At 61.8% G+C, this 114,393-nt stretch carries 97 protein-coding genes and 3 pseudogenes (2 of these 100 running past the window's edge); 71 read left to right on the top strand and 29 right to left on the bottom strand.

Annotated features, from left to right (window positions below; all coding sequences use genetic code 11):
* From VCJ09_RS14910 to VCJ09_RS14880, 7 genes are all read left to right on the top strand, one after another.
* On the top strand, nt 1-586 hold the final stretch of the coding sequence (locus VCJ09_RS14910) for an alginate biosynthesis protein Alg44 (protein WP_324730932.1). The gene continues 590 nt to the left of window position 1, outside the view; only the last 586 of its 1,176 coding nucleotides appear in the window; the start codon falls outside the window, past its left edge; its stop codon occupies nt 584-586.
* Complete coding sequence (locus tag VCJ09_RS14905; RefSeq protein WP_324730931.1) at nt 583-1,962, top strand: alginate biosynthesis protein AlgK; 1,380 nt, start codon at nt 583-585, stop codon at nt 1,960-1,962. Before VCJ09_RS14910 ends, VCJ09_RS14905 begins: the two co-directional genes overlap by 4 nt.
* Complete coding sequence (locus VCJ09_RS14900) at nt 1,959-3,446, top strand: alginate export family protein (protein ID WP_324730930.1); 1,488 nt, start codon at nt 1,959-1,961, stop codon at nt 3,444-3,446. The genes VCJ09_RS14905 and VCJ09_RS14900 overlap by 4 nt, the downstream gene beginning before the upstream one ends.
* Nucleotides 3,447-3,470: 24 nt before the next feature.
* Nucleotides 3,471-5,000 carry a mannuronan 5-epimerase AlgG gene (gene algG / locus VCJ09_RS14895; protein ID WP_324730929.1) on the top strand — a complete coding sequence of 510 codons (1,530 nt, stop codon included), beginning with the start codon at nt 3,471-3,473 and terminating at the stop codon, nt 4,998-5,000.
* Between the two features lie 4 nt (nt 5,001-5,004).
* Nucleotides 5,005-6,396 carry an alginate O-acetyltransferase AlgX-related protein gene (locus VCJ09_RS14890; protein ID WP_324730928.1) on the top strand — a complete coding sequence of 464 codons (1,392 nt, stop codon included), beginning with the start codon at nt 5,005-5,007 and terminating at the stop codon, nt 6,394-6,396.
* Complete coding sequence (locus VCJ09_RS14885) at nt 6,396-7,496, top strand: mannuronate-specific alginate lyase (RefSeq protein ID WP_324730927.1); 1,101 nt, start codon at nt 6,396-6,398, stop codon at nt 7,494-7,496. The genes VCJ09_RS14890 and VCJ09_RS14885 overlap by 1 nt, the downstream gene beginning before the upstream one ends.
* Before the next feature lie 186 nt (nt 7,497-7,682).
* Nucleotides 7,683-9,116 (top strand): mannose-1-phosphate guanylyltransferase/mannose-6-phosphate isomerase, encoded by a 1,434-nt coding sequence (locus VCJ09_RS14880; RefSeq protein WP_324730926.1) that lies wholly within the window; start codon nt 7,683-7,685, stop codon nt 9,114-9,116.
* 102 nt (nt 9,117-9,218) lie between these two features.
* Here the strand turns inward: VCJ09_RS14880 and acnA are convergent, their stop codons facing one another.
* Nucleotides 9,219-11,960 (bottom strand): aconitate hydratase AcnA, encoded by a 2,742-nt coding sequence (gene acnA, locus VCJ09_RS14875; protein WP_324730925.1) that lies wholly within the window; start codon nt 11,958-11,960, stop codon nt 9,219-9,221.
* 446 nt (nt 11,961-12,406) lie between these two features.
* On the opposite strand from acnA, the gene rlmM reads away from it, so the two are divergent.
* A complete protein-coding gene (gene rlmM, locus VCJ09_RS14870) occupies nt 12,407-13,462 on the top strand; it encodes a 23S rRNA (cytidine(2498)-2'-O)-methyltransferase RlmM (RefSeq protein WP_324730924.1) in 1,056 nt (351 codons plus the stop codon).
* A 77-nt stretch (nt 13,463-13,539) separates the two neighbouring features.
* On the opposite strand, the gene VCJ09_RS14865 is transcribed toward rlmM, so the two are convergent.
* On the bottom strand, nt 13,540-13,740 hold the full coding sequence (locus VCJ09_RS14865; protein ID WP_324730923.1) for a hypothetical protein: 201 nt from the start codon (nt 13,738-13,740) through the stop codon (nt 13,540-13,542).
* Nucleotides 13,741-13,871: 131 nt separating this feature from the next.
* Here VCJ09_RS14865 and tusA point away from each other — a divergent pair, with 131 nt between their 5' ends.
* Nucleotides 13,872-14,123: a sulfurtransferase TusA gene (gene tusA / locus VCJ09_RS14860; protein ID WP_079202447.1), complete on the top strand. Its 252-nt coding sequence runs from the start codon at nt 13,872-13,874 to the stop codon at nt 14,121-14,123.
* Nucleotides 14,124-14,125: 2 nt separating this feature from the next.
* Nucleotides 14,126-14,581: a gamma-glutamylcyclotransferase family protein gene (locus VCJ09_RS14855; RefSeq protein ID WP_079202446.1), complete on the top strand. Its 456-nt coding sequence runs from the start codon at nt 14,126-14,128 to the stop codon at nt 14,579-14,581.
* On the opposite strand, the gene VCJ09_RS14850 is transcribed toward VCJ09_RS14855, so the two are convergent.
* Together VCJ09_RS14850 and VCJ09_RS14845 are read right to left on the bottom strand one after the other, a co-directional pair.
* On the bottom strand, nt 14,539-15,621 hold the full coding sequence (locus VCJ09_RS14850) for a DUF3080 family protein (RefSeq protein ID WP_324730922.1): 1,083 nt from the start codon (nt 15,619-15,621) through the stop codon (nt 14,539-14,541). The genes VCJ09_RS14855 and VCJ09_RS14850 overlap by 43 nt on opposite strands.
* A complete protein-coding gene (locus VCJ09_RS14845; RefSeq protein ID WP_324734671.1) occupies nt 15,618-17,000 on the bottom strand; it encodes an MATE family efflux transporter in 1,383 nt (460 codons plus the stop codon). Before VCJ09_RS14845 ends, VCJ09_RS14850 begins: the two co-directional genes overlap by 4 nt.
* A 145-nt stretch (nt 17,001-17,145) precedes the next feature.
* Here VCJ09_RS14845 and pdxB point away from each other — a divergent pair, with 145 nt between their 5' ends.
* Nucleotides 17,146-18,288: a 4-phosphoerythronate dehydrogenase PdxB gene (pdxB, locus tag VCJ09_RS14840; protein WP_324730921.1), complete on the top strand. Its 1,143-nt coding sequence runs from the start codon at nt 17,146-17,148 to the stop codon at nt 18,286-18,288.
* A 145-nt stretch (nt 18,289-18,433) separates the two neighbouring features.
* Here the strand turns inward: pdxB and VCJ09_RS14835 are convergent, their stop codons facing one another.
* Entirely contained in the window at nt 18,434-18,613 is a 180-nt protein-coding gene (locus VCJ09_RS14835) for a PA1571 family protein (RefSeq protein WP_324730920.1), read from the bottom strand.
* Nucleotides 18,614-18,795: 182 nt separating this feature from the next.
* Here VCJ09_RS14835 and VCJ09_RS14830 point away from each other — a divergent pair, with 182 nt between their 5' ends.
* The 3 genes from VCJ09_RS14830 (at nt 18,796) to VCJ09_RS14820 (ending at nt 22,432) form a co-directional block, all read left to right on the top strand.
* Entirely contained in the window at nt 18,796-19,911 is a 1,116-nt protein-coding gene (locus VCJ09_RS14830) for an ATP-NAD kinase family protein (protein ID WP_324730919.1), read from the top strand.
* A 170-nt stretch (nt 19,912-20,081) separates the two neighbouring features.
* Nucleotides 20,082-20,516 (top strand): thiol-disulfide oxidoreductase DCC family protein, encoded by a 435-nt coding sequence (locus VCJ09_RS14825; protein WP_324730918.1) that lies wholly within the window; start codon nt 20,082-20,084, stop codon nt 20,514-20,516.
* A gap of 134 nt (nt 20,517-20,650) precedes the next feature.
* Nucleotides 20,651-22,432 carry an ABC transporter transmembrane domain-containing protein gene (locus tag VCJ09_RS14820; protein WP_324730917.1) on the top strand — a complete coding sequence of 594 codons (1,782 nt, stop codon included), beginning with the start codon at nt 20,651-20,653 and terminating at the stop codon, nt 22,430-22,432.
* On the opposite strand, the gene rhtA is transcribed toward VCJ09_RS14820, so the two are convergent.
* The 3 genes from rhtA to VCJ09_RS14805 form a co-directional block, all read right to left on the bottom strand.
* A complete protein-coding gene (gene rhtA, locus VCJ09_RS14815; RefSeq protein ID WP_324730916.1) occupies nt 22,429-23,301 on the bottom strand; it encodes a threonine/homoserine exporter RhtA in 873 nt (290 codons plus the stop codon). The two genes, VCJ09_RS14820 and rhtA, sit on opposite strands and share 4 nt — an antisense overlap.
* Nucleotides 23,302-23,486: 185 nt before the next feature.
* Nucleotides 23,487-23,768 carry a pyrimidine/purine nucleoside phosphorylase gene (ppnP, locus tag VCJ09_RS14810; protein WP_324730915.1) on the bottom strand — a complete coding sequence of 94 codons (282 nt, stop codon included), beginning with the start codon at nt 23,766-23,768 and terminating at the stop codon, nt 23,487-23,489.
* Between the two features lie 80 nt (nt 23,769-23,848).
* A complete protein-coding gene (locus VCJ09_RS14805) occupies nt 23,849-24,391 on the bottom strand; it encodes an exonuclease domain-containing protein (RefSeq protein ID WP_324730914.1) in 543 nt (180 codons plus the stop codon).
* A 132-nt stretch (nt 24,392-24,523) separates the two neighbouring features.
* Between VCJ09_RS14805 and VCJ09_RS14800 the strand changes: the two genes are divergently transcribed.
* The 4 genes from VCJ09_RS14800 to VCJ09_RS14785 all read left to right on the top strand — a co-directional run bounded on the left by VCJ09_RS14800 (nt 24,524) and on the right by VCJ09_RS14785 (nt 28,849).
* On the top strand, nt 24,524-25,402 hold the full coding sequence (locus tag VCJ09_RS14800) for an NAD(P)-dependent oxidoreductase (RefSeq protein ID WP_324730913.1): 879 nt from the start codon (nt 24,524-24,526) through the stop codon (nt 25,400-25,402).
* 273 nt (nt 25,403-25,675) lie between these two features.
* Nucleotides 25,676-27,895, top strand: coding sequence for a putative bifunctional diguanylate cyclase/phosphodiesterase (locus tag VCJ09_RS14795; RefSeq protein WP_324730912.1), 2,220 nt, complete (start codon nt 25,676-25,678; stop codon nt 27,893-27,895).
* 25 nt (nt 27,896-27,920) lie between these two features.
* Complete coding sequence (locus tag VCJ09_RS14790) at nt 27,921-28,181, top strand: hypothetical protein (protein ID WP_324730911.1); 261 nt, start codon at nt 27,921-27,923, stop codon at nt 28,179-28,181.
* A gap of 77 nt (nt 28,182-28,258) precedes the next feature.
* The gene (locus VCJ09_RS14785) at nt 28,259-28,849 is read left to right on the top strand and encodes an START domain-containing protein (RefSeq protein ID WP_324730910.1); all 591 of its coding nucleotides are present in this window, start codon (nt 28,259-28,261) and stop codon (nt 28,847-28,849) included.
* Nucleotides 28,850-28,914: 65 nt separating this feature from the next.
* Here VCJ09_RS14785 and gltA read toward each other — a convergent pair whose 3' ends face one another.
* The gene (gene gltA, locus VCJ09_RS14780) at nt 28,915-30,189 is read right to left on the bottom strand and encodes a citrate synthase (RefSeq protein WP_079202434.1); all 1,275 of its coding nucleotides are present in this window, start codon (nt 30,187-30,189) and stop codon (nt 28,915-28,917) included.
* 347 nt (nt 30,190-30,536) lie between these two features.
* Between gltA and sdhC the strand changes: the two genes are divergently transcribed.
* The 10 genes from sdhC (at nt 30,537) to brnQ (ending at nt 43,499) form a co-directional block, all read left to right on the top strand.
* Nucleotides 30,537-30,923, top strand: coding sequence for a succinate dehydrogenase, cytochrome b556 subunit (gene sdhC, locus VCJ09_RS14775; RefSeq protein WP_177345273.1), 387 nt, complete (start codon nt 30,537-30,539; stop codon nt 30,921-30,923).
* The gene (sdhD, locus tag VCJ09_RS14770) at nt 30,917-31,285 is read left to right on the top strand and encodes a succinate dehydrogenase, hydrophobic membrane anchor protein (RefSeq protein ID WP_079202433.1); all 369 of its coding nucleotides are present in this window, start codon (nt 30,917-30,919) and stop codon (nt 31,283-31,285) included. Before sdhC ends, sdhD begins: the two co-directional genes overlap by 7 nt.
* Nucleotides 31,286-31,288: 3 nt before the next feature.
* On the top strand, nt 31,289-33,058 hold the full coding sequence (sdhA, locus tag VCJ09_RS14765; RefSeq protein ID WP_079202432.1) for a succinate dehydrogenase flavoprotein subunit: 1,770 nt from the start codon (nt 31,289-31,291) through the stop codon (nt 33,056-33,058).
* Nucleotides 33,059-33,069: 11 nt separating this feature from the next.
* Nucleotides 33,070-33,774: a succinate dehydrogenase iron-sulfur subunit gene (locus tag VCJ09_RS14760; protein WP_079202431.1), complete on the top strand. Its 705-nt coding sequence runs from the start codon at nt 33,070-33,072 to the stop codon at nt 33,772-33,774.
* Nucleotides 33,775-34,022: 248 nt separating this feature from the next.
* A complete protein-coding gene (locus VCJ09_RS14755; RefSeq protein WP_324730909.1) occupies nt 34,023-36,854 on the top strand; it encodes a 2-oxoglutarate dehydrogenase E1 component in 2,832 nt (943 codons plus the stop codon).
* A 70-nt stretch (nt 36,855-36,924) separates the two neighbouring features.
* Nucleotides 36,925-38,142, top strand: a complete 1,218-nt coding sequence (gene odhB, locus VCJ09_RS14750; protein WP_324730908.1) for a 2-oxoglutarate dehydrogenase complex dihydrolipoyllysine-residue succinyltransferase — start codon at nt 36,925-36,927, stop codon at nt 38,140-38,142.
* Between the two features lie 63 nt (nt 38,143-38,205).
* Nucleotides 38,206-39,642 carry a dihydrolipoyl dehydrogenase gene (gene lpdA, locus VCJ09_RS14745; RefSeq protein WP_324730907.1) on the top strand — a complete coding sequence of 479 codons (1,437 nt, stop codon included), beginning with the start codon at nt 38,206-38,208 and terminating at the stop codon, nt 39,640-39,642.
* Nucleotides 39,643-39,849: 207 nt separating this feature from the next.
* Nucleotides 39,850-41,016, top strand: a complete 1,167-nt coding sequence (gene sucC / locus VCJ09_RS14740) for an ADP-forming succinate--CoA ligase subunit beta (protein WP_079202427.1) — start codon at nt 39,850-39,852, stop codon at nt 41,014-41,016.
* Nucleotides 41,016-41,903: a succinate--CoA ligase subunit alpha gene (sucD, locus tag VCJ09_RS14735; RefSeq protein ID WP_324730906.1), complete on the top strand. Its 888-nt coding sequence runs from the start codon at nt 41,016-41,018 to the stop codon at nt 41,901-41,903. Before sucC ends, sucD begins: the two co-directional genes overlap by 1 nt.
* A 282-nt stretch (nt 41,904-42,185) precedes the next feature.
* Entirely contained in the window at nt 42,186-43,499 is a 1,314-nt protein-coding gene (brnQ, locus tag VCJ09_RS14730; RefSeq protein WP_324730905.1) for a branched-chain amino acid transport system II carrier protein, read from the top strand.
* Between the two features lie 81 nt (nt 43,500-43,580).
* On the opposite strand, the gene VCJ09_RS24845 is transcribed toward brnQ, so the two are convergent.
* Complete coding sequence (locus VCJ09_RS24845; protein WP_407693047.1) at nt 43,581-44,309, bottom strand: methyl-accepting chemotaxis protein; 729 nt, start codon at nt 44,307-44,309, stop codon at nt 43,581-43,583.
* 141 nt (nt 44,310-44,450) lie between these two features.
* Nucleotides 44,451-44,657 (bottom strand): annotated as a pseudogene (locus VCJ09_RS24840) (HAMP domain-containing protein); the annotation flags it as partial.
* 1,072 nt (nt 44,658-45,729) lie between these two features.
* Here VCJ09_RS24840 and VCJ09_RS14720 point away from each other — a divergent pair.
* Nucleotides 45,730-46,467: a DUF599 domain-containing protein gene (locus VCJ09_RS14720; RefSeq protein WP_324730903.1), complete on the top strand. Its 738-nt coding sequence runs from the start codon at nt 45,730-45,732 to the stop codon at nt 46,465-46,467.
* On the top strand, nt 46,464-46,853 hold the full coding sequence (locus tag VCJ09_RS14715) for an MAPEG family protein (RefSeq protein ID WP_324730902.1): 390 nt from the start codon (nt 46,464-46,466) through the stop codon (nt 46,851-46,853). Before VCJ09_RS14720 ends, VCJ09_RS14715 begins: the two co-directional genes overlap by 4 nt.
* A gap of 111 nt (nt 46,854-46,964) precedes the next feature.
* Here VCJ09_RS14715 and VCJ09_RS14710 read toward each other — a convergent pair whose 3' ends face one another.
* A complete protein-coding gene (locus VCJ09_RS14710; RefSeq protein ID WP_324730901.1) occupies nt 46,965-47,156 on the bottom strand; it encodes a hypothetical protein in 192 nt (63 codons plus the stop codon).
* Nucleotides 47,157-47,465: 309 nt separating this feature from the next.
* On the opposite strand from VCJ09_RS14710, the gene VCJ09_RS14705 reads away from it, so the two are divergent.
* The 5 genes from VCJ09_RS14705 to VCJ09_RS14685 all read left to right on the top strand — a co-directional run bounded on the left by VCJ09_RS14705 (nt 47,466) and on the right by VCJ09_RS14685 (nt 52,582).
* The gene (locus VCJ09_RS14705) at nt 47,466-47,942 is read left to right on the top strand and encodes a PaaI family thioesterase (protein WP_324730900.1); all 477 of its coding nucleotides are present in this window, start codon (nt 47,466-47,468) and stop codon (nt 47,940-47,942) included.
* Nucleotides 47,939-48,385, top strand: coding sequence for a PaaI family thioesterase (locus tag VCJ09_RS14700; RefSeq protein WP_324730899.1), 447 nt, complete (start codon nt 47,939-47,941; stop codon nt 48,383-48,385). The genes VCJ09_RS14705 and VCJ09_RS14700 overlap by 4 nt, the downstream gene beginning before the upstream one ends.
* 50 nt (nt 48,386-48,435) lie before the next feature.
* Nucleotides 48,436-49,692, top strand: coding sequence for an MFS transporter (locus tag VCJ09_RS14695; RefSeq protein ID WP_324730898.1), 1,257 nt, complete (start codon nt 48,436-48,438; stop codon nt 49,690-49,692).
* A 96-nt stretch (nt 49,693-49,788) separates the two neighbouring features.
* Entirely contained in the window at nt 49,789-51,693 is a 1,905-nt protein-coding gene (gene htpG, locus VCJ09_RS14690) for a molecular chaperone HtpG (protein WP_324730897.1), read from the top strand.
* 103 nt (nt 51,694-51,796) lie between these two features.
* A complete protein-coding gene (locus VCJ09_RS14685; RefSeq protein ID WP_324730896.1) occupies nt 51,797-52,582 on the top strand; it encodes a dienelactone hydrolase family protein in 786 nt (261 codons plus the stop codon).
* Nucleotides 52,583-52,635: 53 nt separating this feature from the next.
* Here the strand turns inward: VCJ09_RS14685 and VCJ09_RS14680 are convergent.
* A pseudogene (locus tag VCJ09_RS14680) lies at nt 52,636-53,514 on the bottom strand (pirin family protein).
* A gap of 224 nt (nt 53,515-53,738) precedes the next feature.
* On the opposite strand from VCJ09_RS14680, the gene VCJ09_RS14675 reads away from it, so the two are divergent.
* From VCJ09_RS14675 to mddA, 7 genes are all read left to right on the top strand, one after another.
* The gene (locus tag VCJ09_RS14675; protein WP_324730895.1) at nt 53,739-54,761 is read left to right on the top strand and encodes an amidohydrolase family protein; all 1,023 of its coding nucleotides are present in this window, start codon (nt 53,739-53,741) and stop codon (nt 54,759-54,761) included.
* 65 nt (nt 54,762-54,826) lie between these two features.
* Nucleotides 54,827-55,291 (top strand): DUF3859 domain-containing protein, encoded by a 465-nt coding sequence (locus VCJ09_RS14670; RefSeq protein WP_324730894.1) that lies wholly within the window; start codon nt 54,827-54,829, stop codon nt 55,289-55,291.
* A gap of 189 nt (nt 55,292-55,480) precedes the next feature.
* The gene (locus tag VCJ09_RS14665) at nt 55,481-57,106 is read left to right on the top strand and encodes a methyl-accepting chemotaxis protein (RefSeq protein WP_324730893.1); all 1,626 of its coding nucleotides are present in this window, start codon (nt 55,481-55,483) and stop codon (nt 57,104-57,106) included.
* Nucleotides 57,107-57,226: 120 nt separating this feature from the next.
* Complete coding sequence (locus VCJ09_RS14660; RefSeq protein WP_324730892.1) at nt 57,227-57,940, top strand: response regulator; 714 nt, start codon at nt 57,227-57,229, stop codon at nt 57,938-57,940.
* Between the two features lie 149 nt (nt 57,941-58,089).
* Entirely contained in the window at nt 58,090-60,894 is a 2,805-nt protein-coding gene (locus VCJ09_RS14655) for a PAS domain S-box protein (RefSeq protein WP_324730891.1), read from the top strand.
* A 116-nt stretch (nt 60,895-61,010) separates the two neighbouring features.
* Nucleotides 61,011-61,286: a nickel-binding protein gene (locus VCJ09_RS14650; RefSeq protein ID WP_324730890.1), complete on the top strand. Its 276-nt coding sequence runs from the start codon at nt 61,011-61,013 to the stop codon at nt 61,284-61,286.
* A 52-nt stretch (nt 61,287-61,338) separates the two neighbouring features.
* Nucleotides 61,339-62,100 carry a methanethiol S-methyltransferase gene (gene mddA / locus VCJ09_RS14645; RefSeq protein ID WP_324730889.1) on the top strand — a complete coding sequence of 254 codons (762 nt, stop codon included), beginning with the start codon at nt 61,339-61,341 and terminating at the stop codon, nt 62,098-62,100.
* A 114-nt stretch (nt 62,101-62,214) separates the two neighbouring features.
* On the opposite strand, the gene fabB is transcribed toward mddA, so the two are convergent.
* From fabB to VCJ09_RS14620, 5 genes are all read right to left on the bottom strand, one after another.
* On the bottom strand, nt 62,215-63,435 hold the full coding sequence (gene fabB, locus VCJ09_RS14640) for a beta-ketoacyl-ACP synthase I (RefSeq protein WP_324730888.1): 1,221 nt from the start codon (nt 63,433-63,435) through the stop codon (nt 62,215-62,217).
* Between the two features lie 12 nt (nt 63,436-63,447).
* Entirely contained in the window at nt 63,448-63,963 is a 516-nt protein-coding gene (gene fabA, locus VCJ09_RS14635) for a 3-hydroxyacyl-[acyl-carrier-protein] dehydratase FabA (protein ID WP_079202407.1), read from the bottom strand.
* A 207-nt stretch (nt 63,964-64,170) separates the two neighbouring features.
* Nucleotides 64,171-66,099 (bottom strand): response regulator, encoded by a 1,929-nt coding sequence (locus VCJ09_RS14630; RefSeq protein WP_324730887.1) that lies wholly within the window; start codon nt 66,097-66,099, stop codon nt 64,171-64,173.
* Nucleotides 66,096-66,989 (bottom strand): ABC transporter substrate-binding protein, encoded by an 894-nt coding sequence (locus VCJ09_RS14625; RefSeq protein WP_324730886.1) that lies wholly within the window; start codon nt 66,987-66,989, stop codon nt 66,096-66,098. The genes VCJ09_RS14630 and VCJ09_RS14625 overlap by 4 nt, the downstream gene beginning before the upstream one ends.
* 31 nt (nt 66,990-67,020) lie before the next feature.
* A complete protein-coding gene (locus VCJ09_RS14620) occupies nt 67,021-69,189 on the bottom strand; it encodes a TonB-dependent receptor plug domain-containing protein (protein ID WP_324734670.1) in 2,169 nt (722 codons plus the stop codon).
* A gap of 161 nt (nt 69,190-69,350) precedes the next feature.
* Here VCJ09_RS14620 and VCJ09_RS14615 point away from each other — a divergent pair, with 161 nt between their 5' ends.
* The 14 genes from VCJ09_RS14615 to VCJ09_RS14550 all read left to right on the top strand — a co-directional run bounded on the left by VCJ09_RS14615 (nt 69,351) and on the right by VCJ09_RS14550 (nt 82,686).
* A complete protein-coding gene (locus VCJ09_RS14615) occupies nt 69,351-70,373 on the top strand; it encodes an NAD(P)H-dependent glycerol-3-phosphate dehydrogenase (RefSeq protein ID WP_324730885.1) in 1,023 nt (340 codons plus the stop codon).
* A gap of 24 nt (nt 70,374-70,397) precedes the next feature.
* Complete coding sequence (locus tag VCJ09_RS14610) at nt 70,398-70,745, top strand: DUF4389 domain-containing protein (RefSeq protein WP_079202402.1); 348 nt, start codon at nt 70,398-70,400, stop codon at nt 70,743-70,745.
* A gap of 10 nt (nt 70,746-70,755) precedes the next feature.
* Nucleotides 70,756-71,220 (top strand): phosphohistidine phosphatase SixA, encoded by a 465-nt coding sequence (sixA, locus tag VCJ09_RS14605; protein ID WP_324730884.1) that lies wholly within the window; start codon nt 70,756-70,758, stop codon nt 71,218-71,220.
* Nucleotides 71,221-71,335: 115 nt separating this feature from the next.
* Complete coding sequence (locus VCJ09_RS14600) at nt 71,336-73,003, top strand: AMP-binding protein (protein WP_324730883.1); 1,668 nt, start codon at nt 71,336-71,338, stop codon at nt 73,001-73,003.
* A gap of 112 nt (nt 73,004-73,115) precedes the next feature.
* A complete protein-coding gene (locus tag VCJ09_RS14595) occupies nt 73,116-73,562 on the top strand; it encodes a hotdog fold thioesterase (RefSeq protein ID WP_324730882.1) in 447 nt (148 codons plus the stop codon).
* Between the two features lie 147 nt (nt 73,563-73,709).
* Nucleotides 73,710-74,519: an alpha/beta fold hydrolase gene (locus tag VCJ09_RS14590; protein ID WP_324730881.1), complete on the top strand. Its 810-nt coding sequence runs from the start codon at nt 73,710-73,712 to the stop codon at nt 74,517-74,519.
* Complete coding sequence (locus VCJ09_RS14585) at nt 74,516-75,379, top strand: alpha/beta fold hydrolase (RefSeq protein ID WP_079202398.1); 864 nt, start codon at nt 74,516-74,518, stop codon at nt 75,377-75,379. Before VCJ09_RS14590 ends, VCJ09_RS14585 begins: the two co-directional genes overlap by 4 nt.
* A gap of 50 nt (nt 75,380-75,429) precedes the next feature.
* A complete protein-coding gene (locus VCJ09_RS14580; protein WP_324730880.1) occupies nt 75,430-76,092 on the top strand; it encodes a glutathione S-transferase family protein in 663 nt (220 codons plus the stop codon).
* 8 nt (nt 76,093-76,100) lie between these two features.
* Nucleotides 76,101-76,916: a DUF4892 domain-containing protein gene (locus tag VCJ09_RS14575; protein WP_324730879.1), complete on the top strand. Its 816-nt coding sequence runs from the start codon at nt 76,101-76,103 to the stop codon at nt 76,914-76,916.
* A 308-nt stretch (nt 76,917-77,224) separates the two neighbouring features.
* Nucleotides 77,225-78,307 carry an AI-2E family transporter gene (locus VCJ09_RS14570; RefSeq protein WP_324730878.1) on the top strand — a complete coding sequence of 361 codons (1,083 nt, stop codon included), beginning with the start codon at nt 77,225-77,227 and terminating at the stop codon, nt 78,305-78,307.
* A 137-nt stretch (nt 78,308-78,444) separates the two neighbouring features.
* Nucleotides 78,445-79,596, top strand: coding sequence for an efflux RND transporter periplasmic adaptor subunit (locus tag VCJ09_RS14565; RefSeq protein WP_324730877.1), 1,152 nt, complete (start codon nt 78,445-78,447; stop codon nt 79,594-79,596).
* The gene (locus tag VCJ09_RS14560; RefSeq protein ID WP_324730876.1) at nt 79,593-80,276 is read left to right on the top strand and encodes an ABC transporter ATP-binding protein; all 684 of its coding nucleotides are present in this window, start codon (nt 79,593-79,595) and stop codon (nt 80,274-80,276) included. Before VCJ09_RS14565 ends, VCJ09_RS14560 begins: the two co-directional genes overlap by 4 nt.
* Nucleotides 80,276-81,490, top strand: a complete 1,215-nt coding sequence (locus VCJ09_RS14555) for an ABC transporter permease (RefSeq protein ID WP_324730875.1) — start codon at nt 80,276-80,278, stop codon at nt 81,488-81,490. The genes VCJ09_RS14560 and VCJ09_RS14555 overlap by 1 nt, the downstream gene beginning before the upstream one ends.
* Nucleotides 81,490-82,686 carry an ABC transporter permease gene (locus VCJ09_RS14550; RefSeq protein ID WP_324730874.1) on the top strand — a complete coding sequence of 399 codons (1,197 nt, stop codon included), beginning with the start codon at nt 81,490-81,492 and terminating at the stop codon, nt 82,684-82,686. Before VCJ09_RS14555 ends, VCJ09_RS14550 begins: the two co-directional genes overlap by 1 nt.
* Before the next feature lie 15 nt (nt 82,687-82,701).
* On the opposite strand, the gene VCJ09_RS14545 is transcribed toward VCJ09_RS14550, so the two are convergent.
* Nucleotides 82,702-83,736, bottom strand: coding sequence for a patatin-like phospholipase family protein (locus VCJ09_RS14545; protein WP_324730873.1), 1,035 nt, complete (start codon nt 83,734-83,736; stop codon nt 82,702-82,704).
* 111 nt (nt 83,737-83,847) lie between these two features.
* On the opposite strand from VCJ09_RS14545, the gene selD reads away from it, so the two are divergent.
* The 4 genes from selD (at nt 83,848) to bcsG (ending at nt 88,192) form a co-directional block, all read left to right on the top strand.
* Nucleotides 83,848-84,882, top strand: coding sequence for a selenide, water dikinase SelD (gene selD / locus VCJ09_RS14540; protein WP_324730872.1), 1,035 nt, complete (start codon nt 83,848-83,850; stop codon nt 84,880-84,882).
* Entirely contained in the window at nt 84,882-85,982 is a 1,101-nt protein-coding gene (gene mnmH / locus VCJ09_RS14535; RefSeq protein WP_324730871.1) for a tRNA 2-selenouridine(34) synthase MnmH, read from the top strand. Before selD ends, mnmH begins: the two co-directional genes overlap by 1 nt.
* A 99-nt stretch (nt 85,983-86,081) precedes the next feature.
* Nucleotides 86,082-86,360, top strand: a complete 279-nt coding sequence (locus tag VCJ09_RS14530) for a hypothetical protein (protein ID WP_324730870.1) — start codon at nt 86,082-86,084, stop codon at nt 86,358-86,360.
* Between the two features lie 218 nt (nt 86,361-86,578).
* Nucleotides 86,579-88,192 carry a cellulose biosynthesis protein BcsG gene (gene bcsG, locus VCJ09_RS14525; protein WP_324730869.1) on the top strand — a complete coding sequence of 538 codons (1,614 nt, stop codon included), beginning with the start codon at nt 86,579-86,581 and terminating at the stop codon, nt 88,190-88,192.
* A gap of 256 nt (nt 88,193-88,448) precedes the next feature.
* Here the strand turns inward: bcsG and bcsC are convergent, their stop codons facing one another.
* The 6 genes from bcsC to bcsR are packed head-to-tail and all read right to left on the bottom strand — an operon-like array spanning nt 88,449 to nt 98,762.
* On the bottom strand, nt 88,449-91,898 hold the full coding sequence (gene bcsC, locus VCJ09_RS14520; protein WP_324730868.1) for a cellulose synthase complex outer membrane protein BcsC: 3,450 nt from the start codon (nt 91,896-91,898) through the stop codon (nt 88,449-88,451).
* Nucleotides 91,895-93,001 carry a cellulose synthase complex periplasmic endoglucanase BcsZ gene (bcsZ, locus tag VCJ09_RS14515; RefSeq protein ID WP_324730867.1) on the bottom strand — a complete coding sequence of 369 codons (1,107 nt, stop codon included), beginning with the start codon at nt 92,999-93,001 and terminating at the stop codon, nt 91,895-91,897. The genes bcsC and bcsZ overlap by 4 nt, the downstream gene beginning before the upstream one ends.
* A gap of 8 nt (nt 93,002-93,009) precedes the next feature.
* Nucleotides 93,010-95,226: a cellulose biosynthesis cyclic di-GMP-binding regulatory protein BcsB gene (gene bcsB / locus VCJ09_RS14510; RefSeq protein WP_324730866.1), complete on the bottom strand. Its 2,217-nt coding sequence runs from the start codon at nt 95,224-95,226 to the stop codon at nt 93,010-93,012.
* Nucleotides 95,223-97,814 carry a UDP-forming cellulose synthase catalytic subunit gene (gene bcsA / locus VCJ09_RS14505; RefSeq protein ID WP_324730865.1) on the bottom strand — a complete coding sequence of 864 codons (2,592 nt, stop codon included), beginning with the start codon at nt 97,812-97,814 and terminating at the stop codon, nt 95,223-95,225. The genes bcsB and bcsA overlap by 4 nt, the downstream gene beginning before the upstream one ends.
* Nucleotides 97,811-98,542, bottom strand: a complete 732-nt coding sequence (gene bcsQ, locus VCJ09_RS14500) for a cellulose biosynthesis protein BcsQ (RefSeq protein ID WP_324730864.1) — start codon at nt 98,540-98,542, stop codon at nt 97,811-97,813. The genes bcsA and bcsQ overlap by 4 nt, the downstream gene beginning before the upstream one ends.
* Nucleotide 98,543: 1 nt before the next feature.
* Nucleotides 98,544-98,762 (bottom strand): BcsR/BcsP family cellulose biosynthesis protein, encoded by a 219-nt coding sequence (gene bcsR, locus VCJ09_RS14495; protein WP_324730863.1) that lies wholly within the window; start codon nt 98,760-98,762, stop codon nt 98,544-98,546.
* A 315-nt stretch (nt 98,763-99,077) separates the two neighbouring features.
* On the opposite strand from bcsR, the gene VCJ09_RS14490 reads away from it, so the two are divergent.
* From VCJ09_RS14490 to VCJ09_RS14460, 8 genes and pseudogenes are all read left to right on the top strand, one after another.
* Nucleotides 99,078-99,683, top strand: a complete 606-nt coding sequence (locus VCJ09_RS14490) for a flavin reductase family protein (protein ID WP_324730862.1) — start codon at nt 99,078-99,080, stop codon at nt 99,681-99,683.
* Between the two features lie 147 nt (nt 99,684-99,830).
* Nucleotides 99,831-100,940: pseudogene (locus tag VCJ09_RS24835) on the top strand (HAMP domain-containing protein); the annotation flags it as partial.
* Nucleotides 100,923-101,795 carry a methyl-accepting chemotaxis protein gene (locus VCJ09_RS24830; RefSeq protein WP_407693046.1) on the top strand — a complete coding sequence of 291 codons (873 nt, stop codon included), beginning with the start codon at nt 100,923-100,925 and terminating at the stop codon, nt 101,793-101,795. The pseudogene VCJ09_RS24835 and the gene VCJ09_RS24830, both read left to right, overlap by 18 nt.
* Nucleotides 101,796-101,914: 119 nt before the next feature.
* Nucleotides 101,915-102,832, top strand: a complete 918-nt coding sequence (locus tag VCJ09_RS14480) for an AAA family ATPase (protein ID WP_324730860.1) — start codon at nt 101,915-101,917, stop codon at nt 102,830-102,832.
* Complete coding sequence (locus VCJ09_RS14475) at nt 102,829-103,785, top strand: DUF58 domain-containing protein (protein WP_324730859.1); 957 nt, start codon at nt 102,829-102,831, stop codon at nt 103,783-103,785. The genes VCJ09_RS14480 and VCJ09_RS14475 overlap by 4 nt, the downstream gene beginning before the upstream one ends.
* A complete protein-coding gene (locus VCJ09_RS14470) occupies nt 103,782-105,758 on the top strand; it encodes a transglutaminase TgpA family protein (RefSeq protein WP_324730858.1) in 1,977 nt (658 codons plus the stop codon). Before VCJ09_RS14475 ends, VCJ09_RS14470 begins: the two co-directional genes overlap by 4 nt.
* Nucleotides 105,759-105,949: 191 nt before the next feature.
* Complete coding sequence (locus VCJ09_RS14465) at nt 105,950-106,720, top strand: CHAD domain-containing protein (protein ID WP_324730857.1); 771 nt, start codon at nt 105,950-105,952, stop codon at nt 106,718-106,720.
* A gap of 461 nt (nt 106,721-107,181) precedes the next feature.
* The gene (locus VCJ09_RS14460; RefSeq protein ID WP_324730856.1) at nt 107,182-107,979 is read left to right on the top strand and encodes an acyl-CoA thioesterase; all 798 of its coding nucleotides are present in this window, start codon (nt 107,182-107,184) and stop codon (nt 107,977-107,979) included.
* A gap of 54 nt (nt 107,980-108,033) precedes the next feature.
* Here VCJ09_RS14460 and VCJ09_RS14455 read toward each other — a convergent pair whose 3' ends face one another.
* Together VCJ09_RS14455 and VCJ09_RS14450 are read right to left on the bottom strand one after the other, a co-directional pair.
* A complete protein-coding gene (locus tag VCJ09_RS14455) occupies nt 108,034-109,515 on the bottom strand; it encodes a methyl-accepting chemotaxis protein (protein WP_324730855.1) in 1,482 nt (493 codons plus the stop codon).
* Nucleotides 109,516-109,757: 242 nt separating this feature from the next.
* Nucleotides 109,758-110,591: a TatD family hydrolase gene (locus tag VCJ09_RS14450; protein ID WP_324730854.1), complete on the bottom strand. Its 834-nt coding sequence runs from the start codon at nt 110,589-110,591 to the stop codon at nt 109,758-109,760.
* A 233-nt stretch (nt 110,592-110,824) separates the two neighbouring features.
* On the opposite strand from VCJ09_RS14450, the gene VCJ09_RS14445 reads away from it, so the two are divergent.
* Together VCJ09_RS14445 and VCJ09_RS14440 are read left to right on the top strand one after the other, a co-directional pair.
* Nucleotides 110,825-112,240, top strand: a complete 1,416-nt coding sequence (locus VCJ09_RS14445) for an MltF family protein (RefSeq protein ID WP_324730853.1) — start codon at nt 110,825-110,827, stop codon at nt 112,238-112,240.
* 98 nt (nt 112,241-112,338) lie between these two features.
* Nucleotides 112,339-112,773: a DoxX family protein gene (locus VCJ09_RS14440; protein WP_324730852.1), complete on the top strand. Its 435-nt coding sequence runs from the start codon at nt 112,339-112,341 to the stop codon at nt 112,771-112,773.
* A 187-nt stretch (nt 112,774-112,960) separates the two neighbouring features.
* Here the strand turns inward: VCJ09_RS14440 and thpR are convergent, their stop codons facing one another.
* Nucleotides 112,961-113,491, bottom strand: a complete 531-nt coding sequence (thpR, locus tag VCJ09_RS14435) for an RNA 2',3'-cyclic phosphodiesterase (RefSeq protein ID WP_324730851.1) — start codon at nt 113,489-113,491, stop codon at nt 112,961-112,963.
* Nucleotides 113,492-113,715: 224 nt separating this feature from the next.
* Here thpR and VCJ09_RS14430 point away from each other — a divergent pair, with 224 nt between their 5' ends.
* Entirely contained in the window at nt 113,716-114,024 is a 309-nt protein-coding gene (locus VCJ09_RS14430) for a class I SAM-dependent methyltransferase (protein WP_324730850.1), read from the top strand.
* 25 nt (nt 114,025-114,049) lie between these two features.
* On the opposite strand, the gene greB is transcribed toward VCJ09_RS14430, so the two are convergent.
* Nucleotides 114,050-114,393 carry the 3' portion of a transcription elongation factor GreB gene (gene greB, locus VCJ09_RS14425; protein ID WP_324730849.1) on the bottom strand. The gene runs 154 nt beyond the window's last position, so the window shows 344 of its 498 coding nt (coding positions 155-498); its start codon lies off the right edge, out of view; the stop codon is at nt 114,050-114,052.

Genomic DNA, 114,393 nt, shown 5'->3' with positions numbered 1-114,393 from the left:
GGTCAGCCTGCCGAGTCAGCAGGTCAGCATGCCCCGTGAAGGCGTGTTGCAGGTCGGTCTGGTCAAGGTCGGCAGCGAGGTGGCCAAGGGCGCGCCACTGGCGACGTTCTCCGCGACCATGTTGGATGTGCTGAAGAACAGCCTGCCAGCCGAGCAGATGACCCCGGAAAACATCGAACGCCTGTTCAGCAAGACCTTGCAGGGCACCCTGACCAGCCCTTGTGATTGCCGAGTGGTTGCGCAGTATGTCGGTGATGGCCAGTCGGCCAGCAAAGGGGTGCCGGTATTTGAGTTGGTTCCGCTGAAAGGGGAGGCGACCATTGATGCGCGTTTCCCTTACAAAGCCTTTAGCAAGGTGCAACCGGGCATTCGCGTGCTCGTGCAAGTATCCGGCGAGAGCGCTGCGCGCAACGGCAAGATCAGCACTGTATCTCTACAACAGGGCAGTCTGGCGTCGGATATCCGTGTCTCGATCATCACCGATGAGCCCCTGAGTGCTGAGGTCGCCGGGCGTCCAGTTGAGGTGACCATTGACGGCCTGTCGGGCAACTTGTTGATTGAAAAAATCATGGCTGCAGGCAAATGAAGCGCGGTTTGCTCTACTTTGCACTGCTGGCCACGCTGCAGGGTTGCGCCGGCCTGCCAGACCAGCAGCTGGCCAAGGAGGCCCAGCAGCGTGGCGATAGCGCGAGTGCCCGCCAGCAGTATGAACAACTGGCACAGATGGGCTATGTGGATGCGCAGATCGCCCTCGGTGATATGCAGTTCGGCAGCCGTGACCCAGGGCAGATCGAGCAGGCTGAACGTCTTTACCGCCAGGCCGCGCTGCATTCGCCGAAGGCGCAGTCCAGGCTCGGTCGGTTGCTCTCGCGCCAGGATGGCGCGAGCGATAGCCAGCTGAAAGAGGCCGAACAGCTGCTGAGCCAGGCCATCGAGCAGGGTGAGTACAGCGCCGTGGTGCCGCTGACGTTGCTCTATGTGAGTTACCCACAGCTGTCACCTTCAGTCGATCCGCAGCAGCAGGTCAACGTCTGGCGCGGGCAGGGCATAGTGGAGGCCGAGCTGGCGCAGATCCTTATCTACCGCAGTGACGGTAGTTATATCACTCACCTCACCGAGATCGAGCAGACGTGTCGGTTGCTCCTGAGCCAGCAGGGTGTCTGCTACAACGAGCTGGCCACGGTCAATCGCCTGCGCGATCAGCCGCAAGCGCAAGCTGCCTTGCTTGAGCAATTGCGTACGGCTTACGCCATTCGTTGGGTGACCCCGAGTCGCGTCGAGTCCGTGGCGTTGACGCTGGTCGATCCGGGCATTCCCGCGCCGGTGGATCTGAGTAATGCCTACGCGCTGCTGCGGGAAATCGCCCCTGCTTACCCACTAGCCTGGGCCTCGCTCGCCAAGTTGCTATTCGATTACCCGGTCCTGGGCGATTCCACACAGATGCTTGGCTATCTGCAGCGTGGCCGTGAGGCCGGTGACAGTCGTGCCGAGCTGCTCACCGGGCGTTTGTACTACGGTGGCCGGGGACTTGAGCAGAGCCCGCAGCTGGCAGAGCGGCACCTGCTGCGTGCGGCCGATGAGCAACCGACGGCGCATTTCTACCTGGGGCAGATCTACCGTCGCGGTTACTTCGGCGAGGTGTATCCGCAAAAAGCTGTCGATCATTTCCTGCTGGCCGCGCGTGCCGGGCATCGCCGCGCCGACTATGCTTTGGCGCAGCTGTTCAGTGAGTCCCGAGGGGTCAAGGTGAACCGTGTCAACGCTTATGTCTTCGCACAAATGGCGCTCAGTCGGGCCGTGCCTGAGGCGAGCGAACTGCTCAGCAATTTGGAGCAGAGCATGCTTCCGGCCGAACGCCAAAAAGCCAGGCAAATACTCGAAGAAGAGCAGCAGACACGGCAAATCAATCCTGCGGGACTCAGTGCTTTTCAATCGCTGGAAAAAGGAATGGACGTGCTATGAAGACGCAAATTACTCGCGGTTTTGGTGCAGGGGTGCTCCTGAGTGTTTCGTTGCTCTCGAGTGAAACGCTGCTGGCGGCGCTCGGTCCGGACAAGAGCTTCGGCCTGGACATCAAGCTTACCGGACAGTCCGAGGATGATCGCGACCTGGGTACGCGTCGGGAGGGCGATGTACAAGGCATAGGTCTAGACGTACGGCCTTGGTTCTATGGCCAGCGCGGTGACTGGAGCGCCTTCGCCATGGGCCGGGCGGTGACCGCGACCGACATCATCGAAACCGATACCTTGCAACGCACCGATCTCGACAGCGAGTCCGGCAGCAGTGGCAACAACGGTCGCCAGCCGGACAAGAGCTTCCTGGCCTTGCATGAATTCTGGATCGGCTATTCCGGTTTAACCGCCTACCCAGGTGAACAGTTGCGCTTAGGACGCCAGCGCCTGCGCACCGAAGACGGCCTGTGGCGTGACACCAACATCGAGGCGTTGAACTGGACCTTCGACACTACCTTGCTGCGTTCCAACGTGGGTGTGGCCGAGCGCTTCAGCGACTACCGCACAGACCTCGACGAGCTGGATCCAGAGGATGAAGATCGCCTGCATCTGTATGGCGATATCTCGACCCAGTGGCAACCGGGCCAATGGGTCGGCATCCGCGCGCACCACAGCCGCGATGACGGCAACTTGCCCCGCCCGGGTGAGCGCGTCGACGAACTCGACAAGACCAGTACCGGCAACCTTACCTGGCTGGGCTTGGAAGCCAACAGCGATGCTTACAACTACCGCAACCAGAACCCGCTCAACTACTGGGCCAGCGCCACCTGGCTTACCGGTGACCGCGACACGCTGAACAGCAGCACTGTCGGCGGCCAGACAATCGCTACCGGTAAGCAAAGCGGAGACGTCAATGCTTGGGCCACCGACCTGGGTATCCGTCTGCGACTGGATCCCACTTGGCAAGTCGGCGCGGCCTATGCCCGTGGCAGTGGCGGCGGTGGTGACGACGGCTCGGAGAACTATGAACAAACCGGCCTGGAGAGCAATCGCTCCAATTACACCGGTACTCGCTCACGCGCAAATCGTTTCGGTGAGGCCTTTCGCAGCGAACTGAGCAATCTCCAGGTCGCGACGCTGTTTGGCTCCTGGCAGCTGCGTGAGGATTACGACGCCAGCCTGATTTACCACAAGTTCTGGCGGGTCGATGACCACCAGCCCCTCGGTAACAGCGGCGTCAACGCTCGGGTCAATGACAACGGCATCAACCGCTCGCTAAAAGATGGCGAAAAAGACGTGGGTCAGGAAGTCGATCTGATCCTTACCCGGTACTTCAAAGAGGGCCTGCTTCCGGCCTCCATGAGCCAGTCAATTGATGAGCCTTCGGCGCTGGTGCGCTTACGCGGCGGCGTATTCAAACCCGGCAATGCCTACGGCTCCGATGTTGATTCGTATATGCACCGTGTCTTTGTAGACGCTATCTGGCGTTTCTGAACCCGGCGCCTGTCAGGAGGATGTATGCACGCATTAATCAAGCTGGCGTTGCCTCTGGCAGGCGTTTTTGCCTGCGCCCTGTCCCAGGCGGATACCCTCGCGCCGCTACCTGGAGACTATAGGATCAGTGCCGAATCGGGCAGCTCGCTCCAATTGGAGCCCCCGGTTCTACCCGATCTGTCCGGCTACACCGCAACTGCAGTGCAGGCAAAGATCCAGAAAAAACCTGCAGGCAGGGCGGTAATCAAAGGGATGTTGCACGAGAACTCATTGGACGAGTTCATCGGCGGTAAGGATCGCTTGCGCGAGTGGGTGGTGCGGCAAAAACGCATGCCTCAGGCGATCTTCATCGAGCAGGGCTACATGAATAGCGCGGCGCTGGCGCGGCAGTTGCCGACATCCGCTTTCGCCGAGACCGCGCCGGGTATTTACCTGGCGCGTCTGCCGATCATCGTGCGCCCGGGTGCCACGCTGCACATTGACCGAGATACCAAAGAACTTCGCCTGTCCCAGGAGGCGGGCGCTTTCCTGGTCAATGATGGTCGAGTGTTCATCACCGACACCAAGGTCACCGCTTGGCGCGAGAAGGACGGCACGCCGGCCTACTGGCGCGACGTCAAGGAATTTCGCCCGTACTTCCTGGCCTGGGGCGGGACCGAGACTTACGTAACCGACAGCGTCATCAGCAGTTTCGGCTACGAGGCGAGTAAGGCTTACGGCTTCAGCATCTCGCAGTACAGCCCGGGTATGGCGCCGAAGATGAAGCGCGCACGGCCGACCGGCTGGTTACTCAACTCGCGCTTTATCGACATGTGGTACGGCTTCTACTGCTATGAAGCCGACGACGTGGTGATCCGCGGCAACACCTATGAAAACAGCATCGTCTACGGCATCGACCCGCATGACCGCTCGCGGCGGTTGATCATCGCCGAGAACCAGGCGTTCGGAACCAGAAAGAAGCACGGCATCATCCTTTCCCGTGAGGTCAATGACAGCTGGATTTTCAGCAACAAGTCCTACGACAACCAGCTCTCTGGCATCGTCCTCGACCGTAGCAGCGCGAACAACCTGATCGCCTTCAACGAGACCTACAAGAACCAATCCGACGGCATCACCCTGTACGAAAGCTCGAACAACCTGCTGTGGCAGAACCGTAGCATGAGTAACCGTCGGCACGGCATCCGAGTGCGTAACAGCCTCGATGTCAGTCTCTACGAGAACATCCTGGTGGCCAACCACCTGACCGGTGTCTATGGCCATATCAAGGACTTGAGTGGCAGCGAGCGCAATCTCGAGGAGGACCCCTACGAGGCCAGACTGTCGATGCGCATAGTCGGCGGACAAATGGTCGGCAACGGTTCAAGTCCGGTCTCCGTGCATTCGCCGAGCAAGCTCGAACTCTACAAGCTGACCATCCTCGCTCCGCAGAAAGCCTCAGGCATCACCTTCTCGGGGCTGCTGGGCGAGCGTCAGAGCGAAATAATGGACATTCTGCTGCGCCAACAACAGGCGGTGCTGATCGAGCCCGTTGGCAGCTTGGCAAGTAAGGAGTGATGAAATGAACCGGGCATGCATGCTTTTCGGCGTCTTCCTGTTGGCCGGCGCCAGCAACCTCTACGCTGCGCCGACTTACCAGGCCGAGGCCTGTTGCCAGCTGTGCCCGGCGGCTGCCGATACTCGCGTCTACCAGGCCGAGGGGTTGAGCGGTTATGGTCGACTGCTCGAGGCGCAGGATGGCTGGATGTTCAGCAGTACCCAGGACCTGCGCAGCGAGTTCGGCCTCAACCCACAGAGTTACAAACAACTCAAACGCCTGCGCAATGCACTCAAGCACAGCGGCGTCGAGCTACTGCTGGTGTACCCGCCCAGCCGTGGTTTATTGCATGCCGATAAACTGACCCCGGTCCAGCGCGCGGGCTTTGATCAGGCCAGGGCCCAGGCAAACTATCGTGCCGCTCTGGCGCGTTTGCGTGATCTGGATATCTGGGTGCCTGACCTTGTCAGCCTGCTACAGCCCCCGGCAGATAGTCCCGACTTCTTTTTCAAGGCTGACCAGCATTGGACCCCGCAAGGGGCGGAGCGCACCGCGCGCTTGGTGGCGGAGACAGCAAAGAAAATTCCGCTGTTTGACCAGCTCCCAGAGGGGCAATACCAGAGCAGACCGGCGGGCTTGATGGCGCGTAGCGGTTCGCTACAGAAAGTTGCCCAACGACTGTGCGGCGCCGGGTACGCCCGTCAGTACGTGCAACGCTTTATCACCGCGCCCACCTCGCCGAACCAGTCAGCGCCGGCGCAGGTGGTTCTGGTCGGCAGCAGCAATAGTGCGGATTCGCTCAACTTCGCCGGCTTTCTCGAACAGCACCTGGGGACCCCTGTGCACAACGCCTCGCAACCCGGCAGTGGCCATGAAAGTGCTTTGCTGCACTACCTGCAGAGCGAGTCGTTTCAACAGCAGCCACCGAAACTGCTGATCTGGGAGCTGGGGGACTCCAGCAGTCTCAATCGTCGTAATTTCTATCGTCAGGCTGTTCCCGCCGTGAGTAACGGCTGTAGCGGGCATAGGGCGTTGCTGCAAAGCTCCATCACGTTGCAAGCCGGTGCTAATCAGGTGCTATTCAACGGTACCAGTGGCGTGCTGCCGATTCACAGCAGCGATTTTCGCATTGATCTCCAACTTGACGACCCGGCCGTGCAACAGTTGAGCGCCACCTTGACCTTCATGAATGGCCGCCAGGAAACCCTGACGTTCAAGCGTGCTCCTGGCGATCGGGGCCGTTTTCTGCTGGAACTGCGTGAAGATGGCGACTGGGATGAGTTGACCTTCCTCTCCCTCACTGTGCGGCCGCTGGGCGGCGTGTCCGCTCATGGCCGCTTGAACACCACGTTGTGCCGGGTGAAAAGTGACGAAGGCCGTCCCGGCCTGCGCACCGCACAGGCATCAGTCGAGTGATGCCGCGTCGCGGGTGCTACGTGCTGCTGCTCATGGCCCTGTTGCCGACTGCCGCAGTGGCCGCACAGTTGCAGCCACCGGCCGGGTACTACCTGGAAGCGACGCTGAAGAAGGGTGAGGCGAAGACATGTCCGGCGGTGGCCCGGCCCTACGTGGGCGACCTCAACGTGCCGAGCAAGTATGAGGGCTCTGGTTCGGCGCGCGATCAGCTCAATCCAGAGACGAACGCGCGCTACCAGAAGCAGGCGGACGAAATCAAAGTGCTGGAGAAAACCGTCAACAAGCAGGTCGCGGCTTATCTGCGTCTCGGCCGCCAGGGGCATGTCGACTGTGCCCTGGAGTGGCTGGGGCAATGGGCCAAGGCCCAAGCGTTGCTGAGCCAGCAGTACAGCCACAGCGGCAAGTCGCTGCGTAAATGGGCGCTGGGCAGCATTGCCTCGGCCTATCTGCGCCTTAAGTACTCGCGCTCACAACCGCTGCGTGGACGCGAGGCTGAGACCCGGCCTATCGAGGAGTGGCTGGCCCGTCTCGGCGACCAGGTGGTGCGCGATTGGCGCGAGCAGCCGCTGGAGCGTTTGAACAACCATCAGTATTGGGCCGCCTGGGCGGTGATGGCGACTGCCGTAGTGCTCGACCGCCGCGACCTGTTCGATTGGGCTGTGGCCCAGTTGCGTATCGGCATTTCCCAGGTGAATGCCCAGGGCTACCTGCCTAATGAGCTGCGCCGGGAAACCCGAGCGCTGGCTTATCACAATTACAGCCTGGGGCCGTTGTTGATGCTGATGGCCTTCGCCCAGGTCAATGGCATCGATCTGCGCGAGGCGAACGCTAAGGCCATTCAGCGCTTGGCCATGCGCGTGGAGCAGGGCATGCAGGATCCTCAGCTGTTTGAGGACGAGACTGGCTTCGCCCAGGAGCTGGAGGATCTGCAGGAAGACGGTAAGTTCGCCTGGCTTGAGCCCTACTGTGCCCTCTATCGCTGCGCGGCCAGTACTGATAAATGGCGACGCTCGCTCGAGCCGCTGACAACCTACCGCTTGGGCGGTGATATCACCCAGCTGTTCGCCAGTCAGCAGAACCTGCGGAACCCAGCTGATTGAGCCGGGCTCCTTGATTGGCACTGGGAGGTGCCGCTTTGCTATCCGGGTAATTCCCGGCAACCGGCCATGCAGTCAGGAGGACTACTCGGCCCCATCCAGCGGGAATGTTCAGCGCAAGTCGGAGCCTAGTCTGCAGCGCTGAACCTTCAATCTGGCAGTGTTGAAACGCTCATAGGAGCGACAATCATGATTCCGGTGATTTTGTCTGGCGGTAGCGGGTCGCGGCTCTGGCCGCTGTCCCGCAAGCTCTATCCCAAGCAGTTCCTGGCTTTGGCCGGGGAACACACGCTGTTTCAACAGACGGTGCAACGTCTGGGGTTCGAGGGCGTAGAGCGGCCGATTATTGTCTGCAATCAGGAACACCGCTTCATCATCAACGAACAGCTCAGCGCCATCGATGTGAGCGCACAGGCCATATTGATGGAGCCGTTTGGTCGTAATACCGCGCCGGCTGTGGCGCTGGCTGCGCTAAAGGTGCTGGCCGACAATCGCGATGAGTTGTTGCTGGTGCTGCCGGCCGATCACTTGATCAGCGATGTAGCCGCTCTGCGTCAGGCGCTGGAGGTGGCCCGTGCGGCAGCAGAAGAGGGCGACATGGTGCTATTCGGCATACCCGCCGAACGGCCGGAAACCGGGTTCGGTTATATCAAGGCCGCACGCGGCGAGGATACTGATGCGCTGATCCCGGGCGCGTACCGGGTCGAGCAGTTCATCGAGAAACCGGATATTGCTCGCGCCAGCGAGTTCGTCCGCTCCGGTAGCTATTACTGGAACAGTGGCATGTTTTTGTTCCGCGCCAGCCGTTATCTGCATGAGCTGCGTAACTACGAACCGGATATTTACGATACCTGTGTGTTGGCCTTGGAGCGTAGTCAGGTCGACCATGGGGCGATGGCAATCGATGCCAAGACGTTTGAGTGTTGCCCGGACAACTCCATCGACTATGCGGTGATGGAGAGAACTTCGCGGGCCTGTGTGGTCCCGCTCTCCGCCGGTTGGCGTGATGTCGGCTGTTGGTCGTCGTTATGGGATGTCGTCGCCAAGGATACGGATGGCAACGCCCTCAAGGGCGATGTGCTGGTACAGGACAGCCATAACTGCTACGTCCACGGCAACTCGAAACTGGTGACCTTGCTCGGCATGGACGATGTGGTCGTGGTGGAAACCAGGGACGCGGTGATGATCGCCCGCAAGGATTGCGTGCAGGATGTGAAGAAGCTGGTAAACGCCCTGGACGCCGCTGGCCGCCAGGAAACCCGCAGCCATTGCCAGGTGTACCGTCCCTGGGGTGGATACAACTCGATCGATGCGGGCAGCCGTCACCAGGTCAAGCACCTCACGGTGAAACCGGGGGCACAGCTGTCCTTACAGATGCATCACCACCGTGCGGAGCACTGGGTCGTAGTCTCCGGCACGGCGATGGTGACCTGTGGCGAGAAAACCTTTCTGCTCACGGAGAACCAGTCCACCTACATTCCCATTGGCTCGGTACACCGGTTGGCGAATCCCGGAAAGATCGCCCTGGAAATCATTGAGGTGCAATCCGGCAGCTACCTGGGTGAGGACGATATCGAGCGGCTCGAGGATGTTTACGGACGCAGCGTCCACTCAGCGCCATGAGCGACCAGGTGTAGCGCTACTCGGAGCCTGGGTATTGCTCCGCAGGGGACAGGGACAGCGGATAAACAATGGGCGCCGACAGACACCGGCGCCCATTCAGGCTCAACTGGCCAGTAATTGCCGCAGCACGTAGTGCAAAATGCCGCCGGCCTTGAAGTACTCGACCTCGTTGAGGGTGTCGATGCGGCACAGCACTTCGACGCTTTCCCGCGTGCCATCCGCGCGCGCGATTTCCACCATCAGCTTCATCAGCGGATGCAACTCGACGCCGTCCAGGCCGTAGATGCTGAGCTTTTCCTGGCCGCTCAGGTGCAGGCGCTTGCGATCCTGGCCGGGCATGAACTGCAAGGGCAGCACACCCATGCCGACCAGATTGGAACGGTGGATGCGCTCGAAGCTTTCGGCGATCACCGCCTTGATCCCGAGCAGGTTAGTGCCCTTGGCCGCCCAGTCGCGGCTTGATCCGGTGCCGTATTCCTTGCCGGCGATCACCACCAGCGGGGTGCCGGCTTCCTGATAGCGCATGGCCGCGTCATAGATCGCCAACTTATCGCCACTCGGTACGTGCAGGGTGTTGCCGCCTTCTTCGCCGTCGAGCATTTCGTTGCGGATGCGGATATTGGCGAAGGTGCCGCGCATCATTACTTCATGGTTACCGCGGCGCGAGCCGTAGGAGTTGAAGTCGACCGGTTCGACGCCCTGTTCGCGCAGGTAGCGCCCGGCCGGGCTGTCGGCCTGGATGTTGCCGGCCGGGGAGATGTGGTCGGTGGTCACCGAGTCGCCGAGCAGGGCGAGGATGCGCGCCTGGTGGATGTCGCCGATATGTGGCGGTGCGTCGCCGATGTCCTCGAAGAACGGTGGATGCTGGATATAGGTCGAGTCAGCCTGCCAGGCGTAGGTGGCGGCTTGCGGCACTTCGATGGCCTGCCATTGCGCGTCGCCGGCGAACACCTCGGCGTACTCCTTGTGGAACATCGCGGTGTCGACCTGCATGATCGCCTCGGCGATTTCCTGTTGGCTCGGCCAGATGTCCTTGAGGTACACCGGTTGGCCGTCCTTGCCTTGGCCCAGCGCTTCTTTGCTGATATCCACCCGCACGCTGCCGGCCAGGGCGTAAGCCACCACCAGCGGAGGGGAGGCCAGCCAGTTGGTTTTCACCAGCGGATGCACACGGCCCTCGAAGTTGCGGTTGCCGGACAGCACCGAGGCGACCGTCAGGTCGGATTGCTGGATGGCCTGTTCGATCGGCTCGAGCAGCGGCCCCGAATTGCCGATGCAGGTGGTGCAACCGTAGCCAACCAGGTCGAAGCCCAGCTCATCCAGGTAGCGGGTCAGGCCGGCGGCCTTGAAGTACTCGGTCACCACCTTGGAACCGGGCGCCAGTGAGCTCTTGACCCAGGGCTTGCGCTGCAGGCCTTTCTCCACCGCCTTCTTCGCCAGCAGGCCGGCAGCCATCATCACGCTGGGGTTGGAGGTGTTGGTGCAGGAGGTGATGGCGGCGATCACTACGGCGCCGTTTTTCAGGCGGTAAGTCTGCCCCTCATGTTCGTAGTCGGTCTCGCCGACCAGTGCCGCGCTACCGACCGCGGCGCCGCCACCACCTTCGTCGAGCAGGCGCGCGTCCGCGTCGGCGGCGATTTTTACCTGCAGTCCGGTAAAGTCGTCGAAGGCTTGTTTGACCTGGGGCAGGGCGACCCTATCCTGTGGCCGTTTCGGCCCGGCCAGGCAGGCCTCGACACTGCCCATGTCCAGCTCCAGGCTGTCGCTGAACAGCGGTTCCTGACCTTGTTCACGCCACAGACCCTGGGCCTTGCAGTAGGCTTCGACCAGCTTGACGGCCTGTTCCGGGCGCCCGGACAGGCGCAGGTAACCCAGGGTGATTGCATCGACCGGGAAGAAGCCGCAGGTGGCGCCGTATTCCGGCGCCATGTTGGCGATGGTGGCGCGATCCGCCAGCGGCAGATCGGCCAGGCCGTCGCCGTAGAACTCGACGAACTTGCCGACCACGCCCTTGCTGCGCAGCATCTGGGTGACGGTCAGCACCAGGTCGGTGGCGGTGATGCCTTCCTTGAGTTTGCCGCTCAATTTGAAGCCGATCACCTCGGGGATCAGCATCGACACCGGCTGGCCGAGCATCGCCGCTTCCGCCTCGATGCCGCCGACGCCCCAGCCGAGGATGCCGAGGCCGTTGATCATGGTGGTGTGCGAGTCGGTACCGACCAGGGTGTCGGGGAAGGCGAAGGTCTGGCCGTCTTCCTCCTTGGTCCAGACGGTGCGGCCGAGGTATTCGAGGTTGACCTGGTGACAGATGCCGGTGCCAGGCGGCACCACGCTGAAGTTGGCGAAGGCATGCTGGCCCCAGCGCAGGAAGGCGTAGCGCTCGCCGTTGCGCTGCATCTCCATGGCGACGTTCTGGTCGAAGGCGGCGTGGCTGGCGAACTTGTCGACCATTACCGAGTGGTCGATCACCAGGTCCACCGGCGACAGCGGATTGATCTTCTGCGGGTCGCCACCGGCCTTGGCCATGGCATCGCGCATGGCGGCCAGGTCGACCACCGCCGGCACGCCGGTGAAGTCCTGCATCAGCACGCGCGCCGGGCGGTACTGGATCTCGCGTTCGGAACTGCGGCTTTTCAGCCAATCGGCCATGGCCTGCAGATCGCTGCCGGTGACGGTCTTGCCGTCCTCCCAGCGCAACAGGTTTTCCAGCAGGACTTTCAACGACATCGGCAACCTGTCGATATTGCCGAGGGTCTTGGCTGCGTCAGGCAGGCTGAAATACTGGTAGGTCTGGTCGCCGACGTCGAGGCTGCGGCGGCTGTTCAGGCTATCTAAGGAAGGCATTGCGCGTCTCCTGTGGCTTGCACGGTGCAAACCGGATTGTTTGCTGCAGAGTCTTCAAGCTAGCTCTGCTTGGCGAGGCTTGCCATGTCATAGGTCTTATGGCCGGGTGGCATTTGCTCACTCAGCCATTACCCCCATCGCCAGATCCAGTCAGAACCAGTAGGCGGCCCGACCCGGGGCGATGCTTGTGTGTTCAGCGCTCCGGCGACCCGCATCGCCGCGGGGCGCGCCGCCTACAAGGATGTGGGGTGTGCCGTAAGTCCGTAGGTGAGCCCATGGATGCAGCTGTAGGCATATGCCGGGTGCCTTGGTCGTGAGGCTTTGGCGTCCGGCGAGCATGGCGTAAAAGCGGCAACCGGCGAAATCAAGCGCTCGCTTAACTGGACAGGTCAGGTGCGCCCCGGGTTCCCGACTCCGTTATGATGCGCGCCTTGAGGAGATCACCGATGAATACTTTGTTACTGCATTGCCGCCCCGGGTTCGAGAACGAGGTGTGTGCGGAGATCGCCGAGCATGCCGCACGCCTGGATGTGGCCGGTTACGCCAAGGCCAAGCCGAGCACGGCCTGCGCCGAATTTATCTGCACCGAGGCGGACGGCGCCGAGCGCCTGATGCGCGGCGTGCGTTTCAGTCAGCTGATTTTTCCGCGGCAATGGGCGCGTGGCGTGTTCATCAACCTGCCGGAGCTGGATCGCATCAGCGTGTTGCTGGCCCATCTGGCGGACTTGCCGACCTTCGGCAGCCTGTGGCTGGAAGTGCTCGACACCAACGATGGCAAGGAACTGTCGAACTTCTGCAAGAAGTTCGAGGCGCCGCTGCGCAATGCCCTGAGCAAGGCAGGCAAACTGGTGGAAGACCCGCACAAACCGCGTTTGCTGCTGACCTTCAAGAGCGGTCGCGAGGTGTTCGTCGGCCTGGCCGAGAGCAATAACTCGGCCATCTGGCCCATGGGTATTCCGCGCCTGAAGTTCCCCCGCGAAGCGCCGAGTCGCTCGACCCTCAAGCTGGAAGAGGCCTGGCACACCTTTATTCCGCGCGAAGAGTGGGACGAGCGCCTGTCGGGCGACATGACCGGCGTCGACCTCGGCGCCGCGCCCGGCGGCTGGACCTACCAGCTGGTCAAACGCGGCATGCTGGTGACTGCCATCGACAACGGCCCGATGGCCGAAAGCCTGATGGAGACCGGCCTGGTGCAGCACCTGATGGTCGATGGCTTCCTCTACAAGCCACGCCAACCGGTGGATTGGATGGTCTGCGACATCGTCGAGAAGCCGGCGCGCAGCGCCGCCTTGCTGGAAACCTGGATCGGCGAAGGCCTGTGCCGTGAGGCGGTGGTTAACCTTAAATTGCCGATGAAGCAGCGCTACGCCGAAGTGCGTCGTCTGCTGCAGCGCCTGGAAGATGGCTTTGCCGAGCGCAAGATCAAGGTGTCGATTGCCTGCAAGCAGCTCTATCACGACCGCGAGGAAGTGACCTGCCATCTGCGCCGGTTGAGCAAGTAACCAGGGCCACCGTCAATGCCTCTGCTGGGCCACGCCATTCTGGAACGTCGTAACCCGGATGAAAGCTGGGGGCGGCCTCAACGATCTTCCCGGATTTCATCCGGGCTACGGGGCTGCTGTTGCCTGACCCAATAGCTCTGCTTGTGCCCGCGCGCCTCGAATTGCCGCACCAGGGCTTCGGCGGCGGTGCGGGTCAGGTCGGCGCGCACGACGAATTCGTTGCCATTGTCGTCCAGGCGCACCAGGCACCAGTTGCGGGGTTGGTTGGGTGCGGACATTTGCGCCACCTGCGCCGCGTGTGGGTCTACCTGTAACAGGCTAGTTCGGGTTCGCCTTGGCGCATGAGCGGGGCGGGTGGCCTGAGGGGCCGCTTTGCGCGACAATAGCCGCCTGTTTTTGGAGCCAGCCGATGTCCCTGCAATCCGACGCCATTCTCGATGACACCCTCGACGCCACTGGGCTGAACTGCCCCGAGCCGGTGATGATGCTGCACAACAAGGTGCGCGATCTGCCGGCTGGTGGCCTGCTCAAGGTGATCGCCACCGATCCCTCGACCCGACGCGACATTCCCAAGTTCTGCGTGTTTCTCGGCCATGAACTGCTCGAGCAGAGCGAAGAGGCGGGTACCTACCTGTATTTGATCCGGAAAAAGGCCGACTGACGATGGGCTGGTACTTCGCCTACGGCTCGAACATGAACCCGGCGCGCATGCAGGCCCGTGGCTTGCGGGTGAGCGAGGTATTGCCGGGACGCTTGATCGGCTATGCCTTGTGTTTCAACAAGCGCGCGATGGATCGTGCTCCGGGTCGTGCCTACGCTAATATCCGCTATCAGCGCGATGGCGTGGTGGAGGGCGTGCTCTACCGACTGGCCGAACTGGATGAGATCGCCAAGCTTGACCCGTTCGAGGGTACACCGATTTATTACAGTCGCGAGCGCCTAGCGATTGTCACTGCCCAGGGCGTACAGCCTGCCTGGGTGTATATCGCCAATCCGGCCTTTCGTCAGGATGGCCTGCTGCCCAGCGCCGACTACCTGGCGCATCTGCTGCAGGGTCGTGAGTTCCTCTCCGAAGCCTACTGGTCGGCGTTGGCGGCCTCGCCATTCCACCCGGACTGACCGGGCGCCAGACCACAGCTTTTCAGACTGGTCTGCCAGGCGTGTATATGCCGGGTGGTGGCGGCTTGAAAATCAACCCACAAGGATTGTTCGGGGCCAGCCAGGTTCAGCAGGTAGTTGCGCGTGGCCGCCGGCACCTCGGCTGCTGCGCTGAGCTGGCGCAGGCTGTTGTTCCAGGTTTGACCGCGCTGGTGCACCTGGGCCAGATAGGGCTGCAAACCGCCGGCGTAATACTTGACGAAGATGTTCTGCAGAATGCGCCCGCGCGCTGTCGCTTGCCCCTGCGGGCAGATGGGCCGTTGTTGCTGGCGTTCTTCGAGCAGGCGACTGCCCTGATTGAGGGTGTGGGTCAGGCTGGCCAGGCTGCTGATCAACTGGCCGCCCTGGGGGCTGGCATGCAGGGCGAAGAACAGCGGGTCGAGCTCGGCTGTTGGCGGTGGCAGGGTTTGCGGCAGGGCATTGGCCATGGCGGCCAATTGGGCCAGGGCAGCGAGGGCGGCATTGTCCTCGCTGGGGGCGGTCGGTAGGGCCTGATCGGCAAAGCGCAGGTAACGTTCGACTTCCTGGCTGGCGTTCAGCGCATTCCAGAACACGCTGGGCAGCTGGGCGCGTTTCTCCCGGGCCAGGTTGCTGAGTGTGCCGTGCAGCTGCGGATCTTGCTCGTCCGCAAGACGCGCCAGGCAAGCATCGATGGCGCGCAATAGATCGCCTTCATAGCCCAGGCGGCTACTGGGTACCAACTGCTTGCCGAGGATGCTGTTACGCAAGCTGATCTGCTGCTGCAGGGCGGGGCAGCGGCGCACGTCGATCAGCAGATCGAGCAGGCCGATGCGTACCTCGGGGATATCCACCACACGCTCACGGCGCGGCGGCAAGCGATAGCGGGTCAGCTGGGCCTTGTCGAAGACCACGACGGCATCGCCCTCGACGGCATTGTTCAGGCGTTTCAGGTAATCCGCCTGCAGGGCCAGGCCATCATCGGCCGGTTGGCAGGCCGACAGGATGAGGAGGGTAAGCAGGGCAAGGGTTCTGGTGATCATCGCGCCATCTTAGCGGCTCGGATGCGTTTGCGCGCGCTGCCGGTGAGACGAATCGCCAGCATGATGGCGGCGCAGGTCAGGCCGACGATCAAACCTTGCCACAGCCCGCGCGGGCCGCTGGGCTCGCCGAACAGGCTGGACAGGCCGAGGGCGTAACCCACCGGCAAGCCAATGCCCCAGTAGGCGAACAGGGTCAGCAACATGGTGATGCGGGTGTCCTGGTAGCCGCGCAGGGCGCCAGCCGCGGTGACCTGGATCGCATCGGAGAACTGGAACAGCGCGGCATACACGATCAAGCCGGATGCCAGGGCGATCACCGTCGGGTCGGCGGTGTAGATCTGCGCGATCTGCTCGCGCAGCAGCAACATCAAACTGGCGGACAGGCAGGCATAGCCCAGCGCCGTGGCCATGCTCACGCCCGCAGCGAAACGCGCCTGACGCGGATCGCCGCGCCCGAGCATCTGGCCGACGCGCACGGTGGCGGCCATGCCCAGGGAGTAGGGGATCATGAACACCATGGAGGTGAAGTTGAGGGCGATCTGGTGGCCGGCGATTACGCTGGCGCCGAGGCCACCGATCAGCAGGGCGATCACCGAGAAGATGCTCACTTCGGCGAACACCGCAATGCCGATCGGCACGCCGATTTCCAGCAGACGCCGAATCACCGCCCACTGTGGCCACTCGAAACGGTTGAACAGCTGGCTAGGTTTATAGAAGGGCGCCCACTTCACCCACCAGAGCATGCCCAGCAGCATGAAGATCATCACCAGCGCGGTGGCCCAGCCGCAGCCGACCCCGCCCATGGCTGGCAGGCCGAACTTGCCGTAGATAAAGATGTAGTTGGCCGGAATATTCAGCAGCAAACCGAGTACCCCCAGCACCATGCTCGGGCGGGTATGGCTGAGACCGTCGCTGAAGCAGCGCAGCACGTGGTACAGCGCCACTGCCGGGAAACCGCAGGCCACCGCGCGCAGATAACCCATGGAGGGTTCGATCAGGCTGGGCTCGATATTCATCAGCTGCAGGACGATTTCGGCGTTCCACAGCAGGATCGCGGCAGCGCCGCCAACCGCCAGCGCCAGCCACAAGGCCTGGCGCACCAATGGGCCGATCTCGGCCTGCTGGCCGGCGCCGAAACGCTGCGCCACCTTGGATGTGGTCGCCAGCAGAATGCCGGTCATCAGCAGGAATACCGGCACCCAGATCGAGTTGCCGAGCGCCACCGCGGCCAGGTCTTTGGGGCTGACCCGGCCGGCCATCAGCGTGTCGACGAAGCCCATGGCGGTATGCGCCAACTGGGCAATGATGATCGGCGTGGCCAGCACCAGCAGGGTGCGCAGCTCGGTGCGCACGCGCTGCAGGCGCGATACGGCAGGCATAGAGGTCATCCGCTGGCTCTCCGGGAAAACCGCGTAGTCTACGCGCTGACGCTTCGGTCAGGAAAGCGGGATATGGCCTGTTTTAGCGCGCTGCCGACAAGGGCGCCGACGGGTTAGAATGACGGCCTGACGTATGGAGCCGATCATGCAAATAGTCGCGGATGAGAACATTCCCCTGCTCGATGAGTTTTTTGCCGGATTCGGCGAGGTTCGCCGCTTGCCCGGTCGCGGTATCGAGGCGGCGGCCGTAGCCGATGCCGAACTGCTGCTAGTGCGTTCGGTCACTCGGGTCGACCGTGCGTTGCTCGCAGGCAGCGCGGTGCGCTTTGTCGGCACCTGCACCATCGGCACCGACCATCTCGATCTCGATTACTTGGCCCAGGCCGGCATCGGCTGGGCCAGTGCGCCTGGCTGCAATGCGCGCGGCGTGGTCGATTATGTGCTCGGCAGCTTGCTGCTGCTGGCTGAGCAACAGGGCGTCGAGCTGGCGACACGCACCTACGGGGTGGTCGGTGCCGGCGAGGTGGGCGGGCGTCTGGTCGAGGTGTTACGCGGCCTGGGCTGGCGTGTGCTGGTCTGCGACCCACCGCGCCAGCTCGCCGAAGGCGGTGATTTCGTCAGTCTGGAACAGGTGCTCGCCGAGTGCGATGTGCTCAGCCTGCACACCCCGCTCGAGCGCGGCGGCGCGCAACCGACCCATCATCTGTTCGATGCGCGGCGCCTGGCCCAGCTCAAGGCGGGCGCCTGGCTGATCAATGCCAGCCGCGGCGCGGTGGTGGATAACCCGGCGCTGCGCGAGTTGCTCCAGCGGCGCGATGATCTGCAGGTGGTGCTGGATGTCTGGGAAGGCGAGCCGCAGGTGGATGTCGAGTTGGCCGGCCGGTGCCGCATCGCCACCCCGCATGTCGCCGGCTACAGCCTGGACGGTAAGCTGCGCGGCACGGCGCAGATCTATGCGGCGGTTTGCGCGCATTTCGGCTGGCCGCCGACGGTCAACCTCGACGAGTTGATGCCGGCGCCCTGGCTATCTGAGTTGAGCCTGGATGCCGGCGCCGATCCGGCCTGGGCGTTGGCGACTGTGTGTCGCGCGGTCTATGACCCGCGGCGCGACGATGCGGACTTTCGCCGCAGCCTGCAGGGTGAAACGGCCAGCCAGCGTGCGGCCTTCGATGCGTTGCGCAAACATTACCCGATGCGCCGCGAGATCGATGGGCTGAGCGTGAAGCTGCAAGGCGATGCGCCGCAACTGGTACAGATGATCAAGGCGCTGGGGGCGACGTTGCGTTGATTGAACTGTTATTCACGGCTCGAATCAACCTGGTCGGGTAGGGTGGACCGGGCGGCGTTGCGCTTCAGCCCACCCACTAATCGCACTATTGGGCCGTGGCCCAAGAAAAACCCAGGCATTGCCTGGGTCGGGTAACACTGGCCGATCAGCCTTTGTCGGTATTGGGCTTGGTCAGGTCTTTTTCCAGCTCCTCGCACGCGCGCTGGATCATGTTCTCGGTGATCGGGATTTCCTGGCCTTGCTCGTCGATGATTGCGCCACCTGCCGGCTGTTGCGACTGCTCAGGGGCAACATGGGGGTCTGGCGTCTGCTGCTGTGGGCTCATGAACGGTCTCCTCGTCAGGTGGTGTGTGCAGTTTAAAAGAGTCGGGTGAACGGGCTCTGACAGTAGCGAACGACGAAGTTCCGTCAAAAATACAGTTCACCAGTGACTCTGCGCTCACTGTGCCAAAACAACGTGTGGGTTGAAAAGACCCCTGAGACACTCTGGGACACAACGAGGTGTTTATGTCGCGGTTCCATCTGGGCTTGATTATCAATCCCCTGGCAGGTCTTGGCGGTCCCGCGGGGCTGAAGGGCAGTGATGGCGTGGCCGAACAGGCCCTGGCCCTGGGCAGCCAACCGCTGGCGGCAGTGCGTACGCGCACGGCGCTGGAGTGTCTGCGAGCGATGCAGGAGCGCCTGGAATTTCTGACCTTTCCCGGGCCGATGGGCGCCGATCTGCTGGCCGAAATGGGCTTCAGTTTCCGGGTGGTCGGAGAGTTGAATGAACGGGTGAGCAGCGCGGCGGATACCCACAAGGCGGTCGAACAACTACAGGATGCCGGCGTTGCGCTGATTCTGTTTGCCGGCGGCGACGGCACGGCGCGGGATATCTGCGCCGCCGCGCGCGAGGGGCAGCCGGTGCTGGGCATTCCGGCCGGGGTGAAGATCCAGTCCGGGGTCTATGCCATCAGCCCGCGCGCCGCTGGCGAGTTGGCCGCACGGCTGATTGAGGGCGGCCTGGTGCGTCTGGCCAGCGGCGAGGTGCGCGATATCGACGAACATGCCTTGCGCGAAGGCAAGGTGACGGCGCGCTGGTATGGCGAGCTGACCGTGCCGCAAGAGGGCGGTTATATGCAGCAGGTCAAGCAGGGCGGAGTGGAATCCGAAGAGCTGGTGCTCAGCGACCTGGCCGACTGGCTGCAGGACAGCTGGGAGGCGGATGTGCGTTACGTCTTCGGCCCCGGTTCGACTCTGTACGGTCTGGCGCAGAACCTCGGTCTGGAGACCAGCCTGCTCGGCGTCGATGTGCTCGAAAACGGCCAGGTGATTGCCCTCGATGTCACCGAGGCGCAGTTGTTCGAGTTGGTGGCCGAGCATCCGGCGCGGCTGCTGGTCACCGCCATCGGCGGCCAGGGCCATATCATCGGCCGCGGCAACCAGCAGATCAGCCCGCGCGTGCTGCGCGCCATAGGCCTGGATCATCTGCGCGTGGTGGCGACCAAGCGCAAGCTGGGCACGCTCGAGGGCCGGCCATTGCTGGTCGATAGCGGCGATGTGCAGTTGGACGATGCCTTTCCCGACGTGGTGCGGGTGTGGGCCGGTTATAAGGAAGAGCTGCTCTATCCCGTGGGCCGGTGATGGCCAAGGCTGCCTTGCCGACAACTACTGCTTTGGCGCTAGTCCACGCGCCTAGCGAGTTGCGTGGCGTGCCAGTTACGAGGTTGGTGGCCATGGTGAGCCTGTTCAACCTCAAGATTACCGTGGCTTGACGGGAGTAGTATTGGGCAGGTCAGGCGCAGGAGCTGGACATGACGGATCAAAAACTTCCTCCCTTTATCCAGCCGGGCGAACGCGTGGTGCTGTTCGACGGCGTGTGCAAGCTGTGCAACGGCTGGGTCAGGTTTCTGATTCGTCATGACCCTCAGCAGCGCATTCGCCTGGCCTCGGTGCAGTCGGTCCAGGGCCAGGCGCTGCTGGCCTGGTTCGGCTTGCCCACTGAGCAGTTCGATACCATGGCCTATATCGAGGAGGGAGAATTGCTGGTGCGTTCGGACGCGGTACTGCGCATCCTTGCGCAATTGCCTGGTCTGTGGCGATTTTTAGCATTGTTGCGGGTAATCCCCCGGCCTGTGCGCGACTGGTGTTACGACCGTATTGCGCTCAATCGCTATCGGCTGTTCGGTCGTTATGACAGCTGCCTACTGCCGAACGCCGACCACGCGCGGCGTTTTCTACAGGACTGATAGGACTGAACCTTCAGCACGATCCGCTTGATCTGCGCCTGATTAGCCCCCATCTAGCTGGGACACGTTCTTGCGCGCGGCCTATGCGGCGCCTTCTATAACCTCAGGGCTGACCCGCCCAGCAGCGAGTAACCATGGTTTCGATCCTGTCTTCCCGCCAGCGCAATGCCCTGCGCATGGCCTGGCGTTTCGTCGCACCCTATCGTTGGCGCGTGGTCGGGGCCTTGCTGGCGCTGATGTTTACCGCCGCCATCACCCTGTCCATGGGCCAGGGTATCAAGCTGCTGGTTGATCAAGGCCTGGCGACTCAGTCGCCGCAGGCACTGCAGCAGTCGATCGGGCTGTTTTTCGTGCTGGTGCTGGCCTTGGCTATCGGCACCTATACCCGGTTCTATCTGGTGTCGTGGATCGGCGAGCGCTTCGTCGCCGATATCCGCGAGCGGGTATTCAACCATCTGATCGATCTGCATCCGGGCTTCTATGAGAGCAACCGCAGTTCGGAGATCCAGTCGCGCCTGACCGCCGACACCACGCTGTTGCAGTCGGTGATTGGCTCCTCGCTGTCGATGGCGCTGCGCAATGTGATCATGCTGATCGGCGGCAGCGTGCTCTTGGTGGTGACCAACCCCAAGCTCAGTGGCATCGTGCTGCTGGCGCTGCCGCTGGTGGTGGCGCCCATTCTTATTTTCGGCCGGCGAGTGCGCGCGCTGTCGCGCCTGAGCCAGGACCGGGTGGCCGATGTCGGCAGCTATGTCGGCGAGGTGCTCGGGCAGATCAAGACGGTGCAGGCCTACAACCACCAGAGTGAAGACAAGCGACGTTTCGGCCTGTCGGCGGAGGCGGCTTTCGATACCGCACGCAAGCGCATCAAACAGCGCGCCTGGCTGATCACCGTGGTCATTGTGCTGGTACTCGGCGCGGTGGGGGTGATGCTCTGGGTCGGCGGCATGGACGTGATCGCCGGGCGAATTTCCGGAGGTGAGCTGGCGGCTTTCGTCTTCTACAGCCTGATCGTTGGTGGCTCGTTCGGCACCCTCAGCGAGGTGATCGGCGAGTTGCAACGCGCCGCCGGTGCGGCCGAACGCATCGCCGAACTGCTGCAGGCGCGCAATGAAATCACCCCGCCGACTGCCGATGGCCTGGTGCTGGCGCAGCCGGTGCAAGGGCGTATCGAGTTGCAGGGGCTGCGCTTCGCCTATCCGTCACGCCCAGGCAGTTTTGCGGTGGATGGCATCGACCTCAACGTCGCGCCGGGTGAAACCCTGGCTCTGGTCGGGCCGTCGGGCGCCGGCAAATCCACGCTGTTCGATCTGCTGCTGCGCTTCTTCGACCCGCAGCAGGGACGCATCCTGATCGATGGCCAGTCGATCGAGCGCCTCGATCCCCATGAGCTGCGCCGCTGCTTCGCCCTGGTGTCGCAGAACCCGGCGCTGTTCTTCGGTTCGGTGGCGGACAACATTCGCTACGGCAGAACCGACGCCAGCCATGCCGAGGTCGAAGCCGCAGCCAAGGTCGCCCATGCCCATGAGTTCATCATGCAGCTGCCCGAGGGCTACCAGACTCATCTGGGCGATGCCGGCCTGGGGTTGTCCGGCGGCCAGCGCCAGCGCCTGGCCATCGCCCGCGCGCTGCTGGTGGATGCACCGATTCTGCTGCTCGATGAAGCCACCAGCGCGCTGGATGCCGAGAGCGAACATCTGATCCAGCAGGCGCTGCCGCGTTTGATGCAAGGGCGCACCACCCTGGTGATCGCCCACCGCCTGGCGACGGTGAAAAGCGCCGACCGCATCGCGGTGATCGAGCAGGGCAAACTGATAGCGATTGGCAAACACGCCGAGCTGGTCGTCAGCAACCCGCTGTATGCGCGCCTGGCCGAGTTGCAGTTCAGCAGTGAAGAGGCCGAGCCAGCGCTTTAGAGCGGTTTGCCTTTCGGCCTGAAGGTCGCTGCCGCGCCGGCCGAAGCGAGGATAATCGCGCCGATCGCCAGCCATTGGCTCAGGCTTAGCCGTTCGCTGAGGAACAGCAGGCCGGAGAGGGCGGCAATGGCGGGCTCCATGCTCATCAGGATGCTGAAGGTGCGCGCCGGCAAGCGGGTCAGGGCGATCATTTCCAGGCTGTATGGCAGCGCCGATGACAGTACCGCGACTCCCAGAGCGATGGGCAGCAGGTCGAGCGAGAACATGCTGCTGCCCGCTTGCCACACACCAATCGGGAAGACCAGCAAGGCGGCGACTATGGTGCCCAGGGCGACGGTTTGCCGGCCGTGCTCGGCCCCGGCTTTCTGGCCGAAGATGATGTACAGCGCCCAGCACAGGCCTGCGCCCAATGCCAGGGCCATGCCCAGCGGGTCGAGCTGCACGTCGGCTTGCGCGCTGGGCAGCAGCAGCCAGAGGCCGAAGACCGCCAGGGCGATCCAGACGAAATCCAGCAGCCGCCGCGAAGACAGTAAAGCCAGGCCCAGTGGCCCAGTGAACTCCAGGGCTACGGCGATGCCCAGCGGGATGGTCTGCAACGACAGATAGAACAGCAGGTTCATGCTGCCCAGAGCCAGACCGTAGGCCACCAGTGAGCGGCACGAGCGCAGGGTCAGGCGCGCCTGCCAGGGGCGCATCAATACGCACAGGATCAAGGCGGCCAAGCCCAGACGCAAGGCGGTGGTGCCTGTTGCGCCGACCAGCGGGAACATGCCCTTGGCCAGAGAGGCGCCGCTCTGGATCGAGGTCATGGCGATCAGCAACAGCATGATCGGCAGAATCACCAGGGCGAAGTGCGATGAGCGCGGCATTCAGTTGTTCCAAATGATCAGGGAATTGATGTGTTTGGTAGCTGCGGGCGCTATGGGTCAGCGGCCTGGCGATACAGTGTGTGAACAGCATCGTCGACAGCAAGCTGGCTCCTACAGATATATATCGCCAATAAAAAAACCGGCCAGCTCAATCTGAACTGGCCGGTCTCCTTGCAACTAATACCTTAGCGGTATTCGCACAGGTAGGCGGTATCGACGGCAACCTTGAGCTGGAACTTGCTGTTGGCCGGCACAGTGAAGTTGCTGCCGCTGGTGAAGGTCTCCCAGCTGTCGCTGCCTGGCAATTTAACGGTCAGGGCACCGGCGACCACATGCATGACTTCCAGTTTGTCGGTGCCGAACTCGTATTCGCCGGGGGCCATCACGCCAATGCTGGCGGGGCCTTCAGCCATACCGAAGGCGATGGATTTGACCGTGCCGCCGAAATATTCATTGACCTTGAACATGTGCAATTCCTCGCAATGGGCTGAAAAAGGCCGGCAAGTATGCCCAAGCTGCGGCGGTGCGTCATCTGCTTTGCGGGGCCTTATAGCGGCAGTACCAAGGGCAGCAGTCGGGCGGTGTTGCGTGCATCGGTCAACGCCCGGTGTTGCTCGCCGCTGAATTGCAGGCCTGCCAGTTGCAGGGCGCTAGTGAGACCGAGCGAGCGGGGTAATTGGCGGGCTTCGGCAAAGCGCCGCTTGAGGTTGAGGTGGGGAATCTGGCTCAGGCAGCTGACCAACTGGCATTGTTGCCAGTCTTGCTCAAATTGGCGGCGGTCGTACTCGCCCCAACTGGCCCAACCGACCAGGTGCGGCTGATGACTCAGCAGCCAGTGCTCGAACTGCGGCCAGACGCTGGTCAGCGGCGCCGCGGCATCGACATCGGCCTGGCTGATATGGGTGAGTTCGCGGCAGAAGCTGGTCAAGTGAGGCCGCCGTGCTGGACGCACGAAACGCTGGAAGTGATCCAGCTCATGACCTGCGGCGCTGACCAGGCTGGCCCCTATCTCGATGATCTCCATTTCTTCCAGCGGCCAGCCCCCTTCTTCGGTGGTGGCTTCCAGGTCGATTACCAACCAATGATCCATATGTCCTCCGGTGTTTGCTGGTTAGCTTCATTAGTCGACTAGCCGTACAGGTCACTTGCTAGTGAGGCTGAAGCTTTTTCTGACTGGCTAGGCCGCATGTTAGGCTGAGTATCCCTGAATTCGGAGGTGTGTATGGCGAAGGTAGCCTTTATCGGGCTGGGCGTAATGGGTTATCCGATGGCGGGACACCTGGCACGCAGCGGACATCAAGTGTGTGTGTATAACCGTACGCCGGCCAAGGCTGCGCAGTGGTTGGCCGAGTTTGCCGGCAGCAGTGCGCCTACCCCGCGTGAAGCGACCCAGGGTGCCGAGCTGGTGATGGTCTGCGTGGGTAATGACAATGACCTGCGCGGCGTGGTGTTGGGCGAGGACGGCGCGTTTGCCGGCATGACGCCGGGTGCTGTGTTGGTCGATCACACCACTGCCTCGGCCGATGTCGCCCGTGAATTAGCGGTCATGGCCGGCGAGCTGCAACTGGGCTTCCTCGATGCGCCGGTGTCTGGCGGTCAGGCCGGTGCGCAGAATGCTGCGCTGACGGTGATGGTTGGCGGCGAAGCGGATGTCTATGCGCGTGCCGAACCGGTGATTCAGGCCTATGCGCGCATGGTGCGCTTGATGGGCGCGGCCGGCAGCGGGCAACTGACCAAGATGGTCAACCAGATCTGCATCGCCGGCCTGGTTCAGGGCTTGTCCGAAGCGCTGCATTTCGCTCAGTGTGCAGGCCTCGACGCACAGGGGGCGATGGAGGTCATCAGCAAGGGCGCCGCGCAATCCTGGCAATTGGAAAACCGTCACCAGGCCATGTTGGCCGGCGAATTCGATTTCGGTTTTGCCGTCGACTGGATGCGCAAGGATCTGTCGATCCTGCTCGATGAAGCGCGTAGCAATGGCGCGCAGCTGCCGGTTACGGCGCTGGTCGACCAGTTCTATGCCGATGTCCAGGCCATGGGCGGCGCGCGCTGGGATACGTCCAGCCTGATTGCCCGCCTAAAGGTGCCGAACAAGCCCTGAAGCTCTCGCTTGCTGCGCGGCGCCTCCAGGCTCTTGCTTGACGCCTGGAGGCGGCCTCACGACGGCGCTTGAGGTTTTTACCAGCGCTGGGACCGCTGGCGCTGAACTCGCTCGACTGCAGTTGTCGTGTGCAAATAACGGTCTTAATTGGTCGCAACTCGCTTGCCGAATAAGCGGCTGCGGTTGGCTTTCTGCTGTCTATACTCCTGCTGCAGCCAGCTTGGAACGGTTGTGTTCCTCCCATCGATTAGATGAACAAGGCGGGCACCCTTCATGGATGATCAGTTGATGTTTTTCGATGATGAAGTTGCCATTACCACGGAACAATCTGTCTGGCGGGTACTGGCAATTGACGGTGATGTCGACTTTCAGCGCGCCACTGCATTTGCCCTCAGTGGACTGGAAGTTCTCGGCAGGCGTATCGAATTGCAGCAAGCCTTCAGTTATCGCGAAGCCTCGATGTTGTTGACTAAAGAGCAAGATATCGCGCTGATTCTGCTCGATGTGATGATGGAGGCCGATGATGCCGGCCTGCGCCTAGTCAAGGCCCTGCGCGGGGTGATCGGCAATGCCGAGACGCGCGTGGTCTTGCTGACTGGCGAGCCGGGGATGGCGCCGGTGCGGGAGGTTATGCGTGATTACGATATCAACGATTACTGGAGCAAGCGCGAACTGACCGCCGAACGCTTGCTCACGGTGTTGACTGCAGGTGTTCGCGGCTACTCCCAGTTGCGCACGGTGGCTCGAGCGCGGCGCGGCTTGCAGATGATCGTGGAGTCGAGCAATTCGCTGTTCTGCTCGAGGAACACCCGCGAACTGTCGGCCAAGATTCTCTCGGAAATCGCCTTGCTCCTCGATCTGCAGGTCGAAGGCATAGTCTGCGAGCGGGCAAATGAGGGAAAGCCGGGCTCCATGCCGGCGGTGCGCGTCGTCAGCGCCAGCGGCCGCTTCTTCGGTGGCATCGATGGCGATCTCGACAGTCTGGGTGATCCTAAAGTGGCGGCTGCCTTGCGCCGCAGCCTGCATGAGCAGCAGACCTTGCGCCTGGATAACTGCACAGTGCTGTTTTTCTCGCGCTTGCAGGCCGGGGCCGATTACGCCTGTTATATCGCCACCGAGCGGACGCTCGATGATACCGAGTTGGAGCTGCTCAAGGTGTTCAGCGCCAGCATCAGTCGCAGCCTGTACAACGTTGCCTTGTTCAGTCGTCTGGAGGAAATGGCGTACCAGGACGATTTGCTGAAAATCCCCAACCGCAACGCATTGATCCGTCTGCTTGAGATGACGCTGCAGAGCGAGGCGAAAGCCGAGTGGGTCATGGTGCTGATCGATATCGATAATTTTTCCGGTGCCAATACTGCTTTTGGTACCGGTTATGGCGACTTCATCCTCGGCCTGGTGGCGAAAAAGCTGCGCGATGCCTTCTCCAGCGATGTCTTGATTGCTCGGGTCAGGGACGACTTGTTCGCTATCCTCGGGCCTGAGTCGCAGGTGCGTGCGGCGGAAATTGTTGCGTTATTTCGTGGTCACAACCGGCCCTATGAGCTTGGTCAGGTGCATAGCCTGAGCAGCGTCACCCTGCGTCTGGCTGATTTCACCGGCAGCGCCAGCGTGGCGTTGCAGGATGCCCGTCTGACGCTCAAACAAGCCAAGCAGCTTGGCCACAACCAGCATGCAGTTTATGACCCCAGCTTGCAGAGTGCCCATGCCGAGTCCTATCGGATGCTGTTGTCACTGCGCGATGCGGTCGATGCCGGGCGCATCAGTATAGAGTTGCAGCCACAGATTGATCTGCGTAGCCGTGCCGTCACCGGGGTCGAGGCGCTGGCTCGTTGGCGTCAGGCCGATGGCAAGATGGTGCCGCCGCTAACCTTCATTCCCCTGGCCGAGGCGACGGGCTACATCATACCGCTGGGTGATTTGCTCCTGCGCTTGGCGCTTCAGGCTGCCCGGCAGTTGGATGATGCGGGCTATCCGCAGATTCGCGTGGCCGTCAACGTCTCTGCACCGCAACTGTTACAGCACGATTTTATTGAGCGCTTTATCCATCATTTACAGGTGGAAGGTGTGCAGCCGCAACAGGTCGAGGTGGAAATCACCGAGTCGGTGGCCATGCGCTCTTTCGAGACGGTCTGTAAGCAATTGATGGCATTGCGGCAGATGGGCGTCACCGTGGCCATCGACGACTTTGGCACCGGCTTTTCCTCGTTGAGCTACTTGCGTCTGCTGCCGGCCGACCGCTTGAAGATCGACCGCAGTTTTGTCGAGGAGATCGGCGAGGTTGCCGATCAGCACGTGATTGCCGAAGCGGTGATCAAGATTGCGGCGCGCGTTGGCATGCAGGTCATTGCCGAAGGTGTGGAAACCCAGCAGCAGGCTGACTGGATTTTGCAGCACGACTGTCTGGAGGCGCAGGGCTGTTTATTTGCCATGCCGATGTCCTGTGCGGACTTGCTGGTTTGGCTCGGAACCTGGTCAGCGCGCGTGGCCTGATGCTGCGGCAAGGATGGTGCACCTTGTGCCAGGCCAAGCCGCTAAGACGCGCCTGCTGCTGTTTCTGCCCTGGGCGTTATTGATTCTGCTGCTGACGGCGTTGCTCTATGAGCGATTGCAGGATGCCGGACTCGACCCTCTGTTAGGTGATCAACAAGGCAGCCTGAGTGAGGGTGTCGAGGCGCTCAACCGGCACCTGGCCACTCAGCGTGGCAATCCGGCGGTTGTAGCAGCGCTGGATGTCTGTGGTTCGAGCAATCAACAGGCAATCCAGCTGCTAGGCTAGCTGGAGCAGCAGACCTCTCTGGCGAGCTGAGGGAGCGGTCTAGGCGGGAGGTTGGCAATGTGAGGTCGTTGACGGGCATGCTTTTATGCGTAAGTACGCTGCTGGTGGTGGGCTGTCCCTTGCAGGCCGAGAGCTGGCGTCTGGTCAAGGATCAGGCGGGTATCCAGGTGTTCCTGAGCAAGGTGCCGGGTTCAACGTACCAGGCGTACCGCGGCGTCGTCAGGCTCAAGGCGGGTATGCCGACCTTGTTGGCGTTGCAGGAGGATGTCAGCGGTTCCTGCGCCTGGATCTATGCGTGTCGAGAGCAAAAACTGCTCAAGCATGAGGGCGCGCAAAGCTGGATCTATAGTCGTTTCAATATGCCGTGGCCGGTGAGGCCGCGCGATGCAGTGTTGCGGGTGACCACCCGGCAAGGTGCCGATGGCAGTGTCACCCGTATTCTCAGCGGCGTTGCCGATTACCTCCCGGAGCAGAAGGGCTTGGTTCGGGTGAGCAAGGCCGAAGGCTATTGGGCGTTTATCCCGAAAACGACGGGTGAGGTCGAGGTGATTTACCAGATGCATAGCGAGCCGGGAGGCCGTGTACCGTCCTGGCTGGCCGGTAGTTTTGTGGTGGATGCGCCCTACAACACGCTCGAAGCGCTGCGGCGGCGACTCATTCACCCTTGAATAAGTCGGGATGTAAAAAAGGCTGCCAGTGGCAGCCTTTTTAGTGCATCGATGAAGCCCGACGTTTATTTCTTTATGTCACGCTGCGTATAGCCGGTATATAGCTGGCGTGGGCGGCCAATCTTGTACGGGCTGGAGAGCATTTCTTTCCAGTGCGAGATCCAGCCGACGGTCCGCGCCAGGGCGAAGATCACGGTGAACATGCTGGTCGGAATACCGATCGCTTTGAGGATGATGCCCGAATAGAAGTCGACGTTCGGGTACAGCGAACGTTCGATGAAGTACGGATCGGTCAGAGCGATCTCTTCCAGGCGCATGGCCAGTTCCAGCTGCGGATCATCGGTGATGCCCAGCTCTTTCAGGACTTCATCGCAAGTCTGCTTCATTACGGTAGCGCGCGGGTCACGGTTTTTATAGACGCGGTGACCAAAGCCCATCAGCTTGAACGGGTCGTCCTTGTCCTTCGCCTTGGCGATAAAGACGTCAATATTCGACACGTCGCCGATCTCATCCAGCATCGCCAGTACTGCTTCGTTGGCGCCGCCGTGAGCCGGGCCCCAGAGTGCGGCGATACCGGCGGCGATGCAGGCGAACGGGTTGGCGCCCGAGGAACCAGCCAGGCGAACGGTCGATGTCGAGGCATTCTGTTCATGGTCGGCGTGGAGGATGAAGATCTTGTCCATCGCCTTGGCCAGTACCGGGCTGATCGGTTTGATCTCGCACGGGGTGTTGAACATCATGTGCAGGAAGTTTTCCGCGTAGTTCAGGTCGTTACGCGGGTACATCATCGGTTGACCCATGGCGTACTTGTAGGTCATTGCGGCGATGGTTGGCATCTTGGCGATCAGGCGCATGGCCGAGACTTCGCGGTGATGCGGGTTCTTGATGTCCAGGGAGTCGTGATAGAAGGCGGAAAGAGCGCCAACCACACCGCACATGATGGCCATCGGATGAGCATCGCGGCGGAAGCCGTTGAAGAAGATCTTCAGTTGCTCATGAACCATGGTGTGGTTCTTGACGGTGCTGACGAACTTGGCTTTTTCTTCTGCATTAGGCAATTCGCCGTTGAGCAGCAGATAGCAGGTTTCCAGGTAGTCGGATTGCTCGGCCAGCTGCTCGATGGGGTATCCGCGGTGCAGCAGGATGCCCTGATCACCATCTATATAGGTGATCTTCGACTCGCAAGAGGCGGTGGACATGAAACCAGGATCAAAGGTGAAACGGCCCGTGGCGGTTAAGCCCCGCACGTCAATTACATCGGGACCAACGGTGCCGGTTAAAATGGGCAGCTCGACGGGGGCTGCGCCCTCGATGATCAACTGCGCTTTTTTGTCAGCCATGTGTGGCCTCCTAATTATGCTTGAAATCATCTGACGGCCCCCCACGCAGGGCCCGCATCACTATAGTGAGATAAATACGAAAGTCAATTTGGGAAAACCCAGGCAGCAGAAGGGTTTGCGGGCTATTTATTGCGGGAAATCGCGCTATCTACGCCATTTGGATTGGGTGCGCAATGCGCTATTAGGCATAGGCCTTTGCGTTGTCATTAGCGACCTAACTGTCTATACTCTGCGCCCGACCACCAAGGGCTTTGGGCCCTCATTCTGGTGGTTGTCACTCCTTGGGTGATGGGTACCTGACCAGTGCACTTCCCGACAACTTTGCCCTGATTGTTAGGGCCCTCAGTGTGATAAAAGCCGTGAATAGCCAACGACCTGTAAACCTCGACCTTAGGACTATTAAACTCCCAGTCACCGCTTACACGTCCATTCTTCACCGTATATCCGGTGTCATTCTCTTCGTCGGCATTGCCGTGCTGCTTTATGGGCTCGACAAGTCGCTGGCATCAGAGGAAGGCTTCGCCGAGGTGAAAGAATGTCTGACCAGCCCGCTGGCCAAGTTCGTGATCTGGGGATTGCTGTCCGCTCTGCTTTACCACTTGGTGGCCGGAGTACGCCACTTGATCATGGACATGGGCATCGGTGAGACGCTGGAAGGCGGCAAGCTGGGCTCGAAAATCGTTCTCGTCGTTTCGACGATCATGATCGTATTGGTGGGAGTGTGGATATGGTAACCAACGTCACGAATTTCTCGCGCTCAGGTCTGTATGACTGGATGGCGCAGCGTGTGTCTGCAGTCGTTCTCGCGGCTTATGTGCTGTTCCTGCTCGGCTATATAGTAGCGAGCCCAGGCATGGGTTATGCCGAGTGGCATGCTCTGTTCTCCAATAACGCAATGCGCATTTTCAGTCTGCTGACTCTGGTAGCGCTCAGCGCGCACGCCTGGGTTGGTATGTGGACGATTTCCACCGACTACCTGACGCCGATGGCACTGGGTAAGTGGGCGACTGGTGTGCGTTTCCTGTTCCAGGCGGCGTGTGGCATTGCCATGTTCACGTTCTTCGTCTGGGGCGTGCAGATTTTTTGGGGTAACTGATTCATGACTATTCGTACTCTTTCTTATGACGCCATCATTATTGGTGGCGGCGGCGCGGGTATGCGCGCTGCGCTGCAACTGGCTCAAGGCGGCCACAAGACCGCTGTAGTCACTAAGGTGTTCCCGACCCGTTCGCACACTGTTTCCGCTCAGGGTGGTATTACTTGCGCCATCGCTTCGGCTGATCCAAACGATGATTGGCGCTGGCACATGTATGACACCGTCAAAGGGTCCGACTATATCGGTGACCAGGACGCTATCGAGTACATGTGTTCCGTCGGTCCGGAAGCCGTGTTCGAACTGGAGCATATGGGTCTGCCGTTCTCGCGTACCGAGCAGGGCCGCATCTATCAGCGTCCGTTCGGTGGTCAGTCCAAGGACTTCGGTAAGGGTGGCCAGGCCGCGCGTACCTGCGCCGCCGCCGACCGTACCGGTCATGCGTTGCTGCACACCCTGTATCAAGCCAACCTGAAAAGCGGCACCTCGTTCCTCAACGAGTGGTACGCGGTCGATCTGGTGAAGAACCAGGATGGCGTGATTGTCGGTGTGATCGCCATTTGCATCGAAACTGGCGAGACCGTGTATATCCGCTCCAAGGCCACAGTGCTGGCCACCGGTGGTGCAGGGCGCATTTATGCCTCTACCACCAATGCCCTGATCAATACCGGTGACGGCATCGGCATGGCCCTGCGTGCAGGCGTGCCAGTGCAAGATATCGAAATGTGGCAGTTCCACCCGACCGGCATTGCCGGTGCCGGTACCCTGGTGACCGAAGGTTGCCGTGGTGAAGGTGGCTATCTGATCAACAAGCATGGCGAGCGTTTCATGGAACGCTATGCCCCGAACGCCAAAGACCTGGCTGGCCGCGACGTGGTTGCGCGCTCCATGGTCAAGGAAATCATCGCCGGCAACGGCTGTGGTCCGGATGGCGATCACGTGATGCTCAAGCTCGATCACCTCGGCGAAGAAGTGCTGCACAGTCGTCTGCCAGGTATCTGTGAGCTGTCCAAGACTTTTGCTCATGTCGATCCGGTGGTTGCGCCTATTCCAGTCGTGCCGACCTGCCACTACATGATGGGCGGCGTACCGACCAACATCCATGGTCAGGCCATCACCCAGGATGCCAACGGCAACGACAAGATCATCGAAGGGTTGTTTGCCGTAGGCGAGGTGGCCTGCGTGTCGGTGCACGGCGCCAACCGTCTGGGCGGCAACTCGCTGCTTGACCTGGTGGTGTTCGGTCGCGCCGCAGGTATACACCTGGAGCGTGTGCTGAAAGAAGGTGTCGATTACCGTGGGGCCACCGAGACTGACCTTGAGCTGTCGCTCAAGCGACTGTCGGGCGTCAACGAGCGCACCACCGGCGAAGACGTAGCGCCGCTACGTAAAGAGCTGCAAACCTGCATGCAGAACTATTTCGGGGTATTCCGTACCGGCGAGTACATGCAGAAAGGTATCGAGCAACTGGTCGGCCTGCGTGAGCGGATCGCCAGCGTCAAGATCGCGGACAAGAGCCAGGCGTTCAACACTGCGCGTATCGAGGCATTGGAACTGCAAAACCTGCTCGAAGTGGCCGAGGCGACTGCGGTGGCTGCGGAGGTTCGCAAAGAATCCCGTGGTGCCCACGCCCGTGAAGACTTCGAAGATCGGGATGACGAGAACTGGCTGTGCCATTCCCTGTACTTCCCAGGTGAAAAGCGCGTGACCAAACGTGCCGTCAACTTCTCGCCTAAGACAGTTCCGACGTTTGAACCCATGATTCGGACTTATTAAGGGTGGCTGATATGTTGCAAGTCAGTGTTTATCGTTACAACCCGGAGCAGGATGCTGCGCCGTTCATGCAAGATTTCAAGATCGATACTGGCGGCAAGGACATCATGGTTCTTGACGTGCTGGCGCTGATCAAAGAACAGGATGAGGGCTTCTCCTACCGTCGCTCCTGCCGTGAAGGCGTGTGTGGCTCCGATGGTATGAATATCAATGGCAAGAACGGCCTGGCCTGTATCACCCCGCTATCGGCGGTGGTAAAGGGTGGCAAGCTGGTGATCCGTCCTTTGCCTGGATTGCCAGTCATTCGTGACCTGGTCGTCGATATGAGCATCTTCTACAAGCAATACGAGAAGGTGCAGCCGTATCTGCAGAACGATACGCCGGCTCCGGCTATCGAACGCCTGCAAACGCCGGAAGAACGCGAGAAACTGGATGGCCTCTACGAGTGCATTCTGTGTGCTTGCTGTTCGACCAGTTGCCCGTCGTTCTGGTGGAATCCGGACAAGTTCCTCGGTCCCGCTGCGTTGCTGCAGGCATATCGTTTCCTGGCCGATAGCCGCGACACCAAGACCGAAGAGCGTCTGGCTGCATTGGATGACCCGTTCAGCGTGTTCCGTTGCCGCGGCATCATGAACTGCGTGAACGTTTGCCCCAAGGGTCTCAATCCAACCAAGGCGATCGGTCACATACGCAACATGTTGTTGCAGAGCGGTATCTGATTCAAATGTTCTACCTGTGACACCCTGCGGCGCCTGGTTTGAAGCCAACGTCGCAGTTTAGCCAGAGCCACAGCTCATAAAGCCGTGGCTCTAACTTTGAAAAATATGACGACCAGCAGGGGCATCCGGGCTGGTGCCCGGACTATCTGCGGGATCCGTGGTGGCTTTACCGAAGTCGCTGCTTCAAGACTTCGGAAGCCTGAACGGTTTCTTCGCCGGTGGTGTCCCCTTACCGAGGGTGACCAAGCATGCAAGAAAGCGTGATGCAGCGCATGTGGAACAGTGCCCACCTATCCGGTGGTAACGCTGCCTATGTGGAAGAGCTCTATGAGCTTTACCTGCACGATCCCAACGCTGTGCCCGAAGAGTGGCGCACCTACTTTCAGAAGTTGCCGGCAGATGGCAACGCTGCTACTGATGTATCGCATTCTACGGTTCGCGATCACTTCGTGTTGCTGGCGAAAAACCAGCGTCGCGCCCAGCCGGTGTCCGCCGGTAGCGTGAGCAGTGAGCACGAAAAGAAGCAGGTTGAAGTCCTGCGCATGATTCAGGCATTTCGCATGCGTGGCCATCAGGCTGCCCAGCTCGATCCGCTTGGTCTGTGGCAACGGCATGCACCGGCTGATCTTTCGATCAATCACTATGGTCTGACCAATTCCGACCTGGACACCACCTTCCGCACCGGTGGTCTGTTCATCGGCAAGGAAGAGGCTACTCTGCGTGAAATTCACGAGGCCTTGCAGCAGACATATTGCCGCACCATCGGTGCCGAGTTCACCCACATCGTCGATTCCGAGCAGCGCAACTGGTTTGCCCAGCGCCTGGAAAGCGTGCGCGGGCGTCCGAGTGTTTCGCCTGAAGTGCAGAGTCATCTGCTGGAGCGACTGACTGCTGCCGAGGGTCTGGAAAAATACCTGGGCACCAAATACCCGGGTACCAAACGTTTCGGTCTGGAAGGCGCCGAGAGCCTGATTCCGCTGCTCGATGAAATGATCCAGCGTGCCGGTTCCTATGGTGCCAAGGAAATCGTCATTGGCATGGCTCACCGTGGTCGCCTCAACGTGCTGGTCAATACGTTTGGCAAGAACCCGCGTGAACTGTTCGACGAGTTCGAGGGCAAGAAGCAGGCCTCCCTCGGTTCCGGCGACGTCAAGTATCACCAGGGTTTCTCCTCCAACGTTATGACCGCCGGCGGCGAAGTTCACCTGGCTATGGCGTTCAACCCCTCTCACCTGGAAATCGTTTCGCCAGTGGTCGAGGGTTCGGTGCGCGCTCGTCAAGATCGTCGCAACGATAGCAACGGCGACAAGGTTCTCCCGGTTTCACTACACGGTGACGCGGCGTTCGCCGGTCAGGGTGTGGTGATGGAAACCTTCCAGATGTCGCAGACCCGTGGTTTCAAGACGGGTGGCACCATCCACATCGTGATCAACAACCAGGTCGGCTTCACCATCAGTAACCCGGAAGATTCGCGTTCCACCGAGTACTGCACCGATGTGGCGAAGATGATCCAAGCGCCGATCCTGCACGTGAATGGCGATGATCCGGAAGCGGTGCTGTTCGTCACCCAGCTGGCCGTCGACTACCGCATGCAGTACAAGCGCGATGTGGTGATCGACCTGGTTTGTTACCGCCGTCGCGGTCACAACGAGGCCGATGAGCCGAGCGGTACCCAGCCGATGATGTACCAGCAGATTAGCAAGCAGCGCACCACCCGTGAGCTGTATGCCGATGCGCTGACCACGGCTGTGCGTCACTCTGCCGATGATGTGCAAAGCAAGATCGACGACTACCGCACCGCGTTGGACAATGGTCAGCATGTGGTCAAGAGTCTGGTCAAGGAGCCGAACAAGGAGTTGTTCGTCGACTGGCGCCCGTACCTGGGCCATACCTGGACCGCGCGTCACGATACTCGCTTCGACCTCAAGACCTTGCAGGATCTGTCCGCCAAGCTGCTGGAAATCCCGGAAGGGTTTGTTGTCCAACGCCAGGTCGCGAAAATTCTTGAAGATCGTCAGAAGATGGGTGCCGGTGCGCTGTCGATCAACTGGGGCTACGCCGAAACAATGGCCTACGCCACCCTGTTGTTCGAAGGTCACCCGATCCGCATGACCGGCCAGGACATTGGCCGTGGCACCTTCTCGCACCGCCACGCGGTGCTGCATAACCAGAAGGAACCAGGTTCGCACGTACCGCTCAAGCACCTGTACAGCGGCCAGCCGCGTTTCGACCTGTACGACTCGCTGCTGTCGGAAGAAGCAGCGCTGGCGTTCGAATACGGTTACGCCACCACCAAGCCGGATGCATTGGTAATCTGGGAAGCCCAGTTCGGCGATTTTGCCAACGGTGCCCAAGTGGTAATCGATCAGTTCATCACCAGCGGCGAGCACAAGTGGGGTCGTCTGTGCGGTCTGACCATGCTGTTGCCGCATGGCTATGAAGGGCAGGGCCCGGAGCACTCCTCCGCGCGTCTCGAGCGGTTCCTGCAGCTGAGCGCCGAGCACAACATCCAGGTGTGCGTGCCGACTACTCCGGCGCAGGTCTACCACATGTTGCGTCGCCAGATGATCCGCCCACTGCGCAAGCCACTTATCGCCCTGACTCCGAAGTCGTTGCTGCGCCACAAATTGGCCATCTCGACCCTGGAAGACCTGGCCGAAGGCTCGTTCCAGACCGTGATTCCGGAGATCGATGCAATCGATCCGAAGAAGGTCGATCGGGTGATCCTGTGCAGCGGTAAGGTTTACTACGACCTGCTGGAGAAGCGTCGTGCCGAGGCTCGCGAAGATATCGCCATCGTGCGTATCGAGCAGCTCTATCCGTTCCCGGAAGAAGATCTGGCCGAAGCTCTCGCTGCGTACAAGCACCTCAAACACATCGTCTGGTGTCAGGAAGAGCCGATGAACCAGGGTGCCTGGTATTGCAGCCAGCATCACATGCGCCGCGTTGCCACTGCGTACAAGAAGACTCTGTTCCTCGAGTACGCCGGCCGCGAAGGCTCAGCTGCCCCGGCCTGCGGTTACGCTTCGATGCACGCGGAACAGCAGGAAAAACTGCTGCAAGACGCCTTCACCGTTTAACGCCTTTGCGCAAGAGGCGGCCTGATGAGGCCGCCTCGTAGAAGAAATCGAATTTAAGGAACCACACATAATGGCTATCGAGATCAAAGCCCCTACTTTCCCGGAATCGGTTGCCGACGGCACCGTGGCCACTTGGCACAAGAAGCCGGGCGATGCGGTCAAGCGCGACGAACTGATCGTCGACATCGAAACCGATAAAGTAGTGATCGAAGTGCTGGCCGAGGCCGATGGCGTCCTCGCCGAAATCGTCAAGAACGAAGGCGACACCGTCCTCAGCAACGAACTGCTGGGGACCTTGAGCGAAGGCGCTGCTGCTCCTGTACCGGCTGCCGCCGCTCAGGCTGCCGCGCCTGCCGCTGCTGCTCCGGGTGTTGCGGGTGATGAGCAAATCCTCTCGCCGGCCGCGCGCAAGTTGGCCGAAGAGAATGGCATCGACCCGAACAGCATTGCCGGCACTGGTAAGGGCGGTCGGGTGACCAAGGAAGACGTGGTCGCTGCGGTTGAAGCTAAGAAGAATGCCCCGGCTGCTACGCCTGCCGCCAAACCTGCCACACCAGCCGCTGCACCTGTACTCGCCGTCGGTGACCGGGTCGAGAAGCGCGTACCGATGAGCCGTCTGCGTGCCAAGGTTGCCGAGCGTCTGGTTGAAGCTCAGTCTTCCATGGCCATGCTGACGACCTTCAACGAAGTCGACATGACCGAAGTCATGGCGCTGCGTTCGAAGTACAAGGATCTGTTCGAGAAGTCCCACAACGGCGTGCGTCTGGGCTTCATGTCGTTCTTCGTCAAGGCCACCACCGAAGCGCTGAAGCGTTTCCCCGCGGTTAACGCCTCGATCGACGGCTCGGACATCGTCTACCACGGCTACTCCGACATCGGTGTTGCCGTATCGAGCGACCGTGGCCTGGTGGTACCAGTACTGCGTAATGCCGAGCTGATGAGCCTGGCTGAAATCGAAGGCGGCATCGCGACCTTCGGTAAAAAGGCCAAAGACGGCAAACTGTCGATCGACGACATGACCGGTGGTACGTTCACCATCACCAACGGTGGTACCTTCGGTTCGATGATGTCGACGCCGATCGTCAACCCGCCGCAAGCAGCCATCCTGGGGATGCACAACATCCTTCAGCGGCCGATGGCCATCAACGGTCAGGTGGTTATCCGTCCGATGATGTACCTGGCGTTGTCCTACGACCACCGCCTGATTGATGGCAAGGAAGCCGTGACCTTCCTGGTGACCATCAAAAACTTGCTGGAAGACCCGGCTCGCCTGCTGCTGGATATCTAAGCCAGTCTCTCCCAAGGTGGCCCCCACAAGGGGCCGTCCGGTTTATTCGAGAAGGAATCATGTATGACCCAGAAATTTGACGTGGTAGTCATCGGTGCCGGCCCTGGCGGCTATGTAGCTGCTATCAAGGCTGCTCAACTCGGTCTAAAGACCGCCTGCATCGAAAAGTACCAGGACAATGAGGGCAAGATCGCGCTCGGTGGTACCTGCCTGAACGTCGGTTGCATTCCGTCCAAGGCGCTGCTGGACAGCTCCTGGAAATATCACGAAGCCAAAGTAGGCTTTGCTATTCACGGTATCGAGGCCAAGGGCGTCAGCATCGACGTGCCGGCGATGGTTGCCCGCAAGAGCAACATCGTGAAGAACCTCACCGGTGGTGTCAGTACGCTGTTCAAGGCCAACGGTGTGACCCTGCTCGAAGGTCACGGCAAGTTGCTGGCCGGCAAGCAAGTGGAAGTCACGGCGTTGGACGGCACTACTCAAGTAGTCCAGGCCGAGAACGTGATTATCGCTTCCGGCTCCAAGCCGATCGACATTCCGCCGGCTCCGGTCAACCACGACACCATCGTCGACTCTACTGGCGCCCTGGAATTCCAGAGCGTGCCCAAGACTCTGGGCGTAATCGGCGCTGGCGTGATTGGTTTGGAGCTGGGTTCGGTATGGGCCCGTCTGGGTGCCGATGTCACCGTGATCGAAGCTCAGGACAAGTTCCTTCCGGCTGCCGATGATCAGATCGCCAAGGAAGCCCTGAAGACTTTGACCAAGCAAGGTTTGAAGATTCGCTTGGGCGCGCGTCTGACTGCTTCCGAAGTGAAGAAGAAGCAGGTCACCGTCAGCTTCACCGACGCCGAAGGCGAGCAGCAGATGACGTTCGACAAGCTGATCGTTGCGGTCGGCCGTCGTCCGGTGACCACCGATCTGCTGGCCACCGATAGCGGTGTCGAGCTGGACGAGCGTGGCTTCATCTATGTTGACGACCAGTGCGCCACCAGCGTGCCGGGCGTTTACGCCGTCGGTGACGTGGTGCGCGGCGCCATGCTGGCGCACAAGGCCTCGGAAGAGGGTGTGATGGTTGCCGAGCGCATCGCCGGGCACAAAGCCCAGATGAACTACGACCTGATCCCGTCGGTCATCTATACCCATCCGGAAATTGCATGGGTTGGCAAGACCGAGCAGCAACTGAAAGGCGAGGGCGTTGCCGTCAACGTTGGTACCTTCCCGTTCGCTGCCAGTGGCCGCGCCATGGCTGCCAATGATACCGGCGGCATGGTCAAGGTGATTGCCGATGCCGCGACCGACCGCGTACTGGGTGTACACGTGATCGGCCCGAGCGCTGCCGAGTTGGTCCAGCAGGGCGCAATCGGTATGGAGTTCGGCACCAGTGCCGAGGATCTGGGAATGATGGTGTTCTCCCACCCGACGCTGTCCGAAGCGCTGCACGAAGCGGCGCTGGCCGTGAATGGCCATGCCATCCACGTCGTCAATCGCAAGAAGCGCTAAGTAGTCGTTTGTAGGTCGCCACGCCGGATGCTGTTTGCAGCCCACCGGTGCTGGCGACGCTGCAAGAAGAACCAAGGCGGGTTGCCCGCGCAGAGCCTGGCTCAAGCGCGCAATGCCGCCGGACTGCTCGTGAAAGCAGTCACAGGTGGTGCGGCATCACAAGTGCAGCACCGAATGCGCAATACCTAACGAAGACGGTAGACAAGCATGAATCTCCATGAGTATCAGGGTAAGCAGCTGTTCGCTGAATACGGCCTGCCCGTATCCAAGGGTTTCGCCGTAAGCACTCCGGAAGAAGCCGCAGAAGCCTGCGACAAAATTGGCGGTACCGAGTGGGTCGTCAAGGCTCAGGTACATGCCGGGGGCCGCGGTAAAGCGGGCGGCGTGAAGCTGGTCAAGAGTCGGGAAGACGCCAAGGCCTTCGCCGCCAACTGGCTGGGCAAGCGTCTGGTGACCTACCAGACTGACGCCGCTGGTCAGCCGGTCAACCAGATTCTGGTTGAGTCCTGCACCGACATCGCCAAAGAGCTGTATCTGGGCGCAGTAGTCGATCGCTCCAGCCGTCGCATCGTGTTCATGGCTTCCACCGAAGGTGGCGTGGACATCGAGAAGATCGCTCACGACACCCCTGAGAAAATTCTCAAGGCCACTATCGATCCGCTGGTCGGCGCACAGCCGTTCCAGGGCCGCGAGCTGGCATTCCAGCTGGGCCTGGAAGGCAAGCAAGTTGCTCAGTTCGCCAAGATCTTCGTAGGTCTGGCCAAGCTGTTCAAGGATCACGACCTGGCTCTGCTGGAAGTGAACCCGCTGGTGATCAAGGCTGACGGCGATCTGCATTGCCTCGATGCCAAGATCAACATCGACGCCAACGCCATGTACCGTCAGCCTAAGCTGAAGACTTTCCACGATCCGTCGCAAGACGATCCGCGCGAAGCGCACGCTGCCAAGTTCGAACTGAACTACGTAGCGCTGGAAGGCAACATCGGTTGCATGGTCAACGGTGCTGGCCTGGCCATGGGTACTATGGACATCGTCAACCTGCATGGCGGCAAACCAGCCAACTTCCTCGACGTGGGCGGCGGTGCTACCAAAGAACGCGTTACCGAAGCGTTCAAGATCATCCTGTCCGACACCAACGTCGCTGCAGTATTGGTCAACATCTTCGGCGGCATCGTTCGTTGCGACATGATTGCCGAAGGCATCATCGGTGCAGTGAAAGAAGTCGGCGTGAAAATCCCGGTGGTTGTTCGCCTCGAAGGCAACAACGCTGAGCTGGGCGCTAAAGTACTGGCAGAGAGCGGGTTGAACATCATCGCGGCTACCAGCCTGACCGACGCTGCTCAACAAGTTGTCAAAGCTGCGGAGGGCAAGTAATGAGCGTCCTGATCAATAAAGACACCAAAGTTATCTGCCAGGGTATTACCGGTTCGCAAGGTAGTTTCCACACCCAGCAAGCCATCGAGTACGGCACCCAGATGGTTGGCGGCGTAACACCAGGCAAAGGCGGCACCACTCACCTGGATCTGCCTGTTTTCAACACGGTGAAAGAAGCTGTAGCCGCCACTGGCGCCACCGCCAGCGTGATCTACGTTCCAGCTCCTTTCTGCAAGGACTCCATCCTGGAAGCAGCATTCGGCGGCATCAAGCTGATCGTTTGCATCACCGAAGGCATTCCGACCCTGGATATGCTGGATGCCAAGGTCAAGTGCGACGAGCTGGGTGTAGTCCTGATCGGTCCTAACTGCCCAGGCGTGATCACTCCAGGCGAATGTAAGATCGGCATCATGCCAGGTCACATTCACTTGCCAGGCAAGGTCGGTATCGTGTCGCGTTCCGGCACCCTGACCTACGAAGCTGTGAAGCAAACTACTGACGCCGGTTTCGGTCAGTCGACTTGCGTCGGCATCGGTGGTGACCCGATTCCGGGCTCCAACTTCATCGACATCCTCAAGCTGTTCCAGGAAGACCCGAAGACCGAAGCGATCGTGATGATCGGCGAGATCGGTGGTTCGGCTGAAGAAGAAGCGGCTGCCTACATCAAGGCAAACGTGACCAAGCCGGTTGTTTCCTACATCGCTGGTGTAACTGCCCCTGCAGGCAAGCGCATGGGCCATGCTGGCGCAATCATCTCTGGCGGCAAAGGCACTGCAGACGAGAAGTTTGCTGCCCTGGAAGACGCAGGCGTTAAAACCGTGCGTTCGCTGGCAGAAATCGGCAAGGCGTTGTCCGAGCTGACCGGTTGGGAAGTCAAAAACGCCTAAGCGTTGCTGACCCCTGAAAAGGCCGCCTTCGGGCGGCCTTTTCTATTTGCGGGCAACAGAATTGTTGCCGATGCGACAGCTATGTACGCCGGTTGGACAGCCCGACCTCCGGCCCTGCCGCAGCACAGGAAAATTCGTTAGGCTGACAACTATTCGCGCCTCGGTCGTCACAAGCGATAAGCGGCGCAGCAGCGGCTCAGTCCAACCGGCAGGGCGACGTTTCCCCCGATCCCTCGGGAAACCCTCGGAACTCATGACTCTTTGCCTGTGGTATTTGCCTCTATGAATCGTTTGAAAGGCTCGGACATCCTGGCCCTTGGTTTTATGACGTTTGCGTTGTTCCTCGGCGCCGGCAACATCATCTTCCCACCTAGCGCGGGCATGGCTGCCGGCGACAATATCGGCCTGGCGGCGCTGGGTTTTCTGCTCACCGGAGTGGGGTTGCCGTTGCTCACCATAGTGGCGCTGGCTCGAGTTGGCGGTGGTATGGCGCTGCTGACAGCGCCCCTAGGTAAGCGCGCCGGAGTGCTGTTCGCCGTTGCGGTGTACCTGGCGATTGGCCCCTTGTTCGCCACCCCGCGTACCGCCGTGGTGTCGTTCGAGATGGGCATCGCGCCCTTCACCGGAAATGATGGCACGCCGCTGCTGCTCTATAGCCTGGCGTACTTCGCCGCGGTGATGTTTCTCTCGCTCAATCCGGGGCAGCTGGTCGAGCGCATCGGCAAGTACATCGCCCCGGTGCTGCTGGCCGCGCTGCTGGTGTTGGGTGCTGCCGCCTTTATCCTGCCGGCTGGAGAGATCGGCCAGACGGCTGCGGATTACCAGGCTGCACCCTTCGTACAGGGCTTTCTGCAGGGCTACCTGACCATGGATACCCTGGGCGCGCTGGTATTTGGCATCGTGATCGCCACCGCTATCCGCGATCGCGGCATCACTGAAAGCAAGCTGATAACCCGCTACTCGGTGATCGCCGGGTTGATCGCCGCCGCGGGGTTGTCGCTGGTGTATCTGGCGCTGTTCTATCTCGGCGCGACCAGCCAGGGCATCGCCGGTGAGGCGCAGAATGGCGTACAGATTCTCACCATCTATGTGCAACACACCTTCGGCACCGCCGGCAGCCTGTTGCTGGCAGTGGTAATCACTCTGGCCTGCCTGACCACTGCCGTAGGCCTGTTGACCGCCTGTGGCGAGTTCTTCAGCGGTCTGCTGCCGGTGTCCTACCGCGTGGTGGTAGTGAGTTTTGGGCTGTTCAGTCTGCTCGTCGCCAACCAGGGGTTGACTCAGTTGATCAGCTTCTCCATCCCGGTCCTGGTCGGCCTCTATCCACTGGCTATCGTGTTGATCGCCCTGAGCCTGCTCGACTCCTTGTGGCTATCTCCACGCCGGGTGTTCGTGCCCGTCATGGCGGTGACGCTGATCTTCGGAGTGGTCGACGGGCTAGGCGCCGCAGGCTTCAGTCAGCTGGTACCAGCGCTGTTCAGTAAATTGCCGCTGGCCGGTCAGAGCCTGGGCTGGCTGGTGCCGGTGCTGGTCACGCTCCTGCTGGTCGCAGTGCTGGACCGCTGCCTGGGTAAGCCGCGGAGCGTGCTGGCTTAAAGCACAACGCCAGTGTTCCTCTGAGGGACACTGGCGCTGCTGGTTTCAACTGCAAACGGGTTTCTCTAGCGGCGAAGCCTGTTAAGCAGTGCCATTGCCTAGGTTGAAGTGACGCACCTGGGCATGCAGGCGTTCGGCCAATACGGCCAGGCTCTGGCTGGCCTCGGTGACCTCGTTGGAGCCCTCGGCGTTATTACTGGCCAGGTCGCGAATCATCTCGATGCGCTGGCTGATGTCATGGGCCACGGTCGCCTGTTGTTCGGCCGCGCTGGCGATCTGGATAGCCATCTCGCTGATCTCGCGATTGGCGTCGGTAATAGTCTGCAGTGCATGACCTGCTTCAGCGGCCTGGCTGGCCCCGGTTTCGGCTTGGCTGCGGCTCTGGCTCATGACCCCGGCGGCTCTCTGTGCACCTGCCTGCAGGCGCTCGATCATGCCCTGGATCTCCATGGTGGAGTCCTGGGTGCGTTTGGCCAGCGAACGCACTTCGTCGGCGACCACGGCAAAGCCGCGGCCCTGTTCGCCGGCGCGGGCCGCCTCGATGGCGGCATTCAGCGCCAGCAGGTTGGTCTGGTCGGCAATGCCACGAATCACGTCGAGTATGCTGCCGATATTGGCGGTGTCCTGCGCCAGGTTTTGCACCACGCCGGCGGCTTCGCCGATGTCCTTGGACAGGGCGTTGATGGAGCCGATCATCTGCCCGACTAGCTGCTGACCGCTGTTCGCCGCGAGATCGGCGCGTTGGGCAGCCTCGGCGGTTTGACTCGAGTGGCGGGCGACCTCCTGGACGGTGGCGGCCATTTCAGTCATCGCCGCGGCAACCTCGGTGGTGTGCAGTTCCTGCTGCTTGAGGTTGTGCTGAGTGGAGGTGGTGGTGCTGGTCAATTGCGAGGCGGAAACGCTCAGCTGGGTGCTGGAGTGCACCACGTTGCTGACGATTTCGCGCAGCTTGCCGACCATCTGGCTGAAGGAGTGCGACAGCACACCAAACTCACCGCCACTCTGCGCGCCGAGGTGGGTGCCCAGTTCGCCGTCGGCGACCTTGCGCGCCTCATCACTGAGGCGCAGTAGGGCGCCGGTCACCTTGCGCCGGATGGCAAAAATGCCCAGCACGGAGATCACCACCAACAGCAGCACTACCGCCGTCACGGCCGCCATGTAGCGCTCACCGATCTGGCTGTAGTGCAGCACGGCATCGCCGGTGCGTTTATCCAGCAGCGCATAGAACGCATCCACCGGGTGCATGATCTTGGCTTTTTCCTGGTGGTACTTGGTGTCGTGCATCAACTGACTGGCGAGGACCAGATTGGGTTGTCCCTGGCGGGTGAAGCCACCCTGGCCGTCGGCAAAGCGGCCTTTCACCGCATTCATCGCCTCGGTTTCGATCAGCACCAGGGTGTCCGAATTGCCCTGGGCTTCGGCCTGCTTGGTCAGTTCGGCCGCGCTGAAGCCTTGGCGGCGCATCAACTCCAGCAGCGGTTGCGCTTCGCCATTGGCCCTGGGTGCCGGTTGACCGGCGGCGATGAAATCCCAGTACAGGCGTTCGGGTTGCTGCGGGCGGGGCAGCTTGCCATTACGTATATCCAGTACCTGCCAATACTGCTGTTCATAGTGTGCCTCGCCGGTTACCGCATAGGTACGGGCCAGGCGGGTGAGGTCATCGGAGCTCTGCCGCAGTTCGTCCGCCAGCAGGTAGGACTGATAGCGATTTTCCTGGCTCTCGGTCAGGTGGCTCTGGTTGACGATCATCAGCACTACCAGCACCGCGAGCAGGATGGTGCAGAAGATGATAGTGGTGAAAATAAGGGAAAACAGACGTTGCACGGACATAACGGCTCTCCTTAGCTGCTGGGGGACTTCCTGTCAGAGTGGCAATTGCGTCGCGCTCGTTGGCTAATGCCGGTCTAACGGATGATGGGTGTTTGTGTCTGGTGCGCTGCGCACATATATGCTAAGCAGCCTGTCACAGCTTTGACCAGATATACCCATTTTGCAAGCCACTGAATAGCGCTAGCTACGGCGAATACGCACAGTTTCCGGTGCCTATTCTGGAGTGGCAGGTGACGTTGAAATAAGCACGATAAAGAGGCGTGGTTGACGTGGTGCTTTAAACGGCTGCGCGTGTGCTATGAAGCTGTTTCGTGCCCAATTTCTGTTATGCAAGTTAAGCGGTGAAGGCAGTCAATTCGAAACTTGCTGGTTATAATCCTGCCCTGCATAGGGAGGATTCATGGACGCTATCGACAATTATGTGTGGCAACAGCTAGTCGCTATTTCTTGGTTTCTGTTGTGCTGGGGCGGCTACACCCGTTACGCCTTGTTCAAGGGTCGAACCACGCCCTGCCTTGCCAGCGTTCTGCATCTGTATCGGGAGGACTGGATGCGCCGCATGTTGCTGCGCGAGAACCGCATTGCCGATGCCAGCGTGATTGGCAATCTGGAGCGCAATGCCTCCTTCTTCGCCTCCAGCACTTTGCTCATCCTGGCCGGTATCCTCACTGTGCTCGGGGCATCTGATCGCGCCGTGTCACTGCTCGCCGACCTGCCGTTTATTCAGGCTGCCAGCCGGGAAATGTCTGAGATCAAGCTGTTGTGTCTGGGCGTGGTGTTTATCTATGCCTTCTTCACCTTCAGTTGGTGCATGCGCCAATACAACTTTGCCGCGGTTCTGATCGGTTCGGCACCGATGATCGGCGAGCGAGATGTCACCGCGCAGGAGCGCAAGGCGTTTGCCGAGCGTACTGCGCGGGTGATTTCGATGGCGGCCAATCAATTTAACCAGGGCTTGCGCGCCTATTACTTCGGCATGGCGGTTCTGGCCTGGTTTATCAATCCCTGGTTATTCATGTTGCTCAGCGCGGGTGTGGTACTGGTGCTGTACCGTCGGGAGTTTCATTCCGATGTGTTGGAAGTAATGGTCTATACCCAGACCCCGACGTTCGAACCCGCCAAGGAGAAAAGCGAATGAGCCTGCCATTCTGGTGCGTTTTTATCAGTGCGCTGTTGATCTTTCTGGCCAAGGCGCCAGTGGCCAGGGCCATGCAGCAGGAGAGCGGGGTGTATGACAATCATCAGCCGCGTAGCCAGCAAGCCCGGCTGACTGGTTTCGGGGCGCGGGCGTTGGCTGCACACCTGAACAGCTTCGAGGCCTTCCCGCTGTTTGCCGTGGGCGTGCTGATGGCGCATGTCACCCAGACCCATGGCGTACTGGTGGATGTGCTCGCGCTGACTTTCGTGGTCTCGCGGGTGCTGTATCTGCTGTTCTATTGGGCGGATATGCACTGGCAACGCAGCCTGGTGTGGGGGCTTGGCTTGCTGTGCAGCCTATTGCTGATGCTGACTCCAGCCTTGTAAATACAGCAGAAACGACAAGGCCCGCGTTATGCGGGCCTTGTCGTTGAGCGGGTCACCGGCATCTCAGATGGCGTGTTCCGCGATCATTTTCGATATCTGCCGGTGATCTGCTTAGTTTTCTATCACTTCTTCGGTTTTCTGCTTGATGGCACCGCCAGTATCTTTGGCCGCGTCACCCATGGATTCAGCCGCTTCCGAGACGGATTCCTTGGCCGACTCCATCTTGTCTTCCGGCGTTTTTTCGCAGGCGGCCAGGGCCAGGACAGCAGCGAGCAGCAGGGTATAGGTAAATGGTTTTTGCACGGTCAATATTCCTTGTAGATATTTATGATGGCTGAGTTGCCTCAGGCATAGCCTCTTCGAGTATGACCTGTGCGACTAAGTTCCCTGCCAATGGCGTTTAGGGATTCAACTTTAGAGGTTGTGAACATAGCGAAAGGCAGTCGCAAGACCGACTCTACGTGTTCGTAGCGCATCGTTAGCTGCGGACGCCGGGAGGCGGCCGCAGTGGGTGGGAGTCTTTTCACTGCCTCTCAGTACTGCGCTAATATGCCATGGTCCGGTGAGAGGCTATCATGCGCGCCCTTGGTGTCGTTGTGGTGGGCTGAATCGATGAGCAATATCCTCATTCTCGAGCAGGCGCAGCGCTTCTTGATGGCGCTGCGTCATTGCCAGGTGCTCGGTATCCAGGTGCATGACGCCAGCCCCCTCGGTTTGACCCTGCGTTTGCCCTATAGCAGGCAGATAGTGGGTGATCCGGAGTCCGGGGTGATTCACGGTGGTGCGATAACCACCCTGATGGATACCACCTGTGGCATTTCAACTGTTTGCGCGCTGGCTGCGTTTGAGGTTTGCCCAACCCTCGACCTGCGTATCGACTACATGCACCCGGCAGAGCCGAACAAGGACGTGTTCGGTTTTGCCGAATGCTACCGGGTTACGCCGAATATCATCTTCACCCGCGGTTATGCCTATCAGGACGACCCGACGCAGCCGATTGCCCATGTCGTCGGCACTTTCATGCGCATGGGTAAGGGCGTCCTGGGTGATAAACAACCCAAAAGTGATATTCGGAGGGCTGGCGCATGAGTGAATTGACGCTCAATCAGTTGCTATCCCAGGCCCATGAAAGTGGCGATTACGACTCGTTGATCAGCCTGATGCCGTATGCCAAATTACTCGGTATGCAATGCCCGCGGCGGGGTGAAGACATGGTTTTCTACCTACCGGCCAATCAGGGCAATATCGGCAATCCGATCCTGCCGGCGTTGCACGGCGGGGTGATCGCCGGCTTCATGGAACATGCCGCCATGCTCCATTTGTTGATGTTCATGGGCATCCCACATTTGCCGAAAATCATCGACTTCTCGATAGATTACCTGCGCGCCGGTCATTATCGTGACACCTATGCCCAGTGCCAGGTGTGGCGGCAAGGTCGACGCGTCGCCAACGTGGCAATTACGGCCTGGCAAACCAATCAAACCGAGCCTATTGCCACGGCGCGGGCGCACTTCAAGGTCGACGAGCCTTGAGTCTGCCATGGCGGCCCGATCCGCTCGGTATATCTAGTTAAGGAATGTGAATGGATGCGTTGCTGATCCTCGGTGGTTTTCTGCTGATTCTGGCCGGTCTGGTCTGGCTGGTGATGCGCGCTTTCGGCACCGGTCTGCTCTGGGGCTGGGCGAGTCTGCTGCCGCCGTTCACCCTGCTGTATGTGCTGCGCCACTGGCGCAGTGCGCGTCAGGCTCTGGGCCTCAGCGCCCTGGGGTTTATCCCGCTGATCGTCGGTTTGAGCTTGCTGGCCAGCCAGGATTCGCAGCGCCTGCATGCGTTGTTGAGCTTGCAGTGGCTCAAGCCAGAGGTGCAGGCCCCGGCGGAGTTGTCCATCGCGTTGCACGGCGAGTTGCATGGCCAGCCTTTTCTGCCGCAGCAGGGCGAGTTGCTCGGCAGCGTACTCAGCCTGCGTGAAGGCCAGGATTTTTTTGCTAGCCGCGAACTGGTTATCCGCCTGCCGCAGCCAGTGACCGGCGCCTTGCGCCTTGACGTGTTGCCAGGCGACCAAGGCCCGCTGCCGGAAATCGAAGTGAGCTGGTTACTGCCAGAGCAGGAACTGCCCGAGGCGCGTCGGCTGAGTCATGGCTACACCCTGCATCTGGACTTGCAACCCCTGCCGCCGAACAAGCTGGCCGGTGATTTTCATCTGGTGTTGCCTGCACAATTCAAGACCACCCTGAGCGGCAGGGTCGAAGTGTTCCGCAATGGTCTGCGTTATCGCGACGGCAAGGTCGACCGGCATGTCGACTCGAGCGATACCCTGGCCTATGTCATCGTGGACTATCTGCAACGGCGCTTTGCCACTCGTTCGGTGCAGTTGGGTGACTTGCCGGCGCTGCCGCTGCCGGCTGACAGTTTCGAACTGACCGTCGAGGCGCAGATCAATGGGCAGGCTCAACGTCTGCCCATGCGCCTGAACAAGAGCACATCCCGCGGCTGGGCGGTTGAGGCCGATCGCTTTGCGCCATTACCGGAGCGGACAGTCTTGACGCCAGCGCTTCAGGCGCAAGCCATGCCAATGCAGACGGCGAGCAGCGCGCGTATCAGCCGTCCGCTGGATCGGCGCCTGCGCTTTAGCCTGGAAGGTCTGCTGCGCAGTCCAAGCCGCTACGAGAACCTGAGCATGCGCGTATCGACTGCGCGTGGTAATACGGCGCAGGGGCGGTTTCAGGGGGTCGATCAGCAGGGGCGCCTCGTCATCCGTCAGCGTCTGAGTGGTTCGGGCGCGGCCAGCTACACCTTGCGCCCCGAGGAAATCAGCACGATCGAGCTGCTGGAACCCTGAGAGGCTTGGCCAACTACTTGAAATCTCAAAGCTTGCCCCCATCTGCATGACATCCGCCGGATTTCGGCTTAGTCAACAATGTGGAGTTAAACGACCATGAGTGTGGAAACTCAAAAAGAAACCCTGGGCTTCCAGACCGAGGTGAAGCAAATGCTTCACCTGATGATCCATTCGATGTATTCGAATAAGGAAATCTTCCTTCGGGAGCTGATTTCCAATGCCTCGGATGCGGCGGATAAGCTGCGTTTCGAAGCGCTGGCCAAGCCCGAACTGCTGGAAGGTGGCGGCGAGCTGAAGATTCGCGTCAGCTTCGATAAAGAGGCTAATACCCTCACCCTCGAAGACAACGGCATTGGCATGAGCCGCGAGGACGCGATTACCCATCTTGGGACCATCGCCAAGTCGGGGACTTCCGACTTCCTGAAGAACCTTTCGGGTGATCAAAAGAAGGATTCTCACCTGATCGGCCAGTTCGGTGTGGGCTTCTATTCTGCGTTTATCGTCGCCGATAAAGTCGATGTGTTCAGCCGTCGTGCCGGATTGACGGCAGGCGAGGGCGTGCATTGGTCGTCGCAGGGCGAGGGTGATTTCGAGGTTGCGACCATCGAAAAGGCCGAGCGTGGCAGCCGTATCGTCCTGCACCTGAAGAAGGCTGAGGACGAGTTCGCCGACGGCTGGCGTCTGCGCAACATCATCAAGAAATACTCCGACCACATCGCCCTGCCGATCGAGCTGCCGAAAGAGCACCAGGGTGAAGCGGCTGACAAACCGGCCGAGCCTGAGTGGGAAACCGTCAACCGCGCCAGCGCGCTGTGGACCCGTCCACGCAGCGAGATCAAGGACGAGGAGTACCAGGAGTTCTACAAGCACGTCGCCCATGACTTCGACAACCCGCTGGCCTGGAGCCACAACAAGGTCGAGGGCAAGCTGGAATACACCTCGTTGCTCTATGTGCCGGGCCGCGCGCCGTTCGACCTGTATCAGCGCGATGCCTCCAAGGGCCTCAAGCTGTATGTACAGCGCGTGTTCATCATGGACCAGGCCGACGAGTTCCTGCCGTTGTACCTGCGCTTCGTCAAGGGTGTGGTCGACTCCAACGACCTGTCGCTGAACATCTCCCGCGAGATCCTGCAGAAGGATCCGGTAATCGACTCGATGAAGTCGGCGCTGACCAAGCGCGTGCTGGACATGCTGGAGAAACAGGCGAAGAACGATCCCGAGCAGTACCAGGCGTTCTGGAAGAACTTCGGCCAGGTGCTCAAGGAAGGTCCGGCGGAAGATTTCGCCAACAAGGAGAAGATCGCCGGTTTGCTGCGTTTCGCCTCCACCAGCAGCGAGGCGGGCGAGCAGAACGTGGCCCTGGCCGACTACATCGGCCGCATGAAGGAAGGCCAGGACAAGGTCTACTACCTCTCTGGCGAATCCTACGCCCAGGTGAAGAACAGTCCGCACCTGGAAGTATTCCGCAAGAAAGGCATCGAAGTGCTGCTGCTCACCGATCGCATCGATGAGTGGCTGATGAGCTACCTCACCGAGTTCGACGGCAAGCACTTCGTCGATGTCGCCCGTGGCGATCTGGACCTGGGCAAACTGGACTCGGAAGAGGACAAGCAGGCTCAAGAAGAAGTCGCCAAGGCTAAAGAAGGCCTGGTCGAGCGCTTGAAAACCGCGCTGGGCGAGGAGGTCGCCGAGGTGCGTGTGTCGCATCGCCTGACCGATTCGCCGGCGATCCTGGCGATCGGCGAGCAGGACCTGGGTTTGCAGATGCGCCAGATTCTCGAAGCCAGTGGGCAGAAAGTGCCGGAGTCCAAGCCGATCTTCGAGTTCAACCCCAACCATCCGCTGATCGAGAAGCTGGATGCCGAGCCGGACGAAGAACGTTTCGCCGACCTCAGCCACATCCTCTTCGACCAAGCCGCGCTGGCGGCCGGTGATAGCCTGAAAGATCCGGCTGCCTACGTGCAGCGGCTCAACAAACTGCTGGTCGAACTATCGGCCTGATACCTGTAGCAATGAAAAAAGCCCGCTTTAGCGGGCTTTTTTCTTGGTTGCGCGGCGGCAGACGCTACTGTTTGAGGGTGACCCACTGAACAGGAGCAACTCGATGAACACATCACTTATACCTGTGGCACTGGCTGGTCTGGTCGGCCTCGCCGAGGCCGCAGTAGTGGTCAAACCCGTGCCTTACCAGATCGACGGTGAAGCCTTCGAGGGCATGCTGATCTATGACGATGCGGTGACGACGCCCCGGCCTGGCTTGATGATGGTGCCGGATTGGCTGGGGGTGACCGAGAACTCGGCGAAGCAGGCCGAGCTGATTGCCGGTGATAAGTACGTGCTGTTCATGGCCGATATGTACGGCAAGGCGGTGCGCCCGGCCAACGCCGAGGAAGCGGGAGCAGCAGCCGGTGCGGTACGCGGCGACCGGGCCTTGATGCGCAAACGCGCCCAGGCTGCGGTCGAGGTGCTCAAGGCGCAAGCGGCCCAGGTCGCCTTGGATGCCGGCAAGCTGGGCGCCATCGGCTTCTGCTTCGGCGGCGGCGCGGTGCTCGAACTGGCCCGCTCGGGCGCCGATCTGCAAGGCTTCGTGTCCTTCCATGGCAACCTGGATACGCCGAATCCGCTCGATGCGCAGAACATCAAGGCGCCGGTGCTGGTGCTGCACGGTGCCGACGATCCATCGGTACCGCCGAAGCAAGTCGAGGGCTTCATCGCCGAGATGAAAGCGGCGAGCACCGATTGGCAACTGATCAGCTATGGCGGTGCGGTGCATTCCTTCACCAACCCGCAGGCCAATGTGCCGGGGCGCAACGAGTACCATCCACAGGTGGCGGCACGGGCCTACAAGGCCATGAACCAGCTGTTCGACGAGGTGTTCGCGGCGCAGTGACAGGCGCGCTAACGACGGCGCCAAGGTAAAGGACGCTGGCGCCTTCGCCACGGTTAGCGCGGCAGTTCGATGCGCGAGGTTTCTCCCGGCACCTTGGGCCAGTCGTTGTTTTTCCAGCGCTCACGGGCTTGCTCGATAAGCGCCGGGTCGCTGGCGACGAAGTTCCAGTTGATCCGCCGCGGTCCCAGGGATTGGCCGCCGATCAGCACCAGGTGGCTCTCGCCGCAGGCGCTGAGGGTGAAAGCTTCGCCCTCGGGCAATATCGCCAGGCCACGCCGCGGCAGCGCTTGATCGTCCAACAACGCTTCACCATCGATCAGGTACAGGGCCCGTTCCGGATGGTCGGCGGGAATAACCAGGCTGGCCCCGGCGGCCAATTTTAGCTCGGCGTACAACGTTGGCGAGCTTACCGGCACGGGCGACTCCAGGCAGAAACCAGTGCCGGCGATCAGGCAAATTTGCACACCCATGGCTTCGCTGCGCGGCAAATTGCTGGCCGGGTGATGGCTGTAGCTGGGTTCGCCTTACTCGTCAGCTGCGGGCAGCGCCAACCAGATTTGCAGGCCATGCAGGCGCGAGCCGCTTTTTTGTAACGTGGCCGGCGTGCGCTCGATATGCGCCACCGCGCGGCCGGCGGTCATCCAGCTGACTTCGCCAGGCTTGAGCAGTTGATCCGAGCCGAGGCTGTCCTTGTGCTGCAGTTGGCCCTCGAACAGGTAAGTGAGGGTGGACAGGCCGATATGCGGGTGCTGCTCGATGTTCAGGCCCCGGCCGGGCGGATAGTCCTGCTCAAGGATATGGTCGAAGAATACGCAGGGGCCGACGCTGCGGCATTTGGCCGATGGCAGTGGGCGCAGGATCGGCTGGCCGCCGACATCCTCCTGGCGCGGCTGGATCAGCAGCAGGCCGGTTGCGTTGCGGTTAGCGCTCATGGCGACTCCGGGGAGGGAATATGGTTAAGCAGCCAGCCTAGGCCATCGCAGCAGTTGCACACCAGTGCCAGCAGCGCGTAACACTGGTGTGGCCGTTATCGTTGACCGAACAACGATAGGCCCGGACTCTTCACCCTGATGTCGTTGCCCGCGCCAGTGGGCTCGCTGAACTTGCCGGGCATCTGCTGGGTCTACCCAGCCCATGCTGTCAGGAGGACACCGCTTTGCATCTTCTACGTTCGAGCTTGATTCTGTTCCTCGCACTGGCCGCGAGCAGTGCGCATTCCCGCGATTATCGCTACAGCGATGCCCATTTGCATTACGTCGACTTTTTCCAGGAAAGCGCCGGTATGGACAAACTGCTCAAGCGCATGGCCGAGGCCAACGTCGAGCATGTGATGCTGTCGGGTATCCCGGTGGCGAAGAAATGGGACGAGAATGAACCCAAGCGCCCGCGCTACTACGCCGGAGACGATGCCCATGCCTATTGGTATAGCGGCACTGATGCATTGATCGCGCATGCCTACAAGCAGGTGCCGGCCGAGCAGCGCAGGCGCTTTCACCCCTTCCTGTCCGGCTTCAACCCCAACGACAAGAACGCCGATGCGCATATTCGGCGCACGCTCGAAATGGATCCGGGCTTATGGCAGGGGATCGGTGAGGTATTCACCCGGCACGACGATCTGACTGCGCTGATCCAAGGCGATGCGCCGCAGGCCGACAACGAGGCGCTGGCGCGGGTCTTTCACCTGGCCGCCGAGTACGATTTGCCGGTGATGCTGCATTCCAACATCACCTCCAAGCGTGAGCGCAACCCGTTGTACTTGGCGGAAATGGAGGCGCCGCTGCGCAATCATCCGCATGTGCGCTTTATCTGGGCACATGCCGGCACCAGCCTGGAACTACATCGGCATCAGGACAAGCTGGATTTCCTCTTGCCGACCCTCGAGCGCATGCTCGAAGCCTACCCGAACCTGTATATCGATCTGTCCTGGAGCATGCTCCGCCCCTATCTGCTGGATGAGCAGGGCGCGCCCGACCCGGACTGGCTGAAACTGGTCAGGCGCTATCCAGAACGGTTCATGCTCGGCTCCGACGTGGTCGGCCGTTTCGACAGCGTGGGCGAACTCATGCAGGGGTTCGAACCGTTCCTCGATGCGTTGCCCGCTGAGGTGGCGCACAAGGTCGCGCAGGACAACTTCCTCGCCATACTGCCGCGTAAGGCAGGGGAGGCGAATGACGAGTAGCAGCTTGTCATTCGCCTGTCACAAGGGTGTCATAGGCTCGCGCCATCCCAAACAAGGAGCGCGACATGCAATACGCCCGTTTCAGTGCGCTGGCCGCACTCTTGCTGATGACCGGTCTGGTACAGGCCGAGGTACGGGTCGAGGGGCCGGTGGAATACGGCATCTTCGCCAGCCAATACGAGGACTTCAAACCGGGCGAACGGGTGCTGACCCGCAGCAACCAGCAGATCGAGCGCACTGCGGTGATCCCGGCCAAACTCGGCAGCAAGTTTGGCCTGCGCTACAACTTGCTGGGCAAGCGCGCGGGCGACACTCCTCTGACATTGCTCTACCTCACCCCTGGCGTGATCACCCCCGATGGACTTCGGCATGACAAGTTTGAGGTGATGCAGAAACTGACGTCGGGAGTGGCTCAGGAAGTTATGGCCTTCGAGTTCACCGAGGCCTATGAAGTGGTGCCGGGGGAGTGGCGACTGATGGTGTTTCAAGGGGACCGTAAGCTGGTGGAGCAGCGTTTCGACGTACGCTGAGGTTTTTACCGATGAAAATCCCAAGCCAGTCAATGGCTTGGGATTTTTTTTGAGCACCCCTCAGCAAGAAGCAGCTAAGTGCTGATACTGCAGCTAGAGTGCAGTTCAGTGTTGCACTCACAACAGTGCTTGGGCGCCTGGCTGTTGGCCGTTTCGGCCCACAACGGGAGCCTTTTAGGGAGCTTCAAGATGACGCTGCGTAACCTGAATATCGCCCCCCGGGCGGCGCTTAGTTTTGCTGTGGTTGCTTTGCTGGTGTTTATTCTGGGCGGCTTCGCCTTGCTGCAGATGTCGGAAATGCGCAAGCAGTCTGCCGAGGTCGATGAAAACTGGTTGCCCAGTATTGTGGCGTTGAATCAGGTCAGTCAGAACTTTCTGCGCTTGCGCACCGTGTCGGTACGTCTGCTGTTGCAGCGTGAGACCGCGCTGAACGAGAAGGACTATAAGCGGGCGGAAGAATTGCGCGGCGAACTTAGCAAGGCAGTGTCTACCTTCGAGCTCACCGCCGACAGTCCCGAAGAAAAGTCGCTCACTGGTACTTTTGTGCGGGCTAAAGATCTATATCTGAGGGAGCAGGATAAGGTCATAGAACTGAACCGGCGTAATGAATTGGCTGAAGCCCAGGTCTTGGTCTCAGGCGCCATGCAAGCACAAGGGGATGAGATGGTCAGCGCCTTGGATGAGTTGGTTGCATTCAATGGTAAGGGCGCCAAGATTGCTACCTTGCACACTCATCAGGCATTCGAGACGGCGCGCAATGGGGTCATAGTTGCCATAGCGTTAGCGGCGCTGGCGACCATCGCGCTGGCGCTGCTGTTCACCCGCAGTATCGTCACACCCTTGAACGAAGCCGTGAAAGTGGCCGAAGTGATAGCCGCCGGCAACCTGACCCAGAATATTCAGGTCGAGGGTCAGGACGAGCCGGCGCGTTTGCTCACCGCGCTGAAGAACATGCAACAGAGCCTGCGCACGACCATTCAAGGCATCTCCGATTCTTCAAACCAATTGGCTTCCGCCTCGGAGGAGCTCAGCACCGTGACCGAAGACGCCACCCGTGGCCTGCACCAGCAAAGCAATGAGATCGAACAAGCCGCCACGGCGGTGAATGAGATGACTGCCGCGGTGGATGAGGTCGCGCGCAACGCGGTGACCACCTCCGAAGCCTCGCGCGAATCCGATCTGATCGCCCGTCACGGCCGGGAGCAGGTGATCAAGACTGTCGATGCCATTGGCCAACTGGCCCAAGAGGTGACCACCACCGCCGGCGACGTCGAGCATCTGGCGGGCAAGGTGCGCGATATCAGCAAGGTGCTGGATGTGATTCGTTCGATTGCCGAACAGACCAACCTGCTGGCGTTGAATGCCGCGATCGAGGCGGCGCGGGCCGGCGATGCCGGGCGGGGTTTCGCCGTGGTGGCGGACGAGGTGCGGGCGTTGGCTCATCGTACCCAGCAGTCGACCCAGGAAATCGAGCAGATGGTCAGCGGCATTCAGCAAGGTACGGACAAGGCAGTCGCGGCCATGCAGAGCAGTAATGGGCGTGCGCGTGACACCCTGGAGGTGGCCCGTGCGGCCGGTAAGGCGCTGGATGAGATCGCTGTAGCCATCGGCCAGATCAGCGAGCGCAACCTGGTAATTGCCAGCGCCTCCGAAGAGCAGGCCCAGGTCGCCCGTGAAGTGGATCGCAATCTGGTGAACATTCGTGATCTGTCTATACAGACCTCGGCCGGGGCCAACCAGACCAGCGCTTCCAGTCAGGAGTTGTCGCGACTGGCGGTGGACCTGAATACGCTGGTGGCGCGCTTCTCCGTCTAAGCTCCGACGCTTGAACACTCCCAGCTGCAATGACAAGGGCGCCCACTCGGCGGCCTTGTCATGTGTGGGCTGTGGCCGCGAGCTATAGTCCCTGAGTGTGGATGAGACGGGGACAGTGCAATGGCCGACCCGATCCGGGTCCTGGTGGTGGACGATGACGCCGAGGTGCGTCAGTTGCTGCTGGACTATCTCGGTGGCCACGGTTACCAGGTGGACGTTGTCGCGGATAGCGTGCAACTGCGTGCGGAACTTGAGCGCCAACTGCCCGATGTAGTGCTGTTGGATGTCGGCCTGCCGGGGGAGGACGGCCTGAGCCTGGCGCGCTTTCTGCGTGAACACCACGACTTGCCAGTGATCATGATTTCCGGGGCCGGCAGTGCGCTCGATCGCATCATTGGTCTGGAGGTGGGCGCCGACGATTACCTGGCCAAGCCCTTCGATCCACGCGAGCTGCTGGCACGGGTGAAAACCGTGTTGCGCCGCTACCGGCGCGCCACGCCGGCAGCGGCAGCCGAGGACGGGTCTCGTACCCTGCAGCTAGGAAACTGCCGGCTGGACCTTGAGCGCCGTCAGCTATTCGATGGCGCTGGCAGCGAGATTCCCCTGACTGCGATGGAGTTCGACCTGCTGCAGGCCTTCGCCCAGCGGCCGAACCGGCCGCTGTCGCGCGATCAGCTGCTCAACCTGACCCAGCATCGTGACTGGAATCCATTCGATCGCTCCATCGACATCCGCATCGCCCGCTTGCGCCGCAAACTTGAGTTGGACCCGAACAAACCGCAGATCATCCGCACGCTACGCGGTGTCGGTTATATGTTCGTGCCGGGCGATTGAACTCGCGACCGTCTGCAGTCACCCGCTGCGGGTTCAGGCACGCCGATCGGCGTGTTTGTTTCAATTGTTTCACCTGGGTTGTCGGCGCGCTAAGGCCGTGGGGCGGCTTCTATACTCTGGGTTGACTGCCGTTTCGGGAGGATACCTGCGTGAACCAGCCAATGCCGACCCCTGCCGCCAGCAGCAGTGCGGTGGAGCATCAACTGCGCCAGATCGTCGACAACAGCAGCGCGGTGATCTATGTGAAAGATCTGCACGGCCGCTTGCAGTTGGTCAACCGCGCCTTCGAACAGCTGTTACAGCTACAGGCCGAAGCGGTACTCGGGCGCACCGACCATGAGCTTTTGCCGACGCCGGTGGCCGATGTGCTGCGGGCCAACGACCAGCGGGTGGCCCTGTGTGGCGAGGCGCTGGAGTTCGAGGAGCACTTGCAGGCGGGTGGGGAGTCGCACACCTACCTGTCGACCAAGTTCCCGCTGTTTGACGCCGCCGGCCGGGTGACTGCGGTGTGCGGTATCTCTACCGACATCAGCGCCCGCAAGAACCTCGAGGAAGCCCTAGGGCATGTCGCATTGGGGGTGTCTGCGGCCAGCAGCAGCGAGGTGTTCGAGGCGATCGCGCGTTATATGACGCGCTCGCTGGAGGCCGACTTCGCCTTTGTCAGCCGGGTCAATGCCGATGGCCAGAGCCTGACTACCCTGGCCCTGTACTACGGCGGCCGGTTGCACCGCAATATCAGCTACCCGCTGCTGGGAACGCCGTGCCAGGACGTGTTCGGCAAGGTCTTCCAGTTCATTCCCAACGGCTTAAGGCAGCGTTTCCCGAGCGATGACAGCCTGCTGGCATTTGGCGTCGACAGCTACGCCGGGTATCCGCTGTTCTCCAGTGATGGTCGACCATTGGGCTTGATCGCCGCTGGTCGCTGCGGGCCGATGGACAACCGCAGTCGGATCGAATCGGTGTTGCGGATCTTTTCGGTGCGCGCCGCCGCCGAGATCGAGCGGCTGGAGGCCGAGGCCAGCTATCGGGCGATCTTCGACAGCTCGGAAGATGCCATCTTCGTCCATGACCTGCACAGCGGTGCGCTGGTCGACGTCAATCCCAAGGCGTGCCTGGCCTACGGCTATAGCTACGAAGACATGCTCAAACTGGAGATCGCTGACTTCAGCGCCGGCTATGCGCCCTACACCGGCCAGGAGGCGGCCGCTTACCTGGCCAGCGCCCGGGCTGGCGAGCCGCAACGCTATGAATGGCACCGGCGCAACTGCGACGGCAGCCTGCACTGGGATGAGGTGCTGCTCAAGCGCGCGACCATCGGCGGGGTCGACCGGATTCTCGCCTTTACCCGCGAGATCACCCAGCGCAAGGAGGCCGAACAGGCCCTGCGCGCCAGCGAATTGCTACACCGGGCGATCGCCGATACGGCGCTGGACTGCTTCATTGGCATGGACGAGCGGGGGCGGGTGCTGGTCTTCAATCCGGCGGCCGAGCAGTGTTTCGGTATGCGCGGCGACCAGGTGCTGGGTTGTTCGCTACTCGGCCTGATCATTCCAGAGCGGTTTCGCGAGGTATATGAACGGGGTTTCGAGCGCTACCTGGAGACCGGCAGCGGGACTTTTCTCGGCAAACGCATGGAGGTGGTCGCCCAGCGGGCCAATGGCCAGGAATTTCCCGCTGAACTGGCGCTGGCGGTGGTGCAGGGCGGTGAAGGGCCGCGGTTTATCTGTTACCTGCGTGACATCACCGATCGCAAGCGGGCCGAGGAGGAGCGGGTGCGCCTGGAGCAGCAGTTACGCCAGGCCCAGCGCATGGAAGCCATCGGCCACCTGACTGGAGGTATCGCCCACGACTTCAATAACCTGCTGACCAGCATGCTCGGTTATACGGTGATGGCCCAGGAACAGGCCGAACAGCTGCAGCACGAGCGGCTCGGCAAGTACCTGGCACGGGTCCAGCGTTCAGCGGAGAAGGCTCGCGACCTGATTCAGCAAATGCTCACGTTCAGCCGCGGCAGTCGAGGCAAGCCGCAGACGGTGGCGCTGGACGTGGTGCTGAGTGACTTTATCAAGTTAGTGGAGTCGACGCTGCCCGCCACCGTCGAGCTCGACACCCAGATGGCCCAGGATCTGCCGCCGGTGCGGGTGGATCCGGTGCAACTGGAGCAGGTGCTGATGAACCTCTGTATCAATGCGCGCGATGCCATGGACCGCGTCGGTCAGCTATCCGTCGGCCTGGGGCTGGAGGTACACGAAGCGGCGGTCTGCGCCTCCTGCCAGCAACGTGTCCAGGGGCGCTTCGTGGCGCTCACCGTGAGCGATAGCGGGCCGGGAATCGATCCGCTGGTGCGCGCGCGTATGTTCGAACCGTTTTTTTCCACCAAGGCCAACGGGCAGGGCAGCGGCATGGGCCTGTCGATGGTGCACGGTATCGTGCATGAGTACGGCGGGCATATTCTGTTGCAGAGTGCACCATGTGCAGGAGCAACCTTCCGTATCCTGATCCCCGTGCTCGGCCAGGTGTTGAGCCCTGCCTTCCAGGGCGCTGCCATTAGGCCCCAGGCGCTGCGCTGGAGTGCGCTACAGGGCCGGGTCGCGGTGGTCGATGATGATGCACTGGTGGTCGAGTTCATGGGCGAGCTGCTTGAGGGCTGGGGTTTGTCGGCACGGTTATTCTGCGATGCCGAGCAGGCCAGCGAACTGCTGCTGACCGATCCCTATGCCTGGGATTTCATCATCCTCGACCAGAGCATGCCCCGGCTTAGCGGGCTGCAACTGGCCCGCCGTTTGCTCGCGGCGCGTGCCGATCTGCCGATCGTGCTCTACACCGGTTTCAGCGATGCGCTGGTCGAGGCTGAAGTGCTGGAACAAGGGCTCAAGGCGCTGCTGACCAAGCCGCTGGATCAGGCCCGCCTGCATGGCCTGTTGTGCGCCCATCTGCGTAGTGAAACCGACTGAAACCAAGCGCATACAAACTGTGTGTTGTACGCCGTGATCCTGATACACACGCGGCGCAACCTGACTTCGACTGCAGATAACCCTGCAGCTTTGCAAGACAGAGGCAGGAACTCCGGATGAAACGCTACGTAATCGAACGCCCAATGGCCAATGCCGGGCAGATGGGGCCGCGCGAGCTGAGCCTCGTCGCGCGGCACTCGCACCAGGCATTCAAGTGCCTGGGCGGCGACATCCACTGGCTGCACGCCTATGTCGCCGACGACAAACCGTTCTGTATCTTCCCGGCGAAGAGTTCGGCGCTGATCCGTCGCCATGGGCAGATCCGTGGGTTTGCGGCAGACAGCATCCATGACGTCAGCCGTGTGTTCGATCTCCGTTGTGCCGCTGTTTAACCCAGCATGCTCGAACCGGCCCATGCGGTACGGTAACCAAGAGGTCTAAACCATGAAACGCCTTGCGATCTTTATCTACGGCGTCGGCAGTTATGCCGTGTTTTTCGCCACCTTCCTGTACGCCATCGCTTTTATAGGCAATTTGCCATTGGTGCCCCGTAGCATCGATGGGGTTGGCGAAATGGCCTTGGGCAACGCCATGGTGATCAATGCACTGCTGTTGGCGGTGTTTGCCATCCAGCACGGCGTGATGGCCCGCCCGGCCTTCAAAGCGTGGTGGGCGAGGATGATTCCCCAGGAGGCTGAACGCAGCACCTATGTACTGCTCTCCAGCCTGGCGTTGATCGCGTTGTTCTATTTCTGGCAACCCATGGGTGGCGTCATCTGGCAGGTTGACAATCGCAGTGGCCAGTTGCTGCTGGCGGCGGGCTTTGGTTTTGGTTGGGCGCTGGTGTTGTACAGCACCTTCCTGATCAACCACTTCGACCTGTTCGGTTTGCGTCAGGTCTGGTTGCAGCTGCTGGGCAAGCCTTACACCGCGTTGCCGTTCCAAACCCCGGCGGCCTACAAGCTGTTGCGTCATCCGCTCTACCTGGGCTGGTTCTTCGTCTTCTGGTGCACTGCGCAGATGACGGTAGCGCACCTGCTGTTTGCCATACTGACCAGCGTTTATATCCTGATCGGCATCTTCCTGGAGGCGCGCGATCTGCTCCGGGTTCATCCGGAGTATCGGGCCTATCGCCAGCAGATGCCCATGCTGCTGCCACGCTTCAGGAAAGCCAAACGGATTGAAGAAGTTGAAGAAGCGGCCTGAAGGCCAGACAAAAACAAAGGGCGCCCGATTGGGCGCCCTTTGTCGTTTGCTGTTACTCGGTTGCATCAGGTGCATCCATGCACCTTATCCGGCGGCCTCAGCTTTCGATCCAGCCTACTTGCCGGTCCAACGCTTGAGTACCAGGGTGGCGTTGGTGCCACCGAAGCCGAAGCTGTTGCTCATGACGGTGTCGATCTTGGCATTCTCGACGGTGCTGCGCTGAATCGGCAGGTCGGCGATTTCCGGATCGATTTCGTCGATATTGACCGAGCCGGCGATGAAGTTGCCTTCCATCATCAGCATGCAGTAGATCGCTTCCTGGACGCCGGCAGCACCCAGGGAGTGGCCGGTCAGGCTCTTGGTCGAGCTGATGGGCGGGGCCTTGGCGCCGAACACTTCGCGCACTGCGCGGCTTTCCGCGACGTCGCCGACCGGGGTCGAGGTGCCGTGGGTGTTCAGGTAGTCAATTGGCGTATCCACGGTGGCCAGCGCCTGCTGCATGCAGCGCACAGCGCCTTCGCCGCTCGGGGCAACCATGTCGTAGCCATCGGAGGTAGCGCCGTAACCGACGACTTCCGCATAGATCTTGGCGCCACGCTTGAGCGCATGCTCCAGCTCTTCGACCACCACCATGCCGCCGCCACCGGCGATGACGAAACCGTCACGCTTGGCGTCGTAGGCCCGCGAGGCCTTGTCCGGGGTGTCATTGTACTGAGTGGAGAGGGCGCCCATGGCGTCGAACAGGAAGCTCTGACTCCAGTGCTCTTCTTCGCCGCCGCCGGCGAAAACCATGTCCTGCTTGCCCAGCTGGATCTGCTCCATGGCGTTGCCGATGCAGTGGGCGCTAGTGGCGCAGGCCGAGGAGATGGAGTAGTTGACACCCTTGATCTTGAAGGGGGTGGCCAGGCAGGCGGAAACGGTGCTACCCATGGTCCGCGGTACGCGGTAGGGGCCGACACGCTTGACGCCTTTCTCGCGCAGGATGTCCATGGCTTCCATCTGGTTGAAGGTCGAAGCACCACCGGAGCCGGCGATCAGGCCGACCCGCGGGTTGGATACTTGCTCGGCACTGAGGCCCGCATCGGCGATGGCCTGTTGCATGGACAGGTAGGCGAAGGCAGCCGCATCGCCCATGAAGCGGTAGACCTTGCGGTCGATCAGCTCTTCCAGATTCAGGTCGACGGAGCCGGAAACCTGGCTGCGCAGGCCCTTCTCGGCGTATTCAGGATTGAAGCGGATGCCCGACTTGCCAGCGCGAAGGCTAGCGGAGACGGCTTCTTTGTCATTGCCCAGGCAGGAAACAATGCCCAGGCCAGTAATCACGACGCGACGCATGGGGGGAATCCTTTAAAAACTGTCGGTAGAAGTGAACAGGCCGACGCGCAAGCCTTCGGCGCTGTAGATCTCACGGCCATCGACGCTGACGGTGCCATCGGCGATGGCCAGGATCAGCGAGCGGGTAATGGTGCGTTTGATCTGTATGTTATAGGTCACTGTCTTGGCCGTCGGTAGTATCTGACCAAAGAACTTTACGTCGCCCGAGCCGAGCGCACGACCGCGGCCTGGGTTGCCTTGCCAGCCGAGGAAGAAACCGACCAACTGCCACATGGCGTCGAGGCCAAGGCAGCCTGGCATCACTGGGTCGCCTTCGAAGTGACAACCGAAGAACCACAGGTCCGGGGTGATATCGAGTTCTGCAACGATCTCGCCCTTGCCATACTTGCCGCCAGTGTCGCTGATGTGGGTGATGCGGTCGATCATCAGCATGTTCGGGGCGGGCAATTGCGCATTACCTGGGCCGAACAGTTCGCCGCGGCTGCAGCGCAACAGGTCTTCCCGGGTGAAGGCGTTTTGTTTGGTCATGCGAGCTCCTCAATATTTCCCATGCGCCAAGGCTGGGTGAATCGTCCTGGGCGGTCACGCCACTATTGTGCGTCTACCGGTAGCCTAGTCATAGACTGTTGCGTTGTGGTGAAAGTCACAGCGCGCTGAGTAAGCGGTAATCCGTACCCGACATCTTGCCACAGAGGGGCGCATTGGTAAGCCTATGCAGGTCAAGCCTGCAACACTTTAGTTGTCTTGAACACTGGTCGAAGGTCGGGGTGGCAGCCAGCGTAGCAGTACCCGTTGCAGATCGGCGCGCTTGAAGGGTTTGGCCAGGTAATCATTCATGCCTGCATCCAGGCATGTCTCGCGATCGCCCTGCAAGGCATTGGCGGTGAGGGCGATGATCGGTGTATCGGCCTGCCCCGCGAGGCGACGAATTTGTCGGGTGGCTTCATAGCCATCCATGATCGGCAGACGGCAATCCATCAGGATGGCGGCAAAGTGCTGGCGCTCTGCACTGTGCACCGCTTGGGCACCATCGCCGACCAGGCAGACCTGGTACCCGAGGCTGCGCAACATGGCCTCGATCACGGTCTGGTTGACCGGGTTATCCTCGACCAGGAGTACTTCCCGATCTTGTCCCTGGTGCTCTTGTGCCGGGGCATTGGCGGTGATCTGGCGGAGCTGGCGGGAGAAGGGTAGGGGTATTTCCAGGGTGAATACCGAGCCGCATTGCTCCTGGCTTTCGCCGCGTAGGGTGCCGCCCATGCGTTCGGCCAGGGTGCGGGCGATTGGCAAGCCCAGGCCGGTACCGCCGTAACGCCGGGAGATCGAGGTATCAGCCTGCTGGAAGGCGTCGAACATATGCTCCAGGCGTTCGGCCGAGATGCCTATGCCACTGTCGTGCACCGCACAGGTGAGCCACAGCACCTGATCATCCAGCGCTTGCCAGCGGGTTTGCACGCGGATACTGCCGGCTTCGGTGAACTTCAGCGCATTGCCGATCAGGTTGACCAGGATCTGCCGAATGCGCGTCGGGTCGCCTTGAACCTCAAGCGACTCCAGGCCGCCCTGGGTGTCCAGTTGCAGTTCCAGGCCGCGTTGCTGGGCACTGTGCTGGAACACCTGTACGCAAGCCTGCACCAGTTCCAGCAGGTTGAAGGGAATGCATTCCAGTTCCAGTGCCCCGCGCTCGATGCGCGAGAAGTCGAGAATGTCGTTGATGACTTTCAGCAGGTGTTCGGTGGACTCGGTAGCCAGCGCCGCATATTCCTCCTGTTCCTGGGTCATCTCGGTGGTTTCCAGCAGCTGCAGCATGCCCAGTACACCATTCATCGGGGTGCGCAGTTCGTGGCTCATCATGGCCAGGAAGTCGGATTTGGCACTGTTGGCCTGCTCCGACTCTTCGCGTGCCTTGATTAGCAGCGCCATGGCTTGCTCCTGCTCGAGGCTGGCGCGATTCAGGCCATTGGCCAGGTTATTGATGTGCCGAGCCAGGGCGCCCAGCTCGCCATCCTCGGGTTCGGGTAGGGCGGTGTGGTAGTCGCCGCCCTGGATCGCCGTGACAGCATCGCCCATGGCGCTCAGGGGTTGCGACAGGCGGCGCGCCAGGCGGCGGGCGAGGATAAAGGTCAGGAACAGGGCAAGCAGCGCCAGGGCCGCGGCTTTAAGAAGGATTTCCTGTTGACGGGTGTTGAAGGCGTCATTCGACATGCCGACCACGACACGACCAAGGTTATGCTCGTCAGCTTGTCCCGGCTCGGCAGTCGGGGATTGCAGAAAGTCGCTGTCCAGCGCGATCCGCTGCAGATGAATGGGCGCATGGAAGATTTCCACCTGTGCCTTGCCCTGGCCATTGCTGTTGGGCTGTTCGACATACACCAGGATGTTGTCGGCGTGGTCACGCACTTCGAGAAAGCGCACGTGCGGGGTCTTCAAGGTGGCCTGTAGCAGGGAGTTGAGCACCTCCAGGTTGCCGGAGATAACCCCGTATTCGGTCGCCGGTGCCAGTTGACTGGCAATCAACTGGCCGGTGTGGTCGAGCTCTTGGCGCAGATCCTGTAGGCGCACTAAGGTGAAAAACCCAGTCAGCAGCAGGGTCATCAACAGCGCCGGACCGACACTGATCAACTGCGTGCGGGTATGGATGTCCCAGTCACGGCCCAGCTTCATCGGTTTTCTCCTTCAGCCACTTGCTGCGCCAGGCTGGCGTCATCGGCCAATTCTATGGCCAGTGCGCGTGCCACCTGGCGGTTGCCGAGTACTTTGAAATAGGCGGGGTAGGCGCTGCGCGGCCAGCTCTGCGGTGGCTGGTCGAGCAGTTGATTGAGGCTGTTCAGCCAGTCTTGCTGGTCGCTGTAAATACTCGCTAGGCTGCCGGCGCGCACGAAACTGGAGTTGGGGCCGATCATGGCGCGCTGTTGGGCGTAGCTGGTAAGCAGCAGGTTCTTCGCTGTGCGTGGATTGAACAGGTCCTCATCGTTCACACCGAACAGCAGGTCACTGCGTTGCAACAGGGCCAGCAGGGGCCGATTGTCACGGCTGTCCGGCCAGGCTTGGCCAACGATCTCCAGCCCTAGCGGCGTGGCGGCGCGGCGCAGTTCGTCGAGCAGGAACTGGCTGTGCTCGTCGTAAAGCACACCGATCCGTTGCGCCTGCGGTAAGAGCAAGCGTGTCAGGCGCAATTGGCGGGCGGGAGCCGGGTCGCTCCAGAGCAGGCTGATATGTGCCGGGCGGCGATTGCCGAGGCGTTCCTGGGCGTGCAGCCGACTGATGCGCAGCATCAGGGTCGGTGGGCCGGAAGTGCTCAGGCGCCAGTCGAGGGCTTGCAGGTCGAGCAGGATCAGGCGGGTATCGGCGGGGATTTGTGCGGGGCTCGGCAGTTGTGCAAGCGGCTTGAACTGCACTCGATCCAGCGGCCGCAGCTCGGCCAGGGCAGCGCTGAATGCGCGTATGGCTGGGTTGTCTTCGGCGCTGCTGAGGATGATATCGGCAGCACGCAACGGCACGCTGCACAACAGGCAGCAGAATAGGAGCCAGGGCCGCATCCATGAATATCGCATGGGGCTCATCCGTGAGGGGGGATAATCCATCCTAGAAGTCTAGCTCCGCGCTGAAATACAGCAGGTGTCGTTGGTCGTGGTTATTTTCTTGCCAGGTCAGCGGCTCATCGTCGAGGCGCTGCTGCAAGACCCCGGCCAGTTCCAGGGCGGCGCCGCCAATGGCGATATGTTTGGCAACGCGCAGGTCCAATCGTTCGAAGCGGTATTGATTGAGTTGGTCGGCGCCGTAATAGAACAGGGCGCTCGACCAGCCCTGGCCCCAGTCGCGCAGCCAGCCAGCGGAGCCACTGTTGCGCGCGGTGAGACGCCGATCGAGGCGACTGCTGGCGCTGAAGTCGACGTAGGCGTAGCTCAGGCGCAGGCGGTCGGCATGGCTGAGTTGCCAGTCGATTTGGGTCTCGGTACCGCTGAAACGCATGCGGTTGTCGTTGCTCGGGAAGAACCGGTCGTTGCGCAGTGGCTCGCTGATCATGCCGTGGATTTCGTCGTAGAACAGCTTGATATCCAGGGTGATGCCAGCATCGGCGAACGAGCCGTTGTAGCCCAGTTCACGCGAACGCATGATTTCCTGGTCGAGGTCGCCGGGGCCGCGGGAGCGGGCGAAGTAGGTCGCGCTGCTCTGGCCGAAGGCCTGCGGCTGCAGGTTGCGCACGCGGTAGCGCCAGTCGACGTTGTTCTCGTACATGTCCGGCGAGCGCACGGCTTCGGAGTACACCGCGCGCAGGCCGTGGCGCGGCGTGATCAGGTAGTTGACGGCAATGCGTGGGGTCAGCGAGCTGCCTGAAAGCTGGTCGTCTTCCAGCATGGCGCCGCCCTGCACCAGCCAGTGGGCGCCGAGCTGCCACTCCAGGTGGCCGAACAGGCGCCAGATGTGGTTGCTCAATGCACCGTTGAAATAGGTCTCTGAGTCGGCATGATCGTAGCGATAGCCCAGGCCGCTGAGCAGGCGCAGGTTGTCGGACAGGCTCAGGGTGTCCTGCAATTCGAAATCGTAGCGGGTCTCGCGCATGCTCTGGTTGACGTCGCCGCAAACGGGGGCCGCGGCACCGCCGTCGAGTTGGGCCAGCACCGCGCCGGCCAGCGTCTGCTCCTGGGTTGTTCCCGCTGGCAGCACGGCATTGCCGGGGTCGCTCTTGAGCTGGTTCAAATAGTCGCCGAACTTGACCACGTAAAAAGGATTGAGATCCCACAACTGGCCGAGCTCCGGACTGAACGCGACTTCCGCCTCGCAGGCGCGCCACACCTGTTTGCGTTGCCAGTGCTGCGCCGAGCCTTGCAGATGGAGGCTATGCTCGGGGCTTAAATCGAGGGTCCAGCGCAGCGAGCCGGCGTAGTCGCGGGCGTTGACGTCCGAGCCCTTGTCGCCAGGCGCGATGTCGCCGAACACCGGGGTGTAGCCATAGGGGCGCTGGTTGCTGCCTTCCTTGGCCGCCAGTTGCCAGTCGAGGCTGTGGCGGCTGTCGAGTTGCTGGCTGGCGGACAGGTTGAAACGATTGAGTCGGCGGCTGTCGCGGTAATCGCGGCCGAACTGATCGTGATCGAAGCCGTCATCTTGCAGGCCGGACAGTGACAGGCGCAGTGCGCCGTCCTGCCAGGCGCTGCCGTGGCTGGCGTACCAATCATGGATGCCGCGCTGGCCCTGGGCAGTTTTCAGCCGCGTGCCACGGCTGTCGAGGGGGTGGCGGGTGAGGATATTGATCACCCCCATCAAGGCATTGGCGCCATAACTGACGGTGTTTGGTCCGCGAAACACTTCGATCCGCTCGATGTCTTCGATGGCCACGGGAATATCCGTCCAGTCGACGCTCGCCAGACCGGGGCGATAGACCGAGCGACCATCGATAAGCACCTGTAGGCGGCGTGCCTCGGTGACGTTGCTGCCGTGGTAGTTGGCGGTAGCCTGGTTGCCGTTGCGGTAGCCGACCATCATGCCTGGTACCAGGCGCAGCAATTCCGGAATGTCGCGGGCACCGCTGGCTTTGATCAAGGCGCTGTCGAGTACCGTGACGCTGCCAGGTACAGCCGCCGGTGTTTGCTTGAGGCGCGTGGCAGTCAGCACCTCGGGCATGGCCTGGTCGCCACCGAACAAGTCGTTGCCAAGGGTTTCGCCAGTGACCAACAGTGCCAGCAAAGGCAGGAGGGGGAGTACACGGGTGTTGATTGCCACGCAACTGCCTTGTTCGCGTTGAAAGTGCGGCATGTTAACCGAGGCGTGCGGCTTTTTCAGTCGAGTGCACACACTTGCGTGCATTTCGGTCAATCCGCGCAAGGCTTAGGCTCCTGCTAAAAGCTGGCCGCAGCTCCCTTGGTCCGTATAATGCTAGGAGTTTGCCATCGTGCATGGCCCAAAACGGATACCTTATGACAGATCAGCAACCCATAGCCGTACTTGGCGGCGGCAGCTTCGGCACTGCCATTGCGAACCTGTTGGCAGAGAATGGTCAGCAGGTGTTGCATTGGATGCGCGACCCGGATCAGGTCGAGGCCATCCTCGCTACGCGCGAAAATCCGCGTTATCTCAAAGGGATAAAAATTCACTCAGGTGTGGTCCCCCTCTCTGACCTTCTCGCGACCCTGAGTGCTTGCCAGCTGGTGTTTGTTGCCTTGCCCTCCAGCGCCCTGCGTCAGGCGCTGCAGCCAGTAGCCGAGCAGCTCAGTGGCAAGCTGCTGGTCAGTACCACCAAGGGCATCGAAGCACAGAGTTTCAAGCTGATGAGTCAAATCCTCGAAGAGATCGCCCCGCAGGCGCGTATCGGGGTGATGTCTGGGCCGAACCTGGCCAGGGAGGTCGCCGAGCACGCACTGACTGCCACGGTGATCGCCAGTGAGGATGAAGAGCTGTGCCTGCGGGTTCAGGAGGCTCTGCATGGCCGTACCTTCCGCGTCTATGCCAGTGGCGACCGCTTTGGCGTGGAACTGGGCGGCGCACTGAAGAATGTCTACGCAATCATCGCCGGTATGGCCTCGGCCATGGGCATGGGCGAGAACACCCGGAGCATGCTGATCACGCGTGCATTGGCGGAGATGACCCGCTTTGCCGTGCAATTGGGTGCCAACCCGATGACCTTCCTCGGTCTGGCTGGGGTCGGCGATTTGATCGTCACCTGTTCGTCGAAGAAAAGCCGTAACTATCAGGTCGGCTTCGCCTTGGGCGAGGGCCTGAGCCTCGAGGACGCGGTGGACCGATTGGGCGAGGTGGCAGAAGGGGTCAACACCATCAAGGTACTCAAGGACAAGGCCGAGGAATTGCAGATATACATGCCACTGGTCGCAGGTTTGCATGCCATTGTGTTTGAGGGCCGCACGCTGAGGCAGGTGATCGAAGAGTTGATGCTTGCCGAGCCCAAGACCGATGTCGATTTTATTCCCACCACGGGTTTCTGACCCGCACTGCACAAGGAGATGTTCATGAGCGAAGCGCCTGAAGAGCTGGAGCGCGAGTCAATTCTGTTGCGGATTCTGTGGATGGTGCTGTTCGTCATCGTCTGGCAGCTGGCCGAGCTGGTACTCGGCGCCGTGGTCTTGCTGCAGTTGGGGTATCGGCTGTTTTATGCTGCGCCAAGTGCCAGCCTGCTCGGTTTTGGTGACAGCCTGAGCCAGTACCTGGCGCAGATCGGCCGCTTCGGCACCTTCAATAGTGAAGAAAAGCCCTGGCCCTTCGCCGATTGGCCGACCCCGCAAGCCCCACAAGGTCAGGCGCCGCATAGCGTGCCGCCGGCCGCGCACCCGGTGCGTGACGAAGAACCGAAATTGTGAGGGTTGGCCAATGAGGCTGTGGTTGCTGCGCCATGGCGAGGCCGAGGCGCAGGCACGCAGCGATCCCGAGCGCGCCTTGACGACTCGCGGTCGTCTGGAGGTTCGCCAGGCGGCGGTACAGCTGGAAGGGCGTGCGCTCGGCGCGATCCTGGTCAGCCCCTATGTGCGTGCACAACAAACCGCCGCACTGGTCCGCGAAGCCCTGGGTTTCACCGGCGGCATGCATACCGTGCCCTGGCTGACGCCGGATAACGACCCGCGCGAAGTCCTCAGGCAGCTCGATCGCTACGCCGATGGCGAGGTGCTGCTGGTGAGCCACCAACCGCTGGTTGGGGCCCTGGCCGGCTTGTTGATGCATGGGCATCGTCAGCAGCCGTTGCCCATGTACACCGCCAGCCTGGCCGAGCTGGAGGGCGAAGTTCTGGCTGCCGGGTTGATGGATTTGCTCGCGTTGGTGCACCCGCAACACGCCTGAAGTTGGACTACACAGCGAAACATTTCTTCACTTGCGACTCGCCTTTGTGCGTGGATATAGTCCAGCCAAGCAATTGCTTGGTTGGCTCCACAAAAACAACAAAGGAGGAAGACCTGTGGTCGATGCAATCCGTTTGCCGCTGGACGTTTTTTACCAGCGTGAAGCTCGACACCCGAATAAACGCTATATGGTTCAGCCGTTGCCGGGCGGTCAGCTGCAGGAGTTGAGCTGGGCGGATGTCGGCGAGCAGGCACGGCGTAGTGCTAACTGGCTGCGCAGCCGGGAACTGCCGCAAGGCAGCCGTATCGCGATCATTTCCAAGAACTGTGCGCACTGGATCATCGCCGACCTGGCGATCTGGATGGCCGGGCACGTCTCGGTGCCGCTGTACCCCAATCTGACTGCCGAATCGGTGCGTCAGGTGCTCAACCATTCCGAGGCGGTGCTGGTGTTCGTCGGCAAACTGGACGACTGGCCGGGCATGGCCCCAGGAGTGCCTGAGGACCTGCCGAGCATCGGCTTGCCGCTGCGCCCCACGGGGCAGTTCAGTTACCTGTGGGATGACCTGCAAGCCTGTACGCCGATTCAGGACAATCCCACGCCAGCGGCCAATCAGCTGGCTACCCTCATTTATACCTCTGGCACCACCGGCACGCCGAAAGGGGTGATGCACAATTTCAGCAACCTGGGGTTTGCCGCCAGCCATGCCACCGAGTTGTTCGGGGTCGGTGAAGATGATCGAGTCCTTTCCTACCTGCCGCTGTGTCATGTGGCTGAGCGCATGTTCGTCGAGTTGGCGTCGATCTACTCTGGGCAGACGGTATTCTTCGCCGAGAGCCTGGAGACCTTCCTCGAAGACCTCAAGCGTGCCCGGCCGACGGTGATCTTCGGCGTGCCGCGGATCTGGACCAAGTTCCAGATGGGGGTGTACAGCAAGATGCCGGCGGCCAGACTCGACTTCCTGCTCAGGCTGCCACTGATCGGGCGCTTGGTCGGCAACAAGGTTCTCGCCGGTCTTGGCCTGGACGCGGTGCGTTATGCCCTGTCTGGCGCCGCGCCTGTGCCTGAAACCTTGCTCAACTGGTACAAGCGCCTGGGCCTGGATGTGCTCGAGGTCTATGGCATGACCGAGAACTGTGGTTACTCGCATGTCGGCCGGCCGGGCAAATTCAAGTCTGGTTGGATCGGTCAGAACAGCCCCGGCGTCGAGGTGCGCATCGCCGAGGATGGCGAGGTGCAGGTGCGCAGCGGTGCGACCATGCAGGGGTATTACCAGGATCCGCAGAAAACCGCGGAAACCATCACCGATGATGGCTTTCTACGCACCGGCGACAAGGGCGAACAGGATAGCGCGGGCAGCCTGCGCCTGACCGGACGGATCAAGGAAATCTTCAAGACCAGCAAGGGCAAGTATGTCGCCCCGGCGCCGATCGAGAATCGCCTGGCCGTGCATTCACGCATCGAGCAGGTGTGTGTGATTGGGGATGGCATGGCCCAGCCGATGGCGTTGTGCGTGCTCTCCGACGTTGGTCGCCAGGAAGCCGCCAATGGTACCCGTAGCGATTTGGAGCGCAGCCTCATGGCCCTGCTCGAACAGGTCAATCTGGGCCTCGACAAGCACGAGCGCTTGCAGCGCCTGATATTGGTCAAGGAGGTCTGGGCGGTGGAAAACGGCTTTCTCACGCCGACCCTGAAGATCAAGCGCACGGTGGTCGAAGGCACTTACGGGCCGCACTTCACCGCCTGGGTCGAGCGCCGCGAAACCGTGCTGTGGCACGAGTGACGGGTTCGGGCCGGGTGTCCTCGGCCCCTGGGACTTTGGCTTGTCCTACTGCGGACGCCAAAGTCCGACAGGCTCCTAATCGCTTTCCTTAAACTGCAAAAAAGGATTTCCCATGAGCCTGTGGCGGCAAACTCCGGATATCGAACAGCTCAATGCGAGCTTGAGCAACACCATCGGTGAGCAGTTGGACATTCGCTTCGAATCTTTCGACGACGACTCCATCAGCGCCAGCATGGTGGTCGACTCGCGCACCCATCAGCCCTATGGCCTGCTGCACGGCGGCGCCTCGGTGGTGCTGGCGGAAACCCTCGGCTCGACCGCCAGTTACCTGTGCATCGATACCAGCCAGTTCTATTGCGTCGGCCTGGAGGTGAACGCCAACCACCTGCACGGTCTGCGCAACGGGCGGGTCACTGCGGTGGCGCGCGCCGTGCACCTGGGGCGCACTACCCATGTCTGGGACATTCGCCTGAGCGGCGAGGATGGCAAAATCAGCTGCATCGCACGGCTGACCATGGCCATCGTGCCGTTGGGCGAGAACGGCCCGGCGCTACGTTGAATCAGGCAACCGCTGGCCCGCGTGGACGTGCTGGCGGGCCTCCCCTTGCGTTTGGCCATAGTGCCGTCATTCACTGGCCGTTTTGTCATTGCTGTGTCGGCGTGGCTGCCGGACAATCCCCGGATCATTTCGCCTAAGCCTGCCACCATGACTCAACCCGTGTTCTTCGCCCATGCCAATGGTTTCCCCTCGGCCACCTACGGCAAGCTGTTCGCCGCCCTGGCCCCGGATTACCACGTACTGCATCTGCCGCAACATGGTCACGACCCGCGCTTCCCGGTGAATGACAACTGGAGCAACCTGGTCGACGAGCTGCTGCATCACCTCGAGCAGCGTGGCGAGCCGGTGTGGGGCGTCGGGCATTCGCTTGGCGGTGTGCTGCATTACCACGCGGCCTTGCTCAGGCCTGAGCTGTACCTCGGGGTGGTGATGCTCGATTCGCCGGTGCTGACCCTGGCCGACCGCATCGTCATCCGCGCGGCCAAGCGCTTCGGTTTTATCGACCGCATCACTCCGGCTGGACGCACCCTGGGGCGGCGCGAAGAGTTCGCCGACCTGGTCGAGGCGCGCAGCTACTTCGCCGCCAAGAGCCTGTTTCGCCGTTTCGATCCGGAATGCCTGGATGCCTATCTGCAGCATGGTCTGCACGGCAATGGGCAGGGTCTGCGCCTGCGTTTCGACCCGGCCACGGAAATCAGTATCTATCGCAGCGTGCCGCACACCAATCCGGGACGCCCGCAGCAACTGCAAGTGCCGCTGGCCATGATTCGTGGTCGGCACAGCCGGGTGGTGCTGCCGCATCACGCACGCTTGATTCGGCGCATGGCCAAGGGCGAATACCTGACCCTGCCGGGCGGTCACATGTTCCCCCTGGAGCGGCCGCAGGACACTGCCGAGCTGTTGCGCTCGCTGTTCCAGCGCTGGTCCGGTCAACCCCCTGTCGAGGTGTCCGCATGAAGCTGCCGTTCGAGGAAGTACGCCTGAGCCTGCCGCATATCGAGCTGGCGGCCCATCTGTATGGCCCGGCGGATGGCCAGCCGGTGATCGCTTTGCACGGTTGGCTGGACAATGCCGCGAGTTTCGCCCGGCTGGCGCCCAAGTTGCAGGGGTTGCGCATCGTCGCCCTGGATTTCGCCGGTCATGGCCATTCCGATCACCGTCCGCTGGGGGCCAGCTACAGCATCTGGGACAACGTGCACGATGTCTTGCAGGTGGCCGAGCAGTTCGGCTGGCAGCGGTTTTCCCTGCTCGGTCATTCGATGGGCGCCATCGTCGCGGTTCTGCTGGCCGGTGCGCTGCCCGAGCGGGTCGAACGCTTGGCGCTGATCGATGGCTTGATTCCCTACACCGGCGAGGCCGACACCGCGCCGCAGAAACTGGCCGAGGCGCTCAAGGCGCAGATGGCCCTGGCCGGCAAGCGCAAGCCGGTCTACGCCGAGTTCGAGCGTGCGGTCCAGGCGCGCATGCGCGGAACCGCTGCGGTCAGCCGCGAAGCCGCCGAGTTGCTGGCCCAGCGCGGACTGATGCCAGTACCGGGTGGTTACACCTGGCGCACCGACAGCCGCCTGACTCTGCCATCGCCGCTGCGCCTGACCCATGCCCATGCCATGGCCTTTGTCCGGTCCCTGCAATGCCCGGTGAGCCTGCTGTTGGCCGAGCAGGGCATGTTCGTGGCGCAGCCGAACTTCGCCGAGCTGTTGAGCGGTTTGCCGATCGACCTGACCCATCTGCCCGGCGGGCATCATCTGCACTTGGATGACGAAGCTGGCGCGCAACTCGTAGCAGACTGTTTCAATCCTTTCTTACGCTCGTCTTGACTTGCCAAAGGCAACTGGGGAAGGTGTGGCCGATTGCAATGGAGAATCGCATGATCGACCTTTATACCGCCGCGACCCCCAATGGCCACAAGGTGTCCATTGGGCTCGAGGAATTGCAGCTGCCCTACAGCCTGCATGAGTTGAGTTTCGAGCGCAAAGAGCAGAAGACCCCGGAGTTTCTCAAGATCAACCCCAATGGGCGGATTCCGGCCATCGTCGACCGCGATAACGGCGACTTCGCCGTGTTCGAGTCCGGCGCCATTCTGATCTACCTCGCCGAGCTGACCGGCCAACTGCTGCCGCAGGACCTCAAGGGCCGCTCGCTGGTGCTGCAGTGGCTGATGTTCCAGATGGGTGGCGTCGGCCCGATGCAGGGACAGGCCAATGTGTTCTTCCGTTATTTTCCGGAGAAGCTGCAAGGTCCGATCGACCGTTACCAGCACGAAACCCGGCGCCTCTACGAGGTCCTGGACAGACGCCTGGGTGAGGCCGAATACCTGGCCGGCGACTACAGCATCGCCGATATCGCCACCTACCCTTGGGTGAGCATCCATGACTGGTCGGGGGTCTCGATCGAGGGGCTGGAGCACGTGCAGCGCTGGATCGATGCACTCGAGAGCCGCCCGGCGGTGCAGCGCGGTATCTTGTTGCCGCGCCGCGAAGTGCTTGACGACACGGCGCTAAAAGCCGCCCAGTCGATGCTGATCCAGTGAGGGCTCGTATGCGTTGCTTCAGTCTGTTGGGTGGGGTATTGGTAAGCGCTGCCATGGCGGCAGCTGTATCTGCCGCGGATGTTGCCGGTAGCCGCGATCTCGAGGTGCTGCCGCGTTTTCCCGGTAGTCAGATCGTCAGTTTTAGCGAAGTCGCCGAGCAGGAGCGAATCTACCCGCAAGGTTCGATTCGGCGTATCAGTGGCCGCCTGCGCTACGAGCGCGAAGTGGCGACGCAAGGGCAGCTCACTTCGCTGACGTACGAGTTACCGTCTACCCATGCGGCCGATGACGTGTTCACCGCTGCCCGCGAAGCGTTGCAGGCGCAGGATGCCGAGCTGCTCTACTGGTGTCAGGCCCGTGAGTGTGGGTCGAGTAGCCTGTGGGCCAATGCGGTATTCGGCAATCGCATCCTGTATGGCTCCGATGACGAGCAGGCCTACGTGCTGATGCGCTTGGCCGAGCCGCGACAGGATAGCTTGCTGGCGCTCTACAGCATCACGCGGGGCAATAAACGCGCCTATTTGCATGTCGAGCTGCTGGAGGCCAATACACCGCTGGCCGAAGTGTTACCAACGCCGGCCACCTTGTTCCGCCAGTTGAAGGACGGTGGCGAGTTGCGCCTGCCGAAGCAGGCCGAGCCCAGCGAAGCCTGGGTGGCATTGCTGGCACGCAGCCTCAACCTCGACAGCACCTTGCGCGTTAGCCTGTCTGGCGCCCAGGCAGAAGCCTGGCGCCAGGCGCTGGTCGAACAGCGGGTCAGGGCCGCGCGACTGGAGTTGGGCGATGCCGCGGTTGCAGGTCTGCGCATCAACCTGTTGCGCTGAGCGCCCGCCAAGCCCGCCGTGAAGGCGCGCGTTGGCCGTGCCCCCGCCATCCGGTAATGGCCTGCTGACTAGACCCTGCACCTGAGGTGCAGGGTCTAGGAGCCTGTCAGACTTAACGCTGGCCTACTGCGGAAAACCGGATTTGCCCATTTTTGCTGCTCTTTCTCGTTAAGTAGCTCGCTACTCGCCTTGAAAGATCAGCAAAACTGACTCAGGCCGAATTGTCGGACCACGAACTTCCCCTCGCTACGGACGGTCAAGTCCGACAGGCTCCTGGCGTCGTTTCTCACTGTTGCGGAGTTGCAAGAATGCTTAATAACGACCGCTTGCTGGTGCAGATTTTGCTCCTCGGGCTACTCGGCGCGAGCCTGTGGGTGCTTGCGCCGTTCGGCTCGGCGCTATTCTGGGCGGCAGTGCTGTCCTTCGCCAGCTGGCCGCTGATGCGCGGGCTGACCCGTTTGCTCAATGGCCGGCAAACTGCTGCGGCCGGACTGTTGACCCTGGGCTGGATTGGCTTGGTGGCGGTGCCCCTGGTGATGCTGGGGTTCAACCTGGCCGAGCATGTCGGCGATGCTACGGCGCTATTCAAGGGTTACCAAGTCACCGGCCTGCCGCCAGCGCCGGACTGGTTGGTGCAGATCCCGCTGGTGGGCGAGAGCCTGCTGGGGTTCTGGCAGACCATTGACCAGCAGGGCGCGGCGTTTTTCGCCACCCTCAAGCCTTATCTCGGTCAGGTCGGCAATTGGTTATTGGCGCGTAGTGCGCAAATTGGCGGTGGCGTGCTGGAGTTGGCCCTGAGCCTGGTGCTGGTGTTCTTTTTTTACCGCGACGGGCCACGCCTGGCAGAGTTCGCCCGCAGCCTGCTCGAACGTCTGATCGGCGAGCGCGCCGAGCACTATCTGGAGCTGGTTGCCGGCACCGTGCAGCGGGTGGTCAACGGCGTCATCGGCACAGCAGCGGCGCAGGCGCTGTTGGCGCTGATCGGGTTCTATATTGCTGGCGTTCCAGGGGCGCTGATCCTCGGCATCCTCACCTTCGTGCTCAGCCTGATCCCCATGGGGCCGCCGCTGGTTTGGGTGCCGGCGACTGCCTGGTTGTTCACTCAGGGTGAATATGGTTTTGCCATATTTCTCGGTATCTGGGGCGTGTTCGTGATCAGCGGCGTGGACAACATCCTCAAGCCGTACCTGATCAGCCGCGGCGGCAACCTGCCGCTAGTAGTGGTCTTGCTGGGGGTGTTCGGCGGCATTCTGGCTTTCGGTTTCATGGGCCTGTTCCTCGGCCCGACCTTGCTCGCGGTGGCCTACAGCCTGCTCGGCGACTGGGTGGCGGATAAAACGCCGGCCAAGCCGCCGAGCGATAACCTGCCGCCAGCGGAGCGACTGGGCTAGCAGCGCTGCTTCATCGCTGCGTATGCGCCCTTTTGGGGTTAAGAATATTTATCAAGCGACCAATAGCATCCCCTTGCGTTGTTGAGTGCCTCTAGCTGACCTAGGCTCAAGCTGATGGTGTCAAAATAGAGGCACATATGCGCAGCCTATTGATCACGCTTGTAGTGTCAGCTGGTTTATTGACGTTTGTTTGGTGGTGGAACCAACCCCAGCCGATGCCGGTTCAGCTCTATGCGGTCGAACGCGGACCAGTGGAAACGTTGGTGGCCAATACCCGTGCCGGTACGCTGAAGTCCTGCCGACGGTCGCGCCTGTCATTCAATACTGGCGGGCAGGTCAGTGAGTTGCTGGTCGAGGAAGGGCAGCAGGTGCAAGCTGGCGAGGTCTTGATGCGGCTGCGTCAGGATGACCTACTGGCTCGGGTGCAGGCAGCCGAAGCGCGCCTCGAGGACAAGCGCAATGCCCGTGAGCAACGTTGCCGCAGTGCCGGCCTGGGTCAGCGCGATTATCAGCGCCTGCGCCATCTGGCGGAGCGCCAGTTGGCTTCCGCGGACCGCCTGGACCAGGCCGAAACCAAGGCGCATCTGGCGCAGCTGGTGTGCACCTCCAGCGCTACGCTGATCCGCGAGGCCGAAGCCAATCTGGCGTTGCAGCGTTCGCTGCTCGATCAAGCCACCCTGCGCGCACCGTTCTCCGGCATAGTCGCGCAGATCAATGGCGAACTGGGCGAGTTCGTCACCCCGTCACCGCCGGGGATTCCCACGCCGCCGGCGGTGGATCTGATCGATGACAGTTGTCTGTATGTCGAGGCGCCGATCGACGAGGTAGATGCCGGACGCGTGAGCATCGGCATGTCGGTACGCATCAGCCTGGACGCCTTCCGCGGGCGCCATTTCGCCGGTCAGGTGAGCCGCATTGCACCATTCATAACCGAGTTGGAGAAACAGGCGCGGACCGTCAATGTCGAGGTGCGCTTCGTCCAGTTACCGGTTGATGTGGCCTTGCTCACCGGTTACAGCGCCGATGTGGAAATTCTGTTGGAGCAGAGTGCCGGCAGCCTGCGCATCCCGACCGAAACGTTGCTGGAGGGGCGCCGGGTACTGCGTTACGACTCTGGAACCGGGTTGCTCAACGAAGTGGCGCTGAATACCGGTCTGGCCAACTGGCGCTGGACCGAGGTGCTGGGCGGCTTGGCGGAGGGTGAGCACATCCTCGCCAGCCTCAACCAGGACGGACTCAAGGATGGGGTCGCGGTGATCTCGAGCAACACCGCGGAGCCGTTACGATGATCCGTCTGCGCGGGTTGACGCGTTGCTTCCAGGCCGGCGAGCAGAAAGTCATGGGGCTGAATGCGCTGCAGCTGGACATTCGTTCGGGCGATTACCTGGCCGTGATGGGGCCGTCCGGTTCGGGCAAGTCGACGCTGCTCAACATCCTTGGCCTGCTGGATGCGCCCGATTCCGGCGAGTATTGGCTCGACGGCGAGCCGACGGCGGCGCTCAGCGAGGCACGTCGTGCCGAATTGCGCAGTCGTATGATCGGTTTCGTGTTCCAGTCCTACCACCTGATCCCGCGGTTGACCGCGCAGGAGAATATCGAGTTGCCGATGCTGCTCGCGGGCATCGCGCCGAACCTGCGGCGCCAGCGCAGTGGCGAGCTGGTGGAGCGGCTAGGGCTCGGCAATCGCCTCAAGCATCGGCCGGGCGAGCTGTCGGGCGGGCAACGCCAGCGGGTCGCCATCGCCCGGGCGATGGTTATGCAGCCGGCACTTTTGTTAGCCGACGAACCCACCGGCAACCTCGACAGCCATGCCGGCGGCGAGGTGTTCACGTTGTTGGAGGAGCTCAATGCCGAGGGCCTGACCCTGATCGTGGTGACCCACGATGCCCAGCATGCGGCGCGTGCCCATCGTCAGCTCAGGCTGCGCGATGGACGCATTGTCGATGAGGCGCAGTTGGAGCCGGCCTGATGCGCGGCATCGATGCCCTGGGGCTCTGGCTCGGCGCCCTGCGCGGGCACGGTTCGCGCAGTGCGATGCTGTTGCTGGCTATCGGCATTGGGGTACTTGCGGTGATTCTCCTCACCGGCCTCGGTGAGGGCGCACGCAGCTACGTGCTCAGCGAGTTTGCCCTGCTCGGACGCAACACCTTGATCATCTTGCCCGGGCGCAACGAGACCAGTGGCGGCATGCCGCCAATCACCGGCATGGCTCCGCGCGACCTGACGGTGCAGGACGCCCAGGCCATTGGCCGTTTGCCCCATGTCTGGCGGGTTGCGCCGCTGCAGGTCGGACAGGCGCAGGTGAGCGTCGACAACCGTAGTCGCGAGGCGCTGATTGTCGGCAGCACCCGCGAGTTTTTCGCCATCCGCCAGCTCGAGGTCGCCCATGGCCAACCGCTGCCGGCACTCGATCCGGGTCAGGCCGACGCAGTCTGCGTGATCGGGGCCAGGTTGCGCCGAGAACTGTTCGGTGCCCGTCCGGCCCTCGGCGAATGGTTGCGCGCGGGCGACCGGCGCTTTCGCGTGATCGGCATACTGGCCGAGCGGGGCGAGTCCTTGGGCATGGACTTCGCCGAGCTGCTGATTATTCCGGTGGCCAGTGCCCAGGCGCTGTTCGATCGCGAAGGTTTGCTACGGGTGTTCGTCGAGGTGCGCGGCCCGGCGTTCCTGGCGATCAGCAGGCAGCAGATTCTCGCTACCCTCAAGGCGCGCCACGAGGGTAAGGAGGACGTGACCCTGATCAGTCAGGACAGCATGCTGGTTGCCTTCAATGACATCCTCGCGACGCTCACGCTGGCCGTGAGCGGGATCGCCGCCATCAGTCTGCTGGTGGCGGGCATTCTGATCATGAACGTCACCTGGATTTCGGTTAGCCAGCGGACCGCAGAAATCGGTCTGCTCAAGGCCATCGGTGCCACGGCCGGCCAGGTGCGTCTGTTGTTTCTCGGCGAGGCACTGCTGCTCGCTCTGGTCGGAGCCCTGGGCGGCTTGTTGCTCGGTGAGGGGGCTCTCTGGCTCGGCCGCGAAGCGCTGCATGTCGGGTTTTATGCACCCTGGTGGGCCAGGCTTAGCGGGCTGGCGTTGGCGCTGTTCTGCGCGCTGTTGTTCGCCTGGCTGCCGGCCAGTCGGGCTGCCGCGATGGCCCCGGTAGTGGCACTACGGCCAGCCGGAGGAACGCGCTGATGCAACTGCGTGATGGCCTGAGGCTGATCTGCTCGGCGTTGCTCAGCCGGCCACTGCGCAGCCTGCTGACGCTACTTGGCGTGGCCATTGGTATCGCCGCAGTGACGCTGCTCACCTCCATCGGCGAAGGCTTGCGCGGCTATGTGCTGGACAACTTCGCCCAGTTCGGCTCGCGTAACATTTCGATCCGCCCGGGCATGATCCGCACCAGCGGGCTCGGTGGTCTGCTCAGCAGTGTGCGGCCGCTGAGCATCGCCGATGCCGACGCCCTGCGTGGATTGCCCCATGTCGAGGCGGTGGTGCCGATTATTCAGGGTAATGGCGATATCCAGTTCGGCGCCCGCAGCCGCCATACCGGGGTGCTCGGTTGCGGTTATCAGATGGCCCAGGCCTGGCGCTTCAAACTGGCGCTCGGGCAGTTCCTGCCAGAAGCGCGTGGTGGCCGCTCGCCGCCCTACGTGGTGCTTGGCCACAGGTTGCGCCTGGAGCTATTCGGCGAAGCCAACCCGCTGGGTGAGCTGGTTCGCGTTGGCGGTACGCGTTTCCGCGTGATTGGAGTGATGGAAAAGAAGGGCCAGTTGCTCGGCTTTGACGTCGACGACATTGCCTATATCCCGGCCGACTGGGCGCAAAGCCTGTTCAATCGCAGCGGGCTGGCGAAGATCAACGTGGTGTTCAGCGCCGCCACCCACTCCCTGGCGCTCAGCGAAAAAATTCGCCAACTGCTGATCGAGCGTCACGGCAGCGAGGACTTCAGCCTCACCACCCAGGACGACATGCTGCGCAGTCTCGATCGGATCCTCGCGAGCCTGACGGTCGCCGTCGGCGCCCTCGGCGGTATCTCCCTGTTGGTTGGGGCGGTGGGTATCCTTACCATCATGACCACTACCGTGGCCGAACGCGCCGCGGAGATCGGCCTGCTGCGCGCCATTGGCGCCTCGCCACGCCAAGTGCTTGGCTTGTTTCTCGGCGAGGCGCTGCTGCTGTCCTTGCTAGGCGGCGTGCTTGGCCTGCTGTTGGTTGGACTATTGCTCGTCGGCTTGCACCTGGGGGTGCCCGGTTTGCCGCTCAGCCTGCAGCCGCTGTTCCTGTTCCTGGCTCTGCTGCTGGCTGGGGTGGTCGGGGTTCTCGCGGGTATCGCTCCGGCCCGCCGGGCCGCGCGCATGCATCCGGTCGAGGCGCTGCGCAGCGAATAGCCCGGGGCAGTTCGCCTAGTTGTCTTGCTCGTACTTGTCCAAGGTGTCGCGAGCGATCTGCCGACCGAGCATGATCAGTTCTGGAGCCTTGTGGAACTCGAAGAAGCGACAGGCGCGCCTAGGCACGTTGATCAGGATGTCCGGCGGATAGCCGGCGATCTTGTACTGTGCCAGCGAGGTCTGCATGACCTCGAAACTCTGGTTGATCACTTCCAGCAAGGATGCAGGGCCGCTGATGTCGGCGATGTGGGAGTCGTTGGCCGATTTCGGTGTGGCCTGTGCAGCCGCCTCGGTGGCTTGTGCCGGTTCAGGCTCGTCAGCGTTCTGCAACCAGGGATCGAATTGCTCGGCAACCTTGCGCTCTTCCATCAGCAAGAGTTCATCGGCGTTGCCACTCTTGCGGCGCAGCGAAGGCAGTCGCGAGCCGAGTGTGGCCATCATCACGTCAAAACGCTCTTTCAGTACCGGATGCCGTTCGATTGTCGGCAATTGGTAGTGGCGCTGGTTGTTCGAGTTGAGGTTGACCGCGATGATCAGGTCGCAGTGGCTGGAGACCACCGGCACGATTGGCAGCGGATTGAGCAGGCTGCCGTCGACTAGCATGCGCTTGCCCTGGATGACCGGGGTGAACAGGCTGGGGATCGCCGCCGAGGCGCGCATGGCCTTATGCAGGCAGCCCTCCTGAAACCAGATCTCCTGTTGATTGGTCAGGTCGGTGGCGACCGCGGTGAAGGGAATCGGCAGATCCTCGATATTGATCTCGCCAAGGATCTCGCGGATCTTGCCGAACACCTTCTCGCCGCGAATGGCGCCCAGGCGGAAGCTGACATCGAGCAGGCGCAGCACGTCCAGGTAATCCAGGCTCTGGATCCAGTCGCGGTACTCCTTGAGCTTGCCGGCGGCGTAGATGCCACCGACCACCGCGCCCATGGAGCAGCCGGCGATGCAGGCGATCTCATAGCCACGCGCCTCCAGCTCTTCGATTACGCCAATGTGCGCGTAACCGCGCGCGCCCCCCGCCCCCAAGACCAGCGCTACCCGTTGAGTCATCTATTAATCCCCCGTAACGCATTGTTTTATCAAGATACGCGTGGCGATCACTGGAGCCAAGGCCACATTTGCTAGAATGCCGCCGCCTGTCGACGATATGAGTGAAAATGCATGAGCGAGCCGATCCGTTTGACCCAGTACAGCCACGGCGCTGGCTGCGGGTGCAAGATTTCCCCCAAGGTGCTGGAAGTGATCCTGGCTGGCAGTGGTGCGCAGAATCTCGACCCCAAGCTGTGGGTCGGCAATACCTCGCGTGACGATGCGGCGGTCTACGCCATCGACGAAGAGCGCGGGGTGGTGTCGACCACCGACTTCTTCATGCCGATCGTCGACGATCCCTTCGACTTTGGCCGGATCGCCGCGACCAACGCGATCAGCGACATCTATGCGATGGGCGCCGACCCGCTGATGGCCATCGCCATTCTCGGCTGGCCGGTCAATGTACTGGCCCCGGAAGTCGCCCGTGAGGTAATTCGCGGTGCCCGTGCGGTGTGTGACCAAGCGGGTATTACGCTGGCGGGCGGACACTCGATCGATGCGCCCGAGCCGATTTTCGGCCTGGCCGTCACCGGCCTGGTGGAAAAACGCCATATGAAGCGCAATGACACCGCCACGGCGGGGTGCAAGCTGTACCTGAGCAAGCCTCTGGGCATCGGCATCCTCACTACCGCGGAGAAACAGGCCAAGCTGCGCAGCGAGGATGTCGGCCTGGCGCGCGACTGGATGTGCACGCTGAACAAACCGGGCAGCCGTTTCGGCAAGCTCGCCGGGGTGACTGCGATGACCGATGTCACCGGCTTCGGCCTGCTCGGGCATCTGCTCGAGATGGCCGACGGCAGCGGCCTGACCGCACGCGTCGAGTTCGCCAAAGTGCCGCGTCTGGCCAGCGTCGAGTACTACCTGGAACAGGGCTGTGTGCCGGGTGGTACCCAGCGTAACTTCGACAGTTACGGCGAGAAGGTTGCGCCGCTACCCGAACTGTACAAACTTCTGCTGTGCGACCCGCAGACCAGCGGCGGCTTGCTGATTGCGGTGACCGCCGAGGGCGAAGCGGAGTTCCTGGCGCTCGCCGCCGAACTGGATCTGGCGCTCGAGCCGATTGGCCAGCTGCTCGAGCGACAACGTTACGCCGTCGAGGTGCTGTGATGCGTGACAACAGTAGCGACTATCGCCAGTTGTTTCTCAACGACACGCCAATGATGGATGCCCGGGCTCCTGTGGAATTCGCCAAGGGCGCCTTCCCCGGCGTGCGCAACCTGCCGCTGATGGACGACGACGAGCGGCAGAGAGTCGGCACCTGTTACAAACAGCGCGGCCAGCAGGCCGCCATCGAACTGGGTCATCAATTGGTCAGTGGGGACGTCAAGGCCGCACGGATCGAGGCTTGGGCGGCCTTCGCCAGGGCCAATCCCGAGGGCTATCTGTATTGCTTTCGCGGCGGTCTGCGCTCGCAGATCGTCCAGCAATGGCTGAGCAGCGAGGCGGGCATCGACTACCCGCGGGTGATCGGCGGCTATAAGGCGATGCGTACCTTCCTCCTGGAAACCACCCTGCAGGCGACGGCGCAGTGCGACTTCATTCTGGTCGGCGGCATGACCGGCACCGGCAAGACCGAGGTGATCGCCCAACTCGACAACAGCCTGGATCTGGAAGGGCATGCCAATCATCGCGGCTCCAGCTTCGGCAAGCGCGTCACTGTCCAGCCGGCGCAGATTGACTTCGAAAATGCCCTGGCCATCGACATTCTGAAAAAACGCGCGACGGGCATCGAGCAATTCGTGCTCGAGGATGAGGGCCGCATCATCGGCAAAAGCGCCCTGCCGCTGGAACTCTACCAGGGCATGCAGGAGTTCCCCCTGATCTGGCTGGAAGACAGCCTGGCGGGCCGGGTCGAGCGTATTCTCAAGGATTACGTAATCGACCTGTGTGCCGAATTCATCGCCTTACATGGCGCGGAGGAGGGCTTCAAGGCCTTCGCCGAGCAACTGCAGCAGAGTCTGGCGAACATCCTCAAGCGTCTGGGTGGTGAACGTTACCAGCGTCTGGCGGCGATCATGGATCAAGCCCTGCTGGAGCAGCAGAGCCAAGGCGTGGTGGATCTGCACCGCGGCTGGATCGAAGCGCTGCTGGTCGAGTATTACGATCCCATGTATGCCTTCCAGCGCGAGAACAAGGCCGGGCGAATCGAGTTTGTGGGCGAGCAGGCAGACGTAGTGGCGTTTCTACGTCAGCGCAGCCATTCTTAATAGGGTCATTGTTGACGAGTGCAGGCACTTTTCCGCCCTGCGGTCGTCATATTGCATCATCGATCTCTAGTTGTTTCCCGATATCAAGGAGTGCGCAACATGAAAGCCTGGATCTTGCTACCGATGATCGCCCTGGTGCTGGCCGGTTGTGCCGGAAAAACCGCCTATCGCGATAGTTGCGCCAATCAACTGAATGCGGCCTGGGCCGAGCTGGATCTGGCCAAGGCCGAAGGTTTTACCGGCACCGTGAGCTACTCCAAAGCCCTGTCGCTGCTGACCGCGGCGAAAACCCAGCAGCAATTCGAAGCCTACAAGGGCTGCACCAGCAAGTCCGAGCGGGCGCGTTTCTACATTCGCGAGTCGCGCGCCGGCCGTTAGACCCTCCAGGCGGTTGCGCCAGCGACCGCCTCAAACCCCCCGTATAAACTCGATCAAAAGCCAATCGGCATTTGCCTTTTGCCAATCAGCAGCAATGCTTAACGCATGATGCCGGTTCTGCTCGCTAGGGCGATGCAGCGCAAGAACCGCATGCAGCAGCATTGACTACTTGAGGGTTGGCTATGCAGCAAGGCAGTGCTTTGGCGTCACCAGCTGCCATGAGTTCCTGGCGTGGTCTGGGCGTGTGGAACTTCTACTTCATCACCAAGCTGGTTTTGCTCTGGTATGGCCAGCTGAATTTTCATGCCCTGGAGAATCTGGCTTTCGCCGCTTTCCTGCTGTTGCCTTTGCCGCCGCAATGGCTGCATCGGCTGCGCCATGTGCTCGCCATTCCGCTGGGGGTCGCGCTGTATTATTACGACAGCTGGCTGCCGCCGTTCAGCCGTCTGATCGCCAGTTCAGCCAAGGTCAGCCAGTTCAGTCCTGACTACATGCTGGAGTTGCTGGGGCGCTTCATCAATCCAACCTGGCTCGCCGCGGGGTTGATCCTGCTGGTCGGTTACCTGTTCGTCAGCCAGTGGATCCGGGTCACCAGCTTTACCGTGGTGGCCCTGGTGCTGGTGCTGGTGGTGGGTAATGCCCAACTGTTCGTGCCACGGCAGGGGGCCGTTCCGGTGCTGCTGACGACCCCCGCAAGCATCGCTCCCATGGCCGGCGATGTGGTGCCTGCGGTAATCGATGATGCTTTTTTGAACGCGGCCCTGGACGACTTTTATGCGAGCCAGGGGCAGCAGGTTACGCAATTCCCCAGCGAGCTGGCGGCCGATGCCGTACCCGTTGATGTGCTGATGTTGAATATCTGCTCCCTGGCCTGGGATGATCTTGAGGAGTCAGGCATGCGCCAACATCCATTGTGGGCCAAGATGGATATCCTCTTCGATGATTTCAACTCCGCGGCCACCTACAGCGGCCCGGCAGTGCTGCGCTTGTTGCGCGCCAGTTGTGGCCAGACGTCGAATGCCGCTTTGTATCGCCCCGCGGCCAAGCAATGCTTCCTGTTCGAAAACCTCAAGCAACTGGGTTACACCGATGGCTTCCTGCTCAACCACACCGGTCACTTCGACAACCTGCTCGGGTTGTTGCGTGACGGTGGCCGCCTACAAGCGGTGGCCAACCCACTCGGCGAGTTACGCCCGGCATTGACCGGATTCGACGGCTGGCCCATTTATCGTGATCAGGAAGTGCTGACGCGGTGGTGGCAGCAGCGCCTGAGTTCAGGCTCGCCGCGCGAGGCATTGTTCTACAACTCCAGCACCTTGCACGATGGCAATCGTCGGGTGGACAAGGCCACCGGCAAGGCCGTCAGCGCCGACTACACGACCAGTTTGCGTCAGGTGCTGGATGACCTCGACAGCTTCATCGAGCATTTGCAGGCCTCTGCCAAACCCGTGCTGCTGGTCATAGTCGCCGAGCATGGTGCGGCCCTGCGCGGTGATCTGATGCAGGTCAAGGGCATGCGCGAGATTCCCAGCCCGACGGTTACCCACATTCCGGCCGGGCTCAAGCTGATCAATGCCAAGGCGCAATTGCCGCAGCAGTCGCTGCATATCCAGGCGCCGAGCAGCTATCAGGCCTTGTCCGAGCTGATCGCACGGTTGGTCGATGGCGAGGCCTACCGCAATGCCGACTTCGACCTGCTCAGTGTGACCCACGACCTTCCGCAATTGGACGTGGTGGTGGCGGAGAACGAGGGCAGTGTAATGGTGCGCCTGCACAACGAGCATTACCTGCGCATGGAGAACCAAAGCTGGATCCCTTATCCGCAACACTGAAAAAACAAGGCTCTGTTTCAGTTATGTGTTGCAAGGTCTTGGGTAGGGTGTTTTAGCCGAAGGCGTAACCTGCCACCCGGCCGTTAGGCCGGCAATGGTGCGGTCTTACGGCATCAATGGTGGGTTACGCCGCTGCGCAACTCCCCCGGAAAAACCGAGGCTCTACAGCCATCAGCGCTGCCAACATCTAACTGAGACATAGCCCAAAACAAGCCGCGTCACTGGCGTGATGCGGCTTGTTACTGTTGCGTTGTGCTCAGTTGAACTGGGCGTATTCCTCCAGGGGTTCCGCTGGCATCTTCAGGTCGCCATTCCAGGGGTCGAAGCTGTAACGCAGGTAGAGCAGGGCGCCGCGCGGCTCGTAGTCGCTGCCCAGCGAGCGCTCCATGCCGAGCAGGCCACCGACGAACCAGTTCGGGCTCAGCCGCCGTTCCGCCGAGAAACTGAACCGATAACTGAAGCCGCTGCTGCGGCCGCCCTCGAAGATCGGGTTGCCGGCTTCGCTTTGCAAGTCGCTGCGGGTCGGGAAGTAGGGCGAGTCGTCGGTGCGCGACCAGGAGAAGCCGGTTGACGCCTCGGCGTAGATCGACCAGTCGCCCCAGCGCTGGGCATAGTTGACCGGCACCGAGAGCGAGCGGTACTGCTGTGGGCTGTAGTAGCCGCCGTGACCGAGGGTGTAGCCGCTGAGGTCTTTCTGGTAGTGCCAGTACATGGCGTTGCCGCCGATGCGCAGGCGCCGGTCGGGCTCCTCGATGATCCGGAAGTAGACCCCGGCCATCAACCGGTAGCGGTCGTTGTCCTCCACGTTCTTGCCGGTCAGGCGGTGTGCCTGCAGGCTCGACCAGATGCCATAGCTGCCGCCCTCGTCGTAGCTCAGGCCAAGACGAACGCCATTGGCGCGCACGCCGCCCCAGGTTTCGCCGGTGCGTGGGTCCTCGGTACCGGCAAAGGACAGCAGCGAGTTGTTCAGGGCGCGCCGTGAGACGTCCAGAGTCCAGCCCAGTTTGGCCAGGTCGCCCCTGAAGCGTATACCGCCGACCACATCCTCCACCGGGAAGCCAAGTGGGGTGGTGCCGATGTCCCACTCCAGGCGTTCACCCCGCCAGCCCATGGCCAGCGCAGTGCCTTGTTCGCGCTGGTGGCGATCGCCCTGGTTGCAGGCTTCACCGCGTTGCTGGCAGATGAGCACGCTGCCGAAGTCGTCGGCGTCGAGCAGGTTGTCAAATCTGCCGTTATCCAGGGTCACTTGCTCGGCGCGCAGGAAACCTCGGCCGCTGCTCAGCGGTTGCGCGACTTCGGCGATCAGGTAGCCGGCCTGCAGGTCGGAGAAACCCGGTGTGCCTTGGCTTTCCAGGTAGCTGTATTGCACGGTGGCGGTGGGCGCCTGGCGCAGGTAGAGCTCGGCGGAGTCGCTACGGATGCTGCGCTTGAGCCAGTCGTCTTCGTCATTGGCCCGGGTGCTGCTGGTGAAGGCCAGGGCATCCTCCGGCGCCAGGCTGATGCCGCTGCTACGCATGGCCTCGCGGTAGGCCGCCAGGGCTTGCTCGGGTTGGCCGCCGGCCAGTGCCAGGCGGCCACTGTCGCGCCAGATCCAGGGGTCTTGTGGGGCGGCTAGCCGGGCCTGGGCCATGGTGTGTTCGGCCTTGGCCTGTTCGCCGAGTTGCAGCCAGAGGTTGGCGATCCGCCGTTGCTGGCTGGGCGAAGGTGCGGCTGGAGTGAACGCTGAGAGGCGCTGCCGTACATCGGCATCGCGGCGCTGCTGGGCCAGTTCGATCAGGCTGAGTTCGGCTTCGCTGTTGTGCGGTTCGAGTTGCTGGGCCAGGCGGAACTGGCGCTCCGCTTCCACGCGGTCGCCACGTTGCTCGGCCCATTCGCCGAGCGTCAGGGGGATGGCAACCTCCTCGGGAAATTGGCGTTGCTGCAGCGTGAGGTAGTCGCTGGCCGCCTGCGGGTGGCCCTGGGCATGCATCTGGCGGGCATGACTCATTGTCTGGCCGAAGCGCAAGCGCCGATCCAGGGCACGCATGTCGTCGTCCCACTTGCTGCTGGGCACCTTGGCCAGGCTGTCCAGGGCTTGCTGGGAGCGATCCTGGCTGGCCAGGAACAGGCTGTGGGCATAGCGCGCTACGGGGTCGTATGGCGCGCGGCGCAACAGGCCGGCGAAGCTCTGCTCGGCCTTGGTATCGCCGAGTTGAACGCGGACCTTGGCCAGGTCGTAGGCGATCCAGGGGTTGTCCGGTTGCAGGTTCAAGGCCTGGTCGAGCAAATGTTTGGCGCTAGCCCAGCGCTGTTGATCGGCGTGTTGCTGGGCCTGAGTCGTCAGTTGGGCGGCCTGCAGGCGGTTCAGCTCGGGTTCGAAGCGCTGGCGCTGGTCGACCGGCAAGGTGGCGGCGATGCCGCGTGCGCGTTCGGGTTGGCTGGCGCTGTACAGGTTGATCAGGCCGCGCTTGGCCGCAAGGTTGTTGCTGTCGCGACTCAATGCTGCTTGGTAGTGGCGTTCGGCGCCGCTGATGTCGTTACGCTTGGCCTGGATGTGACCCAGGCCGTTGAGGGGTTCGGTTGCCCCGGGTTTTAGTTTGGCCGCCTGCCGGTACAGCTGCTCGGCGCGCTCGAGCTGGTCCTGGTCGAGGGCTGCGTCGGCTTCCTTGAGGGTGGCCCAAAAGCGTGACTCACCGATCAAGGTTTGCCACTTGCCCAGGTTGTCGATGTTTTCCTCGTGGTTGCGGGCCCGTTCATACAGGGCCAGGGCTTCCTGTTGTCGGCCCTGGCGCTGGCGCAGCAGACCCAGCGCGCCGAGGGTTTGTGAATCAGTTGGAAAACCCTTGAGCGCCAGTTGCAGGTCGCGCTCGATGGCCGAGTACGCCGGCGAGCCGCTGTCGAGCTTGCTCAGGGCGCGCTGTTTGGCCTGGAAGGAGGGGTTGGCGAGCAACTGTTCCTGTTCGGCCAGGGATTGTCTGGCAACTTCGTCGGCCTCCGGGTATTGCTTGAGGTAGCGGCGCCAGAGGGCGGCACTGCGCTCATTGACCGGCAGCCGTTCGAGTCGGTCTTGCCAGACCCTGGCCACGCCCGCGCGGGCATAGGGGTCGCTGGCCAACTGTTCCAGATCGGCATGGGCCGCCTCGCTGTAGGGGTCGCTAGCCAGGCGCTGACTGGCGAGGGCCAGGCGGATATTGCTGCTGTGCGGGTATTGCCCAACCAGCTGTTCCAGGCCCTGCTTGGCCCGGTCTTGGCCTTGTGGGGTCTTGGCCAGGGTCTGCCAGTATTCGAGGGCATGATCGCTACTGGGAAAACCGGGTTTGAACAGGCTGTCATAAATCACCAACGCTTCCTCGGGGCGGCCCGCGCGCGCCAGCAGGCGAGCCTGCTGTAGGCGTTCCTTGGCCTCAGGCTCGTTGATCGCCAAGAGCAGGCGGGCCAGCACCAGGGACTCGCTGTCGGGGGCGCTGCGGTTCAGGTGTTCGAGGGTGGCCTGGGCCTCCGTCAGTTGATTCTTGCGCAGTTGCAGGCGGATCAGCGCTGCCAGGCCTTCGGGGTCGTCAGGGTTGAGTTTGAACAGTCGATACAGGCTTTCCTCGATCAGCTCCACCTTGTTGCGCGACTCCCCGGCGCGCACCTGCTCGAGTAACTGCAGGCGGGCCTCGCCGGCGTCGAGGGCATATGCGCTGGTGCTCAGCAGCAGCAGGGCAAACGGTAGGTGCCTGGTCATAAACACTCCTCTAATGACTGTGGTTGCAATGCTCCGCGTGGTGAGAAGCGATAGCGTCCTTCGCTCCAGCCCTGGCCGAACAAACTCAGTACATGGTCGTAGTAGGCGTCCTCTTGCAGGGGCTCTGCAGCCAAACGAGCCAGTTGCTCCTGCAGCAAGTGCGGTTCTGCGGCTCTGCTAAGCAAGGGCAGTAGCGCCGCAGAGAACCCCGGTGGGCCATATCCTTCAGCCGTGCCGGTCAGGCTGTCGACGCGCAGGGGTGGTCGCTCATGCTGCCGTAGATAGCGTAGCATCGGCTGAAAGCGTTGCACGACGCGGTCCGCCTCCTCGGGATCCGGCGCTTGCATGCCCGCCCAGAGGTAGACGCGAATGGCGTCGTAGCTGCCTTGCCAGCCACTCCTGCGTGACGCCTGCCATTGTCCGTCATGCCACTCGACCCAGTCGGGGGCGAAGCCTCGCGCGCTGGTTTCTTCGAGCATGCGCTGGGTCGGTTCGAGCATCGCCGCCCAGATGCTGTCCGGGTAGCGGTGGGCGAAGCTGTGCAGCAGGGGCAGGGGGGAATAGCTGGGATTGAGGGTCCAGCGATCCTGACCGGTAAAACCTTCTGTTCCGGCCAGCAGCAGCGGCCCGAGTTGCGGCAGTTGGGCGACCTCGTGGTGCTCGATCAGTGCCAGTTGCCGGGCTGACAGACGTGAATAATCTGGGTGCTGCCAGAGTCTGCCGGCCTCCTGCAGGCTATAGGCTAGCCAGAGGTCGGCGTCCGCCGCAGAGTTGCTGTCGAGTACCTGCCATTGGCCGTCCGGGTTGCGCCCCCAGAGCCAGGCCGGCAGGTGCCGTTGCAGGTCGCCCTGGGCCAGGTTGGCCTCCAGCCAGCGCAGCAGGCGCTCGAAGGTTTGCTGATCGCCGGCTGCCAGGGCGAAGAACATGGCATAGGCCTGGCCTTCGGAGGTGGTGATCGCCCGCGGGTCGCTGCTGTCGATTACCCGTCCGCCGGCATCGACAAAGCGCTGCTTGAACTGCTCCCACAATGGCCACTGGCAGCCGGCGTGCGCGGCATTGCCGAGCGGCGAAAGGACTAACAGCATGACCATCCAGGGCTTCATGACGCACCTCAGGTGGGGGCTTGCAGTCGGCGTTTGGCCAGCAAACTGAGGGCGCTGAACATCACGCTGGCCAGCAGCACGGCGCTCAGCAAGGCCAGGATTATCAGGAACAGCAGGTGGTCGGCGAGGTGGAACCAGAGCAGCAGCCACCAGGGCAGGCTGCCGACATAGTAGGTGTCGCCAAGCACGGCAGTATCGATGTGTTCCCCGTGCATCAAGGTCACTGAGCCGGCGATCATGGCGCGGCGCTGGTTGTCGAGCAGGTTCTGCTCGATCAGGCGGTAGCCGCTGGCGTCGCCGGCCATCAGCGCGACCACGCTGCGCTGATCGTCGAAGGGCGACTTGAACCCGACCAGGGCTGCCAGATCGGCTGATGCATCACTGATCTGTGAGGGCGCGGCACTGCTATCCGGGTGGCTCAGGCTGGCCGCGATCTGCGTGCCCAGGGCGCCCAGGTCCGGTCCCTGCGCGTTGCTGAATGCTGGCGCAACGGCGCCAATCAGGAGCAAGTCACGCTGGCTTTGCGCCGCCGCCAGCCAGTCGTCGCTGATGCTCAGGCGGGTGGCGGGGTAGCCTGTATAGGCGCCGATTCTGCCAGTGATCGCCAGCAGCAGCGACAGCTCGGCCTGATTTGGCTGGGCCGGCATCAGCACCAGCGTCTGCGAGAGGTCGGCGACACGACTGTAGGGGTAACCGGTTTCGGCAAAGGCCTGCAGATCGGGCATCGCTTTGTAGTGATGGAAGGCCGAGAAGTCGATGCTGGAGTCAGGGTCGATTGCCGCCTGGATGTTCATGGGCAGGCTGGTGGCGCAGTTATCGGCATAGGCGCAGCCGGGCAAGGCATTGAAGGTGAAGTTCATGCTCAGTTCGTTGTGTGGGCCGACGAGCTGGGCCGGGATCATCAGCCGCTTGCTGCCGGGGTGCTGAGTGAGCAGGGGCAGAGTTTGCTGGGCCAGGCCGGCGATTTTTCCTGGCGCCGGATCGTTGAGGGGGAGAGCCTGGACGAAGTGGTCGTTGATGCTGATGCTGAGCAGCGAAGACTCCTTCTGCAGCGGTGGCGTATAGCGGTAGCGCAGGTCCAGTGGTACGCCAGGGCTGCGCCAGATGAACAGATCCGCTGGCACCCTCAGGGTCAGGCTCAGTGGCGGTGGCACCAGGCCACTCGCCTGCAGTTGCATGGGATTGTCGAGTAGTTCGCTGAAGCGTGTGGGCCCATCGCTTTTCACCCATTTGGGCGCATCGTAGGGCATTCTCGGGGGGGCTTCGGGGATGTTGCGCAGGGTGCTTGAAGCCCCTTTCAGGCTGTTGCTATCCAGGGCAACTGCGCGGGCGGCGGCCAGTACTTGCTGGTCATCCTCACCCAGGATCAACAGCAGTTTGGCGAAGGGTGCGCTCGGATGGTCAATGATGGCCAGTGTGGGGGCGCTGACCTTTGGGTAATCCTTGAGGAACGCCGGGCGGTGTTGGTTGCTGGCAAACACCACCGCCGAACGGTTGGCCGGCAAGTCGTCGAAGGAGACGGGGAAGGAGGCGCCGCGCCAACTGCTGTGGATGCCGAGCCAGGAAGCGAGGACGGCTGCAGCGGTCTGCTGGGTTGAGCTGGGCGCGCGGCTGAAAACAAACGGCAGCAGCAGGGGTGCCTTGTCCCGGTGATCGAAGAATGGCTCCGGCAGAATGGCCAGATCGTTGCTGACCTTGAGTCGCTGGACGCTGAGCTGCAATTGGCTCTTGGCACTGAAGTCCAGCCACAGACTGGCGTGCATGGGGTCCTCAGACGCACTGTCGCTGCTGCCCACCAGCTCGAAGCGCAGGTGATTGAAGTCGCGAATGAAACTCGTATCCAGCGCTAATGTGCGCTTGATCTCCTGGCCGAGCTCCTGGTCGAGGACCGTCAGCACGCCCATCAATTCGTCATTGAGGTACACCTTGACGTGGGAGCGCTTGGCGTTCAACGCCGGTGAGGGGGTGTAGAACAACTGCAGTTCGGCGGCAGTGACCAGCTCATCGCTGCGCACGCCGAACTCGGCGTAGAGGTGGCGCAACATATTGCGCAGCAGGAGAACGCCGGGTGAAGAAAGCTCGCTGAGACCGAGGCTGCGCTGGTAGGTGGTTGGCTGCGTCGCGTCCGTTGCTGGCGGCTGCGTCGCCGTGGCCACGGCGCTGTTCGAGATCAGCGCCGTGGCGATGAACATGAGCACGAAACGGGCGAAATGTTGCAGCTTCATGGGCGTGACCCTGTCTGGACGGTGCTGAGTACGGGGTTGGTTGGCACGAAAGAGGCGAGCCATTGGCCGGTGCCGCGGCCGAAATCAATCAGCGGTTGCATCCAGGGCGGGGCATACAACAGTGTCTGTCGATAGCCGCCGAGGCCGACGCGGGCGATCCCGCGCAAGCTGCTGAGCGGTTTGTCCTGTACGAAGCCGTCATGCCAGCGCGCCCAGGTGTCGGCGCGGGCAAAGGTGCATTGGACGAAGCGGCCGTGGCGGCGCAGATCCATGGGGTCCAGTTCGGCACCGAGGACGCCTTGAATAATGCTGCGGCCGCGGGCGGGAAATTCGAATTCCTCGTGGCCGCGCCTGAGCAACAGCGATAGCTTGGCAGCGTCAGGCAGGGTCAGGTCTAGTCCATGGGGTAGCTGGATGCTCACGCCGCCGTCCGAGTAATTGAGCAGGGTGCAGGGGTAGGCATGTCCCGAGGGCAGGCGGATCGCTGCGTCGAGGTGCAGGTCAACGCGATGCGCCCGACGAATTTGCCGGACTTCTGCCGCCACAGCCAGGGCGCCGCCGAGCACGATCAGGTTGTACAGCACCCAGCACAGGCTGATCAGTACGGTCAGGCGCTCGTCGCTCGCACCCCAGAGCAGACGGTAGAGGCCAAACAGCAGGCCGGTCAGGTTGAGGGCGGCGAGGATCAGGAAAGGCTTGGCCATCTTCCAGTCGAACTGGTCGTCTTCGATCAGGCCGCCCTTGGCGGTGACGTTGAAGGTGCCCTTGCGCGGGTTGAACAAGGCAACACTGGTGGGTCGGGCGATATACCAGGAGAGCACGGTTTCGTAGATTTCGCTCCAGAACGAATGGCGATACCTGCCCTGGATGCGTGAGTTGGTCATGGTGCTATGGACGATGTGGGGCACGACGAACAGCAGAATGAGCAAGGCCGGGGCATAGATGATGTAGGCATGCAGAAGCAGGAAGGCCAATGGCGCCGTCAGGTAGATCAGGCGCGGTACACCGGAAAGAAAATGCAGCATGGCATTGAAGTAGCAGAGCCGCTGCCCGAGCGAGAGGCCTTGGCCAAACAGCGGGTTGTCGAGGCGGAAAATCTGCACCATGCCGCGGGCCCAGCGGATGCGTTGACCGATATGGGCGCTGAGGCTTTCGGTGGCCAGGCCGGCCGCCTGGGGAATGCGAATATAGGCCGAGGTCCAACCATGGCGGTGCAGGCGTAACGAGGTGTGCGCATCCTCGGTTACGGTTTCCACGGCGAAGCCGCCGATGCTTTCCAGCGCGGCACGCCGCAGGATGGCGCAGGAACCGCAGAAGAAAGTCGCGTCCCACAGATCATTGCCATTCTGGGTCAGGCCGTAGAACAGGGTGTTCTCGTTTGGCGTCTGGCGGAAATTGTCCAGGTTGCGCTCGAAGGGGTCTGCCGAGAGGAAGTGATGCGGTGTTTGCAAGACGCCAAGCCGCGGGCTGCGCAGGAACCAGCCCATGGTGATCTGCAGGAAGGAGCGGGTTGGAATGTGGTCACAGTCGAAAATGGCGATGAACTCGCCGCTGGTCTTGCCCATCGCGGTATTGAGGTTGCCGGCTTTGGCATGGCGGTTGTCCGAGCGGGTCAGGTAGCCAACCCCGGCGGCAGCGGCGAACTGGCGGAATTCGTCGCGCTTGCCATCGTCGAGAATCCAGATATTGAGCTTGTTCTGCGGCCAGTCCATGCCGATCGCTGCGAGCACGGTCGGGCGCACCACCGACAAGTCTTCGTTATAGGTTGGGATGTAGATGTCCACGCTCGGCCAGTTGGCCATGTCGGTCGGCAATGGGCAGGGCTGGCGGTCGAGTGGCCAGATGGACTGCAGATAGCCAAGGATCAGCACCAGCCAGGAATAGCTCTCGGCAGTCAGCAGCAGCAGGCCGCAGCTCAAATCCAGCGGGTCGTCCCAGTTCAGGGTGGAGCTGTAGCGCCACCAGAAGTAACGACTGGAGACCAGAATTGACAGGACGATCAGGATCAGCGTCGCGCGGCGCCCGGAAAAGCGGGCCACGCCCAGTGCGATAAGCCAGAGCAGGCAGGCAAACAGCGCCTGTTGATACGGCTCAAGAGGTTGCGTGATGCACAGTGCCAGTACTGGCAGGGCCAACAGCAGCATAGGCAGTTGCAGCCAGGTGGCTATGCCACCGGGCCGTTCTGGCACCGGCTGGGCGCTGATCTGGCGGCCGCTATCGCGTGCCAGCAGGCGTTGCAATAGCTTCCCTGGCATTTGCAGGCATCGATTCAAGGCTGCCAGACACGACGTGGCAAACTTGGTGAGTGTGTGTGGGCGCTGATCGACCGGCTTTACCAACACCAGCCACAGGCTCTGCAGCAATACGCGCAGCGGATCGCCCGGACGTAGGCGTAATTCGCTGGACTGAGGATAGAGCTGGCGCCTATGCGCCAGCAGCCAGCGCCAGCTGGCAGACTCCAGGGCAAAGAGCGTCCAGCACAGGGCACGGACAAACGCCATCAGCAGGGTTGGTTGCCGGGCGGGAGCGGGCTGGTCGGCGTCGTTTGGCAACGGTTGCGCTGGCGGTGGTTGGGTGCACTGGTTCATGAACGTTCCACCGTTTTGATACACCAACTCGCCAGTGCGAGGAAATCTCGCATGGCCAGGCAGTGCGGCGCGCTTTCACCCAGTAGTTGCTTGCGTGCCAGTGCCTCGCGAACCGCTTCGTCCTCATGGATCACGCAAGGAACCAGCAGCTGTCCGAGGGCCAGTCGCCAGAGTTCCAGCAGGTCGTGGGATAGTTTGAGCGACGGTTGTAGGCGGTTGATCAGCCAGTGGTGGTTGCGTGGCAGGGGGTGGTGGTCACGCAGCTGGTAGTTGAGCAGGATATGGCAGGCCGGATCCGTCACCAGCACGTGCAGCCAATGGATATCCGGGCGCTGGTCGAGGTGACTGAGCAGGTTCAGGTAAGGCGGAATGTTGAGCAGTACAAAGGTGCCGCTCGACGGCGTCAGTTGTCGCAGTGCGTGCTCGAGCAGGTCAACAGCACGCAGGGGGTCATAACCCTGGGTGGCGTGGCGGCCAAATGGCAGCACGGAAACCCGCTCCTGATGACGAAAGGCGACTATCTCTTGGGCAGGATTGTGCAATTCTCGCGTCGTCCAGGCCGGGGGCTCATCGAAGGGTAAGCCGAAGTGCAGGCTGAGGATGTTGCTGGGGCACAGATCGATGGCCAGTACGGGCTGGTGCAGAATAGCCAGGGCTGAGGTCAGTCCGGCCACTATTGACGTGGTGCCGCAGCCCCCCCGCAGCCCCTGTATGGCAATCAAGTGCATATCAGTCTGCCTTGTCGAGTTTCGCGGCTTCAACAAGCAGGAGCAGTGGTCGTAGCGTTTCGCTCAGCAGTGGCCAGTCGGCGACCGAGGCGAGTACGGCCTGTTCGTGTTGCAGCTCTGAATATTGAAAGCTTTTCAGTTGGTAGTGTTCGAGGAGGAAGGTGAGATCCTCCGGTGGCTCCACCGTCAGTCGATCTTCTTCAAATGGCTGAATGCCCATGGTGGTTTTCCTCGTTCCATGATGGTTGGCTGATAATTGTTCTGGATGGTCAAATAAATGGCTCTTAACGTGATAGTGCTGCGGCTTATGTCATATTAGTGGCGCATTGCGGAAAGTGAAGCGCTAAACCCCCTTTTATTGATCTACCGCAGGTCCTCTGGAGCCATCGATCATCAGCAAAACAAGAGGGCTCCGCTGCCGGGTGCTGACAATCAGGCAAAGGCTTCCGACCAACGGTATTGCCGGTCGAAGGGCGGAGGCACTGTCTGGCGTCAGTGGCATACTGGACAACCCCAATCATCCGAGGAATTTGCCGTGCAGCTGGACTTCAGTGCCCTGACACCTTTGGACGCTTACCGCTGGCTAGCGTCCACGGTTACGCCGCGGCCGATCGCCTGGGTGTCCAGCGTTTCCCGCGATGGCATCAGCAACCTGGCGCCGTTCAGTTTTTTCCAGGTGATCAGCGACGCGCCGCCGACGTTGATGGTCAACGTCAATCTGCGTGACGACGGCAGCCTCAAGGACACGCTGCGCAATGTGCAGGCTAGCGGCGAGCTGGTGATCCAGTTGGTGTCCTTCGCCCAAGCCGAGGCGATGAACGCCAGTGCCGCCCACCTGGCCCATGGGGTCAGCGAGTTCGAGCACTGCGGCATCGCCAGCCTGGCCAGCGAACGAGTTGGCGTACCGCGTGTGGCCGGCGCAGCGGTGGCCTTCGAGTGCCGTGTGGCGCAGGTGTTGGCGTATCCGCCGGATGCGCCGAACTGCCACCTGATCTTCGCCGAAGTGCTGCTCGCCCATGTCGACGATGCGGTGCTCAACGACAAGGGCCGGATCGACCCGCACAAGCTCGATCTGGTCGGCCGCCTGGGCGGCATGGCCTATACCCGTACCCGCGATAGCTTCGAGATGCGCCGCCCCTGAACTGATCCGCTCTGAAAACGACCTGCTCATAGCTAAAAGCACAATCGCCCCGGCTGCTGGCTTGTCGCCAGCAGCCTTGCGCTTTTATCTTGCGTGATAAGGTTGGCAAACCTGGGTTCGCCAGGGGTGCGGGGATGGAGCGGAATTATGTGGACTGATCTGCAGCGGCGCGTCGCCAGCTTGAGTACGGCGAAAAAATTAGGCCTGGGCTTTGGCGTGGTGCTGGCACTCACCGCAGTGGTTGCCGCCACCGGCTATTCGGCCTTGCGTGAGGTCGGTGCCCGCTCGGCGTTGCTCGAGCGCATGAGCGCGATCAATACCCAGGTGCTACAGATTCGCCGCCGCGAGCAGGACTTCGCCCTGACTACCGATGTCACTCATGTCCAGCGCCTGCATGAACAGGTTGAGACACTGCAGGCGAGCAGCTCAGCCCTGCAGGCCGAACTGCCGGCTGCGGAGGGACAGGTTCTGGTCGAGGTCAACAGTGCCGTTGACCAGTACCGCGCGGCCTTCGACCGTTATGTCGAGCTGACCGATAGCATGAGCCTGTCCCTGGAGGCGGCCACTTGGCTGGTGGTGAGTGCCTCCAACAGCCTGGAATTGCTCAAGGATGGACTCGCCGAGGATGGCATCGATCTGCTCGAGAGTAGCCAGGGTGCGCAAGGCGGCGAGTCGGTGCTGCAGGCCGGACAGATCGGCAAGGTCCATCAACTCTTGTTGCAGGCGCTCGACCAGGCCCGCGTGCGCCTGCAGCAGAGCCGTAGTTCTGCCGAAGTCGCCCAGGGTGAGATCCAGGAGGCCCTCGATGCGCAATCCCTGGCCGGTGAACTGCGCGATGCCATGGCTGATCCGGCGTATGCCTCGGTGTTGGCGGAAGTCATCGGCAACGTCGACTCCTTCAATGAGCGACTCAAGGAATACAACGGCAACTTGCGCCAGCAGAAGCAGGAATACGCCCTGCTGGTAGAGCAAGCCGAGCGCATTGTCGGGTTGGTCGAACAGGCCTATTCCTTGCAAAAAAACGCCATGCAGGCACAACTGCAAGCCAGTGGTTGGCTGATTCTGCTGGCTGCGGCGCTGGCCTTGGTCATCGGTCTGCTGGCGACCCTGGCCATTACCCTGCTGATTGTGCGGCCGCTCAAGCAGGTGATCGAGCAGGCCCGGCAGATCGCCGAGGGCGACCTCAGTGTGCACATCGAGGTGCAGCGCAGCGACGAAGTGGGGCAATTGCAGGCCGCCATGCAGAGCATGTCGAACAACCTGCGCGAGATGGTCGGCCAGTTGCAGGGTGGGGTCAGCCAGATTTCCGCTTCGGCGCAGTCACTGTCGGCGATTACCGAGCAGACTCGCCTGGGCGTCAATGGCCAGCGGGTGGAAACCGATCAGGTGGCGACCGCCATGAGCGAGATGACCGCCACCGTGCATGAGGTGGCACGTAACGCCGAGGCGGCGGCCGCTTCCACCGAGGACGCCGATAATCGGGTCAGTCGCGGCGCCGAGGTGGTGCGCCAGACTCTGGTGCGGATCGACCAGTTGGCGGCGGCGATGGACACCACTACCCAGAGCATCGAGCGCCTCAGTCAGGACACTCAGCGCATCGATTCGGTGCTGGATGTGATCAAGAGCGTGGCCGAACAGACCAACCTGCTGGCCCTCAACGCCGCCATCGAGGCCGCGCGTGCCGGCGAGCAGGGCCGCGGCTTTGCCGTGGTCGCCGATGAGGTGCGCGCGTTGGCCAAGCGTACCCAGCAGTCCACCGCGGAAATCGAAGGCCTGATCGCCACGTTGCGCGAGGGCGCGCGGCGCTCGGTGGCCGACATGCAGCAGAGCGGTGCCCTGGTCGCGCATGTGGTGGAGGATGCCAATCAGACCGAAGATGCCCTGGCCAGGATTGCCGAGGCGGTGACCCTGATTTTCGAGATGAATCAACAGATCGCCGCCGCTGCCGAACAGCAGACGGCGGTGGCCGAAGAGATCAGTCGCAGCGTGACCTCGATTCGCGATATTGCCGATCAGTCGTCGGTGGCGATGGACGAAACGGCTGACTCGAGCATTCGCTTGGCGCAGCTGGGCCGCGAACTCCAGGGCATGGCCGGGCATTTTCGCTTATAGATTTCGCGGTAAAGTGCGAACCGCGCTCACAGTTTCGTCAGTAAAGGCTACAGGGTACTTTGCCCACCGGGTGCTGGCCAAGTAGCATCGGCGCACTTGGATAAAGGCCGGAGCGAACGATGCGCACAAGACTGAATGCCTGCCTGGACGCGGTGAATCAGGTGCTGCTGGGCAAGGAGCCGCAGGTGCGCCTGGCCCTGGCCTGCCTGTTGGCCCGCGGCCATCTGCTGATCGAGGACTTGCCGGGCATGGGCAAGACCACCCTCAGCCACGCGCTGGCCAGGGTGCTGGGCCTGAGTTTTCAGCGCATCCAGTTCACCTCCGACCTGTTGCCTGGCGATATTCTCGGCACCTCGGTATTCGTCAAGGACAGCGGGCAATTCGTCTTTCATCCGGGACCGATATTCGCCGAGCTGGTACTGGCCGATGAGATCAACCGGGCCACACCGAAAAGCCAGAGCGCGCTGCTCGAGGCCATGGAGGAGGGCCAGGTGACCATCGAGGGCGCGACCCGACCGCTGCCGGAACCCTTCTTCGTCATCGCCACGCAGAACCCGGTGAGCCAGGGCGGCACCTTCGCCTTGCCCGAGTCACAGCTCGATCGCTTCCTCATGCGCCTGTCGCTCGGTTACCCGGCCAAGGCCGCTGAAAAAGCCTTGCTCCTCGGCGATTCGCGGCGCTCCTTGCTGCCGCGCCTGGAGGCGATTCTCGACCATGCCGAGCTGGCGCTGATCCAGGCCGAGGTGCCAAAAGTCCGCGCCAGCGATGCCTTGATCGACTATGTGCTGCGCCTGGTCGATGCCACCCGCAGCCAGCCGCAGTTCGCCTGGGGTCTGTCGCCGCGAGCCAGCCTGGCCTTGCTCGCCGCCGCCCGCGCCTGGGCCTTCCTCGACGGCCGCGATTATGTGATCCCAGAAGATGTGCAGGCGGTGCTGCCGTCGGTGGTCGGTCATCGCCTGCACCAGCGCACCGATCCGACCGGGCATGGCGGCGGCGCGCTGGTGCATTGGTTGCTGCGCGAGGTGCCGGCGCTTTGAGGCAACAGCTCAAGCAGCGCTGGAGTCGCTGGCTAGCCCGGCGGATTCCCCCGGCCGCCAGCGTGCGCCTGACTCAGCGGCGGATCTTCATCATGCCGACGCGAGTCGGGCTGGCATTTGCCCTGGCGCTGCTGTTGATGCTGCTGGCCGCGATCAATTACCAGAACAGCCTGGCCTATGCCCTGACGTTTCTGCTGGCGTCGGTGTTTATCGTCGCCATCCTGCACACCTATCGCAACCTGGCGGGCCTGATGCTCAAGGCCGCTGGCGCAAGGTCGGTGTTCGTCGGCGAACAGGGGCAGTTTCGCCTGCGTCTGGAAAGCAGCGCGCGGGCGCACCAGGCGATCGCCCTGGGCTGGCCGACGGCGCCTTATCAGACTCAGGATGTGCCCGCGCAGGGTGTCAGCGAGTGCGAGTTGAACCTGCCGGCGCTGCGCCGCGGCTGGCTGCGGCCAGGGCGGCTGCGGGTCGAAAGTCGCTTCCCGCTGGGGATCCTGGTGGCCTGGAGCTGGGTCGACCTGAACCAGGCGTTGCTGGTCTATCCACAACCGCTGGAGGGCGAGTTGCCGCTGGCCGCAGGTGCTGCTGGCGAACTGCAAGAGCAGGGCATGCGTGCCCACGGCCAGGGCAGCGAGGATTTCCAGGGGCTGAAGAGTTACCAGCCCGGCGACTCCAAACGACGTCTGCACTGGAAGGCCTATTCCCGCGGCCAGGGGCTGCTGGTCAAGGATTTCACGGCGCTCAGCGGACGCGACCCGTGGCTGGATTTCGCGGTGCTGTCGGGGGATGTCGAGCTGCGCCTGTCGCTGCTCTGTTACTGGGTGCTGCAGCTGTCCGAGCGTCAGCAGCCCTTTGCCCTGCGCTTGCCGGGCCAGGTGCTGCCACCCGCCAGCGGCGAGCAGCACCGCGAAGCATGCCTGCGCGCGCTGGCACTGTTCGGCGCCCCGGCGTGAGCAGGCTGGCAGATATTCCGCGGATCAGCCTGACGTGGTTGCTGGTGGCCCAGGTGCTGGTGATCATCCCGCACCTGAGCCATCTGCCGCTGTGGATCGTCGGCCTGTGGCTGGGCTGCGCAGTCTGGCGCATCCAGATCTTGCGCATGCGTGCCGGTTATCCGAATGCCTGGGTCAAGGCCGGATTGATGCTGGGCACGGCCGTCGGCGTGTTGCTTTCCCGCGGCAGCCTGGTCGGCCTGGATGCCGGGGTGGTGTTGTTGGTCGCCGCCTTCATCCTCAAGTTGCTCGAAATGCGCACGCGCCGCGATGCCCTGGTGGTGATCTTTCTCGGCTTCTTCGTGGTGGTCAGCGCCTATCTGTTCGACGACAGCATGCTCGCCGCGCTGTTCAGCCTGCTGCCGGTGACTGCCTTGCTCGCAGCCCTGATCGGCCTGCAGCAGAGCGGCGTTGCCGCGCAGCCCTGGGCAACCGCGCGGCTGGCTGCCGGCTTGCTGCTGCAGGCCGTGCCCCTGATGCTGATGCTGTTCGTTTTCTTCCCGCGTCTGGGGCCGTTGTGGTCACTGCCGCAGCCGAGTGAGCGCGCGGTCAGCGGCTTGGCCGAGAGCATGGCGCCGGCGGATATCGCCGAATTGAGCCGTTCGAGCGGGTTGGCCTTCCGCGCCAGCTTCGCGGGCGAGGTGCCGCCACACGAGCAGCTCTACTGGCGGGCGCTGACCTTCGAGCGCTTCGACGGTCGGCGCTGGTCGCAGTCCAGCGTCGCCCAGTTGCCGTTGACCCCGGCCTGGGATAAGCGCGGCGAGCCGCTGCGTTACAGCATCGTCATGCAGCCCAGTTCGCAGTCCTGGCTGTTCGCCCTGGACGTCGCCGAAACCAGCCTGGAAAACACCCGGCAGATGAGTGATTACCGCCTGCAGCGCGGGCGTCCGGTCGAGCGCACCTTGCTCTATCAGGTGACTTCCTGGCCGGCGGCATTGCGTGACCCGGCAGGCTCCAGCGACAGCCTGCGACGGGCCTTGCAACTGCCGGAGGATGGCGATCCACGCAGCCGCGCCTGGGGCGCCGAGCTCAAGCGGCAATATCCGCACGCCGAACAGTTGGTGCAGGCCGTGCTCAGCCATTTCAATCGCGAGCCCTTCGGCTATACCTTGCGCCCACCGCGTCTGGGGTTGAACAGCATCGATGATTTTCTCTTCGAGAGCCGCAACGGCTTCTGTGCCCATTACGCCGGCGCCATGACCTTCGTCCTGCGTGCGGCAGGCATTCCGGCGCGGGTGGTGGCCGGCTACCAGGGCGGCGAGTACAACCCCGGCGGCGACTACGTCCAGGTGCGCCAGTTCGATGCCCATGCCTGGGTCGAATACTGGCAGGCGGGCAAGGGCTGGGTGAGCGTCGACCCGACCTTTCAGGTGGCGCCCGAACGTATCGAGTTGGGCCTGGAAGAGGCGCTGGCCGACGAGCAGAGCTTTCTCGAAGGCTCGCCGTTCTCACCGTTGCGTTACCGCCAGCTGGGTTGGCTGAACCAGTTGCGCCTGGGCTGGGACAACCTCAACCATGGCTGGCAACGTCTGGTGCTCGGTTATCAGGGCGCGCAGCAACTGGAATTGCTGCAACGCTGGTTCGGTCGTATCGACGCCCATGTCCTGGCCCTCAGCCTGGTGGGCGGGGGTGGGCTGCTGCTGGGGCTGCTGGCGCTCTGGCTGTTCAAGCCCTGGCAGCGCGAGCGTGACCCTCTGCAGCGTCTGTTCCGGCGCTTCGAGCAGTTGTTGGCGCGGCATGCCGTGCCCCGTCTGCCGGGCGAAGGCGCGCGCGCCTATGCCGAGCGCGCGGCGCTAGCCTTGCCAGCCCAGGCGCCGGCCATTGGCAACTTCGCGGCAGCCTTTGAGGCGCAGCGCTATGCCGGGGGCGAGGCGCGCCCGGCAGTGTTGCGTGCGCACCTAGCCGCCTTGCGCCGGGCGTTGCCCTGGCGTTGAGGGTCTGGCGGGTGGCCCTAGGATCCGGGGCAACTCGCGATCCGTAGGGCGTACTCGCCGCAGGCAGTACGCCGTGGATAATCGGCACGGCATCAATCTGCCGGGTTGTCGCTGCGCTCCAGACGGAATCCCGTCTAGGTCGTCCTACGCTGCTAAGCTAGCCGCTCTAACGGGCAGGAAGGGAAGATCCTATGGGGCGCTTAATCGAGGGCGAGTTGCAGCAGGTTCTGCGCCTGCAGGTCACGCTGTATGCTTGCCGCGAGCGATTGCTGGCAGCGACCGATCCTGAAGCCCTGCACGATCTGCGCATTGCCCTGCGCAAGTTGCGCAGCCTGCTGCAGCCGCTGCGCGGCTTGCCTGCGTGTGCTGCGCTGCAGCAACAAGCTGCCGAGCTTGGGCGCAGCAGTGGACCGTTGCGTGATCTCGAGGTGCTGCTCGCCCATTTGCAGCGTCTGGGTAGGCGCGATGCGGTCAACCTGCGTCAGTCGCGCTTGCTCGGCGGCTATGCGGCGCTGCTGGCCAGCGCTGCGCTGCCGGCGCTGTTCGGGGCGCTGGACCAGTGGCCGCAGTTGTGGCGCCAAGCCGCGGCGGACGCTGAGTTGCGTGGTCTGGCTAAACGGGTCAGACGACGCCTGGCCAAGCAGCAGCGGCGCCTGGCCGAGGCCCTAGTCGACCCTACGCATGATCGTCATCGCCTGCGCTTGTTGATCAAGCGTGTGCGTTACGGCGCCGGAGCCTACCCGACGCTGAGCGGATTGTCGGCCAAGACCCTGGCGCGTCTAAAGGCGGCGCAATCGGCCTTGGGCGATTGGCATGATCTTTTGCAGTGGTTGCAGCGAGCCGAGCAGGAAGCGGATCTGGCCGTGTGTGTCGACACCTGGCGGATGGCATTGCAGGCAGCCGAGGAGACGGCTGACCTGGCATTGCTGGCGCTGCAAGAGGAATTCACCAAGACCGGGTAGCAGCCTGTCCGGTCAGTTGATTAATGCAAATTCGCAGGCTTGAGTCTTAGCTGTGGGAGGCTCGACCTCGGAGCGATATCGTTGTATTGGGACTCAAACCTGCCGAGAGCCTTGTAGGCGGCCGCGCTCGCTCTCGAAAATGTTCCCGACATTTTTCCGCCTCTCCCCATCCATGGGGGCGTCGAAAATGCTGCCGGAATGTTCCTGTCTTCTCCATCCTTGGCGCGTCGGCGCGCTTGCGGCATTTCCCGCATCCCTGTGGGTTGCGCCCCCGCGGCGAATGCAGCCCGCAGGGCTGCCAGGTTGGGGGGTCGCGGCGCAGGATAAACCGATTAACCGATCAGGCCACTAGGGGCTCCGTACTCGATACGCCGTTTGCCCGGGTCAATTGGCCGAAACGCCATTTCGCCTCGTCGGGCATTTCCCCTAAGATCAGCGGCTATAGATAGCTTGAGGTGGTTATGGATTTTTCCGCGTTGCTCAAGGCCGTTCGCACCACGCCGCAGGCGGTGGTAATCCCGTCCTCCTGGGCGCAGGGGCGGGCCAGTTTTGGTGGTTTGATGGCTGCGCTGGTGTATGAAGCCATGCGTGCTCACGTCCCTGCGGGGCGGCCGCCACGTTCGCTGGCGATCACCTTCGTCGGCCCGGCCGAGCCGGATGTGCCGGTGAGTTTCCAGGTCGAGGTGCTGCGTGAAGGCAAGGCGGTCAGCCAGGTGCTGGGGCGCGCGGTGCAGAATGGTCAGGTGGTGACCTTGGTGCAAGGCAGTTTTGGCGCAGCACGTGAGTCGGCGATCAGGGTTGCGACTGAAGCCGCGCCGCAGATCAAACCGGTCGAGGACTGCCAGGAACTCGCCTACGTGCGCAATGTGACGCCGGAGTTCACTCGCTTCCTGGCGATGCGCTGGGGGATCGGCGGCATGCCCTTCAGCAACAATCCATCGCGGGAAATGGGCGGCTGGGTGCGCTTGCGCGAGGAGGGCGCAGTACAACCGGTCAGCGAGGCGCACCTGCTGGCCCTGGTCGATGCCTGGCCGCCGGCAGTGCTCTCGCACCTGCGCACGCCGGCGCCGGGCAGTTCGTTGACCTGGACCATCGAGTTCATTCAGCCGGTTGCCGAGCTGAATACCCTCGACTGGTGCCTCTACCGTGCGCAGATCGAACACGCCAGCGACGGTTACGGGCATATTGCCGCCGCCTTGTGGAGCCCGCGCGGTGAGCTGTTGGCGATCAGTCGGCAGACGGTCGTGGTGTTCGCTTAAACAACAGGAAAAACAGAAAGCCTCCAGCGCTTGCAGCTCGAGGCTTTCTGTCACTTACAGCTTGAGCTGGCGAATCGCCTTGTTCAGCTCGCCCGCCAGGGCTGCCAGCTCGGAACTGATGGTGGCGGAGCCTGTGGTTTGCTGCACCGTCTGCTCGGTGACGTCGCGAATGCTGACGATGGAGCGGTTCATTTCTTCGGCCACCTGACTCTGCTGTTCGGCGGCTACCGCAATCTGGGTGTTGCTCTCGCGCATCTGCGCCACCGAGCCGGTGATGGCGACCAGCGCCTCGCCAGCTTCGTGAGCCTGTTGCACGCAGTCATCGGCCTTGAGCGAGCTTTCCTGCATGAACTCTACGGCGTCGCGGGTGCCGCTTTGCAGGGAGGAAATCATCAGGGTGATCTCGTCGGTTGAGACTTGCACGCGTTTGGCCAGATTGCGCACCTCATCGGCCACCACCGCAAAGCCGCGACCCATTTCGCCGGCGCGAGCGGCCTCGATGGCGGCGTTGAGCGCGAGCAGGTTGGTCTGTTCGGCAATGCCATGAATCTCACGGACGACGCCGCTGATTTTCTGACTGTTGACGGCCAGTTGCTGGATCATTTGCGCAGTCTGTTGCACGCCGCTGGACAGCCCGGCGATCGACTGACCGACACGCTCGACCACCTGCTGACCGCTGCCGGCCAGTTGCTCAGCGTTTTTCGATTGGTCGCGGGTATCCGCCGTGTGCTGGGCAATATGGTGCACGGTGGTGGACATCTGGTTGATCGCGGTGGCGGTCTGTTCAGTCTCGCTTTGCTGGTTGAGCATGCCTTGGCGCACGTCGCGCATGCTCACGGCCATGCGCTCGGCGCCTTCGTCCAGGCGTGCGGCGGTCTGCGCAACGATGCCGACCACACGTTGATAACCGGCCTGCATGGCGTTGAAGGCCGTGGCCATCTGGCCGATTTCGTCGCGGCAGTTGAGCGGCACGCGTGCCGCCAGATCGCCGCTTTTCTCTACCTGCAGCATCACATCCTTGAGGATGTTGAGATGGCTCAACAGGAAGTGGATTAGCAGTTGCGAGGCCGTCAGCAGGGCCAGCATCAATAAGGCGACAACCAGCGCATAGCTCAGTGCGCGCTCGGCGATCACCTGCATCAGGCTGGGCGCATGGGCCAGTACGGCGAGGCGTTGGCCCTGGCCCAAGTCGATGACCTCGGCGCCGATCAAACCGTCTTGCGTCGACAACGGGTCATGCTCCAGGACTACCCAGCCGCGAGCCCGGCTCAGGCTGGCGCCCTGGTTATTGGCTAATGCCGGTGTCTGGCCATCGGCAAACTGCAGCAGTTGTGCTCCACCCGGCAATGGTTGACCCGCAGGCCAGGCACTCAATAGCCTGGCCTGCGCTTGCGCGGCACTCTTGGCCGCTTCGACGCGTACCTGCTGTTCCAGTTGCAGGGCGTACAGCACCAGCATCAAGGTAGTGAAGAAGGCCACGGCGTTGACGGCCCAGAACTTGTATTTAAGTGAAAGGTCGCGAATCCAAGTGCCCATGATGTCTTCTTCTGATGGCGGCGAAAGGGGTTTTGGCAAAGTGCCATTACTGTCTCGCAAAACTGCAGTGTGCCTATTGATCTTTATCAACAGGCCGGTCGTCCTTGTTAACGGCTGGTCTGGTGTGGACTTTAGAAAAAGCACAGTCCTGGTTAAGGGTTGCGCGGGCTGCAGGCGTTGGCCCTATGCGGATGCTGGGCATCTTCGACGAAGCGCTGCCACGCCTTAGGCAGGGCAGCGCTTCAGTTGGGCTCGCTCTGGGCAGTTGCAGCGACGACGACCGGCAGGCTGAAGAACTGCCTGGCGCAGGCGGTGCTGTGTGCCGCCAGGGTCTCCAGACTTTCGTTGCGGTGCAGCGCCACCTCCCTGAGTACCTCGGTTAGAAAGGCGGGTTCGTTGCGGCCGTTTTTCGGTTTCGGCCGCAGACTGCGTGGCAGCAGAAACGGTGAGTCGGTTTCCAGCATCAGCCGGCCGACCGGAATTTCCCGAACCAACGGGTGCAGGTGGGTGCCACGACGCTCGTCGCAAATCCAGCCAGTGATCCCGATATGCAGGTCGAGGTCGAGGTAGTTGAACAGGGCGCGTTTTCCTCCGGTGAAGCAGTGCACCACCGCAGCGGGCAAGCGGTCGCGGTAGTCGCGCAGGATCTCCAGCAGGCGCTGGTCGGCGTCGCGCTCATGGAGAAAGACCGGCAGCTGCAGGTCGACGGCCAGGGCCAGGTGTTCCTCGAGGACTTTTTCCTGTTGTGGTCGCGGCGAAAAATCACGATTGAAGTCGAGCCCGCATTCACCCACGGCGCGTACCTGTGGCTCACGCAGCAAGGCCTGCAGTTGCTTGGCACTGTCGGCGTTCCAGCTGCTGGCATCGTGCGGATGGATGCCGGCGGTGCTGAACAGGCGCTGGCCATGTTCATCCAGCTGGCGGCACAGTTCCAAAGCCTGTTCGCTTTGTTCGAGGCTGGTACCGGTCAGCAACAACTGGCAGACACCGGCGGCGTAGGCACGGGTGAGCAGGGCTTCACGCTGTTCGGCGAGGCTTGGGTGAGTCAGGTTGACGCCTATGTCGATGAGTTGCATGGTGCGACCTATGAGGTGGGGTTGGCAGCATAGCAGAGCTTTTTTGTTTTAAATAAATCCATAAATTACAGTCTCTTATAGTTGCTTTGTAATGTTGAGTAGAACATTTGGCTGGTGTCCGTCAGCGAGCTGTGCGAATCTCCGCGGCCCACGCATTCCTGGAACTTGGCGAGCGCTGCGGTAGTCTCACTCGGCCAATGACGCCTGGTGGCCGCCCTTGCCGTGGAGACTCGATGTCGCGCCCGCTGCTTTTATTCTGTCTTGTGCTGTTGCTGCCGTTGTCGGCTGCTGCACGTGTGGCTGGGCCGCCGGAAGGACGGCAGCCGACCCAGGCACTTGATCTGCCGAGCATTCGCAACCGCGGTGAACTGCGTGTGCTGGTCAACCAGAGTCGCAATAGTTCCGGTGAAATCAAAGGCCAGAGCATCGGGGTGGAATACCATCGCTTGCGTGCATTCGAGCAGTATCTCAATCGTAATGTCCGCGATGGCCGCACCCTCAAACTGAAGATCATTCCCAAAGCCAAGGACCAACTGCTCGCTGCCTTGCAGCGTGGCGAGGGCGATCTTGTCGCGCCGGGGGAATTGCTCACCGTGCGTGGTAGCAACGGTATCAGCGCCAGTGCGGCGATCCGCAGCAATGTCCCCTTGATCATAGTGGCGCGCCAGGGCGATCGGCGCTATCAGAGTCTCGAGCAGATGTCCGGACGCAGCCTGGCCTTGGCGGCGGGTAGCGCCGCGGGTGCTGCCGTACAGGCGTTCAACCAGAAGCTGCTGCAGAACAAGCGACCGCCGATCATCATCGAGTGGGTCGACCCCAGCCTGGCCGTCGAGGATGTGCTGGAGATGGTGCAGGCCGGTATCTATAGCGTCACCGCGGTGGAGCAGCCGATTGCCGAGCGCTGGGCCAAGGTCATGCCCAAGTTGCGTCTGGAGCCGCACTTGGTGCTGGCCAAGGACGGCGACATGCGTTGGTACCTGCGGCGTGAAACGCCGATGCTCGGCGCCAGTGTCGATCGTTTCCTGGCGGGCTATCGCGCCCCGGCCGATCTGGATGGTGCATTTCAACGAGTCTACCGGCGCCTCTACAAGGTGCATTATCCGCTTGGACGAACCGAGCGCCAACGCCTGGAGAAGGTGCGCCCGGTGCTGCAGCGGCATGCCGCGCAGCAGGGCTTCGACTGGCTGATCCTGGCGGCGCTGGCGTTCAAAGAGTCCACCCTCAATCCGGCTGCGCGGGGGGCTGGTGGTGCCACCGGATTAATGCAGATAACCCCGGCTGCTGCGCGCACTGTCGGGGTCGCCAATATCGACGTGTTGGAGAACAACGTGCAAGCCAGCGCCAAGTACCTGGCGATGATTCGGCGCAACTTCTTCAACAGCCCGCAGCTCAACGAGCGCGAGCGCATGGCCTTCGTGCTGGCGGGTTACAACCTCGGGCCACAGCGGGTGCAGAGCATGCGCGCCGAAGCCCGCCGGCGTGGTCTGAATCCCAATCAGTGGTTCTTTCAGGTCGAGCGGATCGCCATGGAGCAGGTCGGGATGGGCGTGGTCAGTCATGTAAGTAGTGTGAACAAGTACTTCCTTGCTTATGAGCGCGAGCGTTATTTGTTGGAGCCGCAAAAGGCAGTAGTTAGTGCGCGCGATTGATCTGTTTATGCGATATTAATTAGCGGATATATCGGCTTTTAATATCGATTAACTGGGTTATTATTTGCCCCATCAACTCGCCCACTAGGATGCAACCCATGAATACCCTGATCAAATCTGTCGTTGCCACTCAAGCAGGTTACGGCCTGACCATTTTGCGCATCATCGCTGGCCTGACCTTTGCTGCGCATGGTGCGCAGAAATTGTTCGGCTGGTTCGGCGGGTATGGTCTGGTGGGTGTCGGCCAGTGGATGGAGAGCATCGGCCTGGCGCCGGGCTATCTGATGGCATTGCTGGCTGGCAGCGCTGAGTTCGTTGGTGGCCTGGCGTTGATCATCGGCCTACTGGCACGTCCGGCGGCGGCAGTGCTGGCGGTGACCATGCTGGTGGCGATTGTCACTGTGCACATGGCCAACGGCTTCTTCATGAGCAACAACGGCTATGAATTCGCCTTGGCATTGATGGTGATAAGCCTTGCAGTGCTGGTCGAGGGTGCAGGCAAGCTGTCGCTGGACAAGCAAATTGCCGGCTAAGCAACGCAGTTAAGCAGCACGGACGCCGCCCGTTTTGCAGTTGAAAACCCAGAAAAATTCCGCTTTCCTGCCAAGGGAAAGCGGCATTTTTCTTGAGTGAACAACACGGCCTTAGTGGGTCTGCTGAGCTGCATGTTTGCGCAGGGCGGTGTAACTCGTGGGCGACGGTTTATTCCGTGGTGCAGCCTCAGTCTCGGTCGTTGCGCAACAATGGCCACGTGTGCAACGGCCGATAATGAGTGCCGCGCGTGTTTTGCTCGGAAGCGAACAGGGAAAACCGGGTCACCGGCCAATCGAAGCATGGGTTGGCGTCGACGGGTTGCATGGGGCAGTGCCGCAGCAGGCTGAGGTGGGCACGAAAGGGTCGGCTTTCCAGCTGAATCGAGGCACTGCTCAGGTTGCTGCATAGCTGCTCAACCAACTGCAGCAATGCCTCTGGTGTGTGGCTCGGCGCCAGATACAGCAGGCCATTGCGGTGACGGTCGAGGCGATCCAGATGCAGGTCGAATGCCGATGCGCGCAATTCGCCCGCAAGGTCTTGCAACTCCATAACGCGAGCACGCGGCTGCTGGCCGAGAAATGCCAGGGTCAGGTGCAGGTTGGCCGTTGCGACTGGACGGCCGTGCAGGTGCAGGTTGCTGCGCCAGGTGACGATGGCCTCGGCCAGTTCCGGCGGGCAACCCAGAGCGAAGAACAGGCGCAGAACATCGTTTTTCATGGCGTTCGATTCCCATGCGCGGCGCTGTCTTGACAGTATTGCGCAGGCTTCTCTAGGATGCTGACCCATGCGCCGATTTAAACAGCTACTTGCGGGGCGCCGAGTCACTTGCAGATTGCAAGGCTCTGAGAAGTACTCTGCGGAGGCTTCGAAATACCGCTAAAGCGCTGGTTCGGTGTCGCCTCTCACCTGCCCGGCGGGATTCATGAGGCGGAGACATGAGCATGAGTTGTCCCCAACCGCTGATTCGTTTGGCCCCGATTACTTCCGGGCTGAGCCAACGCAATCCGAAAATACTCCTCGGCGGCAGTCACCAGCCGACCCTGCTGCGCTATCTCGACGGCTGGCCCAAGCGTTGGGGCCGGCCGCGCGCCTTTTTGATCCACTTCGTCGATGACCATCAGGCGCTGGCGCGTTTCGCCAGCAACAGCTTCGACATGGCCGTGCTGCAAGCACCCAGTGCCGAGGATCTGCACGCCACCGTGCGTGAGCTGACGCGGGTCGCCCGGCAGGGCTTGATCACCCGGCGCTGAATCTCATCTCGAGCGGCTCCTGCCATTACGGGTAATCGATGGCGATCACGTACCAGGTCTTCTCACCGGTCGGGGTTGGCACCCTGACTTCGGCGTCCAGGGCTTTGCCGATCAGGCCGCGGGCCAGGGGCGAGTCGATGCTGATCAGGTTGAGTTTCAGCTCCAGCTCATCCGGGCCGACGATCCGATAGCGTGACTCGTTGCCGTCCTCGTCTTCGAGGGTGACCCAGGCGCCGAAGTAGACCTTGTCGGCATCACTGGGGTGGCTGCTGACCACTTTTAGGCTTTCCAGGCGCTTGGTGAGAAAGCGCACGCGACTGTCGATCTCGCGCAGCATTTTCTTGCCATAGGTGTATTCGGCGTTCTCCG

Source organism: Pseudomonas paeninsulae (assembly GCF_035621475.1).
GTDB lineage: Bacteria > Pseudomonadota > Gammaproteobacteria > Pseudomonadales > Pseudomonadaceae > Aquipseudomonas > Aquipseudomonas paeninsulae.
The sequence above is the reverse complement of the archived record's forward strand: the minus strand, read 5'-3'. Positions and strand labels throughout refer to the sequence as shown.

Bases quoted from the DNA above. Each gene is read 5' to 3' on its own strand.
- VCJ09_RS14800 (WP_324730913.1), top strand. From the start codon at position 24,524: ATGGCGAAGGTAGCCTTTATCGGGCTGGGCGTAATGGGTTATCCGATG.
- VCJ09_RS14585 (WP_079202398.1), top strand. From the start codon at position 74,516: ATGAAGCTGCCGTTCGAGGAAGTACGCCTGAGCCTGCCGCATATCGAG.
- VCJ09_RS14795 (WP_324730912.1), top strand. From the start codon at position 25,676: ATGGATGATCAGTTGATGTTTTTCGATGATGAAGTTGCCATTACCACG.
- fabB (WP_324730888.1), bottom strand. From the start codon at position 63,435: ATGCGTCGCGTCGTGATTACTGGCCTGGGCATTGTTTCCTGCCTGGGC.
- VCJ09_RS14720 (WP_324730903.1), top strand. From the start codon at position 45,730: ATGGACGCTATCGACAATTATGTGTGGCAACAGCTAGTCGCTATTTCT.
- VCJ09_RS14805 (WP_324730914.1), bottom strand. From the start codon at position 24,391: ATGGATCATTGGTTGGTAATCGACCTGGAAGCCACCACCGAAGAAGGG.
- odhB (WP_324730908.1), top strand. From the start codon at position 36,925: ATGGCTATCGAGATCAAAGCCCCTACTTTCCCGGAATCGGTTGCCGAC.
- bcsC (WP_324730868.1), bottom strand. From the start codon at position 91,898: ATGACCAGGCACCTACCGTTTGCCCTGCTGCTGCTGAGCACCAGCGCA.
- VCJ09_RS14615 (WP_324730885.1), top strand. From the start codon at position 69,351: ATGACAGATCAGCAACCCATAGCCGTACTTGGCGGCGGCAGCTTCGGC.
- VCJ09_RS14830 (WP_324730919.1), top strand. From the start codon at position 18,796: ATGTCGCGGTTCCATCTGGGCTTGATTATCAATCCCCTGGCAGGTCTT.
- sucC (WP_079202427.1), top strand. From the start codon at position 39,850: ATGAATCTCCATGAGTATCAGGGTAAGCAGCTGTTCGCTGAATACGGC.
- VCJ09_RS14845 (WP_324734671.1), bottom strand. From the start codon at position 17,000: ATGCCTGCCGTATCGCGCCTGCAGCGCGTGCGCACCGAGCTGCGCACC.
- VCJ09_RS14450 (WP_324730854.1), bottom strand. From the start codon at position 110,591: ATGCAACTCATCGACATAGGCGTCAACCTGACTCACCCAAGCCTCGCC.
- sdhA (WP_079202432.1), top strand. From the start codon at position 31,289: ATGACTATTCGTACTCTTTCTTATGACGCCATCATTATTGGTGGCGGC.
- sucD (WP_324730906.1), top strand. From the start codon at position 41,016: ATGAGCGTCCTGATCAATAAAGACACCAAAGTTATCTGCCAGGGTATT.
- brnQ (WP_324730905.1), top strand. From the start codon at position 42,186: ATGAATCGTTTGAAAGGCTCGGACATCCTGGCCCTTGGTTTTATGACG.
- VCJ09_RS14480 (WP_324730860.1), top strand. From the start codon at position 101,915: ATGCGCACAAGACTGAATGCCTGCCTGGACGCGGTGAATCAGGTGCTG.
- VCJ09_RS14570 (WP_324730878.1), top strand. From the start codon at position 77,225: ATGCTTAATAACGACCGCTTGCTGGTGCAGATTTTGCTCCTCGGGCTA.
- mddA (WP_324730889.1), top strand. From the start codon at position 61,339: ATGAAACGCCTTGCGATCTTTATCTACGGCGTCGGCAGTTATGCCGTG.
- VCJ09_RS14430 (WP_324730850.1), top strand. From the start codon at position 113,716: ATGAGTTGTCCCCAACCGCTGATTCGTTTGGCCCCGATTACTTCCGGG.
- acnA (WP_324730925.1), bottom strand. From the start codon at position 11,960: ATGCCTTCCTTAGATAGCCTGAACAGCCGCCGCAGCCTCGACGTCGGC.
- gltA (WP_079202434.1), bottom strand. From the start codon at position 30,189: ATGGCTGACAAAAAAGCGCAGTTGATCATCGAGGGCGCAGCCCCCGTC.
- rlmM (WP_324730924.1), top strand. From the start codon at position 12,407: ATGAATACTTTGTTACTGCATTGCCGCCCCGGGTTCGAGAACGAGGTG.
- VCJ09_RS14440 (WP_324730852.1), top strand. From the start codon at position 112,339: ATGAATACCCTGATCAAATCTGTCGTTGCCACTCAAGCAGGTTACGGC.
- VCJ09_RS14650 (WP_324730890.1), top strand. From the start codon at position 61,011: ATGAAACGCTACGTAATCGAACGCCCAATGGCCAATGCCGGGCAGATG.
- VCJ09_RS14560 (WP_324730876.1), top strand. From the start codon at position 79,593: ATGATCCGTCTGCGCGGGTTGACGCGTTGCTTCCAGGCCGGCGAGCAG.
- sixA (WP_324730884.1), top strand. From the start codon at position 70,756: ATGAGGCTGTGGTTGCTGCGCCATGGCGAGGCCGAGGCGCAGGCACGC.
- VCJ09_RS14905 (WP_324730931.1), top strand. From the start codon at position 583: ATGAAGCGCGGTTTGCTCTACTTTGCACTGCTGGCCACGCTGCAGGGT.
- VCJ09_RS14545 (WP_324730873.1), bottom strand. From the start codon at position 83,736: ATGACTCAACGGGTAGCGCTGGTCTTGGGGGCGGGGGGCGCGCGCGGT.
- VCJ09_RS14630 (WP_324730887.1), bottom strand. From the start codon at position 66,099: ATGAAGCTGGGCCGTGACTGGGACATCCATACCCGCACGCAGTTGATC.
- bcsB (WP_324730866.1), bottom strand. From the start codon at position 95,226: ATGAAGCTGCAACATTTCGCCCGTTTCGTGCTCATGTTCATCGCCACG.
- rhtA (WP_324730916.1), bottom strand. From the start codon at position 23,301: ATGCCGCGCTCATCGCACTTCGCCCTGGTGATTCTGCCGATCATGCTG.
- VCJ09_RS24845 (WP_407693047.1), bottom strand. From the start codon at position 44,309: ATGACTGAAATGGCCGCCACCGTCCAGGAGGTCGCCCGCCACTCGAGT.
- VCJ09_RS14665 (WP_324730893.1), top strand. From the start codon at position 55,481: ATGACGCTGCGTAACCTGAATATCGCCCCCCGGGCGGCGCTTAGTTTT.
- VCJ09_RS14855 (WP_079202446.1), top strand. From the start codon at position 14,126: ATGGGCTGGTACTTCGCCTACGGCTCGAACATGAACCCGGCGCGCATG.
- bcsR (WP_324730863.1), bottom strand. From the start codon at position 98,762: ATGGGCATTCAGCCATTTGAAGAAGATCGACTGACGGTGGAGCCACCG.
- VCJ09_RS24830 (WP_407693046.1), top strand. From the start codon at position 100,923: ATGCAGAGCATGTCGAACAACCTGCGCGAGATGGTCGGCCAGTTGCAG.
- VCJ09_RS14530 (WP_324730870.1), top strand. From the start codon at position 86,082: ATGAAAGCCTGGATCTTGCTACCGATGATCGCCCTGGTGCTGGCCGGT.
- tusA (WP_079202447.1), top strand. From the start codon at position 13,872: ATGTCCCTGCAATCCGACGCCATTCTCGATGACACCCTCGACGCCACT.
- VCJ09_RS14550 (WP_324730874.1), top strand. From the start codon at position 81,490: ATGCAACTGCGTGATGGCCTGAGGCTGATCTGCTCGGCGTTGCTCAGC.
- sdhD (WP_079202433.1), top strand. From the start codon at position 30,917: ATGGTAACCAACGTCACGAATTTCTCGCGCTCAGGTCTGTATGACTGG.
- pdxB (WP_324730921.1), top strand. From the start codon at position 17,146: ATGCAAATAGTCGCGGATGAGAACATTCCCCTGCTCGATGAGTTTTTT.
- VCJ09_RS14785 (WP_324730910.1), top strand. From the start codon at position 28,259: ATGCTTTTATGCGTAAGTACGCTGCTGGTGGTGGGCTGTCCCTTGCAG.
- VCJ09_RS14885 (WP_324730927.1), top strand. From the start codon at position 6,396: ATGCCGCGTCGCGGGTGCTACGTGCTGCTGCTCATGGCCCTGTTGCCG.
- ppnP (WP_324730915.1), bottom strand. From the start codon at position 23,768: ATGTTCAAGGTCAATGAATATTTCGGCGGCACGGTCAAATCCATCGCC.
- VCJ09_RS14715 (WP_324730902.1), top strand. From the start codon at position 46,464: ATGAGCCTGCCATTCTGGTGCGTTTTTATCAGTGCGCTGTTGATCTTT.
- VCJ09_RS14850 (WP_324730922.1), bottom strand. From the start codon at position 15,621: ATGATCACCAGAACCCTTGCCCTGCTTACCCTCCTCATCCTGTCGGCC.
- VCJ09_RS14595 (WP_324730882.1), top strand. From the start codon at position 73,116: ATGAGCCTGTGGCGGCAAACTCCGGATATCGAACAGCTCAATGCGAGC.
- VCJ09_RS14890 (WP_324730928.1), top strand. From the start codon at position 5,005: ATGAACCGGGCATGCATGCTTTTCGGCGTCTTCCTGTTGGCCGGCGCC.
- VCJ09_RS14445 (WP_324730853.1), top strand. From the start codon at position 110,825: ATGTCGCGCCCGCTGCTTTTATTCTGTCTTGTGCTGTTGCTGCCGTTG.
- selD (WP_324730872.1), top strand. From the start codon at position 83,848: ATGAGCGAGCCGATCCGTTTGACCCAGTACAGCCACGGCGCTGGCTGC.
- VCJ09_RS14695 (WP_324730898.1), top strand. From the start codon at position 48,436: ATGGATGCGTTGCTGATCCTCGGTGGTTTTCTGCTGATTCTGGCCGGT.
- VCJ09_RS14575 (WP_324730879.1), top strand. From the start codon at position 76,101: ATGCGTTGCTTCAGTCTGTTGGGTGGGGTATTGGTAAGCGCTGCCATG.
- VCJ09_RS14565 (WP_324730877.1), top strand. From the start codon at position 78,445: ATGCGCAGCCTATTGATCACGCTTGTAGTGTCAGCTGGTTTATTGACG.
- fabA (WP_079202407.1), bottom strand. From the start codon at position 63,963: ATGACCAAACAAAACGCCTTCACCCGGGAAGACCTGTTGCGCTGCAGC.
- thpR (WP_324730851.1), bottom strand. From the start codon at position 113,491: ATGAAAAACGATGTTCTGCGCCTGTTCTTCGCTCTGGGTTGCCCGCCG.
- bcsZ (WP_324730867.1), bottom strand. From the start codon at position 93,001: ATGAAGCCCTGGATGGTCATGCTGTTAGTCCTTTCGCCGCTCGGCAAT.
- VCJ09_RS14835 (WP_324730920.1), bottom strand. From the start codon at position 18,613: ATGAGCCCACAGCAGCAGACGCCAGACCCCCATGTTGCCCCTGAGCAG.
- lpdA (WP_324730907.1), top strand. From the start codon at position 38,206: ATGACCCAGAAATTTGACGTGGTAGTCATCGGTGCCGGCCCTGGCGGC.
- VCJ09_RS14820 (WP_324730917.1), top strand. From the start codon at position 20,651: ATGGTTTCGATCCTGTCTTCCCGCCAGCGCAATGCCCTGCGCATGGCC.
- bcsA (WP_324730865.1), bottom strand. From the start codon at position 97,814: ATGAACCAGTGCACCCAACCACCGCCAGCGCAACCGTTGCCAAACGAC.
- bcsG (WP_324730869.1), top strand. From the start codon at position 86,579: ATGAGTTCCTGGCGTGGTCTGGGCGTGTGGAACTTCTACTTCATCACC.
- VCJ09_RS14685 (WP_324730896.1), top strand. From the start codon at position 51,797: ATGAACACATCACTTATACCTGTGGCACTGGCTGGTCTGGTCGGCCTC.
- algG (WP_324730929.1), top strand. From the start codon at position 3,471: ATGCACGCATTAATCAAGCTGGCGTTGCCTCTGGCAGGCGTTTTTGCC.
- VCJ09_RS14705 (WP_324730900.1), top strand. From the start codon at position 47,466: ATGAGCAATATCCTCATTCTCGAGCAGGCGCAGCGCTTCTTGATGGCG.
- VCJ09_RS14670 (WP_324730894.1), top strand. From the start codon at position 54,827: ATGCAATACGCCCGTTTCAGTGCGCTGGCCGCACTCTTGCTGATGACC.
- VCJ09_RS14465 (WP_324730857.1), top strand. From the start codon at position 105,950: ATGGGGCGCTTAATCGAGGGCGAGTTGCAGCAGGTTCTGCGCCTGCAG.
- mnmH (WP_324730871.1), top strand. From the start codon at position 84,882: ATGCGTGACAACAGTAGCGACTATCGCCAGTTGTTTCTCAACGACACG.
- VCJ09_RS14755 (WP_324730909.1), top strand. From the start codon at position 34,023: ATGCAAGAAAGCGTGATGCAGCGCATGTGGAACAGTGCCCACCTATCC.
- VCJ09_RS14880 (WP_324730926.1), top strand. From the start codon at position 7,683: ATGATTCCGGTGATTTTGTCTGGCGGTAGCGGGTCGCGGCTCTGGCCG.
- htpG (WP_324730897.1), top strand. From the start codon at position 49,789: ATGAGTGTGGAAACTCAAAAAGAAACCCTGGGCTTCCAGACCGAGGTG.
- VCJ09_RS14625 (WP_324730886.1), bottom strand. From the start codon at position 66,989: ATGCGATATTCATGGATGCGGCCCTGGCTCCTATTCTGCTGCCTGTTG.
- VCJ09_RS14610 (WP_079202402.1), top strand. From the start codon at position 70,398: ATGAGCGAAGCGCCTGAAGAGCTGGAGCGCGAGTCAATTCTGTTGCGG.
- VCJ09_RS14580 (WP_324730880.1), top strand. From the start codon at position 75,430: ATGATCGACCTTTATACCGCCGCGACCCCCAATGGCCACAAGGTGTCC.
- bcsQ (WP_324730864.1), bottom strand. From the start codon at position 98,542: ATGCACTTGATTGCCATACAGGGGCTGCGGGGGGGCTGCGGCACCACG.
- VCJ09_RS14700 (WP_324730899.1), top strand. From the start codon at position 47,939: ATGAGTGAATTGACGCTCAATCAGTTGCTATCCCAGGCCCATGAAAGT.
- VCJ09_RS14590 (WP_324730881.1), top strand. From the start codon at position 73,710: ATGACTCAACCCGTGTTCTTCGCCCATGCCAATGGTTTCCCCTCGGCC.
- VCJ09_RS14900 (WP_324730930.1), top strand. From the start codon at position 1,959: ATGAAGACGCAAATTACTCGCGGTTTTGGTGCAGGGGTGCTCCTGAGT.
- VCJ09_RS14660 (WP_324730892.1), top strand. From the start codon at position 57,227: ATGGCCGACCCGATCCGGGTCCTGGTGGTGGACGATGACGCCGAGGTG.
- VCJ09_RS14620 (WP_324734670.1), bottom strand. From the start codon at position 69,189: ATGCCGCACTTTCAACGCGAACAAGGCAGTTGCGTGGCAATCAACACC.
- VCJ09_RS14760 (WP_079202431.1), top strand. From the start codon at position 33,070: ATGTTGCAAGTCAGTGTTTATCGTTACAACCCGGAGCAGGATGCTGCG.
- VCJ09_RS14825 (WP_324730918.1), top strand. From the start codon at position 20,082: ATGACGGATCAAAAACTTCCTCCCTTTATCCAGCCGGGCGAACGCGTG.
- VCJ09_RS14455 (WP_324730855.1), bottom strand. From the start codon at position 109,515: ATGGGCACTTGGATTCGCGACCTTTCACTTAAATACAAGTTCTGGGCC.
- VCJ09_RS14865 (WP_324730923.1), bottom strand. From the start codon at position 13,740: ATGTCCGCACCCAACCAACCCCGCAACTGGTGCCTGGTGCGCCTGGAC.
- VCJ09_RS14555 (WP_324730875.1), top strand. From the start codon at position 80,276: ATGCGCGGCATCGATGCCCTGGGGCTCTGGCTCGGCGCCCTGCGCGGG.
- VCJ09_RS14460 (WP_324730856.1), top strand. From the start codon at position 107,182: ATGGATTTTTCCGCGTTGCTCAAGGCCGTTCGCACCACGCCGCAGGCG.